General features: G+C 72.6%; 102 protein-coding genes, 2 tRNA genes and 2 pseudogenes (2 of these 106 running past the window's edge). 39 read left to right on the forward strand and 67 right to left on the reverse strand.

Annotation, left to right across the window (positions count from 1 at the left end; genetic code table 11):
* The 7 genes from O7605_RS04930 to O7605_RS04960 all read right to left on the reverse strand — a co-directional run.
* Positions 1 to 795: the 5' portion of an FHA domain-containing protein gene (locus O7605_RS04930; protein WP_269738113.1), read on the reverse strand. Its footprint begins 354 nt before the window's first position; 795 of the gene's 1149 nt are visible here — the first part of the coding sequence; the start codon lies at positions 793 to 795; its stop codon lies beyond the left edge, outside the window.
* Positions 795 to 1085 carry a 4a-hydroxytetrahydrobiopterin dehydratase gene (locus O7605_RS04935; protein ID WP_164447688.1) on the reverse strand — a complete coding sequence of 97 codons (291 nt, stop codon included), beginning with the start codon at positions 1083 to 1085 and terminating at the stop codon, positions 795 to 797. The genes O7605_RS04930 and O7605_RS04935 overlap by 1 nt, the downstream gene beginning before the upstream one ends.
* Positions 1086 to 1296: 211 nt before the next feature.
* Positions 1297 to 2178, reverse strand: a complete 882-nt coding sequence (locus tag O7605_RS04940; RefSeq protein ID WP_269738114.1) for a transposase family protein — start codon at positions 2176 to 2178, stop codon at positions 1297 to 1299.
* A 285-nt stretch (positions 2179 to 2463) separates the two neighbouring features.
* Entirely contained in the window at positions 2464 to 6198 is a 3735-nt protein-coding gene (locus tag O7605_RS04945; protein WP_269738115.1) for an SCO7613 C-terminal domain-containing membrane protein, read from the reverse strand.
* Positions 6199 to 6246: 48 nt separating this feature from the next.
* Positions 6247 to 6567, reverse strand: a complete 321-nt coding sequence (gene cutA, locus O7605_RS04950; protein WP_269738116.1) for a divalent-cation tolerance protein CutA — start codon at positions 6565 to 6567, stop codon at positions 6247 to 6249.
* Between the two features lie 9 nt (positions 6568 to 6576).
* Entirely contained in the window at positions 6577 to 7593 is a 1017-nt protein-coding gene (locus O7605_RS04955; protein WP_269738117.1) for a 1-acyl-sn-glycerol-3-phosphate acyltransferase, read from the reverse strand.
* On the reverse strand, positions 7593 to 8423 hold the full coding sequence (locus O7605_RS04960; protein WP_210827034.1) for a patatin-like phospholipase family protein: 831 nt from the start codon (positions 8421 to 8423) through the stop codon (positions 7593 to 7595). The genes O7605_RS04955 and O7605_RS04960 overlap by 1 nt, the downstream gene beginning before the upstream one ends.
* A gap of 187 nt (positions 8424 to 8610) precedes the next feature.
* On the opposite strand from O7605_RS04960, the gene O7605_RS04965 reads away from it, so the two are divergent.
* Positions 8611 to 10308 carry a serine/threonine-protein kinase gene (locus tag O7605_RS04965; RefSeq protein ID WP_269738118.1) on the forward strand — a complete coding sequence of 566 codons (1698 nt, stop codon included), beginning with the start codon at positions 8611 to 8613 and terminating at the stop codon, positions 10306 to 10308.
* Positions 10309 to 10321: 13 nt separating this feature from the next.
* Here the strand turns inward: O7605_RS04965 and O7605_RS04970 are convergent, their stop codons facing one another.
* The 7 genes from O7605_RS04970 to O7605_RS05000 form a co-directional block, all read right to left on the reverse strand.
* Positions 10322 to 11383 (reverse strand): glycosyltransferase, encoded by a 1062-nt coding sequence (locus O7605_RS04970; RefSeq protein WP_269738712.1) that lies wholly within the window; start codon positions 11381 to 11383, stop codon positions 10322 to 10324.
* A gap of 150 nt (positions 11384 to 11533) precedes the next feature.
* A complete protein-coding gene (locus O7605_RS04975) occupies positions 11534 to 12205 on the reverse strand; it encodes a BON domain-containing protein (RefSeq protein WP_269738119.1) in 672 nt (223 codons plus the stop codon).
* A gap of 180 nt (positions 12206 to 12385) precedes the next feature.
* Positions 12386 to 13939 carry a S1C family serine protease gene (locus O7605_RS04980; protein WP_269738120.1) on the reverse strand — a complete coding sequence of 518 codons (1554 nt, stop codon included), beginning with the start codon at positions 13937 to 13939 and terminating at the stop codon, positions 12386 to 12388.
* Positions 13940 to 14001: 62 nt separating this feature from the next.
* Positions 14002 to 15555, reverse strand: coding sequence for a sensor histidine kinase (locus tag O7605_RS04985; protein ID WP_269738121.1), 1554 nt, complete (start codon positions 15553 to 15555; stop codon positions 14002 to 14004).
* Complete coding sequence (locus tag O7605_RS04990; protein ID WP_099853003.1) at positions 15552 to 16253, reverse strand: response regulator transcription factor; 702 nt, start codon at positions 16251 to 16253, stop codon at positions 15552 to 15554. The genes O7605_RS04985 and O7605_RS04990 overlap by 4 nt, the downstream gene beginning before the upstream one ends.
* A gap of 112 nt (positions 16254 to 16365) precedes the next feature.
* Positions 16366 to 17349 carry a lysophospholipid acyltransferase family protein gene (locus O7605_RS04995; protein ID WP_269738122.1) on the reverse strand — a complete coding sequence of 328 codons (984 nt, stop codon included), beginning with the start codon at positions 17347 to 17349 and terminating at the stop codon, positions 16366 to 16368.
* Positions 17346 to 18110, reverse strand: coding sequence for a GNAT family N-acetyltransferase (locus tag O7605_RS05000; protein ID WP_269738123.1), 765 nt, complete (start codon positions 18108 to 18110; stop codon positions 17346 to 17348). The genes O7605_RS04995 and O7605_RS05000 overlap by 4 nt, the downstream gene beginning before the upstream one ends.
* A 164-nt stretch (positions 18111 to 18274) precedes the next feature.
* Between O7605_RS05000 and O7605_RS05005 the strand changes: the two genes are divergently transcribed.
* From O7605_RS05005 to O7605_RS05030, 6 genes are all read left to right on the forward strand, one after another.
* Entirely contained in the window at positions 18275 to 18922 is a 648-nt protein-coding gene (locus O7605_RS05005) for a hypothetical protein (protein ID WP_269738124.1), read from the forward strand.
* A 148-nt stretch (positions 18923 to 19070) separates the two neighbouring features.
* Positions 19071 to 20006 carry an ABC transporter ATP-binding protein gene (locus O7605_RS05010; protein ID WP_269738125.1) on the forward strand — a complete coding sequence of 312 codons (936 nt, stop codon included), beginning with the start codon at positions 19071 to 19073 and terminating at the stop codon, positions 20004 to 20006.
* On the forward strand, positions 20003 to 20818 hold the full coding sequence (locus O7605_RS05015) for an ABC transporter permease (RefSeq protein WP_269738126.1): 816 nt from the start codon (positions 20003 to 20005) through the stop codon (positions 20816 to 20818). The genes O7605_RS05010 and O7605_RS05015 overlap by 4 nt, the downstream gene beginning before the upstream one ends.
* Before the next feature lie 275 nt (positions 20819 to 21093).
* Entirely contained in the window at positions 21094 to 24891 is a 3798-nt protein-coding gene (locus O7605_RS05020; protein ID WP_269738127.1) for a multifunctional oxoglutarate decarboxylase/oxoglutarate dehydrogenase thiamine pyrophosphate-binding subunit/dihydrolipoyllysine-residue succinyltransferase subunit, read from the forward strand.
* 87 nt (positions 24892 to 24978) lie between these two features.
* A complete protein-coding gene (locus O7605_RS05025) occupies positions 24979 to 25158 on the forward strand; it encodes a DUF6104 family protein (RefSeq protein WP_269738128.1) in 180 nt (59 codons plus the stop codon).
* Between the two features lie 4 nt (positions 25159 to 25162).
* On the forward strand, positions 25163 to 26227 hold the full coding sequence (locus O7605_RS05030) for a glycoside hydrolase family 6 protein (protein ID WP_269738129.1): 1065 nt from the start codon (positions 25163 to 25165) through the stop codon (positions 26225 to 26227).
* Between the two features lie 63 nt (positions 26228 to 26290).
* On the opposite strand, the gene O7605_RS05035 is transcribed toward O7605_RS05030, so the two are convergent.
* Complete coding sequence (locus O7605_RS05035) at positions 26291 to 28486, reverse strand: bifunctional polysaccharide deacetylase/glycosyltransferase family 2 protein (RefSeq protein ID WP_269738130.1); 2196 nt, start codon at positions 28484 to 28486, stop codon at positions 26291 to 26293.
* Positions 28479 to 29354, reverse strand: coding sequence for a hypothetical protein (locus O7605_RS05040; RefSeq protein ID WP_269738131.1), 876 nt, complete (start codon positions 29352 to 29354; stop codon positions 28479 to 28481). The genes O7605_RS05035 and O7605_RS05040 overlap by 8 nt, the downstream gene beginning before the upstream one ends.
* Before the next feature lie 392 nt (positions 29355 to 29746).
* On the opposite strand from O7605_RS05040, the gene pta reads away from it, so the two are divergent.
* Together pta and O7605_RS05050 are read left to right on the forward strand one after the other, a co-directional pair.
* On the forward strand, positions 29747 to 31831 hold the full coding sequence (gene pta, locus O7605_RS05045; RefSeq protein WP_269738132.1) for a phosphate acetyltransferase: 2085 nt from the start codon (positions 29747 to 29749) through the stop codon (positions 31829 to 31831).
* The gene (locus tag O7605_RS05050; RefSeq protein WP_269738133.1) at positions 31828 to 32946 is read left to right on the forward strand and encodes an acetate/propionate family kinase; all 1119 of its coding nucleotides are present in this window, start codon (positions 31828 to 31830) and stop codon (positions 32944 to 32946) included. Before pta ends, O7605_RS05050 begins: the two co-directional genes overlap by 4 nt.
* Before the next feature lie 12 nt (positions 32947 to 32958).
* On the opposite strand, the gene O7605_RS05055 is transcribed toward O7605_RS05050, so the two are convergent.
* The gene (locus O7605_RS05055) at positions 32959 to 33126 is read right to left on the reverse strand and encodes a hypothetical protein (protein ID WP_269738134.1); all 168 of its coding nucleotides are present in this window, start codon (positions 33124 to 33126) and stop codon (positions 32959 to 32961) included.
* A 68-nt stretch (positions 33127 to 33194) separates the two neighbouring features.
* Between O7605_RS05055 and O7605_RS05060 the strand changes: the two genes are divergently transcribed.
* Positions 33195 to 34175 (forward strand): alpha/beta hydrolase family protein, encoded by a 981-nt coding sequence (locus tag O7605_RS05060; protein ID WP_269738135.1) that lies wholly within the window; start codon positions 33195 to 33197, stop codon positions 34173 to 34175.
* Positions 34176 to 34189: 14 nt separating this feature from the next.
* Here O7605_RS05060 and O7605_RS05065 read toward each other — a convergent pair whose 3' ends face one another.
* The 3 genes from O7605_RS05065 to O7605_RS05075 form a co-directional block, all read right to left on the reverse strand.
* On the reverse strand, positions 34190 to 35152 hold the full coding sequence (locus O7605_RS05065; protein WP_269738136.1) for a zinc-binding dehydrogenase: 963 nt from the start codon (positions 35150 to 35152) through the stop codon (positions 34190 to 34192).
* 64 nt (positions 35153 to 35216) lie between these two features.
* On the reverse strand, positions 35217 to 36395 hold the full coding sequence (locus O7605_RS05070) for an NAD(P)-dependent malic enzyme (protein ID WP_269738137.1): 1179 nt from the start codon (positions 36393 to 36395) through the stop codon (positions 35217 to 35219).
* A 135-nt stretch (positions 36396 to 36530) separates the two neighbouring features.
* Positions 36531 to 36923: a S24/S26 family peptidase gene (locus tag O7605_RS05075; protein WP_269738138.1), complete on the reverse strand. Its 393-nt coding sequence runs from the start codon at positions 36921 to 36923 to the stop codon at positions 36531 to 36533.
* A gap of 25 nt (positions 36924 to 36948) precedes the next feature.
* Between O7605_RS05075 and sodN the strand changes: the two genes are divergently transcribed.
* Positions 36949 to 37353: a superoxide dismutase, Ni gene (sodN, locus tag O7605_RS05080; protein WP_093405250.1), complete on the forward strand. Its 405-nt coding sequence runs from the start codon at positions 36949 to 36951 to the stop codon at positions 37351 to 37353.
* Between the two features lie 212 nt (positions 37354 to 37565).
* Entirely contained in the window at positions 37566 to 37973 is a 408-nt protein-coding gene (locus O7605_RS05085; RefSeq protein ID WP_164447716.1) for an anti-sigma regulatory factor, read from the forward strand.
* 19 nt (positions 37974 to 37992) lie between these two features.
* Here O7605_RS05085 and O7605_RS05090 read toward each other — a convergent pair whose 3' ends face one another.
* Entirely contained in the window at positions 37993 to 38382 is a 390-nt protein-coding gene (locus O7605_RS05090) for a hypothetical protein (RefSeq protein ID WP_269738139.1), read from the reverse strand.
* 42 nt (positions 38383 to 38424) lie between these two features.
* Between O7605_RS05090 and O7605_RS05095 the strand changes: the two genes are divergently transcribed.
* Both O7605_RS05095 and O7605_RS05100 read left to right on the forward strand, forming a co-directional pair.
* Positions 38425 to 39369 carry a diacylglycerol/lipid kinase family protein gene (locus O7605_RS05095; protein ID WP_269738140.1) on the forward strand — a complete coding sequence of 315 codons (945 nt, stop codon included), beginning with the start codon at positions 38425 to 38427 and terminating at the stop codon, positions 39367 to 39369.
* 445 nt (positions 39370 to 39814) lie between these two features.
* Positions 39815 to 40072 carry a WhiB family transcriptional regulator gene (locus O7605_RS05100; RefSeq protein ID WP_007072794.1) on the forward strand — a complete coding sequence of 86 codons (258 nt, stop codon included), beginning with the start codon at positions 39815 to 39817 and terminating at the stop codon, positions 40070 to 40072.
* Positions 40073 to 40234: 162 nt separating this feature from the next.
* Here the strand turns inward: O7605_RS05100 and O7605_RS05105 are convergent, their stop codons facing one another.
* The 4 genes from O7605_RS05105 to O7605_RS05120 all read right to left on the reverse strand — a co-directional run bounded on the left by O7605_RS05105 (position 40235) and on the right by O7605_RS05120 (position 43645).
* Positions 40235 to 40945 (reverse strand): sirohydrochlorin chelatase, encoded by a 711-nt coding sequence (locus tag O7605_RS05105; RefSeq protein WP_269738713.1) that lies wholly within the window; start codon positions 40943 to 40945, stop codon positions 40235 to 40237.
* Between the two features lie 89 nt (positions 40946 to 41034).
* Positions 41035 to 41799 carry a phosphoadenylyl-sulfate reductase gene (locus O7605_RS05110; RefSeq protein ID WP_269738141.1) on the reverse strand — a complete coding sequence of 255 codons (765 nt, stop codon included), beginning with the start codon at positions 41797 to 41799 and terminating at the stop codon, positions 41035 to 41037.
* Entirely contained in the window at positions 41796 to 41957 is a 162-nt protein-coding gene (locus O7605_RS05115) for a hypothetical protein (RefSeq protein ID WP_269738142.1), read from the reverse strand. Before O7605_RS05115 ends, O7605_RS05110 begins: the two co-directional genes overlap by 4 nt.
* The gene (locus tag O7605_RS05120; RefSeq protein ID WP_269738143.1) at positions 41954 to 43645 is read right to left on the reverse strand and encodes a nitrite/sulfite reductase; all 1692 of its coding nucleotides are present in this window, start codon (positions 43643 to 43645) and stop codon (positions 41954 to 41956) included. The genes O7605_RS05115 and O7605_RS05120 overlap by 4 nt, the downstream gene beginning before the upstream one ends.
* 402 nt (positions 43646 to 44047) lie before the next feature.
* On the opposite strand from O7605_RS05120, the gene O7605_RS05125 reads away from it, so the two are divergent.
* Positions 44048 to 45529 carry a glycosyltransferase family 39 protein gene (locus tag O7605_RS05125; protein ID WP_269738714.1) on the forward strand — a complete coding sequence of 494 codons (1482 nt, stop codon included), beginning with the start codon at positions 44048 to 44050 and terminating at the stop codon, positions 45527 to 45529.
* 68 nt (positions 45530 to 45597) lie between these two features.
* Here the strand turns inward: O7605_RS05125 and O7605_RS05130 are convergent, their stop codons facing one another.
* Entirely contained in the window at positions 45598 to 47145 is a 1548-nt protein-coding gene (locus O7605_RS05130) for a PAS domain-containing sensor histidine kinase (RefSeq protein WP_269738144.1), read from the reverse strand.
* A gap of 25 nt (positions 47146 to 47170) precedes the next feature.
* Positions 47171 to 48202: an SIS domain-containing protein gene (locus tag O7605_RS05135; RefSeq protein ID WP_269738715.1), complete on the reverse strand. Its 1032-nt coding sequence runs from the start codon at positions 48200 to 48202 to the stop codon at positions 47171 to 47173.
* Positions 48203 to 48396: 194 nt separating this feature from the next.
* On the opposite strand from O7605_RS05135, the gene O7605_RS05140 reads away from it, so the two are divergent.
* Positions 48397 to 50082 (forward strand): tetratricopeptide repeat protein, encoded by a 1686-nt coding sequence (locus tag O7605_RS05140; RefSeq protein ID WP_269738145.1) that lies wholly within the window; start codon positions 48397 to 48399, stop codon positions 50080 to 50082.
* Between the two features lie 87 nt (positions 50083 to 50169).
* Here O7605_RS05140 and O7605_RS05145 read toward each other — a convergent pair whose 3' ends face one another.
* A complete protein-coding gene (locus tag O7605_RS05145; protein ID WP_269738146.1) occupies positions 50170 to 51756 on the reverse strand; it encodes an MDR family MFS transporter in 1587 nt (528 codons plus the stop codon).
* 114 nt (positions 51757 to 51870) lie between these two features.
* Here O7605_RS05145 and O7605_RS05150 point away from each other — a divergent pair, with 114 nt between their 5' ends.
* Complete coding sequence (locus O7605_RS05150) at positions 51871 to 52455, forward strand: TetR/AcrR family transcriptional regulator (protein ID WP_269738147.1); 585 nt, start codon at positions 51871 to 51873, stop codon at positions 52453 to 52455.
* 81 nt (positions 52456 to 52536) lie between these two features.
* On the opposite strand, the gene O7605_RS05155 is transcribed toward O7605_RS05150, so the two are convergent.
* Positions 52537 to 53040: a GNAT family N-acetyltransferase gene (locus O7605_RS05155; RefSeq protein ID WP_269738148.1), complete on the reverse strand. Its 504-nt coding sequence runs from the start codon at positions 53038 to 53040 to the stop codon at positions 52537 to 52539.
* Positions 53037 to 53252: a biotin/lipoyl-binding carrier protein gene (locus O7605_RS05160; protein ID WP_093405215.1), complete on the reverse strand. Its 216-nt coding sequence runs from the start codon at positions 53250 to 53252 to the stop codon at positions 53037 to 53039. The genes O7605_RS05155 and O7605_RS05160 overlap by 4 nt, the downstream gene beginning before the upstream one ends.
* Before the next feature lie 200 nt (positions 53253 to 53452).
* Between O7605_RS05160 and O7605_RS32075 the strand changes: the two genes are divergently transcribed.
* Positions 53453 to 53527: a 50S ribosomal protein bL37 gene (locus O7605_RS32075; RefSeq protein WP_370461611.1), complete on the forward strand. Its 75-nt coding sequence runs from the start codon at positions 53453 to 53455 to the stop codon at positions 53525 to 53527.
* Positions 53528 to 53608: 81 nt separating this feature from the next.
* Here the strand turns inward: O7605_RS32075 and rsrA are convergent, their stop codons facing one another.
* From rsrA to O7605_RS05185, 5 genes are all read right to left on the reverse strand, one after another.
* A complete protein-coding gene (rsrA, locus tag O7605_RS05165) occupies positions 53609 to 53896 on the reverse strand; it encodes a mycothiol system anti-sigma-R factor (protein ID WP_269738149.1) in 288 nt (95 codons plus the stop codon).
* Between the two features lies 1 nt (position 53897).
* Positions 53898 to 54713 carry a sigma-70 family RNA polymerase sigma factor gene (locus O7605_RS05170; RefSeq protein ID WP_269738150.1) on the reverse strand — a complete coding sequence of 272 codons (816 nt, stop codon included), beginning with the start codon at positions 54711 to 54713 and terminating at the stop codon, positions 53898 to 53900.
* Between the two features lie 249 nt (positions 54714 to 54962).
* Entirely contained in the window at positions 54963 to 55574 is a 612-nt protein-coding gene (locus O7605_RS05175) for an alpha/beta hydrolase family protein (RefSeq protein WP_269738151.1), read from the reverse strand.
* 41 nt (positions 55575 to 55615) lie between these two features.
* Positions 55616 to 56008 carry a WhiB family transcriptional regulator gene (locus O7605_RS05180; protein WP_093405204.1) on the reverse strand — a complete coding sequence of 131 codons (393 nt, stop codon included), beginning with the start codon at positions 56006 to 56008 and terminating at the stop codon, positions 55616 to 55618.
* A gap of 197 nt (positions 56009 to 56205) precedes the next feature.
* Positions 56206 to 56916, reverse strand: coding sequence for an SOS response-associated peptidase (locus O7605_RS05185; protein WP_269738152.1), 711 nt, complete (start codon positions 56914 to 56916; stop codon positions 56206 to 56208).
* Between the two features lie 101 nt (positions 56917 to 57017).
* Here O7605_RS05185 and aroA point away from each other — a divergent pair, with 101 nt between their 5' ends.
* The 4 genes from aroA (at position 57018) to O7605_RS05205 (ending at position 61329) form a co-directional block, all read left to right on the forward strand.
* Positions 57018 to 58322: a 3-phosphoshikimate 1-carboxyvinyltransferase gene (gene aroA / locus O7605_RS05190; RefSeq protein WP_269738153.1), complete on the forward strand. Its 1305-nt coding sequence runs from the start codon at positions 57018 to 57020 to the stop codon at positions 58320 to 58322.
* Positions 58323 to 58457: 135 nt separating this feature from the next.
* Positions 58458 to 59414 (forward strand): ribosome small subunit-dependent GTPase A, encoded by a 957-nt coding sequence (gene rsgA / locus O7605_RS05195; RefSeq protein WP_269738716.1) that lies wholly within the window; start codon positions 58458 to 58460, stop codon positions 59412 to 59414.
* Positions 59415 to 59504: 90 nt separating this feature from the next.
* The gene (gene hisN, locus O7605_RS05200; protein WP_269738154.1) at positions 59505 to 60317 is read left to right on the forward strand and encodes a histidinol-phosphatase; all 813 of its coding nucleotides are present in this window, start codon (positions 59505 to 59507) and stop codon (positions 60315 to 60317) included.
* A 49-nt stretch (positions 60318 to 60366) separates the two neighbouring features.
* The gene (locus tag O7605_RS05205) at positions 60367 to 61329 is read left to right on the forward strand and encodes a hypothetical protein (protein ID WP_269738717.1); all 963 of its coding nucleotides are present in this window, start codon (positions 60367 to 60369) and stop codon (positions 61327 to 61329) included.
* Here O7605_RS05205 and O7605_RS05210 read toward each other — a convergent pair.
* The gene (locus tag O7605_RS05210) at positions 61284 to 62486 is read right to left on the reverse strand and encodes a glycosyltransferase (RefSeq protein WP_269738155.1); all 1203 of its coding nucleotides are present in this window, start codon (positions 62484 to 62486) and stop codon (positions 61284 to 61286) included. The two genes, O7605_RS05205 and O7605_RS05210, sit on opposite strands and share 46 nt — an antisense overlap.
* Before the next feature lie 135 nt (positions 62487 to 62621).
* On the opposite strand from O7605_RS05210, the gene O7605_RS05215 reads away from it, so the two are divergent.
* Together O7605_RS05215 and O7605_RS05220 are read left to right on the forward strand one after the other, a co-directional pair.
* Positions 62622 to 63614, forward strand: a complete 993-nt coding sequence (locus tag O7605_RS05215; protein WP_269738156.1) for an SDR family oxidoreductase — start codon at positions 62622 to 62624, stop codon at positions 63612 to 63614.
* 63 nt (positions 63615 to 63677) lie between these two features.
* Entirely contained in the window at positions 63678 to 64250 is a 573-nt protein-coding gene (locus O7605_RS05220; protein WP_164447735.1) for a DUF5709 domain-containing protein, read from the forward strand.
* A 17-nt stretch (positions 64251 to 64267) separates the two neighbouring features.
* Here O7605_RS05220 and O7605_RS05225 read toward each other — a convergent pair whose 3' ends face one another.
* The gene (locus O7605_RS05225) at positions 64268 to 64912 is read right to left on the reverse strand and encodes a response regulator (protein ID WP_269738718.1); all 645 of its coding nucleotides are present in this window, start codon (positions 64910 to 64912) and stop codon (positions 64268 to 64270) included.
* 14 nt (positions 64913 to 64926) lie between these two features.
* Entirely contained in the window at positions 64927 to 66099 is a 1173-nt protein-coding gene (gene macS / locus O7605_RS05230; protein WP_443083872.1) for a MacS family sensor histidine kinase, read from the reverse strand.
* 68 nt (positions 66100 to 66167) lie between these two features.
* Between macS and O7605_RS05235 the strand changes: the two genes are divergently transcribed.
* Positions 66168 to 66641 (forward strand): ATP-binding protein, encoded by a 474-nt coding sequence (locus O7605_RS05235; RefSeq protein ID WP_269738157.1) that lies wholly within the window; start codon positions 66168 to 66170, stop codon positions 66639 to 66641.
* 12 nt (positions 66642 to 66653) lie between these two features.
* Here O7605_RS05235 and O7605_RS05240 read toward each other — a convergent pair whose 3' ends face one another.
* The 6 genes from O7605_RS05240 to O7605_RS05265 all read right to left on the reverse strand — a co-directional run bounded on the left by O7605_RS05240 (position 66654) and on the right by O7605_RS05265 (position 72596).
* Positions 66654 to 67484, reverse strand: a complete 831-nt coding sequence (locus O7605_RS05240) for a phosphoribosylaminoimidazolesuccinocarboxamide synthase (RefSeq protein WP_269738158.1) — start codon at positions 67482 to 67484, stop codon at positions 66654 to 66656.
* A 101-nt stretch (positions 67485 to 67585) separates the two neighbouring features.
* Positions 67586 to 67825 carry a hypothetical protein gene (locus tag O7605_RS05245; RefSeq protein WP_139233146.1) on the reverse strand — a complete coding sequence of 80 codons (240 nt, stop codon included), beginning with the start codon at positions 67823 to 67825 and terminating at the stop codon, positions 67586 to 67588.
* A 114-nt stretch (positions 67826 to 67939) separates the two neighbouring features.
* Positions 67940 to 68013, reverse strand: a tRNA-Met gene (locus O7605_RS05250).
* 191 nt (positions 68014 to 68204) lie between these two features.
* Positions 68205 to 68278: transfer RNA gene (locus O7605_RS05255), tRNA-Met, on the reverse strand.
* Between the two features lie 182 nt (positions 68279 to 68460).
* A complete protein-coding gene (locus O7605_RS05260; protein ID WP_269738720.1) occupies positions 68461 to 71481 on the reverse strand; it encodes a UPF0182 family membrane protein in 3021 nt (1006 codons plus the stop codon).
* A gap of 101 nt (positions 71482 to 71582) precedes the next feature.
* Positions 71583 to 72596: a YlbL family protein gene (locus O7605_RS05265; protein ID WP_269738159.1), complete on the reverse strand. Its 1014-nt coding sequence runs from the start codon at positions 72594 to 72596 to the stop codon at positions 71583 to 71585.
* 115 nt (positions 72597 to 72711) lie between these two features.
* Here O7605_RS05265 and O7605_RS05270 point away from each other — a divergent pair, with 115 nt between their 5' ends.
* Positions 72712 to 74010, forward strand: coding sequence for a zinc-dependent metalloprotease (locus O7605_RS05270; RefSeq protein ID WP_269738160.1), 1299 nt, complete (start codon positions 72712 to 72714; stop codon positions 74008 to 74010).
* 29 nt (positions 74011 to 74039) lie between these two features.
* Here O7605_RS05270 and O7605_RS32080 read toward each other — a convergent pair.
* From O7605_RS32080 to O7605_RS05280, 3 genes and pseudogenes are all read right to left on the reverse strand, one after another.
* Positions 74040 to 74396: pseudogene (locus tag O7605_RS32080) on the reverse strand (hypothetical protein); the annotation flags it as partial.
* Positions 74397 to 74506: 110 nt separating this feature from the next.
* A pseudogene (locus O7605_RS32085) lies at positions 74507 to 74726 on the reverse strand (hypothetical protein); the annotation flags it as partial.
* A gap of 32 nt (positions 74727 to 74758) precedes the next feature.
* Positions 74759 to 75280 (reverse strand): M48 metallopeptidase family protein, encoded by a 522-nt coding sequence (locus O7605_RS05280; protein WP_269738162.1) that lies wholly within the window; start codon positions 75278 to 75280, stop codon positions 74759 to 74761.
* 533 nt (positions 75281 to 75813) lie between these two features.
* Here O7605_RS05280 and O7605_RS05285 point away from each other — a divergent pair.
* The 3 genes from O7605_RS05285 (at position 75814) to O7605_RS05295 (ending at position 78620) form a co-directional block, all read left to right on the forward strand.
* Entirely contained in the window at positions 75814 to 75981 is a 168-nt protein-coding gene (locus O7605_RS05285; RefSeq protein WP_012014940.1) for a DUF5679 domain-containing protein, read from the forward strand.
* Positions 75982 to 76174: 193 nt separating this feature from the next.
* Positions 76175 to 77221 carry a hypothetical protein gene (locus O7605_RS05290; RefSeq protein ID WP_269738163.1) on the forward strand — a complete coding sequence of 349 codons (1047 nt, stop codon included), beginning with the start codon at positions 76175 to 76177 and terminating at the stop codon, positions 77219 to 77221.
* 70 nt (positions 77222 to 77291) lie between these two features.
* A complete protein-coding gene (locus O7605_RS05295) occupies positions 77292 to 78620 on the forward strand; it encodes an ABC1 kinase family protein (RefSeq protein WP_269738164.1) in 1329 nt (442 codons plus the stop codon).
* Between the two features lie 302 nt (positions 78621 to 78922).
* Here O7605_RS05295 and O7605_RS05300 read toward each other — a convergent pair whose 3' ends face one another.
* The 3 genes from O7605_RS05300 to O7605_RS05310 form a co-directional block, all read right to left on the reverse strand.
* The gene (locus O7605_RS05300; protein WP_099849908.1) at positions 78923 to 79288 is read right to left on the reverse strand and encodes a WhiB family transcriptional regulator; all 366 of its coding nucleotides are present in this window, start codon (positions 79286 to 79288) and stop codon (positions 78923 to 78925) included.
* Between the two features lie 131 nt (positions 79289 to 79419).
* The gene (locus O7605_RS05305) at positions 79420 to 79704 is read right to left on the reverse strand and encodes a hypothetical protein (RefSeq protein WP_269738165.1); all 285 of its coding nucleotides are present in this window, start codon (positions 79702 to 79704) and stop codon (positions 79420 to 79422) included.
* Between the two features lie 139 nt (positions 79705 to 79843).
* The gene (locus tag O7605_RS05310) at positions 79844 to 81997 is read right to left on the reverse strand and encodes an ATP-dependent DNA helicase UvrD2 (protein ID WP_269738166.1); all 2154 of its coding nucleotides are present in this window, start codon (positions 81995 to 81997) and stop codon (positions 79844 to 79846) included.
* A 92-nt stretch (positions 81998 to 82089) separates the two neighbouring features.
* Between O7605_RS05310 and O7605_RS05315 the strand changes: the two genes are divergently transcribed.
* The gene (locus tag O7605_RS05315; RefSeq protein ID WP_269738167.1) at positions 82090 to 82332 is read left to right on the forward strand and encodes a mycoredoxin; all 243 of its coding nucleotides are present in this window, start codon (positions 82090 to 82092) and stop codon (positions 82330 to 82332) included.
* 35 nt (positions 82333 to 82367) lie between these two features.
* Here O7605_RS05315 and O7605_RS05320 read toward each other — a convergent pair whose 3' ends face one another.
* Positions 82368 to 83789 carry an MFS transporter gene (locus O7605_RS05320; protein ID WP_269738168.1) on the reverse strand — a complete coding sequence of 474 codons (1422 nt, stop codon included), beginning with the start codon at positions 83787 to 83789 and terminating at the stop codon, positions 82368 to 82370.
* 233 nt (positions 83790 to 84022) lie between these two features.
* On the opposite strand from O7605_RS05320, the gene O7605_RS05325 reads away from it, so the two are divergent.
* From O7605_RS05325 to O7605_RS05335, 3 genes are all read left to right on the forward strand, one after another.
* The gene (locus O7605_RS05325; RefSeq protein ID WP_269738169.1) at positions 84023 to 85003 is read left to right on the forward strand and encodes a helix-turn-helix domain-containing protein; all 981 of its coding nucleotides are present in this window, start codon (positions 84023 to 84025) and stop codon (positions 85001 to 85003) included.
* 67 nt (positions 85004 to 85070) lie between these two features.
* On the forward strand, positions 85071 to 85307 hold the full coding sequence (locus tag O7605_RS05330) for a DUF397 domain-containing protein (RefSeq protein WP_269738170.1): 237 nt from the start codon (positions 85071 to 85073) through the stop codon (positions 85305 to 85307).
* 213 nt (positions 85308 to 85520) lie between these two features.
* Positions 85521 to 85793 (forward strand): hypothetical protein, encoded by a 273-nt coding sequence (locus O7605_RS05335; RefSeq protein ID WP_269738171.1) that lies wholly within the window; start codon positions 85521 to 85523, stop codon positions 85791 to 85793.
* A gap of 183 nt (positions 85794 to 85976) precedes the next feature.
* Here the strand turns inward: O7605_RS05335 and nudC are convergent, their stop codons facing one another.
* From nudC to O7605_RS05380, 9 genes are all read right to left on the reverse strand, one after another.
* Positions 85977 to 86870 carry an NAD(+) diphosphatase gene (nudC, locus tag O7605_RS05340; protein ID WP_269738721.1) on the reverse strand — a complete coding sequence of 298 codons (894 nt, stop codon included), beginning with the start codon at positions 86868 to 86870 and terminating at the stop codon, positions 85977 to 85979.
* Between the two features lie 103 nt (positions 86871 to 86973).
* The gene (locus O7605_RS05345; RefSeq protein WP_269738172.1) at positions 86974 to 88302 is read right to left on the reverse strand and encodes a M16 family metallopeptidase; all 1329 of its coding nucleotides are present in this window, start codon (positions 88300 to 88302) and stop codon (positions 86974 to 86976) included.
* 114 nt (positions 88303 to 88416) lie between these two features.
* Complete coding sequence (locus tag O7605_RS05350) at positions 88417 to 89730, reverse strand: M16 family metallopeptidase (RefSeq protein WP_269738173.1); 1314 nt, start codon at positions 89728 to 89730, stop codon at positions 88417 to 88419.
* A gap of 97 nt (positions 89731 to 89827) precedes the next feature.
* Positions 89828 to 90010 (reverse strand): hypothetical protein, encoded by a 183-nt coding sequence (locus O7605_RS05355; RefSeq protein WP_269738174.1) that lies wholly within the window; start codon positions 90008 to 90010, stop codon positions 89828 to 89830.
* A gap of 264 nt (positions 90011 to 90274) precedes the next feature.
* The gene (locus O7605_RS05360) at positions 90275 to 90478 is read right to left on the reverse strand and encodes a cold-shock protein (RefSeq protein ID WP_013735772.1); all 204 of its coding nucleotides are present in this window, start codon (positions 90476 to 90478) and stop codon (positions 90275 to 90277) included.
* A 231-nt stretch (positions 90479 to 90709) separates the two neighbouring features.
* Positions 90710 to 94090, reverse strand: a complete 3381-nt coding sequence (locus O7605_RS05365) for an ATP-dependent helicase (RefSeq protein ID WP_269738175.1) — start codon at positions 94088 to 94090, stop codon at positions 90710 to 90712.
* A complete protein-coding gene (locus tag O7605_RS05370; RefSeq protein ID WP_269738176.1) occupies positions 94087 to 97605 on the reverse strand; it encodes an ATP-dependent helicase in 3519 nt (1172 codons plus the stop codon). The genes O7605_RS05365 and O7605_RS05370 overlap by 4 nt, the downstream gene beginning before the upstream one ends.
* Positions 97606 to 97790: 185 nt before the next feature.
* Positions 97791 to 98336: a TIGR00730 family Rossman fold protein gene (locus O7605_RS05375; RefSeq protein ID WP_269738177.1), complete on the reverse strand. Its 546-nt coding sequence runs from the start codon at positions 98334 to 98336 to the stop codon at positions 97791 to 97793.
* 3 nt (positions 98337 to 98339) lie between these two features.
* Positions 98340 to 99245, reverse strand: coding sequence for a TIGR00730 family Rossman fold protein (locus tag O7605_RS05380; protein WP_269738178.1), 906 nt, complete (start codon positions 99243 to 99245; stop codon positions 98340 to 98342).
* Positions 99246 to 99384: 139 nt separating this feature from the next.
* On the opposite strand from O7605_RS05380, the gene O7605_RS05385 reads away from it, so the two are divergent.
* Positions 99385 to 99537, forward strand: coding sequence for a hypothetical protein (locus tag O7605_RS05385; protein WP_216592876.1), 153 nt, complete (start codon positions 99385 to 99387; stop codon positions 99535 to 99537).
* A gap of 34 nt (positions 99538 to 99571) precedes the next feature.
* Here O7605_RS05385 and dapE read toward each other — a convergent pair whose 3' ends face one another.
* Complete coding sequence (gene dapE / locus O7605_RS05390; RefSeq protein WP_269738179.1) at positions 99572 to 100645, reverse strand: succinyl-diaminopimelate desuccinylase; 1074 nt, start codon at positions 100643 to 100645, stop codon at positions 99572 to 99574.
* Positions 100646 to 100773: 128 nt separating this feature from the next.
* Here dapE and dapD point away from each other — a divergent pair, with 128 nt between their 5' ends.
* Positions 100774 to 101733, forward strand: coding sequence for a 2,3,4,5-tetrahydropyridine-2,6-dicarboxylate N-succinyltransferase (gene dapD / locus O7605_RS05395; protein WP_269738180.1), 960 nt, complete (start codon positions 100774 to 100776; stop codon positions 101731 to 101733).
* A 46-nt stretch (positions 101734 to 101779) separates the two neighbouring features.
* Here the strand turns inward: dapD and O7605_RS05400 are convergent, their stop codons facing one another.
* Positions 101780 to 105109 (reverse strand): S8 family serine peptidase, encoded by a 3330-nt coding sequence (locus tag O7605_RS05400; protein WP_269738181.1) that lies wholly within the window; start codon positions 105107 to 105109, stop codon positions 101780 to 101782.
* Between the two features lie 161 nt (positions 105110 to 105270).
* Here O7605_RS05400 and O7605_RS05405 point away from each other — a divergent pair, with 161 nt between their 5' ends.
* The gene (locus tag O7605_RS05405; protein WP_269738722.1) at positions 105271 to 105807 is read left to right on the forward strand and encodes a sugar O-acetyltransferase; all 537 of its coding nucleotides are present in this window, start codon (positions 105271 to 105273) and stop codon (positions 105805 to 105807) included.
* A gap of 103 nt (positions 105808 to 105910) precedes the next feature.
* Positions 105911 to 108538 carry a hypothetical protein gene (locus O7605_RS05410; protein ID WP_269738182.1) on the forward strand — a complete coding sequence of 876 codons (2628 nt, stop codon included), beginning with the start codon at positions 105911 to 105913 and terminating at the stop codon, positions 108536 to 108538.
* Here the strand turns inward: O7605_RS05410 and O7605_RS05415 are convergent.
* From O7605_RS05415 to O7605_RS05425, 3 genes are read right to left on the reverse strand one after another with little or no spacing between them, the layout of a single operon-like run.
* Entirely contained in the window at positions 108515 to 109162 is a 648-nt protein-coding gene (locus O7605_RS05415) for a nucleoside/nucleotide kinase family protein (protein ID WP_269738183.1), read from the reverse strand. The two genes, O7605_RS05410 and O7605_RS05415, sit on opposite strands and share 24 nt — an antisense overlap.
* Positions 109162 to 109809, reverse strand: coding sequence for an SIMPL domain-containing protein (locus O7605_RS05420; protein ID WP_164447760.1), 648 nt, complete (start codon positions 109807 to 109809; stop codon positions 109162 to 109164). The genes O7605_RS05415 and O7605_RS05420 overlap by 1 nt, the downstream gene beginning before the upstream one ends.
* Positions 109810 to 109860: 51 nt before the next feature.
* On the reverse strand, positions 109861 to 110871 hold the full coding sequence (locus O7605_RS05425; protein ID WP_269738184.1) for a prephenate dehydrogenase: 1011 nt from the start codon (positions 110869 to 110871) through the stop codon (positions 109861 to 109863).
* Between the two features lie 424 nt (positions 110872 to 111295).
* Here O7605_RS05425 and O7605_RS05430 point away from each other — a divergent pair, with 424 nt between their 5' ends.
* Positions 111296 to 113140: a M48 family metallopeptidase gene (locus O7605_RS05430; RefSeq protein ID WP_269738185.1), complete on the forward strand. Its 1845-nt coding sequence runs from the start codon at positions 111296 to 111298 to the stop codon at positions 113138 to 113140.
* A gap of 73 nt (positions 113141 to 113213) precedes the next feature.
* Here O7605_RS05430 and dapC read toward each other — a convergent pair whose 3' ends face one another.
* Together dapC and fdxA are read right to left on the reverse strand one after the other, a co-directional pair.
* Positions 113214 to 114317, reverse strand: coding sequence for a succinyldiaminopimelate transaminase (dapC, locus tag O7605_RS05435; RefSeq protein WP_269738723.1), 1104 nt, complete (start codon positions 114315 to 114317; stop codon positions 113214 to 113216).
* Complete coding sequence (gene fdxA, locus O7605_RS05440) at positions 114314 to 114640, reverse strand: ferredoxin (RefSeq protein ID WP_030490464.1); 327 nt, start codon at positions 114638 to 114640, stop codon at positions 114314 to 114316. The genes dapC and fdxA overlap by 4 nt, the downstream gene beginning before the upstream one ends.
* 79 nt (positions 114641 to 114719) lie before the next feature.
* Between fdxA and O7605_RS05445 the strand changes: the two genes are divergently transcribed.
* Positions 114720 to 115019, forward strand: partial view of a GNAT family N-acetyltransferase gene (locus O7605_RS05445; RefSeq protein WP_269738186.1) — the 5' portion only. It continues 756 nt past the right edge of the window; 300 of the gene's 1056 nt are visible here — the first part of the coding sequence; its start codon is at positions 114720 to 114722; the stop codon falls past the right edge of the window.

Genomic DNA, 115019 nt, shown 5'->3' on the forward strand with positions numbered 1-115019 from the left:
CATCACCGGCTGGTCCTCGGTGAGCACGAAACGACGACGGATCAGGCCACCGACGCGTACCGCGAGAACCTCACTGCGCGGCCGGGGCCCGGCATCCCGCAGCCGCGAACCGTGCCGGGGGCAGGTGGGCACGCCGTTGCGCAGCGACGGCGGCGGCTGCCCGGTCGGCGCGCGGTCGATCCGGGCCAGGTCGGCGAAGGCTCCGCCGCCACCGGCACCGCCGAACAGCGTGCAGCCGGACTCGGGGCACCGCCACTCACGGGAGAGCAGCTTGACACCGGCCGGTGAGGGCGGGCCGGCGACCGGGGTGTGACCGCCGCCGACGTGGGCGATGAAGACCGGGCCGCCGGCACCCGGCACCGGGGCGAGGACCCGGCCGGGCTGCTCCACCAGCCAGGGAAACCGCCCGCGTAGGCCGTCGAAGCGGACCCGGCTGAGCACCGGCAGGCCGAGCAGGTCGGCCACCTCCAGCATCCGGTCACCGGGGTTGTCGAGCACCTCCACCAGGCCGTCGTCGGCCCACCGACGCACCACCATCCGCTCGTTGGAGGTGAGGTCGGCGTCGGAGAGCATCCCGCGGTGCACGACCGCGTAGACCGGAACGCTGTCCTCCTCCAGGCTGCGCGCCAGCGCATCGATGACCATGCCGAGGCGCAGCGAACTCGCCGGCCGCCCACCGTCGAGATCCTGGTAGCGGATGATCTCCGCCAGGTCGAGCACCGCGCGGGCCAGTTGCGGGTCGGTGCAGACCCGACCCTCGATGGCGTCCAGCACCTTGCTGATCTCGAACCTCATCAGGCACTCTCCACGATCTCGTCGATCCGCCGGGCCAGTCGGATGTCACGCATGGTGACCCCGCCGACCGAGTGGGTCACGCAGCGGAAGGTCACCGTGCGCCACCGGATGTCGATGTCGGGGTGGTGGTCCAGTTCCTCTGCCGTGGCGGCGACCCGGTCGACCACTGCGATGGCGTCCAGGAAGCTGACCAGCTCCACGGTTCGGGTGATCCCGGCGGGGTCTCCCGACCAGCCCGCCAGCCCACCCAGCTCGTCTCGCACCGCCTCGGCGGTGAGCACCTCTGCCATGGCCAGACCCTACCGGTGCCGACCGGCACCACCGCCACCCGCGACCCACCCACCCGATCACTCATCGGAGGCGGCAACATCAGGGAAGTAGTTCCATCCTGTTTGGGCTGGTAGGGGGGTCTTGACTGTGGGGTTGGTGGTGGTGGGTGGGCTGGTTACGGGGTGGGTGATCTTTTGGTTGATCGTTTGGCATGCCTCGTTTGGTGGGTTGTTAGCGGGTGGTGTGGCTTTGGGTCAGGACGGTGAGGGCGCGGAGCAGGGTGGTGGCGTGGCGGTGGTTGCCGCGTAGTTGGTGGAGGATGCGCCAGTTCTTCAGGTCGGCGAAGCCGTGTTCGTTGGTGGCGCGTTCGCCTGCGATGAGGTTGTTGACGGCGTGTTGGTAGCGGGTCAGTGGGTGGGCGCGGGCGGGTCGGCGGCCGGTGATGATGGTGGGGTGGTCGTCGGGTCGGCCGGGGGGTTGGCGGCGTGGTCGTAGGCCGGGGTAGGGGCCGGGTTGGTCGTCGAGGTTGGTGAAGCCGAGGTCGCAGATGGCGGCCAGGTCGTGGTGGCGTAGGTGGGCGGGGATGCGGTGTCGGCGGGCTGCGGTGATCTCGGCGGTGCGGCCGGGGTAGGCGGCGGAGATCCACAGCAGGTTTCCGGTCAGGTCGGTGATGGCGAGCACTGTCAGGCCGAAGGTTTTGTGTTTGCCGTTGTAGTGGGCGTGGCGGCGGCGTCGGTCGCGGGGGCGTTGGACGGGGATCAGGGTGCCGTCGAGCAGGACCACCTGTGTGTGGTGGCGGGCGCGGCGCAGGATCCGGGACAGTCGGGGCATCTGGGCGGCGAGGGTGGTGATCACCTGGTTGACCCAGCGGCGGACGGTGTTGGCGGAGATGCCATTGGCGGCGGCCAGGTCGACCGGGCGTTGGTCGTGACGCAGCACTGCGAGGACGATCGCTGCTGCGCTGTGGTCGGGTAGCTTGCGCCATCGTGAGCGCACCTGGGCTCGGTGACGGCGGATGGCGGTGGTGACCGTGGTCAGTGTCTTCGTGGACAGCGGCAGACGGGACTGGTAGACAAGCGGCGAGCCCTCGGCCGGCGGGTTTTTGTGTGTCACGACCGAACACCCTGGCCGAGGGCTCACCTGTATGTCATGCAGGCCACGCTGGTGCCGGGCAAACGATCAACCCGGAGATCATCTCTTCGTGGACCTGCTCAATCACCCACCACCGCCCAACGGTCAAGACCTACTGACCAGCGGATTCAGGATGGAACTACCTCAGGGATGTTGTCGCCTCCGCCGCCGTCTGACACAGCAGAATCCCCGATGATGTCGCCCTCGGCGTGGTCCGTGGCGATGTTGGGCAGACGCTGGCCCCGAGGGTGGTCGTGGGGCCGGCCGTCAGCTCATCCGGCTGACGGCGGATCGCAGTCGGAGCAGGTCCCGACGGCGACGTTCGTAGGTGGTGGCCAGGCCGATCAGCGCCAGCCCGGCGGCGGCCAGAAAGGCCCACCGGGGCAGCAGGTCCCAGCTGCGCACCAGCTCGTACAGGGCCAACAGGCTCAGCGTGCCCGCGCCGAGCAGCACCGGCGCCTGCCAGCGGCGGACCGCACCGAGCAACGTCGCGGCGAGCGCGGCGGCGCCGAGCAGCAGTCGCCGCCAGGGGTCCGGGTCGGCGCCGAACAGCACGGCGGTCAGGCTGGGCAGCAGCAGGGCGGCCAGGCCCGGGCCGAGCGCGAGCCAACTGTTCAGTCCCGGCCGGGTACGCAGCCCCACCGCACCGGCGCCCAGCGCCACCGCCGCCAGCGGCACCGTGTACGCCTCCAGCACGCTGACCCCGCCGGCCGCCAGCAGCAGCCAGACGGCCAGCAGTTCGCTGCCCCCGCCGATACCGGCGAAGACCCAGCGTCGCTCGATCGACTCGTCCCGACGCAACAGCCGGACCCCCGTCGCCACGCCCCACAGCACGCAGATCGTCGCGGCGTGCCGGAGTGCGCCAACGGTGAGCAGCAGCGCGAGCAGCGCCACCGCCTGCGCGGCGACGTCCAGCACCCGGCCCAGCAGCACCCCCGCTGCGGGGGCGGCGGAGGTCCCGAACGCCGTTCGGGTGGTTCCCGCCGTCGGCGCAACGGTCGGTGGAGGCCCTGCCGGTCGCGGCGGGCTCCACCGGCTCGACGGCAGCGTCGCGGCGAGCGCGAGGGTGAGCGCGGCGACACCGAGCACCGCGAACGCCGCCACCCGCGGCGGCTGCCCGCCGGCCAGCGGTGCGGTGACCGCGAACCCGGTCGCCGCCGCCACCGCCACCAGCCAGCCGAGTACGCGTACCGGCACCCCACGCGCGGCCACGCCGACGACCGTGGCCGCCACCACCAGCAGTCCCAGCGCGCCCAGGGTGCCCGCCCGGGTGGCGTGCAGGTTGAGCAGTCCGGCGACCGCCAGCACCAGACCGACCGGCAGGGCCACCGCACCGAACCGTCCGCCCGGGCGGGACAGCGCGACGGTCAGCAGCAGAGCCACCCCGCCGAGCAGCGCCACCGCCGGCACCACCGGCCACGGCGTGGCGGCGGCGACCAGCAGCACCGGACCGGCCGCGGCCACGAAGGGCAGCACCGCACCGGCCACCCGCCAACCATCGGTACCAGCGCCCCTGTCACCGGCGACGCGTGCGTCGTCGCCACTGCCACCGGCGACGCGTGCGTCGTCGCCACTGTCACGGCCACCCGGACCAGCGCCGACACCCGCAGCGCCACCCACGGCACCCGGCTGCGCGCCGGGCCCCGCGGCCCGCGCGGCGTCGACTGGCCGCGTCTCGGGGCGGGGGCGCGAGGCCGGCCAGACGGCCAGCGCCGCCGCCAACGCCAGCAGTGCCATGGTCAGGCCGACCGGCAGGGCGTCCGATGCCGCCCGGGTCGCTGGCGCACCGGACCACGGTGCGGACGGCGGCCCGTACGGCGTCAGCAGGGCGGACAGCACCATCGGTAGGGCCGCCACCGTCGCCACCGTGGCCAGCACCAGCCCGGCCACCGGCAACAGCCCCGCCGGGCCAGCCCGGAATCCGGCGAGCGCGACAAGCGACGTCGCCACCGCCGCGTACACCGTCACCTGCTCCGCACCCGGCACGGCCAGGGGCGACAGGCCGGTCAGCACGGCCACCACGGCAAGCCCGGTCGAGGCGTACCCGGCCAGTTCGGGCCAGGACCGACGCAGCGCGAGCAGCGCCACCGCCGGCAGCGCGACGGCGGCCAGCGCGCCCCGAGCCTGCCACCACGGCGGGGCACCGACGCCGATCAGCGCGATCGCCGCCGCCGCCGGTACCACGAGCACCGCGGCAGCCAGCCCGCAACCAGCCACCGTCCGCCGCACCGGGTCACCGCCCCGGCCGGCGACCGCCACGCCGAGGCCGACGGCCAGGACCACCGCGCAGGCGCTACCGGCACCGATCGGGTCGGCCAGCCCGACCAGCAGCCCGTGCCCGAGCAGTGCCGCACCGGCCGAGGCCGAGGTGAGCGCCGCGACGGTGGGCAGCGTCGGGCGGACCACCGCCGCGAACAGCAACACCACCCCGACCCCGAGGTCGATCGCGACCACCGCCGGCCACGGCGCGGCCCAGGCCACCGGCACGGCGAACGTGGTCGCGGCGAGACCGCTCGTCAGCACCGCCGACTGCACCGCCCGGGGCAGCAGCACCGCCACCGCCACCGAGGTCAGCGCCACCGCCACCGGCAGCTGCCAGCCCCAGGCGAACAACGGGCCCGCCGTGGCGCCCCGCCACGGCGGCAACGACCGACCCACGGCGGCACCCGCCAGCAGCAGGCCCGCCAACGTCGCCAGCAGCCCGCCACCGCCGGCCACCAGCAAGGCACCCACGCGTGGACCGGGCCGCCAGTCGGGCGGGAGCAGCCGTACCGCACCGGCCAGTCCGGCCGCGACCAGCGCTGCCACCAGCAGCCACACCGAGGCGCATAGCTCCACCACCGGGCGGACCACCGCAGCGGCCAGCACCGGCACCAGCGCGCCGGCCGCCAGCGCCTGTACCGACCCGCCACCGGCCAGCAACGCCGCGCCGAAGGCGGTGAGTGCCACCAGCAGCATCGGCCCGCCGGCCAGCAGCGGTACCCCGGCCGCCCGACCGACCAGCAGGGGCACCAATGCGCAGCCCGCGGCGAGTAGCAACCAGCCGGCGAACCAGGCCCAGGCCAGGAGCGTCCCGGCCAGCCGCACCGCCGGTGTCGTCGCGGCCCCCTCGTCCGCGACGACACCGGCCCGCCGCCGCAGCGCGACGACCACCGCCAGGTCGACCAGTGCCACCCCGACGAAGACCACCGCCCACCCGGCCGGTTCCGGACGGAACTCGGCAGCCAGCAGCGGCAACAGCGGCTGAACGACCAGCAGCGCGGCGAACCACGGCACGGCCAGGCGGCTGATCCGGGCGTAACCGACCGTCACCGCCGCGCTGATCGCCACCACCAGGGCGGCGTACCGGCTGCCCGGCCAGGCGGTCACCCCGAACAGGTCGACCGACCAGGCGGCGTATCCGTCGAGCAGTACCAGCAGCAGCCCGACGGCGGCGAAGGTCTCGGCGGTGCCGCGCAGTCCCCGCCGACGTGCGATCAGCGGCACCGCCAGCAGCAGGGCGGTGAACGCCAGCAGGATGGCTGCCCGACCAGCCACCCCGACCGACGCCCAGGCGACCGCGGTGAAGACCGTCGCCGCCGTGCCGAGCAGCAGTCCACCCAGGACGAAGAGCAGGCCCTGCACCGTCCGCGTCGACGTCTCCGCGCCACCCGGGCGCACCGGGACGGACGCGGACCGGCCACCGGTCGACACCGGAGCGGTCGCCGGATGCCCGCCGACGGCCGGTACGGCGCGGTGGCCCGGCGGCGTGCTGGACACCGGGAACTCGGCCCGGACCGCGGCGGCCAGTTCGGCCCGCCGCCGCCGCACGGTGTCCAGCCGCCCGACCAACCCCTCGTACGCCTGACGGGCCCGCTGCACCTCACCGCCCAGCGCGACGATCTCCCGGTCGAGCCGGATCACCTCGGCGGCGGCCTGGTGCGGCGGTGGGCCGCAGCCGGTGCAGCCGGAGGTCAGATTCGCCGGGCTTCCGCAGGCCGGGCAGGGGTAGGCGTTGTCCACGCCGTCATCCTCGACGGCCGGGCGCCGCCGGCACCAGAGTGCGCGTACTCAGGAGCGGGTGTGCTCGAAGACCCAGGCGGCGTACCCGGGATGGCCACACTCGACCCGGGTGACCAGGATCTCCGGCACCTCGTACGGATGGCTGGCCCGCAACTGCTCGACCAACGCGTCGACCCGGTCGGGCGCGGTCTTGAACTGCACCGACCATTCGGTGCTGGTCTCCACGCCCGACCGCCACCAGTATGTGCTGTCCACCTGGCCACCCACCTGCGCGCAGGCCGCCAACCGCCCGGCCACCGCGGCGGCGGCCAGCAGATCGGCGACCGACCGCGCGTCGACCACCGTCGTCACCACGCTGATCTGCTCCACCCGCGCACCTTACGTCGCGTCGTCGCGGTTGGTCGCGATCCACTCGTCTATCCGACTCCACCATTCGTAGAGCCAGTCGATGCGCTCCTGTCGGCCGGTCGGCACCTCCTCCGGCGGCACCGACCAGAACCGCATCACCAGCCGCTTGTCCATCGGCAGTTCCCGCCACACGTCGGTGACGGTGAGCATCCGGTCCAGGCCGGTGTGCGCCACGAAGATCACCCCGGCGTCCGGTGCGGCGTCCAGCGCCGCCAGCAGCCCACCCGGCTGTGGGGCGAGCACGTGCCGCATCGCCTCCGCCTTCAGCGCCATCCGCTCGTGTCCCCGGTCGCGCAGCCGGGCGATGGCCCGCAGCCGGCGTTTCGGGGTGAAGTTGCTGCCCTCGGGAAAGATCACGAAGGCGTCGTCCTCGTCCAACCCGGTGGCCAGATGCCCGACCTGCTCGGTCAGCGAGCCCCGCCCGTCGTGCCCCGGCGCGATGAACCGGCTCGGCAACCGGTTGAGCAGCACGTCGATCGCCGGATCCCACTGAAGGGTGTCCTTGAGCACGATCCGTGGCTCCCGCCGGAACCAGTTCACCAGCGCGTGGATCAGGATGAACGAGTCACCCGGACCGGCGTGCCGGCACAGCACCAGTTCCGGCCGGCCCGGCAGGGCGGTGTCCGGGTCGGTACCGACCACGTCGATGCGCAGTCGCAGCATCCACCGGGCCTGCCAGAAGAACACCCGCAGGAACCAGCCGGCCAGCACGTAGTGGGCCCGTTGGAAGGCGGGTGCGCGGACCCGCCAGCCGAACCCGGAGCCGACCCAGAGCCCGAAGAGGCTCAGCAGCGCCGCGGCGTCCCAGACCAGGTAGAAGCAGCCGAGCCAGAGCAACCGCAGGGGACGCAGGTGCCCGGGAACGAACGGGGACACGGCGAGGGCGAGCAGGGCCCACAGCGGCACCGTGGTGACCAGCAGGATCGCCAGCAGCACCACGCCCGGTGCCAGCAGCAGTCGACGCAGCCAACGCGGCGGTAACGGCATCAGCGTTCCAGGTTGGCCAGGTAGTGCCGGGAGGCCGAGTAGGCCCGGCTGATCCGTCGGCCCACCGCCGCCATGTCCCGGTACGCCCACGGAGTGTCGTCGCGTGGCTCGAGCCCGCCGGTCGGCAGCACGTGCACCTCCACCCCGTCGGGCAGGGCGGCCATCTCGCGGGCGAACCGGTGCCGGCGGGCGATCTCGAACGCGACCTGGGCGATCTCCCAGGGGCGCCGGGGCGGTGCCAGCGCCCGCTCGATCCGGCCCACCTGGAGTACGAAGATCCGGCTGGCGCCGGCCGCGACCGCCTCGCCGATCGGGATGGAGTTGACGATCCCGCCGTCCACGTAGTGCTGATCACCGATGCGGGCCGGCGGCAGCAGGCCCGGCACCGAGGCGGAGGCGAGGACCGCCGGCACCACCGGCCCGCTGACGAACCAGTGCTCGGCGGCCCGCTCGATGTTCGCCGCGCAGCAACGGAACGGAATCTTCAGATCGGCGAAGGTGGTCTGGGCACCGAGTTCGTTCTCCAACAGCTTGCGCAGTGGCCGGGGCGAGTGCAGGTGGGTACGGGCGGCGAAGCGTCGCAGCTGCCGGGCGACCGAGTCGCCGTACACCTCGCTGGCCTCCGGGGAGGCCCAGAGCCGTACCAACCGGTCGGTCACCGCCTCGGACGGGTCGGCCGCCACCAGGGCGCCGTTGACCGCGCCGATGGAGGTGCCGAGCACCAGGTCGGGCCGGATTCCGGCCCGGAACAGGGCGCGCAACATGCCCACCTCGACCGCGCCCAGGACGCCCCCGCCGCCGAGCACGAAAGCCACCGGTCCCCGCGCCATGCCGTTCATCCTGGCACGGCCGGGCACCGACGGTCCCCTCCCGTACGCCCTCGCACCCCTGGCACCCCCCACCGCTACGCGACGCCACCGGCCGGTCGCACCCACCGATATGCATCGAGGCCCGTTGACAGGTGAGCAACATTCGCGCAACCTGATACCGCTCCCACCTATGAGGCAGGTGCGATCCGTGAAGCCAGCGCTGCAGCCCGGCCGGTTGCTGGCCACCAGATACCGGCTGATCGACCAGATCGGCTCCGGCGGCATGTCGGTGATCTGGCGGGCCCACGACGAGGTACTCGACCGGGTGGTCGCACTGAAGGTGCTCGCCCCGTCACTGGCCGCCGACGCCAGGTTCCGCGACATGGTCCGCGAGGAGGCCCGCGCCGCCGCACAGTTGGTCCACCCGAACGTCACCTCGGTGCACGACTACGGCGAGACGGTGTCGCCGGACGGCGCCATCACCTCGTTCGTGGTGATGGAACTGCTCGCCGGTGAGGAGCTGGAGTTCCGGCTCACCGAGGGTCCGCTGCCGTGGCCACAGGCGGTGGAGATCGGCGCCCAGGTCGCCGACGCGCTGGCCGCCGCGCACCGGCTCGGCATCGTGCACCGGGACATCACCACGGCCAACGTGATGATGACCCAGGTCGGCGCGAAGGTGCTCGACTTCGGCATCGCCACCCGGATCGGCGCCCCGGACGACGACGAGGACGGTGCCACCTTCGGCACCCCCGCCTACGTGGCGCCGGAGCGGCTCGACGGCGCGCCGGCCCAACCGGCGACCGACGTCTACTCGCTCGGGGTGCTGCTGCACGAGACCCTGACCGGCCGGGTGCCGTACCCGGCGGACACCTGGGACGAACTCACCGTGGCGCTCGCCGAGCGCCCGCCGCCGTCGCTGGCCGGGGTGCCGGGGTTGCCGGCCACGGTGGCCGAGATCTGTCTGCGCTGCCTGTCGCGGGATCCTGCCGACCGTCCCACCGCGCGACAGGTGGCCACCGTGCTGCGTGACCAGATGCTGCCCGCCGATCCGCAGGCCAACACGATGCTCGCGCCCACCGTCACGCTGCCCACGACGGGCCGCCCCGACGTGGCCGCCCCGGCTCCCGCCTGGGTCCTACCGACCGTCGGTCCCGCCGCTCTGCAGCCTGCTCTCGCCGGGGCCCTCTCCGGCGCGCCGGCAGGCACCTCGGTCGCTCCGGGTGGCACGGTCGACGCCGCCGGGCAGCCGGACGGGCGCGACGCGCAGACCGCCACCGGGCTGGTCGACGGCGGGTCCGTACCGGTCTCCGGGGTGGATCCGGGGCGGGGGCGGCGGCTGCCGCGCCCGGCACCGGTGACCGGCGACGACCCGCGGCGGGGGCGGCGACCGTGGCGCCCGCTGCTCGTCACGGCGGCCGTGGTCACACTGATCGCTACGGCGCTGACGGTGCCGGCGCTGCTGCCGGACGACGACGCCGGACCGCCCGCCGTGCTGCCCACGACCGGACCGACGGCGACGGCCGAGCCGGCCCCACCGGACGACACCGTCAGCGTGCCGCCGAGCCCCGCACCGTCGAGCACCTCGGCCACGCCAGCGGCGACGACCGGCGCGCCGAACCCGCCCCCGGGTGGTGGCGACAGCCTCGTCGAGGCCGCGAACCGCTTGGACGAGGTGATCGGTGCCGGTCTCGCCGACGGTGGCATCCGTGACGATGTCGGCCTCGACCTGCGCAACGAACTGCGCAACCTGACCCGGGAGGTGACCGGCGGCGAGGGTGAGTTGGGGCCCGGCGTCGCCCGGCTCCGGGAAAAGGTCTCCATCCGACTGCGCGAGAAGGGTCTGAGCCCGGCGTACGCGCAGCAGTTGGACGCGGCGATCACCGCGCTCGGTGCCGCGCAGGTCTGAGCGGCACGACCGGTCAGGCCGGGGTGACCCGGGCCGGCTCGCGGACCGCGGCCCGGGGGGTCGCGGCCGCGAGGAAGCGGCGGTACACCTCCTCGTAGCCGGCGGCCATCCGCTCGGTGGAGAAGGTCCGGGCCACGTGCGCCACGCAGTCCTCCGGGGCGAGATCGACGGACCGCCGCAGGGCCGCCGGCAGCTCGTCCGGCCGCTGGCAGATCAGCCCGCTCACCCCGGGGCGGACCAGTTCCGGCACCGCGCCCCGATTCAGCGCCACCACCGGCGTCCCGGTCGCCATCGCCTCCAGCATCACGATGCCGAACGGCTCCTCCCACTGGATCGGCATGACCAGGCAGCGCGCCTCGACCAGCAGCCGCAGCACGGCCTTCCGGTCGGCGTCGAGCACCACCGTGACGTCCGGCCCGAGCATCGGCCGGATCACCTCGTCGTAGTAGCGCCGCTCGGCGGGCTCGTTGCACTTGCCGGCCAGCACCAGCGGCAGACCGGCCGCCCGGCAGGCCCGGATGGCCAGTTCCGGCCCCTTGTCCGGGCTGAACCGGGCGAGCCACAACACGGGTCCGTGGCTGGGGGCCTCCTTGCGCGGGAAGCCGTCCAGGCTCATCGCGTTGTGCACGGTGCCGACCCAGGGCAGCTGCGGGTTCAACCCCCGTTGGGTGTGTGAGATCGCGACCAGGCCGACCCCCCGGTCGGTGTCGCTGAGCACCGTGCCGTACTCGCCCACCGGGTTGCCGTGCACCGTTGCCACGGTGGGTACCTGCCGTCGCCCGGCCACCAGCGGACCGATCGTGCTGTGGTCGTGCACGATGTCGAAATCAGCCGCACTGAGCAGATGGTTGACCCGGGCCAGGTGGGCCAGTTCGGGCAGCGCCTCACCGAGGCGGTCGAACTGCAACTCGTCGAGGGTGGCGAGGAAGTCGGCGGCGGTGCCGTGCGCCGCGCCGGCACCCATCAGCGTCACCGCGTGCCCCCGGGCGATCAGGGCGTCGACCAGACCGGCCACCACGTGTTCCAGTCCGCCGTAGCCCGGCGGCGGCACCGACAGCCAGGGCGGCACGACCATGGCGATCCGCAACCGCCGCTCGCGCGCAAGGTTGTCGGCCACGTGCCCTCCCCGTTGCTGTGCGGGGGCGTCGACCCCGATCGGCTCCCCTGCTGGGATCGAGCGTCTTCCCAGTCCCGGCATGGACAAACCGGGCGCCGGATCGTCGGTTCAGCCGCCGACCAGCAGGTGGTCGCGTACCATGCACACGCCCTCGGCCGACCACGCGATCCGTTCCGCCTGATCCCGCTCCCACCAGGACCGCACCACCCCGCTCAGGGTCACCGTGTCGCCGCGTACCTGGACGATCACCCGTTCCGTGCCGATTCCCCGCATCAGGGCCCGTTGCACGTCAGTGCGGATCCGGTCGACGTCGGCCGGCGCTGGGGGCCGCACCTCGACCAGGTTGGTGACGCCGCGTACGCCCCGCAGCCGGCGCAACTCCCGCTCGGCGGTACGCCGCTGCCAACCGAACTCCACCGCACCGCGTAGCATCAGCCACCCGTCGGCGACGGTGAGGTCCAGCCGCTCGGCCGGCACGAAACTGTGCCACTCCAGCGCCCGGCTGGCCGCGATCGCCAGGTCGCCGTCGGTGATGTCGACCGGACCGGTGGGCCGCACCTCGATGTCGTCGGCGACCGCCCGCACCCCGCGTACCCGTTGGGCCCCACGCACCGCCGCCCACCTGCGGGCGGCGCTGTCCACGCCGCCGGCCAGCGACACCACCCCGTCGCGCACGCTCACCCCGATGTCGGTCGAGCGCACCTGCGCGTCCCAGGCGAGTTCGGCGAGCACGTCGCGCTGGATCTGGTCGTCGCTGCGGGTGGCCGTCGCCGTGGTCATGACACCCTCCGGTCCGCTTCGGCAGTCTCCGTCGCCGATGTTGCCGGCCGGCGGGGTGAGCGTGGTTCACCCGGTGTGGGTGAACCGGGCCCGGAACGGAGGAAGGGCGGCGGGCGCCGTGGCCAACCCCCTTGGCCACGCCACCCGCCGCCCCGGAGGGAGGAAGCAGGTCCTGTCTCGTTAGGACGCTTCGGCGAGCGTCACGGTTGCCGTCGCCTCGGCTCCATTTCGCTGGTACGTCACCTCGACCTGGTCACCGACCTTGCCGGCCTGGACGGCGGCCACCAGGTCGTTGGAGTCGTTGATCACCTTGTCGCCGAACCGGGTGATCACGTCACCCTGTTGCAGCCCGGCCCGCTCGGCCGCACTGCCCGGGTTCACCGCACCGATCAGCGCGCCGCCGTCGGGCGCCGCGTTCACGCTGACCCCCAGCGACGGGTGGCTGATCTTCTCGCCGCGCTGGAGCTTCTCCGCGACGTCCTTGGCCTTGTTGCTCGGGATGGCGAAGCCCACGCCGATGTTGCCGGTGTTGCCCTGTCCCGCGGTGGCGATCGCGGTGTTGATGCCGATCACCTCGCCCCGGGTGTTCACCAGTGCGCCACCCGAGTTGCCGGGGTTGATCGGCGCGTCGGTCTGCAGCAGCCCGGAGATCGAGCTCACCGCCTGGCCGGGTAGCTGCTGCCCCCCGCCGGCCTGGATGGTGCGGTCCCGGGCGCTGAGGATCCCCGCGGTGACCGAGCCCTGCAGGCCGAGCGGACTGCCCAGGGCGAGCACCTGGTCGCCGACCTGCATCGCGTCGCTGTCGCCGAGGGTGGCCGGCTGGAGATCGGTCAGCCCGTTCGCCTTCAGCACCGCGAGGTCGGTCTTCGGGTCGGTGCCGACAACCTCGGCCTGGGTGCTGGTGCCGTCGGCGAAGAAGACCCGGACCGTGTCGCCGCCCCCGGCGATCACGTGGTTGTTGGTCAACACGTAGCCGTCGGCACTGAGCACCACGCCGGAGCCCTCACCACTGCCGGTGCTGATGGACACCACGCTGTCCTGCACCGACGCGGCGATGCGCGGCAGGTCGGCACCGTCGATCACGGGTGCGGCGCTGTAGGTGCGGGTGATTCCGCCGCCGTCGCTCAGCGCCAGGGTGAGCGCCCCACCGGCGACGCCGCTGCCCAGCATCAGGGCGAACACCGCCACGCCGGCCCCCGCCAGCTTGGCGATCCTGCCGAGGCGGGGACCGCTGGACGGCGTGGGGGCCCACGGGTTCGGCTGCCCCGGGTAGCCGCCCGGAGTTCCGCTCTGCCCCGGGTAGCCGCTCGGCGTTCCGGCGGCCTGCCCCGGATACCCGGGCTGCCCGGCACCGGGCCCGGTCGGCTGGGCACCGCTCCAGGCGGGCTGGCCGGGATACCACGGGTTTGTGGGGTAGCGGGCGCCGGGCTGGTGCGGGTGCGGGTACGGGTGGCCGCCGGTCGGCGCCCAACCGGGCTGACCGGAGACCGGCTGTGCCGCCGGGGTCGAGCCGCCTGCGGCCGGGGCCGGCTGACTCGGCGCGCCGTCCCGGCCGAACGGCGACGGATCGACGGCCCGGACCGGTACGGTCGGCGCCTCGACCGTCGGGTCGGCGTCGGGACGGCCAGTGGACGGAGAGTCGGACCGCGCGTACTCGGCGCGGGACAGCTCGGGTTGCGACGGCTCGGCGTCGGTGGGGGCCGGCCGCCGCGGGTCGGACTCGTACTCGGTCATGCCCCTACCTTCTCCCATCGCTCTGCGTCCCGCCTTGGGCGGAACTGAGGATTGGCTGAAAATCACTGGTCGTCGATGTCGGTGGCCGGTGCGAGCGGCAGCCGTACCCGGAAGGTGGCACCACCACCCGGCGTCTCGGTCACCTCTACCGTCCCCTGGTGCACGGTCACCAGCGCGGCGACGATGGCCAGGCCGAGACCGGTGCCGGTGTTGCCGTCGGTTCGCCGGGTACGCGAGGCGTCCACCCGGTAGAAGCGCTCGAAGACCCGCTCCGCCTGCTCGGCGGTGAGCCCCGGCCCGGTGTCGGCCACCTCGACCACCGCCAGGTTGCCGGGCTCGGCACGCAGCCGCAACGTCACCGCCGCACCGGGCGGGGTGTGCCGCAGCGCGTTCGTCATCAGGTTGCCGATCACCTGCCGCAACCGGGCGTCGTCGCCGCGTACCACCAGCGGCCCGGAGCCGGGCTCGATCTCCAGCTCGATCCGCCGGTCCGGTGCCGTCGCGCGGGCCGCCGCCACCGCGTCCGCGGCCAGCACCGGCAGCTCCACCGGGGCGAGCGAGAGCGGTCGTTCGCGATCCAGCCGGGCCAGCAGCAGCAGGTCCTCCACCAGCAGCCCCATCCGGGCCGCCTCGTCCTCGATGCGGCGCAGCAGCTCGGAGGTCTGCTCCGGCGCCCGGGCCGCACCCTGACGGTACAGCTCGGCGAAGCCGCGGATGGTGGTCAGCGGGGTACGCAGCTCGTGCGAGGCGTCCGCGACGAACTGCCGCATCCGTTCCTCGGAGCGGCGGGCCCGGGCCTCGGAAGTGCGGGCCCCCTCGGCGGCCTCCCGGGCCGCGGACTCCGACGCCGCCCGGGCGGTGAAGGCCATCTCGATCTGACTGAGCATCGCGTTCAGGGCCCGGGACAACCGGCCCAGTTCCGAGGTCGGGCAGGGTTGGCCGTCCTCCGGGTCCGGGACCCGGCGACTGAGATCACCACCGGCGATGGCGGCGGCGGTGCGTTCGATCTCCACGAGCGGCTTGAGGCTGGTCCGGACGATCGCCGCGCCGATCGAGGCGAGCAGCACCAGCACCGCCCCACCGACCAGCAGGTCGATCCAGATGAGCCGCTTCACCGCCTGTTCCACGTCGGTGAGGTGCTGCCCGATCGCGGCCCACTGCCCGTTGGGTAGCTCGGTGTAGAGCATCCGCCAGCGCACGTCGGTGCCTCGCGCCCGGGTATCGAACGGTTTCCCGGCCAGTTGCTGGAAGCCGGCGGCGTCCTCGGGCCAGTGCGGCAGGTCGGCAGCGTCGAACCGACGTTCGTCGAACCCGTAGTCTTTGACCAACCCGGTGCTGCGGCTGGTCACCACCACCACGTAGTCGGTGGGGATGACCGAGTCGGGCGGGATGTAGACCTCCGCCCAGGGCTTGCCGGCCAGATCGCTCTCGATGGTTTCGACCGCGCTTGTCAGCTCCTCGTCCACCTGGTCGACCAGGTAGCTACGAAGAAAGATCGTGGTCAGTGAGGCGATCACCAGCAACGCGGCGGCGACCAGGGCCAGCACGGCCGCGACGAGCTTGACCCGCAGCGGTACCGCGCGGAGCCGGGTCTTGCCCTGCTGTACCGCGTTCACGCCGCCGGCTTGCGCAGGACGTACCCGACGCCGCGCAGGGTGTGGATCAGCCGGGGATCGGTCGTGTCGACCTTGCGGCGCAGGTACGAGATGTACGACTCGACGATGTTGTCGTCGCCCCGGAAGTCGTAGTTCCACACGTGGTCGAGGATCTGCGCCTTGGACAGCACCCGGTTGGCGTTGAGCATCAGGTAGCGCAGCAGCTTGAACTCGGTCGGCGACAGCTGCACCCGCTGACCGGCCCGGTACACCTCGTGGGTCTCCTCGTCCAGCTCCAGGTCGGCGAAGGTGAGCCGGGCGGGTGCCTGCTCGCCGGTGCTGGTGCGGCGCAGCACCGCCCGGATCCGGGCGGTCAGCTCCTCCAGGCTGAACGGCTTGGTCACGTAGTCGTCGCCGCCCAGGGTGAGCCCACGGATCTTGTCGTCGGTGGCGTCGCGGGCGGTGAGGAAGACCACCGGCGTACGGGTGCCGCCCTCGCGCATCATCCGGATCACCTCGAACCCGTCGAGGTCAGGCAGCATCACGTCGAGCACCACCAGGTCGGGGCGATGATCCCGGGCCGCGCTCAGCGCGGCGCTGCCGCTGGTGGCGGTGGCCACGTCGAATCCCGCGAAGCGCAGGCTCGCGGAGAGCAGTTCGAGGATGTTGGGATCGTCCTCGACGACGAGCAGTCGCGCCTCGGTCTGGGTAGCGGCCATGCCGCCCATCATCCGCGCAGACACTGCGCCTCCGCTGGGCGGATCCTGGAAAAAGCCTGTGAGCGGCAGGACCCGCGCCGCTCACACCACCCGGGTGACCCCGCGCCGACTGTCAGGCGGCCAACGGCAGCTCCCGCTCCGGCTCCCCCGCCACCGCCCCGGGTGACGTCGCGGCCGCGGACCGGGGCGTCACCGGTAGCACCGCCGCTGCCGGTCGCGCCGGCACGCGCACCGGCTGGGCGGGCCCGGCGACCACGGACGCCGGCTGCGCAGCTGGCATCGACGGTACGAGGTGCACGGCCGATTCGGCGACCCGGGCGAGCGCCCGCCGGTCGGTGGAGCGGGCGGGGTGCAGCGGCGCGGCGATGTCGACCCGGACCGTCAGCTTCCGCACCGCGAGCATCCGCCGCACCGAGCGCAGCAGGGTCTCGTCGCCGACGAAGGCCGGGGCCGTGGTGGTCTCACCGGTCACCCCGCAGCGGTAGCCGATCCGCAGCGGCACGACGGGCGCCCCGGCGTCGATCGCCGCCTGGAACATCGCCGGCCGGAAACCGTTCGCCGGCCGGCAGGACGCGGCGCCGCCGCACCAGGTGGTGCCCTCCGGAAAGACCGCGACCGAGCGGCCCGACCGCAGCGCCGAGGCGACCCGGCCCACCGTGGCGGGCAGCCCACGAGGCCGGGAGCGATCCACGAACACGGTGCCGGCCGCGCGGGCGAGCAGGCCGATCAGTGGCCACCGGCGTACCTCCTGCTTGGCCACCAGCCGGGCCGGCGCGACCGCGAGCAGCGCCAGGACGTCCCACCAGGAAACGTGGTTGGCGACCAGCAGGGCCCGCCGTCGGGGCAGCCGACCGCGCACTTCGAGGCGTACCCCGCAGGCGCGGGCCGTGGTCCGGGCCCAACCGCGCAGCGCGGCCTGACGCTCCTGCGTCGGCAGCGCCGGAAGCAGGGCCGCCAGCCCGATGCCGAGTCCGAGCATGCCGAGCAGGCCGGCGGCACGGCCCAGTTGCCGCAGCACCGGGATGGTGGGTGCTTCGCCCGGGCCGGGGAGACAGGCCGGGCCACAGCCGGAGCTGGGCCGCCACAGCGGGCTCACGGTTGCCCGCCGAGGAAGTGCCGCAGATAACGCGGGTTGATCCGGTCCATCGAGAGCAGGACGTAGAAGTCGGCCACCCCGAAGTCCGGGTCGTACGCCGGTTCGCCGCAGACCTGGGCGCCGAGCCGCAGGTAGCCGCGCAGCAGCGGCGGGACCAACCGGGCCGATCCGGCGATCGTCTCGGTCGGCACACCCGGTTCGGCGAACCAGGGGCGCAATGGCCGGACCCGCAGCTGCGGGGGTGCCAGGTGCTTCGCCCGGGTCTGGGCCCAGACCTCGGCGGCGGCGAGGCCACCGTCGGCCACCGGCACGGAAGCACACCCGCCGAGCCAGCGCAGCCCGCGCAGGTGCAGGTAGCGGGCGATGCCCGCCCACATCAGGTTGATCACCGCCCCGCTGCGGTGCGCGGGGTGCACGCAGGACCTGCCGGCCTCGACCAGTTGGGTCCGCAACGGATCGAGCGCGCTCAGGTCGAACTCGCCCGCCGCGTATCGGCGGCTGGTCCGTCCCGGCGGAAGCAGCCGGTACGTGCCGACCACCTCCCCACTACTCTCCTGGCGCACCACCAGGTGGTCGCAGTACGTGTCGAAGACATCGCGGTCGAGGCCCGCCGCGTCGAGGGACACGGTGGCGCCCAACTCGCCGGCGAACACCTGATGACGCAGGCGTTGCGCGGCCTCGACCTGGCTGGGGCTGTCGGCGATCGAGAGGATGTAGCCGCTGGTCGTCAGTGCGACGTCCACGGCTGGCAGAACGGCCATGCCTTCTGTGTAGCGCCCGGTCGGTTGCCGGCCATGGTGACCAGCGATGTCGATCCGGTGAACGCCGGTCGGCGGCCGGTGGCCGACCCCGCCGCGCCGGGCGGCGGCGACGGCGTGCGAGGCTGCCGGTGTCGGCGACGAGGCCACGCGGGCGGAGGGGCTTGATGATCATCGAGGGACGCTTCAACGGACCACCGGGCTCGGGCAACGGCGGTTGGAGCGCCGGGGTCTTCGCCACCGCGTACGGCGGGCACGGTCCGGTCGAGGTGACCCTGCGCCGGCCGCCGCCGCTGGATACGCCGCTGAGCCTGGTCGACGCACAGGTGCTCGACCCGGCCGGCGAGGTGATCGCGCAGCTGCGCCCGGCGGGCGATCTCGGCGAGGCCGTCCCTCCGGTGGACCTGGCGTCCGCCCGGGCCGCGTCGGCGGCGTACCCGGGGCTGGTGGAGCATCCGTTCCCCGGCTGCTACGTCTGTGGTCCGCAGCGCGCCGACGGCCTGCGGATCTTTCCGGGTCGGCTGCCGGACGGCCGGACGGCCGCGCCGGTACGGGCACCCCGGCAGGTCGTCCCCGCCACGGTCTGGGCCGCCCTGGACTGCCCCGGCGGCTGGGCGGTGATCGGTGCCGGCCGGCCGTACGTGCTGGGCCGGATCGCGGCCCGGATCGAGGCGCTGCCCCGCCCCGACGACGAGTGCGTGGTGACCGGTGCGGTGATCGGCACCGAGGGCCGCAAGGCGCTCGTGCACACCAGCCTGTACGCCCCGGACGGCCACCCGCTCGGTCACGCCCGGGCGACCTGGATCGCCGTGTAGACCCGGCGGTCGATCGGCTCGTACCTGGGGATGAGACGTCTCCTGCCTGAGACGGACCACGATTTCCCGAACGAGCCCGATTGAATTACTTGACCATTAACGTCACGCTGTGCAACGGCGCATCCCGGCGCCACACGGGAGGAGAACGATGACCGACGGGCGACCAAGCCCCACCAACGACGCCCAGATCGTGGTTTCCGGTCTGACCAAGCGGTACCGCAACGTGCTCGCGGTCAACAACCTGTCGTTCACGGTCGAACCGGGTCGGGTCACCGGCTTCCTCGGCCCGAACGGTGCGGGTAAGACCACCACCCTGCGGATGCTGCTGAACCTGGTCACCCCGACCGCCGGCACGGCCACCATCGGCGGTCGGCGCTACCCCGACCTGGCCGACCCGCTGCGGCACGTCGGCGCGGTGCTGGAGGCGTCCAGCGCGCACAAGGGGCGCACCGGAGTCAACCACCTGCGAGTGATCTCCGCGGCCGCCGGGCTGCCGCGGGAGCGGGCCGACCAGGCGTTGGAGCTGGTCGGGTTGACCCCTGCGGCCAAGCGCAAGTTCAAGGGTTACTCGCTGGGCATGAAGCAGCGGCTCGGCATCGCCGCGGCGATGCTCGGTGACCCCCGGGTGCTGATCCTCGACGAGCCGGCCAACGGCCTGGACCCGGAGGGCATCCGGTGGATGCGCGGGTTCCTCAAGGGCCTGGCCGCCGAGGGCCGCACCGTGCTCGTCTCCAGCCATCTGCTCTCCGAGATGCAGTTGCTGGCCGACGACGTGGTGATCATCGCTGCCGGACAGTTGGTCCGGCAGGGTCCGGTGGAGCAGGTGATCGGGTCGATGGCGCAGGGCGTCCGGGTGCGGGTGCGCACTCCACAGGCCGAGGCGCTGACCGCCGCGCTGCAGGGCGGGCCGGCCACGGTGGAGAACGACGGGCAGGGTGCCCTGCTGATCGGCGGGGTCGACGCGCCGACGGTGGGTCGGACGGCCCTGACCGCCGGGGTGGAACTGCATGAGCTGACCACCGAACGACCCGACCTGGAACGCGTGTTCCTGGAACTGACGGCCGGAAAGGCGGGCATCCGATGAGCAACCTTGTCCGCTCCGAACTACTCAAGATCCGTACGACCAGCACGTGGTGGTGGTTGGCCATCGGGGCGTTCCTGTCGATCGCCATGGCCTTCGCCTTCAACGCGTGGCTGGCCACCGAGACGCTCAGCGGCGGCGGCGAGGAGTTCGGTTACACCGGCGACGCCGCCTCCGCGCCCGGCCAGGCGGCGAACCTCTACACCTCGGGGCAGTACCTGGGTTTGTTGTTCGTGATGCTCATCGGCATCCTCATGGTCACCAACGAGTTCTTCCACCAGACCGCGACCACGACGTTCCTGGCCACCCCGCGACGCACCTCGGTGATCGTCAGCAAGCTCGTCGCGGCCAGCCTGCTCGGCTTCGCGTTCTGGCTGGTGACCACGATCATCGACCTCGCCGCCGGTGCGACGTTCCTGTCCCTCAACGACTACGGCACCCAGCTCGGCGAGTGGGAGGTCCAGCGGGCCCTGCTGCTCAACCTGATGGCGTACGCGATCTGGACGGTGCTCGGCGTGGGCATCGGCACGCTGATCACCAACCAGTTGGGCGCGGTGATCACCGCCTCGGTGCTCTACCTGATCGGCACCCAGGTGGTCGGGCTGCTCTTCCTGCTGCTGGCCAACGTGCTGGACAACATGGCCGTGATCAAGTGGCAGGTGATCTGGCCGGCCGCCGCCTCCCAGGTCATGATCACGCCGGGTGAGAACGAGATGCTGCCCGCGTGGTGGGTCGGCGCGCTCGTACTGGTGGGCTACGCCGTGGTCAGCGGCGTGGTCGGGATCCTCCTCACCCGACGCCGCGACATCTCCTGAAAACGGGGCGGCCGACTCGGGTCGCCCCCGCCCCCGACGGGCCCGGTGCACCGGTGGACAGCCGGCGCGCCGGGCCCGTCGGCCATAGCAGCGATCAAGGGAATACGCAGCGCTTACCGAACTTCTGGCATCTTCTGTGAATCCGACCACGGGACGGAGGCGGAAATGCCCCGGAGTCGGCTACGGCGTAGCCTGGGAACCGTCCTGTGCGCCCGTCCCGGCGCATCGGGCACCGCGTGACATACAAACCCGCGTGAAAGAGGCGATTACCGGCCGTGTCGACCCAGCAGACTTCGCAGGAGAACCCACTGGCGGGTTTCGGCCCGAACGAGTGGATCGTCGAGGAGATGTACCAGCGCTACCTCGCCGATCCCCGCAGCGTCGACCCGGCCTGGCACGACTTCTTCGCCGACTACCGGCCCGGTCAGAGCACAGCGGGCACCGGTGACGGGCGGCCGGCCACCACCGAGGCCAAGGAGGCCACCCCGGCCAGGACCGAGACGGCCGCCAAGAGCGAACCAGCGGCCAAGGCCAAGTCCGAGCCGACAGGCAAGGGCGAACCGGCAGGCAAGGGCGACCGCCAGACCGCGGCGGAGACCTCGAAGCCGGCGTCCGCCGCGGCCAAGCCGGCCACCGCGAAGCCGGCCACCGCCAAGCCGGCCGCCGCCAAGGCCGAACCGACGAAGAGCCAGCCGGCCCGGACCGCACCCACCGCCAACGGGCCACAGACCACGCCGCTGCGCGGAGTGGCCGCCAAGATCGTCCAGAACATGGACGCGTCGTTGGCCGTACCGACCGCGACCAGCGTCCGAGCCGTGCCGGCCAAGCTCCTGGTCGACAACCGCATCGTGATCAACAACCATCTCGCCCGGGGACGCGGCGGCAAGGTCAGCTTCACCCACCTGATCGGCTACGCCCTGGTGCGGGCGCTCGTCGCCCATCCCGAGATGAACAACTCCTTCGCCGAGGTCGACGGCAAGCCGGTGATGGTCCGCCCCGAGCACGTCAACCTGGGCATCGCCATCGACCTGACCAAGCCGGACGGCAGCCGTAACCTGGTGGTTCCCTCCATCAAGGCCTGCGAGCAGATGGACTTCCGGCAGTTCTGGCAGGCGTACGAGGACGTCGTCCGGCGTGCCCGTCGCAACGAGCTGACCATGGAGGACTACTCCGGCACCACCATCTCGCTGACCAACCCGGGCGGCATCGGCACCGTGCACTCCATGCCGCGACTCATGCAGGGCCAGAGCGCGATCATCGGCGTCGGTGCCATGGAGTACCCGGCGCCGTACCAGGGCATGAGCGAGGCCACCCTGGCCGAACTCGCGGTCAGCAAGGTCATCACGCTGACCAGCACGTACGACCACCGGATCATCCAGGGCGCGCAGTCCGGCGAGTTCCTCAAGGTCATGCACGAGCTGATGCTCGGCGAGCACGGCTTCTACGACCAGATCTTCACCTCGCTGCGGATCCCCTACGAGCCGGTGCGCTGGATGCGCGACGTCGCGGTCGACAGCGAAGGTCAGATCAACAAGACCGCCCGGGTCCACGAGCTGATCCACTCCTACCGGGTGCGCGGTCACCTGATGGCCGACACCGACCCGCTGGAGTTCAAGATCCGTAAGCACCCGGATCTGGACGTCCTCCAGCACGGGCTGACCCTGTGGGACCTGGACCGCACCTTCCCGGTGAACGGCTTCGCCGGCCGTCAGCGGATGAAGCTGCGGGAGATCCTGGGGGTGCTGCGCGACTCGTACTGCCGCCGGGTCGGCATCGAGTACATGCACATCCAGGACCCGGCCGAGCGCCGCTGGATCCAGGAGCGGGTCGAGCGCAAGTACGAGAAGCCGCCGGCCGGCGAGCAGAAGCACGTACTCAACCGGCTCAACGCGGCCGAGGCCTTCGAGACCTTCCTGCAGACCAAGTACGTCGGCCAGAAGCGCTTCTCGCTGGAGGGTGGCGAGTCGCTCATCCCGCTGCTCGGTGAGGTGCTGGAGAACGCCGCCGAGGGCGGGCTGGACGAGGTCGTCATCGGCATGGCCCACCGGGGTCGACTCAACGTGCTGGCCAACATCGTCGGTAAGCCGTACGAGAAGATCTTCTCCGAGTTCGAGGGACACCTGGACCCACGCTCCACCCAGGGCTCGGGCGACGTGAAGTACCACCTGGGCCAGAACGGCAAGTTCACCACTCCCGACGGCGACCACGCCGTCAAGGTGTCGGTGGTGGCGAACCCGTCCCACCTGGAGGCCGTCAACCCGGTGCTGGAGGGGATCGTCCGGGCCAAGCAGGACCGCATCGACCTCAAGCTGGAGGGCTACACCGTGCTGCCGCTGGCGGTGCACGGTGACGCGGCCTTCGCCGGCCAGGGCGTGGTGGCCGAGACGCTGAACCTCTCCCAGCTGCGCGGTTACCGCACCGGCGGGACGGTCCACGTGGTGGTCAACAACCAGGTCGGCTTCACCACCGCCCCGGAGTACAGCCGCTCCAGCCTCTACAGCACCGACGTGGCCCGGATGATCCAGGCCCCGATCTTCCACGTCAACGGCGACGACCCGGAGGCCGTGGTCCGGGTGGCCCGGCTCGCCTTCGAGTACCGCCAGGCGTTCAACAAGGACGTCGTCATCGACCTGGTCTGCTACCGGCGGCGCGGGCACAACGAGGGCGACGACCCCTCGATGTCCAACCCCCAGATGTACCGGATCATCGACTCGAAGCGCTCGGTCCGCAAGCTCTACACCGAGGAGCTGATCGGGCGGGGCGACATCACCGTGGAGGACGCCGAGGAGCTGCTGCGCGACTACCAGGCGCAGCTGGAACGGGTCTTCAAGGCCACCCGCGACGCGGCCAGCACGCCACGGCAGCTGAGCCGTCCACCCCGGCAGGACGAGCCCGAGCCGCAGGTGGAGACGGCTACCGAGGCGTCGGTCATCAAGGCCGTCGGTGAGGCGCACGTCAACCTGCCCGACGGTTTCACGCCGCACAAGCGGATCCGGCAGCTGCTCGACCGGCGGGCCCGGATGGCCGTCGAAGGCAACATCGACTGGGGTTTCGGCGAGATCATCGCCTTCGGTGCGCTGCTGCACGACGGGGTGACCGTCCGGCTCGCCGGGCAGGACTCGCGCCGCGGCACCTTCGTGCAGCGGCACGCCTCGATCGTCGACGCGGAAACCGGCGACGACTACCTGCCGTTGCAGTCGCTCACCGCCGACGGCGAGCGGTCCCGGTTCTTCGTGCACGACTCGCTGTTGAGCGAGTACGCCGCGATGGGCTTCGAATACGGCTACTCGGTGGAGAACCTGGAGGCGCTGGTCTGCTGGGAGGCGCAGTTCGGCGACTTCGTCAACGGCGCCCAGTCCGTGATCGACGAGTTCATCTCCTCGGGCGAGGTGAAGTGGGGCCAGCGTTCCGCGGTGACCCTGCTGTTGCCGCACGGCCACGAGGGTCAGGGACCGGACCACACCTCCGGTCGCCCGGAGCGCTTCCTCCAGCTCTGCGCCGAGGACAACATGCGGGTGGCGAACCCGACGACGCCGGCGAACTACTTCCACCTGCTGCGCCGGCAGGCGTTGTCGCCCAAGCGCAAGCCGCTCGTGGTGTTCACGCCCAAGTCGCTGTTGCGGCACAAGCTCTGCGTCTCCTCGGTGGAGGACTTCACCACCGGCGGCTTCTCCCCGGTGCTGGCCGACCCGGCGGCCGGCAACCCCGAGCGGGTCAAGCGGGTGCTGCTCTGCTCGGGCAAGGTCTACTACGACCTGTTCCAGGCCCGGCAGGAGCGTGGCATCAGCAACACGGCGATCATCCGGCTGGAGCAGCTCTACCCGATGCCGGTGGAGGAGATCCGGGCCGCGCTCGCGCAGTTCCCGAACGCGGAGGACTTCGCCTGGGTGCAGGAGGAGCCGGCCAACCAGGGTGCCTGGTCGTTCGTCGCGCTCAATCTGCTGGAGCACCTCGACGACGTCCGGCTTCGCCGCATCTCCCGTCCGGCCGCCGCAGCGCCGGCGGTCGGGTCGGCGAAGATGCACGAGGTCGAGCAGACCGCGCTGATCGAGGCGGCACTTCCCCGCCCCTGACGAGAACTCACCCGGTCCCGTCCCGCCGCAGGGTGGGACGGGACCGGACGACTTCACCGGGGCTCCGGTGAGGAAGCGAGAAAATCGATGTACTTCACCGACCGGGGCATCGAGGAACTGGTCGAGCGGCGCGGCGACGAGCAGGTCAGCCTGGAGTGGCTGGGCACGCGGCTGCGTGACTTCGTCGACCTGAACCCGGAGTTCGAGACCCCGATCGAACGGTTCGCCACCTGGCTGGCCCGGCTCGACGACGAAGACGAAGACTGATCACTTGTCCACCACCCGCGCGGTCGCCCGGCCTCGACGCGGGCCGTCGCCGAGCGTGCCCGCGATCGTGTCCGGTCGCCGGGCGGCCGTGGCGGCCGGCGTCGCCCTGGCATTGCTGCTGGCCGGGTGTTCCGACGAACCCGTTCCACCTCGGTCACCCGACCCGGTCGGCTCCGCGCCGCCGCCCGTGCCCTCGGTGTTCTATCTCGACCCGGCCAATCCGGCCGAGGCGGAGGCACAGCGGCGCGCGGCCCGGGGTGACTCGACCGCGGCGGAGGCGCTGCGGTCGATCGGCAGCCGGCCCAGCGCCAAGTGGCTGACCGGCGACGCGGCGCGCGACGAGGTCGACGCCTTCCTGGGGCAGGCCGCGATCGCGGGCCAGACACCCGTGCTGGTGGTGCACAACGTGCCGCAGCGCGACTGCGGCCGGCAGGGCGAGGGTGGCGCCCGTACCGGCGCGGAGTACCAGGCGTGGATCCGCGATGTCGCGGCCGGTGTCGCCGGCCGCCCGGTGATCGTCGTCCTCGAACCGGGTGCGCTGCCCGACGCGGTGGCCGGCTGTGTCCGCGACGCCGCCGGCCGGCTCGCCCTGCTGCGCGACGCGGTCACCGTGCTCGCCAGCACCGGCAGGGCCCGGATCTACCTCGATGCCGGGCATCCGGGGTGGATCCGCGACGTCGAGGCGTTGGCGGCAGCCCTGCGCCAGGCCGGCGTCGATCAGGCCGACGGGTTCGCGCTCAACGTGGCGAACTTCGTCCGCACCACGGACAACGTCACCTACGGCCACCGGATCTCCGACGCACTCGGCGGGGACACCACGTTCGTCGTCGACACCAGCCGCAACGGCAACGGCCCCTACCCGGCCGAGCGCGTCGGCGGTGCGCCGAGTTGGTGCAACCCGCCGGGCCGGGCGATCGGCGAGGAACCCACCGCCGACCCCGGCCTACCGCGGGTCGACGCCCTGCTCTGGATCAAGTTCCCCGGCGAGTCCGACGGCGACTGCCGTCCCGGCGAACCCCCCGCCGGCCAGTTCTGGCCCACCTACGCCATCTCGCTCATCGCCCCCTGAACAACCCGTTGATCATGAGGTTAGCGCCAACAAAACGGACAAAATTTGCCGCTAACCTCATGATCAACGAGGGCTGGCGGGGGTGGGGGTGGGGGTGGGGGTGGGGGGCAGGCCGGTGCGGCGGAGTTTCTGCCAGCCTAGGCGGCCGCCGGTGAGGGCGGTGGTCACGGACTGGATCATCACCAGGTACATCAGCTGGCGGTAGACGAACTGCTGCAATGGGAGCACCCACAGCACGCTGAGCTTCTCCCGGTCCAGGCGGAACGCGACCACGGCGGTGAGCGTCTGCACCGCGAGCATGACCAGCCAGGCCACCGCCGTCGCACTCCGGTCGAGGAAGAACAGGCCGTAGAGCGCGAGTAGATCGATCACCGGCGCCAGCAGCGGCAACAGCACCCCGAACAGGCTCAGGAACAGCAGGCAGCGACGGGTGAAGCGGCCGGAGGCGCCCCGGTCGACAAGCGAGCGGCGGTGTTTCCACATCGCCTGCATGGTGCCGTAGCTCCACCGGTACCGCTGCTTCCACAACTGCCCCAGCGTCGCCGGGGCCTCCGTCCAGGCCCGGGCCGTCTCCTCGTAGACCACCTTCCAGCCGGCGCGGCCGAGCGCCATGGTGATGTCGGTGTCCTCGGCCAACGTGTCGTCGGTCAGGCCACCGGCGTAGCGCAGCGCCTGCCGGCGGAAGGCGCCGATGGCGCCGGGCACGGTGGACATGCAGCGCAACGTCTCGTACAGCCGACGGTCGAGGTTGAAGCCGATGACGTACTCGATGTGCTGCCACTTGGCGATCAGGCTGTCGCGGTTGCCCACCTTGACGTTGCCGGCGACCGCGCCGACCTGCGGATCCGCGAAGGGTTGGACGAGCCGTCGCACCGAGTCGCGCTCGAACACGGTGTCCCCGTCGACCATCACGATCAGTTCGTGCCGGGCCAGCGCCACTCCGGTGTTCAGCGCGCTCGGCTTGCCGCCGTTGGGCTTGCGGACGACCCGGACGTTGGTCAGCCGGAGCGCCTCGACGATCTCCGCCGTGCCGTCGGTGGAGCCGTCGTCGACGACGATCACCTCGATGCCGCCCGGATGGTCGCCACCGGCCAGCGAGCGGACGGCCGCGGCGATCCCCTCCTTCTCGTTGTACGCGGGCACGATCACCGAGACCGGCTCGGTCACCGGCGGACCCCAGGCCCAGTCGGGGGCGCGGCGCCGCCGGGCGTGCCGGCCGGCGAGCACGAGCAGCAGGACGGTACGGCCCACCGTCAGCACGCCCACCGCCAGGAAGATGAACCCGAGCCAACCCAGCGTCCGGTCCGCGCCCTGCACCCCCCAGATCAACATCCGGCCGCGCCAGCGCTCCCCCGCACCGGCCGGCTGGCCGGTGTCGACCCGGTGGTCGACGCCGGCCTCGGCCAGCGCGAGGTTCAGGCCACCGGTGACGGTGACGAAGCGGTAGCCGCGCTCCTTCATCAGCGGGATGAACCGGTCGAGCGCGGCGACGGTCTGCGCCCGTTCGCCGCCCGCGTCGTGCCAGAGCGTGACCGCTCCCGAGTATCCGGGCGGCGTGGCGTTGGCGAGGATCTGCTCCACGCCGGGCAACGCCCAGTCCCGGCTGTCGGTGTCGTTGAGCACGTTGAGATAACCCAGCTCGCCGGCCTGGGCGAACACCGGCCAGTCCAGATCGTCGATGGCCTGGGCGTAGGAGGAGTACGGGAAGCGGATCAGCGAGGTACGGACTCCGGCCGCGCTGGCAATTGCCAACTGGGTCTGGGCGTACTCCATCCGTCGCCGCCAGTCGGGCAGCACGGTCAGGTCCGGGTGCGTGAAGGTGTGCACGCCGATCTCGTGGCCGTCGGCGGCCAGTTCCCCGACCAGTTCCGGATGACGGGCCACCTGCGAACCGACCACGAAGAAGGTCGCCGGCACCTGATGGGCGGCCAGCACCCGCAGCACCTCGCGGGTCCAGACCGGGTCGGGACCGTCGTCGAAGGTGAGCGCGACGGTGCGTGGCGGCAGTCGGTACGACCGGGTCCGCCCACCGGCGCTACTGATGATCGGGCCACCGGCGACCACCGCCGCCGGCACCTCGCGCTGCCCCTGGTGGCTCTGCTGACGATCCGGCGCGAAGGACGCGTTGGCGTACGCGCCGACGAGCAGCACGGCGGCCAGCACCGCACAGAGGACGCCGAAGAGGGTCCAACTCGGCGGCGGCACGACGCGGCGACCGCGTACCGGCCGGCGGGACCGCCGCGCCGGCGATTCAGTCATCGGCGGGGGCGGCCTCGTCGGCGCCGTCCGATGGAGCGACGCTCGGCGACGCCGGTGCCGTGGTGGACGGCTCGACGCTGGGGGTGACCACGGGTGCGGTCGACCGGGAGGGTCGCGGTGACGCGGGTGACGTCGGTGGCGACGAGGCGGCGCGACTGGGTGGCACCGGGAGACTGGTCGCCGTCCGGGCTGCCCGGGACGGGGTGGCCTGCGGGCGCGGCACACCACCGCCCGTGGTCCGGGGAGCCGCCGTGCTCGGCGGTGCCTCCACGACGGGAATCGACGGGGCCGGCGGTGGTTGCCAGGGCTGGCGGGTCGGCTCCACGAAGGGCAGCACCGTGTCGGCGTTCACCGGGCCGCCCGCGAAGCTCGCCACGACCAGGCCGGTGTAGAGCAGGCCCACCAGACCCAGGGCGTACCCGATCCAGCGCAGCCGGGATCGACGTCGGCCGCTCGGATCCACGAAGACCGGCGGCGGCTGGGCCACGGCGGTCATCACGGTGGTGGGGCTGTCCCCCGGCACCACCACCGTGGGGGCGTCCACCACCGGCGGCAGCATGACCGTTACCGCGTCCGGCACCGCCGGCTGCACCACCGTGGGCGCGTCGACCACCGGCTGCACCACCGTCGGCGCGTCCGGCACGGCCGGCTGCCCGGGGGTCGGAGCACCGAACACGACCGGCGGCACCACCGCAGGCGCGTCCGGTACGGCCGGTCGCACCTCTGTCTGGGCCTCTGCCACGGCGGGCGGCACCATCGTCGGTGCCGGTGCGGCCGCTGGCGTCGCGGCCGGTTCGGTGGCCGTGGTCCGCTCGGGTCCCCGCCCGCCGTCGGCCGCATCGGCGCTGGTCAGCGGGTCCGCAGTCATGCCGGGAGTCTAGGAGTGAACAATTCTCGACTTAGTCGGGGAGCCCGGCGATGGGACGGAGATCGCAGGTCACCCGACGAACGGCGCGGCCGCGTGAGCGTCGATGCGCGGAGGGTGAGCACCGCCTCGACCGGTAGGCGACCCGGCGCCTCGACCCGGCTCCCCGTGGCTCGCCGAAACCGGCCGCGAGCAGGTCGAACGTACCGGCTGCGCTCGTGCCGGCGGCGGTAGGGACCGGATGGTCCGGCTGCCGCCCCTGGTCGGTCGGGCCGAAATAAAGATCTTCCTGGCCGAGCCGGAGGTCAGCCGGACGCTCGTCGGACGGGTGGTCACCGGACGGCCCGGGTGGGCGGGCCCGAGGACCCACGCGAGAACCACCCTGATCTTGTAGCGTGAGTGCCGTGGCCCGGAGCGTTTACCTGACCAGTGTCGGCTCGGGCGGGGGGAAGTCGACGATCGCCCTCGGCCTCGCCGAGTTGCTGTCCCGGCAGGTCGGCGGGATCGGCGTGTTCCGGCCGCTGGTCGCGCAGGATCGCCCCGACCCGATCCTGACCCTGCTCAGCGAGCGTTACCGGGTGGGCCTACCGGTGGCGGACCTGAATGGCACCACGTACGCCGAGGCCACCGCCCTGGTCGCCGACGGTCGTCGGGAAGAACTGATCTCCCGGATCGTCGAGCGGTACCGGGAGGTGGAGCGGCGGTTCGCGGCGATGGTCGTGGTGGGCAGTGACTTCGCCACCGCCGGTGACACCGCCGGCCCACGTGAGCTGGCCTTCAACGCCCGGCTGGCCACCGAGTTCGGCAGTGTCGTGGTACCGGTGGTCGACGGTTACGGGCAGCAGCCGTCGGCGATCGCGGCAGCCGCCCGAGGCGCCTACCACGATCTCGCGGACCTCGGCGCGACCGTGCTCGCGGTGCTGGCCAACCGGGTTCCCGGGGCGATGGCGTTGCCCCGGTTGCCGGTTCCCGCGTACGCCATCCCGGAGGTGCCGAGCGTGTCCGCACCGACGGTGGCGGAGGTGGCGGGCGCGTTGGGTGCCACGCTGCTGGCCGGGGACGAGACCGCGCTCGCCCGCGACGTGCTCGACTACGTCGTCGGCGCGGCGCACGTGCCGACCCTGCTGGAACACCTGACCGAGGGCGCACTGCTGATCATGCCCGGTGACCGGGACGATCTGCTGGTGGCGGCGAGCGCCGCGCACGTGGCCGGGCAGGTGTCGCTGGCCGGGTTGGTGCTCACTCTCGGGGTGCCGCCCGCCCCCCGGGCGATGCGTCTGGTGGAGGCACTGAACGCCCGACTCGCGGTGCTCTCGGTAACCAGCGACAGCTATCACACGGTGGCCGCGTCGAGCCGGATCGAGGGCCGGCCCAGCACCGGGAACCCCCGGAAGGTGGAGGCCGCGCTGGGCGCCTTCGAGGCGCACGTGGACACCGTCGAGCTGGCCGGCCGGCTCCGGGTCAGCCGGTCCGCTCGGGTCACTCCGTTGATGTTCGAGTACGACCTGATCGACCGCGCCCGGGCCGGACGGCGACATCTGGTGCTGCCGGAGGGCACCGAGGAACGGATCCTGCGCGCCACCGAGATCCTGTTGCGCCGGGGAGTCGCCGACCTGACCCTGCTCGGCCGGTCGGACGAGGTGGCCCGGCGGGCCCGGGAGCTGGGGTTGGACATCGGCGAGGCGCGGGTGGTGGACCCGGCGAGCAGCCCATGGCGCGACGAGTTCGCCGAGGCGTACGCGAAGCTGCGCGCGCACCGGGGTGTCACCGCCGAGCTGGCGCACGACATCGTCGCCCAGCCGAACTACTTCGGCACCATGATGGTGTGGGCGGGCCACGCCGACGGCATGGTTTCCGGCGCCACGCACACCACGGCGGCGACCATCCGGCCGGCCTTCGAGATCGTCAAGACCATGCCGGAGGTCTCCGTCGCCTCGAGCGTCTTCTTCATGCTGCTCGCCGATCGGGTGCTGGTCTACGGCGACTGCGCGGTCAATCGTGATCCGGACGCCGCCCAGCTCGCCGACATCGCCATCTCCTCGGCGGACACGGCCGCCCGGTTCGGCATCGAGCCCCGGGTGGCGATGCTGTCGTACTCCACCGGTGCTTCGGGCGCGGGCGAGGACGTGGAGAAGGTGGCGGCGGCCACCGAGTTGGTCCGGCAACGCCGACCCGAACTGGCCGTCGAGGGTCCGATCCAGTACGACGCGGCCATCGACCCGGCCGTGGCGGCCACCAAGCTGCCGGGCAGCGCGGTCGCCGGCCGTGCGACGGTCTTCATCTTTCCCGACCTGAACACCGGCAACAACACGTACAAGGCGGTACAGCGCTCGGCCGGGGCGGTGGCCGTCGGGCCGGTCATGCAGGGCCTGCGCCGGCCGGTGAACGATCTCTCCCGGGGGGCCACCGTGCCGGACATCGTCAACACCGTGGCGATCACCGCCATCCAGGCCGCCGCGCTCGCCGAGGTGCAGCCGTGAGCAAGGTGCTGGTGCTCAACAGCGGATCATCGTCGATCAAGTACCGGCTGTACGACGGCGAGCGCGTACTGGACCGGGGCACCGTGGAACGGATCGGCGAGCCCGGCGGCGGTCCGAGCGACCACACCGGCGCGATCCGGCAGATCCTGGACGGCCTGGACCTGACCGGCCTCACCGTGGTGGGGCACCGGGTGGTGCACGGCGGCCGGCGGTTCACCGCACCGACGCTCGTCGACGACGCGGTACTGGCCGCCATCACCGACCTGGTGCCACTGGCCCCCCTGCACAACCCGGCGAACCTCGCCGGCATCGAGGTGGCCCGCCAGGCCCTGCCGGAGGTACCGCAGGTCGCCGTCTTCGACACCGCGTTCCACCACACGCTGCCCGACTCCGCCGCCACCTACGCCATCGACCGCGCGGTGGCGCAGCGGTACTCGATCCGACGGTACGGCTTCCACGGAACCTCACACGCGTACGTGTCCCGACGCACGGCGGAGCTGCTGGACCGGCCGTACGAGGAGCTCAATACGATCACGTTGCACCTGGGCAACGGCGCCAGCGCGTGCGCGGTGGCCGGCGGGCGAAGCGTCGCCACCTCGATGGGCATGTCGCCGTTGGAGGGCCTGGTGATGGGTACCCGCAGTGGCGACCTCGATCCCACGATCGTGTTCCACCTGCGCCGCGAGGGCGGCCTGGGCGTCGACGAGATCGACGATCTGCTCAACCACCGCAGCGGCCTGCTCGGGCTCAGTGGGGTCAACGACATGCGCGAACTGCTCGCCCGCCGGGCGGCCGGCGACGAGGCCGCGACGCTCGCCTTCGACGTCTACTGCCGCCGGATCACCGGCTACGTGGGGGCGTACTACGCGTTGCTTGGTCGGGTGGACGCGGTCACCTTCACGGCCGGGGTCGGCGAGCACGCGGCACCGGTACGCACGGCGGCGCTGGCCGGACTCGGCCGGCTCGGCATCACGGTCGACCCGGACCGCAACGACGGCCGCGGCGACCGGTTCATCTCACCGGACGGCGCGGAGGTCGCCGTGTGCGTCATCGGCACCGACGAGGAGCGGGAGATCGCCCGCGCCGCCCGGGCCGTGGTCACGGCCCGCGGCTGACGCCCCGACCGGTCAGCCGAAGGCGAGCCAGGTGGCGAGGGCGAGCAGTACCGCGGCGACCACGGCCGCTCCGATGATCAGACCGGTACGCGACGCCGTCTCCGCCGGAGCGGCCTCCGGGTTGGCGAAGGCGCGGAACGCCTCGGTGTTGCCGCTCGGGTCGGTGTAGTTCTCAGCCATGCCGGGAACCTTAGCGAAACTGGTCCAGCCCTCCGTGCCCTGGACCAGGGCCGGGCACAATCGGAGTCATGTCACGTCGTGCTGCCGCTGCTCTGGTCGCCACTGCCCTCGTCGCCAGCGCTCTGGTCGGGTGTTCCGCCGACCGTGAGCCCACCGAAGGGGCGGGAACGCCCACACCGGAGGCCACCGCGACTGCCGCGCCGTCAGCACCGGCGATCCCCGCCGGCAGCGCCCCGGACGGCACCTTCGCGCTCGGCGTACGACAGCTCAAGCTGAACCGCGACGGCGACCGGCCGCTGCCGGTGACGGTCTGGTATCCAGCGACCGGCCGGGCCGGGGGAAAGCCGACAAGTGGTGCCGACGCCGCCGACGGCAAGTTTCCGGTGATCATGTTCAGCCACGGCCTCGGCGGCCGTCCCGACGACTACCAGGCGCTGCTGACCCGATGGGCGTCCGCCGGTTTCGTGGTGGCCGCGCCGACCTTCCCGAAGACCTCCCGCGGCGGGGACGAGCCGAACGTGCTCGACGTGCTCAACCAGCCGGCCGACGTGTCGTACGCGCTGACCCGGGTGCTCGCCCTCGACGCCCGCGACGGTGACCCGCTACGCGGGCGGTTGGCCACCGACCGGGTGGCCGCCGCCGGCCACTCGGCGGGCGGGGTCACCACCATCGGGCTGTTCACCGCCGGCCGCGACGAGCGGCTGGCCGCCGGAATCGTCTTCGCCGGTACCGGCCTGGGGGTGGGCACCGCGTTCGCCGGTGCCGCCGCTCCCCAGCTGTTCGTGCACGGCGAGGCCGACGAGGTGGTGCGGTACGCCGCCGGCAAGGCGGTGTACGACAAGGTGCCGTGGCCCAAGGCGATGCTGAGCCTGCCCGACGGCGACCACGGCCGCGCCCTGCTGCGCGGCGAGGGTGCCGCGCTGCGGGTCGTCGCCGAGACCACCACCGAGTTCCTGCGGTGGACGCTCTACGGCGACGCCGAAGCCCGCAAGCGCATCCCCACCGCCGCCTCCCGCGACGACATCGCCACCCTCGACGACAACCTGTAGGCGGCGCGCGGAACTCACGCGGTGTGGTCGACGACCACCTTGCCGAAGACGTCACCGGAGTGCAGCCGGGCGAACGCGTCGCCGACGCGGCTGAACGGCACCACGCTGTCGACCACGGGACGCACTCCCCGCTCAGCACAGAACGCCAGCAGGGCGGCCAGTTCGTCGGGCGTGCCCATCGAGGTGCCCAGGATCTCCAGTTGCATGGCGAAGACCCGGCGCAGGTTGACGGTGGGCTCGTGGCCGGCGGTCGCACCGGAGACCACGATCCGGGCACCCAGGGCGGCCGACTTCAACGAGTGGTCGAAGGTGGCCGCACCGACCGTCTCGATCACCACGTCCACTCGTTCGGGCAGCCGCGCGCCCGGTTCCACGGCGGTCGCGCCCAACTCGGTGATGCGGTCGCGCTTGGCGGCGTCGCGGCTGGTCGCGTACACCCGCTTGCCCATCGCGGCGGCCAGCACGACGGCCGCGGTGGCCACGCCACCGCCGGCGCCCTGGACCAGGACCGCGTCGGCGTCGTCGACCCGACCCTTGGTGGTGAGCATCCGCCAGGCCGTCAGCCAGGCCGTCGGCAGGCACGCGGCGTCGGTCGCCGGCAGCCCCGCCGGCAACGGCAGCAGGTTCGACCGGGGTACGGCCACCCGCTCCGCGAGCGTGCCGGGGAAGTGCTCGGAGAGGATGGACATCCCGCGCGGGTCGCCCGGTGTCGGCACGACGGGGTACACGACCACCTCGTTGCCGTCCGGGTCCACCCCGGTCGCGTCGCAGCCGAGGATCATCGGCAACTGCTCGGCGCGGAGCCCGACGCCGCGCAGTGACCAGAGGTCGTGGTGGTTGAGCGAGCTGGCCGTGACGCGCAGCGGCACCCAGCCGTCGTCGGGCAGGCTCGGCTCGGGCTGTTCACCGACGGTGAGCGCGGCGAGCGGGTCGGCGTCGTCGAAACGGGAGGCGAAGGCGGCACGCATGATCCGCACCGTAACAAGCTGAGCGCCCGTTAAGAAGGGCCCTGCGCGTGGGTGACAGGGCCCTTCGCACAACTCAGGCGCGGGCCACGCCGTCCCGGCGGGCCGCCTCGGCCACCGCGTCGGCGACCGCCGGTGCCACCCGGGGGTCCAGCGGCGAGGGCACGATGGCCTCGGGCGTGAGCGATTCGGCCACCACGGAGGCGATCGCGTCGGCCGCGGCGACCTTCATGCCGTCGGTGATCCGGCTGGCTCGGGCCTCCAGCGCACCCCGGAACACGCCCGGGAAGGCCAGCACGTTGTTGATTTGATTCGGGTAGTCACTGCGGCCGGTGGCGACCACCGCGACGTGTCGGGCAGCCACCTCCGGATCCACCTCCGGAGTGGGGTTGGCCAGCGCGAACACGATGCCACCCGGGGCCATGCCGGCGACCGCCCGTTCCGGGATCAGCCCGCCGGAGACCCCGATCAGCACGTCGGCGTCGCGCAGCGCCTCGGTGACGTCGCCGTGCCGGCCGTCGGCGTTCGTCAGTTCGGCGAGTTCGGCCTTCGTCCCCGTGAGGCCGGTGCGTTGCCGGGAGATGATGCCCCGGGAGTCGCAGACCACCACCCGCTCCGGGTCCACGCCACCGGCCACCAGCATCCTGGTCACCGCCACGCCGGCCGCTCCCGCGCCACTGACGGCCACCCGCAGGTCGCCGAGCTTGCGGTTGAGCAGCGTCGCGGCGTTGCGCAACGCGGCCAGCACGACGATCGCGGTGCCGTGCTGGTCGTCGTGGAAGACGGGGATGTCCAGCGCCTCGTCGAGTCGCCGCTCCACCTCGAAGCAGCGGGGAGCGCTGATGTCCTCCAGGTTGATGCCGCCGAACGACGGCGCGAGCGCGGTGACCACCGCGACGATCTCGTCGACGTCCTGGGTCGCCAGGCAGACCGGTACCGCGTCGACCCCACCGAACTGCTTGAACAGCACGGCCTTGCCCTCCATCACGGGCAGCGCGGCGCTCGGGCCGATGTTGCCGAGACCGAGTACGGCCGAGCCGTCGGTGACGACCGCGACGGCGCGCGAGGCCCAGGTGTAGTCGTGGGCGAGGGTCGGGTCGGCGGCGATCGCCTCGCAGACCCGGGCCACACCCGGGGTGTACGCGAGGGACAGGTCGTCCCGGCTGGTCAGCGGCACGGTCGAGACGACGGCCATCTTGCCGCCGCGGTGCAGTTGGAAGACGGGATCAGCAGGGTCCACGGTGGACGAAGACATGGTGACTCCAGAAGAATCGAGCAACTGGGCCGGCCGGTCGGGCGCACGGTGAGGCGAGCGAGCGGCGGCGGTGCGGGGGGTCACCCGGGCACTTCCGAGCATAGTCACGCCCGAGGGTCCAGTATGTGAGCAGGTTCATAACGGTCTTGGCGGCACCCGGCCGGGTCGGGGCCAGTACCGGGCCACCACCCGGCCGCACACGTCTGCCACTCCGTACGCGCGGGAGTCGTCGGTGACCAGGCCGTTGTCACCGGCCAGCCACCAGCCGCCGTCGACGGGGCGGACCGCCCGCTTGACCACCAGCAGGTCCGGTCGGCTGCGGAACACCGCGATCACCACGTCACCGGGCCGGGTCGCCCGGCCGCCCCGGCGCACCAGTACCGCGTCGCCGTGGCGCAGCGTGGGTGCCATGGACGGTCCGGTCACCAGCACGGCCGACAGCGGCCACCGCAGCCGGGGGGCGGGCACGGGTTTCACCTCCAGCGGCCTCGGGGACCACCGTCCAGGAGTAATGTCGTCTTGGATCATCGCAAACTTCCCATGGAGGATCCCGATGCGACTTCCACGCATCCTTGCGCCCCGCGTGAGCGCCAGCGCCCACTGTGACCTGCCCTGCGGTGTCTACGACCCCGCGCAGGCCCGCATCGAGGCCGAGTCGGTGAAAATGATCTGCGAGAAGTACCAGGCCAACACCGACCCGGAGTTCCGCACCAGGGCCATCCTGATCAAGGAGCAGCGGGCCGAACTGGTCAAGCACCACCTCTGGGTGCTGTGGACCGACTACTTCAAGCCCCCGCACTTCGAGAAGTACCCGCACCTGCACCAGCTCTTCAACGAGGCCACCAAGCTCGCCGGGGCGGCCGGCGCCAAGGGTGCCACCGACCCGACCAAGGCGGACGAGCTGCTCCAGAAGATCGACGAGATCTCCAAGATCTTCTGGGAGACCAAGCAGGCGTGACCTCGCCCGCGGACGGCACCTGAGGTTGATTCATCGCGTCGGCGGTCGACGTGTCCCTCGCGGACGCGTCGACCGCCGACGCGTTGGTCCTCGGCCTCGCTCCCGTACGGCTCTCCGCTGTGGTTCACCCGTGCCGCTCGAACGCCGCGCTGAGGCGTCGTCAACCGTTTGGCGGCCCGAGCGGGTAGAGTCCCCGACCGGGGGGATGAGTGGTGACTCAACTGACCGGCCAGCCGACGACCGATGACGACATCGTGCACCTCACCGTGCCCGCGGACGGCGGCTATCTGAGCGTTCTCCGTACCGCCACCGCCGGCCTCGCGGCCCGTCTCCAGTTCGCCCTGGACGAGATCGAGGACCTGCGCATCGCGGTCGACGAGGCGTGCGCGATGTTGCTCGCCATCGCCGCCGCGGATGCCGAACTGGACTGCCGCTTCTCGGTCACCGAGGACGCGCTGACCGTCGAGGTGACCGTGCCGACGGTGCCCGGTGCCCGGCTGCCGGCGGAGTCGTCGTTCGCGTGGAAGGTGCTCACCGCGCTGACCACCTCGGCGGGGGCGCGAGCGGCCGACGGCCGGGCGACCATCTCGCTGCTCACCCGGCGCGCCTCCGGTTGGTGACCGGGGGGTCCCGGTCAGGTCACTCGAAGCCCAGAGCGCGGGTGGTCGGCGGGCTCACCAGCAACCAGGTGACGCCGACGCCGAGCGCGATCAGCGGCACGCCGAGCCAGCCGAGCCCGCCCTGGATCATGAACCAGCCGATCGGCAACAGCATGAGCTGAAGCACGATGGCCGGCGCGCGGGCACCGGCCCGCCGGCGCAGCAGTGCGCCGCCCAGCGCCCAGAGGGCAGCCGCGGCACCGATGGCGAAGGCCGTCACCAACAGCGCCGACGTCAGGTCGGTGGTGGTGGCGGTCAGATCCGCGAAGATCAGCCAGGCGGCGACCAGCCCGACGGCGACCGCCTGGCCGCGCAGTAGCCGGACCGCCCAACGCAGCGTGACGGGGGCCGGGTCGGAGTCGATGGTCACGCGGTCACGATACCGGTGGCGGTGCGGGGTATTGTGCCGCCCATGCGGGCCGTCCTGCTGGTCAATCCGAAGGCCACCACCACCAGTGAGCGTGCGCGTGACGTCCTCGTCCGAGCGCTGCGCAGCGAGGTCGACCTCTCCGTGCGGTACACCCGCCAGCGCGGCCACGCCACCACGCTGGCCCGGGAGGCCGCCGAGGAGGGCGTCGACGCGGTGGTCACCCTCGGTGGCGACGGCACGGTGAACGAGGTGGTCAACGGCCTGATGACCGCGACCACCGCCGGTGGTGCCGAACCGACCGCCGACCGGCTGCCGGCCCTGGCCACCGTGCCGGGCGGTTCGACGAACGTCTTCGCGCGGGCGCTCGGCCTGCCCCGGGAATGGCCGGAAGGCGCCAGCATGATCATGGAGGGACTGCGGCTGGGCCGGCGCCGCACGATCGGCCTCGGCCGGGCCGACGACCGCTACTTCACGTTCTGTGCCGGCTTCGGGCTCGACGCGTCGGTGATCCACCGGGTCGAGGAGGCGCGCCGCCGGGGCCGGGTCTCCTCCCCCTCGCTCTATTTCCGCGCCTTCAGCGCGCAGTTCCTACTGGGCAGCGAGCGCCGGCATCCGGCGATCCAGTTGGAGCGCCCGGGCGAGGCGACCGAGGGTGAGCTGGCCACGATCATCGTGCAGAACACCGCCCCGTGGACGTACGTCGGGGACCGAGAGGTCAACCCGAATCCGGCCGCGTCGTTCGACCTGGGGCTCGACGTGCTGGCCCTGCGCCAGCTAGGCGTCGCCAGCACGACACGCACCGTGACGCAATTCTTCTCGCCGACGCCCGATCCGCGCGGTCGCCAGGTGCTGCGGCTGCACGACGTGGCCGAGTTCACGCTGGTCGCGAGCCGTCCGCAGGCGTTCCAGCTCGACGGCGACTATCTTGGCGAGCGGGAAAAAGTCAGATTCACAAGCGTTCCCGCCGCACTCAGAGTAATCTGTTAGGTCTCCGGTACCACCGGGGTGAGGTGGTCGGCGGCAACCCCCGGCGCGACGACTGCGACACCCGGGACGGATGCCGGAAATGTCAGCAATGTTCGGCGGACTGTACTATATTGATCCTCGACTGTGGTACGACGGGTAGCCGGAGAGATCTGGAACCCGGACAAATGGGTTGTGGGCTTGCTCACCGTCCGGAGTTTTTCCGAGCGTCACCCTTGACATCGCGTGAGTTCGTGAAAGTATTCACAAGCAAACTTGAGTTACCGGGACATTGCCTGGACATGCTCGGCACGTTGAGCTTTTCCAGCAGGCCCCCGGGGCCAACAGCCTGCTCACGCACTGCCGAAATGGCGGACGCGAACCGTCACCGTCGGCAATGCGGATGCATATAGGAAAAGCACCAACAAGCAACATCTGCCACCCATCCAGAATGAGGAGTGTTGCCGCCATGGACTGGCGTCACCATGCTGTCTGCCGCGACGAGGACCCGGAGCTGTTCTTCCCGATCGGGACGTCCGGTCCGGCTCTCCTGCAGGTCGAGCAGGCCAAGGCCGTCTGCCGGCGCTGCTCCGTGACCGACCAGTGCCTGCAGTGGGCGCTGGAATCCGGTCAGGACGCTGGCGTCTGGGGCGGGATGAGCGAGGAGGAGCGGCGCGCCGTCAAGCGTCGCGGCGGCCTCCGGGTGCTGCGCGCTCACTCCGCCTGACCACCACACACGTACGAAGCGAGACGCCCCGGCCGGCCAAGCCCGCCGGGGCGTTCTGCTGCCCGCTCATGATCCCCACAACTTCTCTGACAGTGCTGGGTCGACGGGAAATGAGGCCGCAACAACCCTGAAGTTGCACGGCCCCCGAGCAGCAGAGAGTCGTCAGGTGGGAGTGGTTCGGCGGAGGATCAGGTCCACCAGGTCCGGCGCGTCGGTCAACGGGGACGCCACGGCGATCGCGCCAGCCGCCCGGGCAGACGCCGTCACCGCATCGTGGAACAGCCCGGGGGCCAGGAAATAGGCGGCGACGGCCACCCGTCGCGCGCCAGCCGCCCGGAGCCGGGTCACCGCCGCGCCGGCATCCGGCGGTGCCGCCGAGGCGTACGACACCCGGGCCGGAAGGTTCAGGGCCGCGCCCAACGCGGCGGCCACCCGGCCGACAGATCCGCGCGCCGCGGCGTCCCTGGTTCCCGCGGCAGCCAGCACCACAGCGTCACACGCCCCCGGCTCCGCCTCGTCCAGCCGTCGCCGCAGCCCGGCCAGCAGCGCCGGGTCCACCTCGCCCCCCACCGGCCCGAGCACGTCGGTGACCCGCACCTGGATCGGTGGCCCGGCTCGCTGGGCCGCTGCCACGGCCGCCGGGATGTCGACCCGACGGTGGTACGCGGCGGTCAGCAGCAGCGGCACCAGAACCGCCCGGGAATGCCCGGCCGTGGCCAGCCCCTGTAGCGCCTCGGTCGGGCCGGGCTCGGTGTGGTCGAGCCAACTCGCCAACACCGGCGCACCCGGGCGGGCGGCGGCGACCGCCCGAGCCAGTGCCCTGGTCGCGCCGGCCGCGCGCGGATCGCGGCTGCCATGGGCGACCAGCAGCAGCGGCTCGCCAACCGGCCCGGAAGCACCAACCGAACCCGGCGCGCCGGCCGGCCGGGGGTCGCTCGGCCCGATCGGGCCGGCGCCTCCGCTCAGACGTGCAGCCCGCACTCGGTCTTCTCGAACATCGCCCAGCGACCGGCCCGGGGGTCCTCACCGGCTCCGGTCCGCCGGGTGCACGGCCAGCAGCCGATCGAGCCGTAGCCACGCCGGAACAGCTCGTTGACCGGCACGTTCCACCTCGCGATGTACGCGTCGACGTCCGCCTGCGTCCAGGCCGCGATCGGATTGACCTTCACCTTGCCCCGCCGCGCGTCGAAGGTGACCACCGGCGTGTTGGCGCGGGTCGGCGACTCGTCGCGACGCAGGCCGGCGGCCCACGCGTCATAGTCGGTGAGCGCCCGCTCCAGCGGCTCCACCTTGCGCAGCTGGCAGCATTCGTCCGGGGACCTGTTGAACAGCCGCGGTCCGTACTGGCCATCCTGTTGACCGACGGTCAGTCGTGGCCGGATGGAACGGACGTTCACCGGGAGGGTGCGGGCCACCTCGTCGCGGACCGCGAGGGTCTCCGGGAAGTGCAGCCCGGTGTCGAGGAAGACCACGTCCACCCCGGGTGCGACCCGGGAGACCAGGTGGGCGAGGACGGCGTCGGCCATCGAGCTGGTCACGCAGAACCGGTCCCCGAAGGTTTCCGCCGCCCACCGCGCGATTTCCGGCGCGGGCGCGCCCTCCAGCTCCCGGCCGGCCCGCTCGGCGAGCGCCCGCAGCTCGTCCGGGTCGCGTCGGGACGGATCGGCGGTGGCCACGGCGGTGGTGCCGACCAGGCCCAGGCCGGCGGCGGAGACCAGGGCGCTCACCGGGTCACCGCCCGGGAGAGCAGGCCACTGAACCGGACCGTGAAGACCCGCGCACAGGCGTGGCACTCCCATGCGCCATGCCCGGTCTCGCTCGGCCGCAGATCCTCCTCGCCGCAGTACGGGCAGTACAGCGGCACGGAACGAGTCTCACCACTCATCGCAGTTCCTCCTCGTCGACCCGAATCACCCAGTTGGCGAACGTCTCACCCTCGGTCCGGCCGGCCAGGTAGCGCTCGGCCAGCCGCTCGACGTACCCGGGCAGCTCCTCGGCGGTCGTCTTCAGGCCGCGCAGCTTGCGCCCGAAGCCGGCGGTGCGACCCTCGGCCATGCCGAGCCCACCGCCGAGATGCACCTGGAAGCCCTCCACCTGGCGGCCGTCCGGCCCGGTCACCAACTGCCCCTTGAGGCCGATGTCGGCGACCTGGGTGCGGGCGCAGGCGTTGGGGCAACCGTTGATGTGGATGGAGATGTCCGCGTCGAAGTCGCGCAGTCGCTGCTCCAACCGGGCCACCAGTTCCTCGCCACGCGCCTTGGTCTCGACGATGGCGAGCTTGCAGTACTCGATGCCGGTGCAGGCCATGGTGCCGCGCCGCCAAGCCGACGGCTGGGCCTCCAGGCCGATCTCCCGCAGGCCGGCGACCAGCGACTCCGTCCGCTCCGGCGGCACGTCGAGCACCAGCAGCTTCTGGTACGGGGTCAGGCGCACCCGCTCGCTGCCGTGCGCCTCGACCACGTCCGCGAGCCGGGCGAGCTGGGTGCCGGAGACCCGCCCGACTACCGGAGCGGCGCCGACGTAGTTACGGCCGTCGCGCTGCCGGTGCACGCCGATGTGGTCGATCGGCCGCTCCGGCAGTTTCGGTGCGGGGCCGTCGAGCAGCGTCCGGCCGAGGTACTCCTTCTCCAGCACCTCCCGGAACTTCGCCACCCCCCAGTCGGCCACCAGGAACTTCAGCCGGGCGCGGTGGCGCAGCCGGCGGTAGCCGTAGTCACGGAAGATGCCCACCACGCCGGCCCAGACGTCGGGTACCTCGGACAGCGGAACCCAGACGCCGAGGCGCTGGGCCAACATCGGGTTGGTGGACAGCCCGCCACCGACCCACAGGTCGAAGCCCGGGCCGTGCTCCGGGTGGTCGACACCGAGGAAGGCGATGTCGTTCGCCTCGTACGGGGTGTCCACCAGCCAGGAGATCGAGGACTTGAACTTGCGCGGCAGGTTGGAGAACTGCTTGTCGCCGACGTACCGCTTGACGATCTCGTCGATGGCGGAGGTGGGGTCGATCCGCTCGGCCTCGGCCACCCCGGCCACCGGGCTGCCCAGCACGATCCGGGGACAGTCGCCGCACGCCTCGGTGGTCTGCAACCCGACCGACTCCAGCCGCCGCCAGATCTCCGGCATGTCCTCGACCCGGATCCAGTGGTACTGGATGTTCTGCCGGTCGGTGATGTCCGCGGTGTCCCGGGCGAACTCCCGCGAGATCTCGGCGATGGTGCGCAGCTGGGTCAGGTCGAGCTGGCCGCCGTCGACGCGTACCCGCAGCATGAAGAACTCGTCTTCCAGCTCGTGCGGCTCCAGCACAGCGGTACGACCGCCGTCGATGCCCGCCTTCCGCTGGGTGTACAGGCCCCACCACCGGAACCGCCCGCGCAGGTCCTGCGGGTCGATCGAGGCGAAGCCACGGTGGGCGTAGATGTTCTCGATGCGCGCCCGGACGTTCAGCGGATCGTCGTCCTTCTTGATCCGCTCGTTGGGGTTGAGCGGCTCTCGATGCCCGAGCGCCCACTGGCCCTCACCGCGGGGGCGCCGGGGCGCCCGCGGCGGGCGGGCCGGAATCTCGCTGACTGCCATCGCGGCGTCCTCCGTTGTCTGCTGCGCCTCGGTGGGGCTGAGCGCGCGACGACCGGTTCCCGGAGGGACCGTGGACAGCGATGTCTCTGCACGGCCGGCGCGCTGCGTGCCCGAGGCAGGGATGGTCGGGCGTCGTCAGTGAGCCGGACAGATGGCGCTGCGCACGCGGCCGTAATCAACGTGGCGTCGAGCCACGAAGCGGCGCACGACAGCGGCAGTCATAACCGTCATGCTGCCACACCTCCGCCGGGGCGGCCAATGGTCGCGTGCGCGATCCCACATCACGGGCGGTCGCTGCCGGCTCCCCCGAGCGTCACCGTGTGGCAGGCTCGCAATGTGGGCGATTTGTCCGACAAGTCGATCCCGGTTGCCGGAATCGGCGTCCGGCTCAGCGGCGGGCGGCTGCGCGCGGTGCCGGTGTGGCTGGTACCGGCGACGGTCACCCTGCTGGCGACGCTTGCCGGCCTGGACTCCGCCCAGCCCTGGCGCGACGAGCTGGCGACCTGGAGTGCGGCGACCCGAGGTCTGGCCGGCCTGTTCCGACTGGCCGGCACCATCGACGCCGCCACCGGCCCCTACTACCTGCTCATGCACGCCTGGCTGGCGCTGGCCGGCGACTCGGTGGCCGCCCTGCGCCTGCCCTCCGCCCTGGCCATGGCCGCGACCGCCGGGCTGATCGCGGTACTCGGACACCGGCTGTGGGACACCCGCGTCGGAACCCTCGCCGGCCTGCTGTTCGCGGTGCTGCCCGGCACCTCCCGGTACGGCCAGGAGGCGCGGCCGTACGCCCTGGCCGGCGCGCTCGCGGTGCTGAGCACGCTGCTGCTGGTCGACGCGCTGCGCCGGCCAAGCCGGTGGCGCTGGGTCGGCTACGCGGCGGCCACCATCGCCCTCGGGCTCACCCACCTGGTGGCCCTCACCCTGCTCGCCGCCCACGCGGTCGCCGTGCTGACCGGAAGTGTCCGGACCGGTCCCACCGCCGGTGGCGGCGTCGAGGGCCGGGCCGGCGGGTCCGGCGGTGGCGGGAAGCGCGGGGCGCCGGACCGGCTGCTCGGGTACTGGTTGGCCACCGTGGTGGTGGCGGTGGCGGTGGCGCCGCTGGCTCTGGTGGCCCAGGGCCAGCGGGCCCGGCAGCTCGACTGGGTGGACGCCGCCCGGCCCGGCGACCTGGCGGCGCTGGCCGGCGGGGTGACGCAGAGCGGTGTGGTCGGCGGCGTGCTGCTCGGACTCGCCGCGCTCGGCGCGGCCCGGGCGGGCCGCCGGGGGCTGCTGCCGGTGAGCTGCGTCCTGGTGCCGGTGCTGCTGCTCTTTCTCGCCGGGCTGGTCGTCCCCATCTGGGTGCCCCGCTACCTGGTCTTCGTGGTGCCCTTCGGCTGCCTGCTGGCCGGCGCGGCACTCGCCTCCGCCCGGCTGCCCGCCGCGCTCGCGGTGGTGGCGCTGACCGGCCTGCTCGGCCTGCCCGACCAGGCCGCGCTACGCCGCACCCACGAGTGGCCACGCAGCGCGACCGTGGACTACCGGGCGGTGGCCGAGATCGTCGGCAGCGATCGGCAGCCCGGTGACGCGGTGGTCTACTCGCCGCGCGACAGCTGGCTCTTTCTCGACCTCGGCCTGCGCTATCACCTCGGCGGCCGGACCCCGCAGGACGCGCTGCTGGTCGAGGGACAGGACCGCCGGGGTGACCTGTGGGCCACCGAGTGCGGCCGGCCGGCGGAGTGCCTGGACAATGTCGACCGGGTCTGGCTGGTGCTGGCCGGACGACGAGCCGAGCCACTGGCCGCCGTGCCCGGCGCCAAGGGCGACGCGCTCCGCGACCGCTTCGCGGTGGCCCGGGTGTGGCCACGGCCCGGCATCACGCTCGCGCTGCTCACCCGACGCGGCTGAGCATCGACTCCCCCGCTCCCGACAGGTGACTCATCGGCACCGGAACCGTCGGGGCGGCGGGCAGGAGGTCACCCGCCGCTGCGGCCCTCGGGGGCGCTGCGGGCCAACGGAAGGGCCAGGAAGGCCTCCGTGCCGCCGTCGGCGCCGGGACGCAACTCGATGGTGCCGCGCAGCTCTCCGGTGACGAGCGCCCGGACGATCTGCAACCCGAGCTTGGCGCCGCCCTCGGCGTCGAATCCCGCCGGCAGGCCCCGACCGTTGTCCGTCACGGTGACGTTGAGCATCCGGCGGAGCCGGTGTGCCGAGACCACCACCTCGGGCTTCGGCGGGCCGGCGGGCGCCGGCGCGTCGTCGTCGGCCGGCGGGAAGCCGTGTTCGACGGCGTTGAGCAGCAGCTCGTTGAGGACCATCACCAGCGAGGTGGCGATCTCCGCCGGCAGCACGCCGAAGGTGCCGGTACGGCGCATCGCGACGCTCACCTCGGTCGCCGCCACCTCGGTCGCCGCGTTCGCCACCCGGTCGACGATGCCGTCGAACTCCACCGCCTCGTCGCTGGACATGGCGAGCGTCTCGTGCACCAGCGCGATCGACGCCACCCGGCGTACCGACTCCTCCAGTGCCACCCGCGCCTCCGGCATGGCCACCCGGCGGGCCTGGAGGCGCAGCAGCGCCGCCACCGTCTGCAGGTTGTTCTTCACCCGGTGGTGGATCTCCCGGATGGTGGCGTCCTTGGTGATCAACGCGCGGTCGCGTCGGCGGACCTCGGTGATGTCGCGGACCAGCACCAGCGCACCGATCGGCACGCCGGCGGGCATCAGCGGCAGGGCCCGGGTGAGCATGGTCGCCCCCCGCGCGTCGATCTCCCGACGGGGCGGCGCCTCGCCGCGCAGCGCGGCGAGGATGCCGTTGGCGGCGTCGGTGCCGTCCAGGGGATCGCCGGCCAGCCGCCGGTGCAGTGCCGCGAGATCCTCGCCGACCAGGAGTGAGGCGTGACCCAGGCGCCGGTACGCCGACTGCGCATTGGGGCTGGCGTAGGTGACCTTGCCGCCGGCGTCCAGCCGCACCAGCCCGTCACCGACCCGGGGTGCCGAGGTGGTCTCGCCCGGATGCCGGGGCGGTGGGAAGGTGCCGTCGGCGATCATCTGCGCCAGGTCGTCGGCGGTGGTCAGGTAGTTGAGCTCCAACTGGCTGGGGGTACGCGCGGTGGAGAGGTTGGTGTCCCGGCCCACCACGGCGATCACCTCGCCGGACTCACCGTCGGCCGTACGCAGCCGGACCGGGATCGCCTCGTGCCGGGCGGGCACGTCGCCGTACCAGACCGGGTCGCCCTCCCGCCAGATGCGCCCCTGCCCGTAGGCGACCTCCAGGTGCGCCACCTCCGGGCCGCCGACGATCCGTCCCACCTGATCGTCCTGGTACGCGGTGGGCGCGGTGGTCGGGCGCACCTGGGCCACGCAGAGAAAGCTGCCCTCACCGTCCACCGGAACCCAGAGCAGCAGGTCGGCGAAGGAGAGGTCGGACAGCAACTGCCAGTCACCGGCGATGCGGTGCAGGTGGTCGATGTCGACCCGGCGCAGGCGGGTGTGCTCCTCGGCGAGATCGCGCAGCGTTGACACGCCGACCAGCGTGCCACGCCGGCGGTCACATCGTCGCGGTGACCTTCTTCAACCCGCGCGGCGCGTCCGGATCCTCCCCCCGGGTCAGGGCGAGCGCCAGCGCCAGCCGCTGCAACGGCAGGATGTCCAGTAGCGGGGCGTACCGCTCGTCGACCTCGGGCACCGCGAGGCGGGTCGCTCCGTCGATCGCGGCGGAGCCGACCACCACCACGTCGGCGCGGCGTTCACCGAGCCGGGGCAGCACCTCGCCCATCGACCGTCCGCCCGGCCCCGAGCCGACCACCGCCAGCACCGGCACGTCCGGGTCGGTCATGGCCAGCGGGCCGTGCAGCAGGTCGGCGCCGGAGAACGCCAGCGCCGGCAGGTAGGACGTCTCCATCAGCTTCAGCGCCGCCTCCCGGGCGGTCGGGTACGCGTACCCCCGGCCGGTGGTGACGATCTGGGCGGCGAAGCGGTAGCGCGGCGCGAGCTGTGCCGCGACGGGGTCGGTGAGGGTACGGGCGGCCAACTCGGGCAGGTCGGCCAGCGCCCGGCGCTCCTCGGCGGGCAGCGCGCCGTCACCGGCCCGGATCCCCTCCACCAGCATCAGCAGGGCGAGCAGCTCGGCCGTGTAGGTCTTGGTGGCGGCCACCGCCCGCTCGTGCCCGGCCGCGATGTCGACGGCGAGTTCGGCGGTCGTCGCCAACGGGGAGTCCGGTGCGTTGGTGACGGCCAGGGTGAGGGCACCGGAGTCGCGGGCTACCCGGAGCACCTCCGTCAGGTCGGGGGATCCGCCGCTCTGACTGACCCCGACCACCAGGGCGTCGGAGAGGTCCGGCCGGGCGCCGAAGAGGGTGACCGCGCTCGGCGAGGCCAGGCCGGCGGGCAGGCCGAGGCGGATCTCACTGAGGTAGGCGCCGTACAGCGCGGCGTGGTCCGAGGTGCCGCGTGCGGTGAACACCACGTGTCGGGGTCGGCGCTCGGCGATGGCCGCGGCCACCCGGGCGATGGGGGTGGCGTGCTGGGTGGAGAGCAGTCGCTCGTAGCCGGCCGGCTGCTCGTCGATGTCGGCGGTCATGCCGCTGCCTGGGCGCGTCACGGAAACTCCTCCCCTGCGCGATATCCGCGCGTTTGCTGCTCAGTCTTGCATCTTTGATCCGGTCTGAGCAATCAAATGAGCAGTAGTGCGCAGTGGATCACCAAAACTGGGGTTCGTCACCTACGCTGACCCGACCTCACCGAGCAGCCGGGACCAACGAGTGAGAGGACCACGTGGCCGAGGGAACGGACGACCGGGCGCTGCCGGCGACGGAGGAACTGATCCTGGCCCGGCGGGCCCTGGACTCCGGCGAGCTGACGCATGCCGCCGAGCACGTCGCGGCGGCGCTGGCCCGGGCACCGACGCTGCCCGAGGTGCACGAGACCCTCGCCCGGCTGGCCGCCGCCAGCGGCGACGGCGGGATCGACCTGTTCCCGTTGCAGCACCACACGTTCGTCGGCGCCGTGGTCGCCCGGGCACACCTGCTCGCCGCCGCCGGCCGACCGGCCGAGGGCCTCGATCTGCTGGTCGCGGCCACCGCCCACGCACCGGGGGCGGACTGGGCGGGCGTGCCCTGGGTGACCTCGCCCGAGCTGGCCGAGCGTCTCGGACCCGAGCAGGCCGCCCGGGTGCTGATGCAGGTCTGCGCCGCCGTGCCCGACCCGGTCGCGCCACCGAACCGGGCCGCCCTGTCGCCGTATCTGACGTTCGCCCGCAACGCGATCACCGTCCACCCGGAGCACGCACTGCTGCTGGGCACCGCGTCCGCGCTGGCCCGGCGGGTGGAGGAGGTTCCGCTCGCGGTCCGCTGGGCCAGCCGGGGCGTACGGGCGGTGCCGTCGAAGATGGGCGAGGTGTGGCTCGGGTACGCGCTACGCAGCGCCGGCCGGACCCGGGAGGCGCTCGCCGCGTTGCGTCGCGCCGTCGAGCACGACCCGGACGACCTCGCGGTGTACGCCGACATCGCCGGCACCCTGGCCGACCACGGCCGGCTCGAGGAGGCGCTCAGGTGGATCGAGCGCGCCCTGGCCCGCAACCCGTCCTTCGACTGCGCGGTGCACACGGCGCACCGCCTGCGGTTCCAGCGGGATGGTGCGGTGCGACACCTGGTGGCGCTGGCGGACTTCGTCCGCGACCACCCGGACGACTCGCACGAACACGGCGACCTGGCTGAATGCTGCCGCGGACGTCCCTGGCTGGGTCAGGTGACGCCGGCACCACCGGCGACCGGGACCGCCGCGACGCTCGGGCGAGCCGGCACCCTGCCCGTCGACGGGTCGGAGCCGACGATGGCGTCGCGTCCCACGTCGCCGCCGTCCGCGGAGGCCGCCCGCCGCCTGCGCCAACTCGCCCACCCCGCCTGGCCGCACCCACCGGCGGCCTACGACGCGGCGGTCGGCCTGGCCACGCTCGACCTGGCCGACCTGCTCGGCCTGCTGGCCCATCCGCCCGAGACGCCGCAGACCGCGCTCGGGCGGGTGCTCGCCGGTCAGGACCCGGCGCTGTGGGTGCGCTGCGTGCAGGTCTGGACCTGCCTCGGGCTGCTGCACCACCGCACCGATGAGCCGTGGCCCGAATCCACCCGGCGACGGGTACTCGTGGAGCTGGCGCACGAGGTGCCGGAGGTCGCCGAGGCGGCCCTGTTCGCCCTGGTGACCGCCGCCTGGGTCGATCCGTCGGTCCGCACCGACGTGGCCGCGCTGGTCACCGAGCGGCTGGCGGCGGTGGCCACGGCGGTCCGGCACCATCCGGTGCCCAACGCGGCCTCGCTGGCACATCTGGCGCTGGCCACCCCAGACCTCGATCCGGAGACCATCGCCACCGCGCGGACGCTGGCCGGAGTGACCGCCCGCAAGCGCCGTGGCACCACCCGGGCACTGCGGGCCCTGCTGCGCCGACTGCTCCGTCGATCGGTGTGACGAGTCGCGGGCGGGTGACACCCCCGGCGGGGACGTCCGCCGCCGGGACGCGCCTCCCGGACGCGCCCCGACGGTCCCTGGTCGCCGTCAGACAGCCGGCGCCCGGGCCAACTCGGTCTCGGCCTGCTCCTGCCGACTCGCGTCCGGCTCCGGCTCGTTGCTGGTGCGCAGCGGAATCTCCCGGATGAACCAGGCCAGCACCGGAACCACCGCGGCGAAGAGCACCGCCCAGAGGAACACGTGCGAGATCGCGTCGGCGAGACCGCCGAGCACCACCTCGCGGGCCTGCGCCGGCAGTTCCCGCAACTGCTCGATGTTCATCGCCGCGCCGGCCTCGCCGCCACCGCTGAACGCGCCACCGGCGGCCGAGCCGGCCAGCCGGTTGGCGAAGATGGCGCCGAACAGGGAGATGCCGAACGACCCGCCGATGGAGCGGAAGAAGGTGGCCGCGCCACTGGCCGCCCCCAGATCCTTCTGGGCGACGCTGTTCTGCGCGATCAGCATCGAGGTCTGCATGAGGAAGCCCATGCCGGCACCGAGCACGAGCATGTAGAGCGACGACTGGACCTTGCTGGTGTCCACCGCCAGCAGGCTCAGCAGGGCGAGCCCGGCGGTCATCACCACGCCGCCGACGATCGGGAAGACCCGGTACCGCCCGGTCCGGGTGATCGCCCGGCCGACGACCAGCGAGACCACCAGCATGCCGAACATCAGCGGCAGCAGCAGCAGGCCGGAGTTGGTGGCCGAGGCGCCCTGCACGGTCTGCTGGTACAGGGGCAGGAAGTTCATCGCGCCGAACATCGCGAAGCCGAGCAGGAAGCCGATCACCGAGATGAGGGCGAAGTTCCGGTTGGCGAAGAGCCGCAGCGGCAGGATCGGCTCGGGGACCCGCCGCTCGACGAACCCGAACACCACGAGCGCCGCGACGGCCAGTACGGCGAGGCCGAGGATCTGCGGGCTGGCCCAGGCGTACTCGTTGCCGCCCCAGGTGGTGATCAGCACGATGCCGGTGATGCCGATCGACAGCAGGGCCGCACCGACCCAGTCGATGCGGTGCTCGGTGCGGTACTTGGGCAGGTGCATGGTGGCGATCAGCAGCACCAGCGCCACACCGCCGAGGGGCAGGTTGACGTAGAAGGCCCAGCGCCAGGAGAGGTGATCGGTGATGAAGCCGCCGACCAGCGGGCCGGCGACCATCGCGATCGCCATGATCCCGGCGATCATCCCCTGGTAGCGGCCGCGCTCGCGGGGTGGCACCAGGTCGCCGATGATCGCCATGACGCCGACCATCAGGCCACCGGCGCCCAGACCCTGGACGGCCCGGAAGGCGATCAGCTGGACCATGCCGTCGTCGGCGCCGCCGAGGAAGCCCGATCCGGCCATGCCGCACAGCGCGGAACCGACCAGGAAGATCACCACGGCGGTGAGGAAGACCGCCTTACGGCCGTAGAGGTCGCCGAGCTTGCCCCAGATCGGAGTGGAGACGGTGGTGCCCAGCACGTACGCGGTCACCACCCAGGTGAAGTGGTTGAGCCCGCCGAACTCGCCCACGATGCGCGGCAACGCGGTGCTGACGATCATGTTGTCGAGCATCGCCAGCATCATGGCGATCATCAGACCGAAGAGCACGACCCGGACATTGGGTCGCACGGCGGTCTGGTTCTGCTGGGCCATCGGTAAGCTCTCCCCCCGAGATGCGGCGCACTTACTTGCCGCCCGGCTAGTTACCTTACTAGCCGGACGGTAAGTTGGACAGGTAACGACGGTCAACCGGATTGGCAGGTAGGGGTGAGTCAGAGCACAGGCGGCACCCGCGAGCGGATCAAGGCCGTGGCGCTGGAGCTCTTCACCGAGCAGGGCTACGAGGCGACGTCCCTGCGCGAGGTGGCCGAGCGGCTCGGGGTGACCAAGGCCGCGCTCTACTACCACTTCAAGAGCAAGGACGAGATCGTCTCCAGCGTGGTGGAGGACCGGCTGGAGCGGATGGACGCGCTGATCGCCTGGGCCGAGAGCCAGCCGGCCACGCTGGCCACCCGCAGAGCCGTCATCGAGCGGTACGCCGACGCCATGTTCAGCGGCGAACAGCCCTCGGTGATGCGGTTCTTCGAGCAGAACCAGACGGCGCTGAAGAGCCTGTCCGCCGGCCGGGAACTGCGCGGACGGATGTTCCGGTTAGCCACCGCCGTCTGCCAGGGCGACGACTCTCCCGGCGCCCAGCTCCGTGCCGTGCTGGCCCTGTTCGCCGTGCACAGCAGCTGGTTCGCGGTACGCACACCGGACATCACCGATGCCGAGCGCAAGCAGGTGGCCCTGGAGGTCGCCAACGAACTCCTAACCGCCATCACCTCCCCACCCCCACCCACCCCCCATTAACCCCAGGTTGATCATGAGGTTAGCGGCAAAGTTGGTCTATGAGGCTGCCGCCAACCTCATGATCAACACGGGTCTAGGGGCTCAGGGGAGGGGGAGGCGGAGGGCCAGTAGGTGCACGCCGGGGAGGGGGGTCCAGTCCCGGTCGGGCTGGCGGACGAAACCACGCCGGCGGTAGAGCCGGTGGGCCGGCTCGGCGTGGCCGTCGCGTACGCAGATGGTCACCGCGGTGCAGCCCAGCTCGAGCGCGCGCACGACACACGCCTCGACGAGCGCCGCGCCGGCTCCCCGTCCCTGCGCGGTCGGGTCCACCGCCAGCATCCGGAACTCCGCCTCGCCCGGGGCGCACAACTCGGCGTACCGGGTGCCGGGCAGCACGAAGGTGACCGAGCCGAGCAGGTGACCGCTCGCCGGGTCGACGGCCACCAGCACGTCACCGTGCTCCGCCCGGGCGGAGACGTCGGCCAGCACGTCGGCGTAGCCGGTCTCGCCCTTGAGCTGGCCGTCGGCCTCGTAGGCCGCGACGGTGAGCCGGGCGACCCCGGCGTAGTCGGCCGGCTCGGCCGGACGGATCAGCAGGCCACTCAACCGATCACCGCGATCAGGTCACCGTCCTGCACCACATCGCCCTCGTTGACCGCGAGCTGCTGCACCACGCCGTCGGACTCGGCGATCACGGGGATCTCCATCTTCATCGACTCCAGGATCACCAGGGTGTCCCCCTCGGACACGGTGTCCCCGGCCGACGCGACGACCTTCCAGACGTTCGCCACCATCTCGGCGCGGATCTCCTCGGCCATCTCTGCGGCCCCTTCCTCGCGGCTCCTGCGACGTATCCAATCATGAGCGGACCGCCGGTGGGCGCGGAGCGGCCCCGGCAACGATCCGCCCGTACCGCCGGCACTAGCATCAACGGGTCAGACCCGACGTCGGCGAGGGCGACCGGCTCCGGAGACGGGGGTCGTCCGCAGCCCGATCCGGCCATCACGAGGAGGTCACCATGGCGAAGAAGGCCCGCAAGAAGAAGGCCCGCAAGAAGAGCGCCGCGAACCACGGCAAGCGCCCCAACTCCTGAGCCGGCGGGCGGCTGCCCGCCGCTATCGGACGACGGACGCAACGGTGCCCGGGTCGGAATCGACCCGGGCACCGGCGTGTGTCAGTCGGCCAGTTCGCGCGACTCGGTGGTCTCGAAGACGACGAGTTCGCTGATCCGTACCCGCAGCCGTTCACGCAGCTCGTCCGGCGCGGACTCGTTGCCGCAGCAGCGGGCCACCAGCGCCTTGACCTCTTGCTCGATGCCGTACTCGCGCAGGCAGTGGCCGCACTCGTCGAGATGGTGCCGGATCAACGTCCGCCGCTCCTGCGCGCACTCCAGGTCGAGGTAGAGGTAGACCTCCGCGAGCACCTCACGACAGTCCGTCTCGTGCGGATCTCCACAGCTCACGTCACACCTCCCGGCCGGTGGCGGCGGTCGAACTCCGGGCCGGCTGGGCCGCGGAGAAACCCCGCTCCGCGGCGTACCCCTCAAGCAGCTTGCGCAGATTACGACGTCCACGGTGCAACCGCGACATCACCGTGCCGATCGGCGTGCCCATGATGTCGGCGACCTCCTTGTAGGAGAACCCCTCGACATCGGTCAGGTAGACCGCCAGCCGGAACTCCTCCGGCAACTGCTGGAGGGCCTCCTTGACGTCGCTGTCCGGCAGCCGGTCGAGCGCCTCGGTCTCGGCGGACCGCAGCCCGCTGGAGGTGTGCGACTCCGCCTCGGCCAGCTGCCAGTCGGTGATCTCGTCGGTGGGCGCCTGCACCGGCTGGCGCTGCCGCTTGCGGTACGAGTTGATGTAGGTGTTGGTCAGGATCCGGTAGAGCCAGGCCTTCAGGTTCGTGCCCTGCTCGAACTGGTGGAAGGCGGCGTACGCCTTCAGGTAGGTCTCCTGGACCAGGTCCTCGGCATCCGCCGGGTTACGCGTCATCCGCAGGCCGGCCGCGTACAGCTGATCGACGAATGGCATCGCGTCCCGTTCGAACCGGGCCCTGCGCTCGTCCGTCTTCTCCGTGGTCAACCGCACATCCCCTCGGGTTGGATGCTTCCCCGCCGAGGATACGCGCACCGGCCTTCCGGAAGATTCGGTTCCGACGGGTGTGCCCGTCGCCACCTCGACCGGTGGTACCGCCGCCGGCCAGTTCGGGCCGGCAAGCAGCTGCCTGAGCTGCCGTGCCTCCCGCTCGTCCTGTCCCCGGTTCCGGATCTCGGTCGGCACCGGTCACCCCCTCGCACATTGGTTGTCCGAGGTGTTCAACGCGTGCCGCGGGCCGACACATTCCGGCTCGGGCCCAGGCGTTCCTGGTCCCCGCCCCGGCGGTGCGACCGAAGCTGGGACCAGGAAGGGCCTGGGAGCCCGGTGTCGCCGCCCGGACCGGGCACTGGGACACCATCGGGTGCAACGAAGCGGCGCGGCCGGCGGACACGGCACCGGTGACGTGGTGGCCCGGCGGCGGCCCGGGTGGCGTCAGACATCGGCCCAACCGTGCTCACGCAGCCAGTCCACGGTCGCAGCGGCCGTACCGACGGGGTCACCCCGCAGGTCGTGCCGCTCTCCCGACCGGACCACCACCCGCACCTGCGGGCCCGGCTCCGGCACACCGAAAGGATCCCGGTCCCCGTTCACCACCAGGGTCGGCACACCGGTCACCAGCTCACCGGCCCGGCTCCGTTCCGGTCGACCGGGCGGGTGCAACGGAAAGGCGAGTGCCACCACCCCGGCGGCGCCCACCGCGCGCGCCGTCCGACAGGCCACCCGGGCACCGCTGGAGCGGCCACCCACCACCAGCGGTACGCCGGGCTGCCGCTGCCGCAGCGCCGTCAGCACGACGGACCACGCCTCGTCGAGGTGCCCGGCCGGTGCCGGTGCGCGCCGGCCGGCGACCCGGTACGGCTGGGTCACCCGCGCCACCACCAGCCCGGCGGTCACCGCCGCGTCGCGTAGGGCGATCAGATCCGGGGCGTCGACGCCGCCGCCGGCCCCGTGCCCCAGCACCAGCAGGGCTCGGGGCGGACCGGACGGGTCGTCGGTGTCGACCCGAGCGGGTCCGCGCGGAGTGTCGAGGACGTCATACGGCACCGCCCCATTGAACCCGTTTCGACCGGGACCACGCCCGTCGGTCAGCTCAGCGGCACCAGGGTGAGCAGCCGGTCGCGCACCGGCGGGCCGGGCTCACCGGCGGCGTCGGGATCGGGTTGCACCTCGCTGCGCCAGGCGACGAGCATCGCCCGCCGCTCCCGTGGGGTGGTGCCACCCCAGACGCCGTGACAGTCACCGACCTCGAGCGCCCACGCCAGACAGGAGCCCTGCACGTCGCAACTGCGGCACAGGGCCACCGCCGCGTCGGCCGGCTCGTTCGGCGCCGGAAAGAACGTCTCCGGGTCGACACTCTGACAGGTGCCCCTGGTACGCCAGGCTTCGTCCTGTCGCCGCTCACGCAACGCCCGCAACAGTCGCGGATCACGTCGCGCGGCGGCCACCTCGTGCGGACGGGGCATACGCGCCCGTGTCATCCACCCACCTCCCCCGTGGGACCAGCAACATCGATGGAGATCGTTCACCCGACGCGAACGACACCCATCACCGGCGCTGTGTTCTATCGCATTTGCGTACGCGGGGACAAGACTTCGCCGGGAAGTTGGCAGAACGTTCGAGTCACCTTTCACCCGCAACCGCAGCAAATCACTCGCGACAATGCGCCGGGGCTCGATCAGAAGAGCGTCGGCTCCGCGGGCTCGCCCGGACGGGCCAGTGGCACCCGAGCGGTCAGCCCGGGACCGTCGTTGCGTACATCGCCCACGGCCCGCCCCACCGGCCGCACCTCCAACCCGGCCAGCCAGTCCAGCGGCGGCGGTGCGAGCAGCTCGGCCCGGTCCGCGCCGTCGTCCAACCAGGTCGCCCAACGCTCCGGCGGCAGCAGCAACGGCATCCGGTCGTGCACCTCGGCCAGTTCGCCGACGGCCGCGGTGGTCAGCACGCTGAAGGTCAGCAGCGTCGCGTCCGGGCCGTCCCAGACCGACCAGATGCCGGCGAAGGCGAGCACCGAGCCGTCGCGTGGGGTCATGTAGTAGGGCTGCTTCGCACCGTCCGCCAGCCGCACCCACTCGTACCAGCCGTCGGCGGGTACGAGACACCGGCGGCGGGCGAAGGACGGCGCGTACGCCCGGCTGGTGGCGACGGTCTCGGCCCGCGCGTTGATCATGCGGGCCGCGCCGGCGGGCGACCGGGACCACGGTGGCACCAGACCCCAGCGGCCCCGCGAGAGCGCCCGGTGCCCCGCGGCACCGATGCGGACCAGCGGCACCGGATCGGTCGGCGCGACGTTGTGATCGGCGGCCAGCTCACCCGCGGTCTCGTCGACCGCCTCGAACAGGCCGCTCAGGTCACCGGCGCCGCGGGTCGTGGCGTACCTACCGCACATGCCGCTCACGCTAGCGCGCGCTGCGCCGGGCGGCTGTCCCGCTCACCGGGAGTGGCGGTGACCCTAGCGCCACCGGGACCCCGGCACGGCAGAATGTAACCGTGGGGAATGTGACCGCGACCCGGCCGCTACAGCCGTGGACCGCACCGACGGCCAGTGACCCGGTGTCGGCGTCGCTGCGCCTGCCCGGCTCCAAGTCGATGACCAACCGCGCCCTGGTGCTCAGCGCGCTGGCCGCCGGGCCCTCGACCCTGTCCCGACCGCTGCGGGCCCGGGACACCGAGTTGATGGCCGCCGCGCTGCGGGCGATGGGAGCCCACGTCTCGATCGCCGACGACGAGCGCTGGCTGGTCCGGCCGCACCGGCTGTTCGGCCCGGCCCACGTCGACGTGGGGCTCGCCGGCACGATCATGCGCTTCGTGCCACCGGTGGCGGGGCTGGCCGACGGGCAGGTCACCCTCGACGGTGACCCGCAAGCCCGGACCCGCCCGCTCGGTCCGCTGATCGAGGCGCTGCGCTCGCTCGGCGTACGCGTCGACGCTCCCCCCTCGGGCAGCCTGCCGCTGGTGGTGCTGGGCGCCGGCCGGGTGACCGGCGGCGAGGTCGTGATCGACGCCTCCGCGTCCAGCCAACTGGTCTCCGGGCTGCTGCTCGCCGCCCCCCGCTTCGACCGTGGGCTGGTGGTCCGGCACGTCGGCCCGCCGGTGCCCTCCGCACCGCACCTGCGGATGACCGTGCAGATGCTGCGCGCCGCCGGCGCCGCGGTCGACGACAGCACCCCCGACGTCTGGACGGTCGAGCCCGGACCGTTGACCGGGCGTAGCTGGGAGATCGAGCCGGACCTCTCCGGTGCGGTGCCGTTCTTCGCCGCCGCCATGATCACCGGCGGCGAGGTGACCCTGCGCGGCTGGCCGGCGCGGGGCAGCGCCCAGCCGGTCGAGCGGCTGCGCTCGCTGTTGCAGCAGATGGGGGCGACGGTCACCCTGACCACCGAGGGGCTCGCGGTGCGCGGCACCGGCCCGGTGAAGGGATTGCGCGCCGACCTGTCCGACGTCAGCGAGCTGACCCCGGCGCTCACCGCGCTGGCCATGCTCGCCGACTCGCCGTCGGTCTTCACCGGCGTCAGCCACATCCGTGGCCACGAGACGGACCGGCTGGCCGCCCTGGCGCGGGAGTTCACCGGGCTCGGGGCGGACATCACCGAGTCGGCGGACGGGCTGGAGATCCGGCCCCGACCGCTGCACGGCGGCGTGTTCCGCACCTATCATGATCACCGGATGGCGCACGCGGCGGCGGTGACCGGGCTGGTCGTGCCGGGCGTCGAGCTGGACGACGTGTCGTGTACCTCCAAGACCATGCCCGAGTTCCCGGCACTATGGTCGGCACTGGTGACCGGTAAGAGCTGAGCGGAAGAAGGGTCGGCCCTGGCGACCAGGCGGCGCGAGTACGACGAGGACGACGTCCGGGTCCGGCCCGGCAGGTCCTCCCGCCCGCGTACCCGGACCCGACCCCGGCACGCCGACGCCAAGGACGGTTTCGTCATCGCGGTGGACCGCGGGCGCTACACCTGCGTACTGCCCGGCGCCGGGCCGGACGACCCCACCGTCACCGCCATGCGCGCCCGCGAACTGGGCCGCAAGTCGGTGGTGGTCGGTGACCGGGTCGGGCTGGTCGGCGACACCTCCGGTTCGTCCGGCGCGCTGGCCCGCATCGTCCGGATCGAACCACGGCGGTCCGTGCTGCGGCGCACCGCCGAGGACGACGCCAGCACCGCCGAGGGCCGGTTGGAACGCGTGGTGGTCGCCAACGCCGACCAGCTCGTGATCGTCAGCGCGCTCGCCGATCCGCCGCCGCGCACCGGGTTCATCGACCGCTGCCTGGTCGCCGCGTACGACGCGGACATCGAACCGCTGCTCTGCCTGACCAAGGCCGATCTGGCCGGGCCGGAGACGGTGCTCGACTACTACACCGAGCTGGAACTGCCGTATCTGCTCATCCGCCCGGACTCCCCGTTGGACGCGCTGCGCAGCCTGTTGACCGGCCGGGTCTCGGTGCTCGTCGGTCACTCCGGAGTGGGCAAGTCGACGCTCGTCAACCGCCTGGTGCCGGAGGCCGAACGGGCGGTCGGCACGGTGAGCGCGATCGGTCGGGGGCGGCACACGTCGACGAGCGCGGTGGCGTTGCGGCTGCCCGCGCCACCCGAAGCGCGCCAGGATCCAGGCTGGATCGTGGACACTCCGGGGGTACGCAGTTTCGGGCTGGCCCACGTCTCGGCGGAGAGTCTGCTGCACGGCTTCCCGGACCTGGTCGAGGCCACCGCCGACTGCCCGGCGAACTGCCCGCACACCGCCGACGAGGCCGACTGCGCACTCGACGCCTGGGTGGCGACCGGGCGGGCCGACCCGCGCCGGCTGGCCTCGTACCGCCGGTTGCTCGCCTCCCGTGCCGGGGAGACCGATCCACGGACCGAGCCCGACCCACGCGGGCACCCGGAGTGACCGGGCGGCCCACCACCGAGTGACCGACCCGACCGCGGCACCGCCGGCCCCCGGCGTCGTCCCGGTACCGGCGTCGCTACCGTGTCCGGCATGACCGGGTACGCCGCTGACCTGACCCTCGCCCACCGGCTCGCCGACGCCGCCGACGCCCTGTCGACGGCCCGGTTCCGGGCCCTGGACCTGCGGGTCGAGTCGAAGCCCGACCTGACTCCGGTCTCCGACGCGGACACCGCCGTGGAGCGCGAGATCCGCGCCCTGCTCGCCGAGCACCGGCCCGAGGACGGGCTGCTCGGCGAGGAGTACGGCGCGACGCCGACCGCCGGAGCGCGCCAGTGGGTGGTCGACCCCATCGACGGCACCAAGAACTTCGTCCGGGGCGTGCCGATCTGGGCCACACTCATCGCCCTGCTGGAGGACGGCCGCCCGGTCGCCGGGCTGGTCTCCGCGCCGGCCCTGGGGCGCCGCTGGTGGGCAGCACGGGGCACCGGGGCGTACGCGGGACCGGACGCCTCCCGCGGCGTACCCATCCGGGTTTCCGGGGTGACCCGGCTGGCCGACGCCAGCCTCTGCTACTCGTCGCTGGACGGCTGGGAGAAGGCCGGCCGGCTCGACGCGGTGCTCCAGCTGATGCGGGACACCTGGCGCAGCCGGGCCTACGGCGACTTCTACGGCTACATGCTGTTGGCCGAGGGCGCGCTGGACGTGATGATCGAGCCCGAACTGTCGCTCTGGGACGTGGCGGCACTGGTACCCATCGTGACCGAGGCGGGCGGCACGATCACCGACCTGACCGGCCAGCCGGCCCCGGCCGGGGGCGACAACAGCACCCTGGCCAGCAACGGCGCGCTGCATCCGGACATCCTCCAGCGCCTCGGCAGCCCGCCGCGCATTGACGCCCGGTAACCTCTATCCTCGCCAGGTGGCTACCTCCGGTTGGTGTTTCCTGGCGGCGATGATCGTCGCGTACGGCGTCGCCAACCTGTTGCAGTCGGTCGCCGCCGCCCGCACCACGGTGCACCACACCTTCGATCCCGGGCTGCTGCTGCGCCTGGCCGGGCACCGCACCTACCTGGTCGGGCTGGCCTGTCAGGTGGCCGGTTTCGTCCTGGCCTTCCTGTCCCGGCGGGACCTGCCGCTGTTCCTGGTGCAGGCGAGCGTGGCCGCCGGGCTCGGCGTCACCGCCCTGCTCGGCGTGGTCCTGCTGAAGTGGCGGCTGCCGGTGGCCGAGGTCGCGCTGCTGGTGCTGCTCTTCGCCGGCATCACCGCGCTGGTGCTCGCCGCCCGCCCGGCACCCTCGAAGGCGCTCGGCACCGGGGGCATCGTCGCCCTGCTGCTGGCCCTGGCGGTGATCGCGGTGCTGGGCTTCTTCGCGGTCCGGTTGCACGGCGCGCCGGGGTCGGTGGCGCTCGGGTCGCTGGCCGGGCTGGCCTTCTCCGCCGCCGCGGTGGCGGCCCGCCCACTGGCCTCCGCGCCGGGTTGGGACGCCTTTCTCGGCGACCCGCTGCTCTACCTGCTCGTCGGCCACTCGGTGGTCGGCCAGTTGCTGCTCGGGCTGGCGATGCAGCGCGGCTCCACCACGGCGGCGGTGGCCGCCATGGACGCGGCCGGCGCGGTACCCGCCGCGATCGTCGGGCTGCTGCTGCTCAACGACAAGATCTGGCCGGGCCGGGAATGGCTGGCCGGGATCGGTTTCCTGGTCACCCTGGCCGCTGTCGTCGGGCTCACCCGGTACGCGGAGCCGCAGCACCACCACGCCGTGGCCCGGGAGACCACCCGGGCGGTGGTGGGCCCCCGGCCGCCGCTCGTGCCGCAGCCCGCCGCGGCGGGCTGCGAGGTCGCCACGGCCGGTGGCTCGGGTGATCCGCTGACTCAGGCCGCCTCGACCGGCTTGCGCCGGCCCACCACCCGCTCGTAGAGGCGTTCCAGGGCACTGGCCGTGCGTTCCCAGGTGTAGCTGCACCGCACCCGGTCGACCGCGGCGTGCCCGTACGCGAAGCGGCTGGCGTTGTCGGCGAGCAGCCGACGCAGCGTCATCCCGAGGGTGCGTACGTCGCCCGGTGGCACCAGCTTGCCGGTCACCTCGTCGACCACGGCGTCGGCGATGCCGCCCATGGCATAGCCCACCACCGGGACGCCGCAGGCCATCGCCTCCAGCGACACCCGCCCCGCCGACGAGTAGTGCGGGGTGCAGGCCACCACGTCGGCCGAGCGGTACCAGGTGGCCATCTGCTCGTGCGGCACCGCGCCCACCAGGTGCACCTGCTCGCCGACCCCGGCCCGGTCGGCCAGCTCCCGCAGCCGGCGGGCCTCGGCGTGGTTGGCCAGTCGGTCCGTCGGCGGCCCGCCGGCGATGACCAACTCCGCGTCGCCGACCAGGCGCATCGCCCGGATCAGGTCCTCCTGGCCGTGACCTCGCCCGAGCCCGCCCACCGAGAGGATCCGGGGGCGCTGCTCACGCGGGGCGGCCTCACCGTCGGGATGGAAGCGTTCCGTGTCCACCCCGGTCGGGACCATCGCGACCGAGGCACGTTGCAGGCCCATCCGGGTCAACTCGTCGACCTCGTCGTTGCACTGGGCGACCGCGATGTCCACCGCCCGGGTCAGCGCCCGTTCCAGCGGGATACGGGTGCCCGGTCCGTCGTACTGGGCACCGAGGTGGCGCAGCTGTTCCATCCCGATCGAGTGGAACGTCTGCACCATCGGAATGTCGGTCTCCCGCACGGCGTGCGCGGCGGCCAGGCCCCCGATCCAGTAGTGACCGTGCACCACCTCGGGCGTCCAGTCGCCGGACCACCGGTCGGCCAGCCACTCGCCGTACGCGGACACGTAGGGCACCAGTTCGGCCGTGGGGATCGGCGCGACCGGGCCCACCGGCGCGCGTTCCAGCCGGTAGCCGTCCAGGATGTCGGTCTCGCTGGCCTCGGGGTCGTCCCGACGGATGTACACCCGCACGTCGTGACCTCGCCCGGCCAGTTCGGCCGCGACCCGTGCGATGTGCTGGTAGGTGCCGACGACGGTTCCGTCGCCGAACGGCGGCGCAGCGGCGTGGGCGCAGACAAGGCCGACGCGCATGGGTCACCTCCATGCGTATGGGGCGGTGCTCTCCGGTCAGAGCGTCCCATTAACCGGCCTCCGAAGAGCCGAAACCTCGCAGATCGGGAACACACTCGGCGGCATGACCCGCACCCGACGGGGTACCGATGAGGAATGCCCCTCGCCCGAAACCTCGCCGACGCCACCATCGTCATCACCGGAGCGTCCAGCGGCATCGGCACCGCGACCGCGTACGCCCTGGCGCGTCACGGCAGCACCGTGGTGCTGGCCGCGCGCTCCGAGCCGGCTCTGCGCGAGGTGGCCCGGCACTGTCGTGAGCTGGGCGGTCGCACCCTGGTGGTGCCCACCGACGTGACGGACGCGGACGCGATGCGCCGGCTCGCCGCGACCGCGGTGGCGGAGTTCGGCCGGCTCGACGCCTGGATCAACAACGCCGCCGTCGGCACCATCGGGTTGTTCGACGAGATCCCGGTGGCGGAGTTCCGCCGGGTGCTGGAGGTCAACCTGCTCGGTACGGCGAACGGCATCCGGGCGGCGCTGCCGCACCTCAGCGCGGCCGGTGGCGGCGTCGTGGTCAACAACGCCTCGGTGCTGGCCGAGGTGGCGATGCCGTACCAGTCCCCGTACAACGCCGCCAAACACGCCGTGCGGGGACTGTCCGACACGGTTCGCCAGGAACTACGGGCCACCGGCCGGGGATCGGTCTCGATCTGCACCGTGCTGCCGGCCACCATCGACACCCCGTTCTTCCGGCACGCCGCCAACCACAGCGGCCGGCAGGTGCTGCCGCCACCACCGGTCTATCCGCCGGAGGTGGTCGCGGAGACGATCGTGCGGTTGCTCAGGCGACCCCGCCGGGAGGCGTACGCCGGTGGTGCCGCCCGCCTGATCGGCATGCAGTGGCGGCTGGCGCCGGCACTGGCCGAACGGGTCCTCGGCTGGTACGGCCGGTACACCCAGTTCGGGCCGTCGCCGACGGCCGACACCACCGGCAACGTCTTCCGTGCCGACGCCGCGGCGAGCACCGACGGCGGCTGGCACGGCCGGCGGCGCCAACTGGTCCGGATCTCCGCCGCGTTCGGGCTGGCCGCCGCCGGTACCGCCGTCGGCACCGCCGCCGCGCTGGCCCGGCGGCTGGCCCGCTGAGGACGGGGTGACCTCGCCCGGCCGGGTCGGTTACGGCGGGAGGGCAGCGGGTAGTGGTCAGTCATGCGCGACGACGAGTACCCGACCCCCGTGTCCGATCCCGAGGCCGACGGCCTGCCCGACACCGCCGACGACGACTCGACGGCCGGGGACGACGTGCTGACCGGCCGGGAGGCGGATGGCCCGGCACCGGCTCAGCTGCCCGGTGACCGGACGCCGGTGGCGGTCGACGAGTTCGGCACCACCGCCGAGGAGCAGCTCGACGGGGAGTCGCTGGACTACAAGCTCAGCCGGGAACGGTTCGAGCTGCCGGTCGACGACCCGCTGGCCGGTCCGGTCGATCCGGACATCGCGGCCGAGGCGGACAGCCGGGAGCAGGCGGCGCAGGCGCAGCTCGACGCCGACGTGATCGATCCGGGCCCCACCTCCGACCCGAACTCCCCGGTCTCCCTCTACGACCACGACCGGCTGGGCACCAGTGCGGACGCCACCGTGGGCCGGCTGGTCGAACCGGACGAGGGGGCGCACACCGATCAGGAGACCGATTCGATCGCGTACGACGCGGGGGCCGCCGGTGGCGGAGCCAGCGCCGAGGAACTGGCCGTGCACGAGACCCGGCCGCCGCACTCGGTCTGACCAGCCGGCGCCGGCGTTCAGTCGTCCAGGCCGCGTTCGATCGCGTACCGGGTCAGCTCGACCCGGTTGTGCAGCTGAAGCTTGCCGAGCGTGTTCTGCACGTGGTTCTGCACCGTACGGTGCGACAGCCCGAGGCGCTCGGCGATCTGCCGGTACGACATCCCCTTGGCCACCAGGCGCAGCACCTCGGTCTCCCGGTCGGTGAGCCGGGGTGCCGCCTCCCGGGCCCCGGCCGCCGCGTGGTCGCCGCCGGCGGCCAGTCGGCGGTACTCGCCGAGGACCAGCCCGGCCAGGCCGGGCGTGAAGACGGGCTCGCCCGCCGCGGTGCGCCGCACCGCCGCCAGAAACTCCGCCAGCCCGGCGGATTTCAGCAGGTAGCCGGTGGCACCGGCCGTCACCGCGTCGAGCACGCCCTGCTGCTCACCGCTGGCCGAGAGCATGAGCACCCGCACTCCGGGGTGCGCCGCTCGCAGTCCGTGGATCACCTCGACGCCGGAGATGTCCGGCAGTTGCAGGTCGAGCACCACCACGTCGGGACGGGCCGCGGCGACCACCCGGATCGCCTGGCGGCCCTCGCCACAACTGGCCACCACCTCGTGACCGGCCTCGGTCAGGTCGCGGGCCACCCCTTCCCGCCACATCGGGTGATCGTCCACGACCATCACGCGTACGCCGTTCACGGTTGCCTCCTCGGCACGGTGAGTTCCACCTCGGTGCCGGCGCCCGGCGTCGAGCTGATCCGGGCGGTACCACCCAGGTCGGTCAGCCGACCCCGGATGGCCTGGGCGACGCCCAGCCGCCCCTGGGCCGCCGCCTCGGCCAGGCGTTCGGGCGGGAAACCCGGCCCCTCGTCCCGGATCGACACGGTGACCCCCGACCCCTCGTCCTCGACCAGCATCCAGGCCCGACCGCCGCCGTGCCGGGCCACGTTGTCCAGCGCCGCGGCGACGGCCGCCGCCAACTCGCGGGCCACCACCGCAGGCAGCGGCACCGGGCCCGCCGGTGCGGACAGCGAGACGGTGGCCGAGGCGAGCCGGCCGAGCAGGGTGCGCAGATCCACCGACGCGTCGGCGGCACCGACCGGGGCCGCTGCCGCACCGGAGATCAGCGACCGCAGCGCCACCTCCTGCTCGCCGGCCAGCCGGGCCAGCTCGCCCGCCTCCCCGTCAAGGTGGGCACCACGCCGCTGGACCAGGGCGAGCACCTGGAGCACCGAGTCGTGGATGTCTCGGGCCAACCGTTCCCGCTCCCGGGTGGCGGCCTCCAGCTCGACCGCCCGGTGCAGCCGTTCCCCGGCGGTCACCGTGAGCCGGGCGACGTGCCCGACCACCACGCCGGCCAGCAGCATCAGGATCGCGCCGTTGAACGCGCTCGGGGTGACCATGCCCCGGGTGCTCAGGTCGGTCGCGCCGAGCACCAGTGCCGCGACCGTGCCGCGTCGCCGCCCACCGGCGACCGCCCAGGCCAGCACCGGCCCGCTCAGCCAGGCCACCGGAAGGGTCGGCAGCCCGGCGTCGAGCGCCGGTCGGCCCATCACCCACGGGGTGGCCAGCAGGATCGCCACCACCACGCCCAGATCGGTCAGGAGCAGTGGCCAGCCGCGCCGGGCCGGGACCGCGTACCCGATGGCGGTGACGCCGGTCCAGACCGCCATGACCAGCACCAACGCTCCGGCGGCGAGGGGATGGGCGTAGCGGTCCCCGTCGCGGATCAACACCACGCAGACGTACGCCAGGGACGCCACCCGGAAGACCGCGACGGCCCGCCAGAGCGGCACCGCGAAACCACCGGCAGCAGGCACGTGCGCCACGATGCCACAGGCCGCCGCGCCCTCCGGCGGCCGATGCACCTTCAACAACCCTGACGTACGGTGGTAAAAGCCGCGTAAAACTCTGCGATCTCTGTCGGGACGGGGCCATGACGAACGCAGGATCTCCCCCACCGCGTACGGTGGTGCCCATCGAACACGCCCTTCTGATCGCCGACGCCTTCGACCAGGCCCAGGTGACCGAGCTGCGACACTCGGTCGCCGCCTGCGCGGGCGCCGCCGGGCTGCGCGACGAGCGACTGGACGACTACGTGCTCGCCGTGAACGAGCTGATCACCAACGCGGTCCGGCACGGCGGCGGTCGGGGCTGGCTGCGGCTGTGGAAAGAGCCCGGCCTGGTGTTGTGCGAGGTCGCCGACCACGGTCCCGGCATCAGCACGCAGGAGCTCGGCAACCGCAACCGACCCGCGCCCGACACGGCCGGCGGCTGGGGTCTCTGGCTGGCCCGCGAGCTGACCGACTCGATGGACGTGGAGACCGGATCGGCCGGCACCACGGTACGCATCATCAGCGCGACCGCCCCCGCCGAGCAGCACATCGGCCGCCACCGCAGCGGCGAGTAGCCGCGGCGGGCCCTACCAGCGGTTGCCGGTCAGCTTCTCGTAGACATCCACGTAACGGGCCCGGGTGGCGTCGACCACGTCGGCGGGCACCTCGGGTGCCGGATGCCGCTTGTCCCACCCGCTGCGCGCCGCCCAGTCCCGCACGTACTGCTTGTCGTAGGAGAACTGGGCACGTCCGGGCTGGTAGGACTCGGCCGGCCAGAACCGGGACGAGTCCGGGGTGAGCAGCTCGTCGCCGAGGACCAGGGTGCCGTCCGGCGCCCAGCCAAGCTCGATCTTGGTGTCGGCGACCAGGATGCCCCGGTCGGCGGCCAGTTCGGCGCCGCGGCAGTACACGTCGATGGTCACCTGCCGCAACCGGTCGGCGGTCTGGGCGCCGACCTTGTCGGCCACCTCGGCGAAGGTCATCGGCTCGTCGTGCTCACCCACCGGCGCCTTGGTGGACGGCGTGAAGATCGGCTCGGGCAGGATGGACGCCTCCACCAGCCCGCGCGGCAGGTCGACACCGGAGACCTTCCCGGTGTTCTCGTACTCCTTCAGGCCGCCGCCGGTGAGGAAGCCGCGGGCGACGCACTCGACCGGGACCATCTCCAGCCGGCGGCACCGGATCGCCCGGCCGGCGAACTCCGGCGGCACGTCGGTCGCCGAGATCACGTGGTTGGGCACCAGGTCGGCCAACTGCTCGAACCACCACAGCGACAGCGCGGTGAGCAGCTTGCCCTTGTCCGGGATCGGGGTCGGCAGGACCACGTCGTAGACGGAGATGCGGTCGGAGGCGACCAGGATCAGGTCATCGCCCTCGGCGTAGACGTCCCTCACCTTGCCCGAGTGCAGAAGTTCCACGCGGACAAGTAGACCACGCGCGGAGCGTACCGCCGCTGGCGGTACGCAGCGGGACCGCCAGCGCGCGAGCGGTCCCGCCGGAACCGGCTGCCCGGGGCCGGTCAGCGCCGACGGCGGGTCATCCGGATCACCAGGAGGACGATCACGGCCACCACCGCCAGGCAGCAGAGCAGGCTCAGGAAGCCGAAGACGCCGAAGCCGCGCCCGCGCCGTCGAGCCGCCTCCACCACCAGTTCGCCGGTGCCGGTCGACGCCCACGCCGCGACCGGAACGAAGACCGTCAGCACGACCGTGCCCAGGAGCGTGCCGAGCCGCCCCCACCACCTACCAAAGGAAGACATGCGCTCATCCTTGCCGAGAGGTGCAACCCCGGCCGCCCGAACGACCGCGCGTGTGGGGACGGCGCCGGACGACGACAGCGGCCCCGGACGAATCCGGGGCCGCTGTCGTAGCAGTAGCGGGGACAGGATTTGAACCTGCGACCTCTGGGTTATGAGCCCAGCGAGCTACCGAGCTGCTCCACCCCGCGTCGGTAGGACCAGCCTACCCCATCGGTGATCGCCCTCATCGGCAGCCCCACCCGTCTCGCCCCGGACGGTTGCCGGTACCGAGCGGACGGCCCGGTAGAACGCGCGGGCAGCCCGGACCACGGCCCAGCGGGCCGAGGATCGGCGAACAAAGGAAAAGGCCCCGGAGAAACTCCGGGGCCTTTTCGCGCAGTAGCGGGGACAGGATTTGAACCTGCGACCTCTGGGTTATGAGCCCAGCGAGCTACCGAGCTGCTCCACCCCGCGTCGGTAGATCCACCGTAGCGCACCACCCCCGCTGCCCGCAAAACGACCCACGGAACGCCTCGTGCCACCGCACGGCCGCGCCGATCTCCGGTCGGCGTTCGGGCGGGTCGCCCCAGGGACACGGTGCGGCCCGCGACCCCAAGCTAGGAACGCCGGGTCGCGGGCCGCATCGCGTCTGTCGGTCAGCCGGTGGGCGAGGGGCTGGCGGACGGGGCCGGCGGGCTCGGCGTGCCGTTGCCGCCCGACGCCTGCTGTGCCTGCTGGAACGCGGTGAGCGCCTCGTCCAGCGCCGCCAGCGCACGACCGTACCGCTCGAAGTCGCCGGAAGCCTGCGCGGCCCGCACCTCGGTGATCGCGGCCCGTACCCGCTCGGCGGCCGCACCGAGTTCGCCGGTGAGCGGCGGAGCGTCGCCCGGCGACGGGGTGGCCGACGGCGACGGCGGCGGCTCCTCGCCCTCGGGCGGCGGCTCCTCACCTCCGGCCGGCGGCGGGTTACCGGCCGCGGCCTGCTTGCCCTGCTCGACGAGCTGCTTGATGCCGTCGGCGACGTTGTCGGCCAGCACGACGTAGGAACCACCGTCGCCGTACGACATCAGCACCTTCTGCAGCAGCGGGTACGCGTCCTGCTGGTTGCTCTTGACGTAGACCGGCTCGACGTAGAGCATCCCGTTGCCGAAGGGCAGCGACAGCAGGTTGCCGTACTGCACCTGGGCCTGGTTGGAGGAGAGCAGGTTCAGTTGCTGCCGGATGGTGGCGTTGGTGTTCGTCATCCGCTGGTGCACCTGCACCGGTCCGGAGATCGCCGTCTGGTCCGGCAGCTCCAGCACCTGCAACGTGGGCCTGCCGTCCTGGTACGACCCGGAGATCAGCGCGGCCAGGTTCTGCCGTCCGTTGGGGGTGACCGCGCTGGTCAGCTGGAACCGCGGCGCGTCCTGACCGGGGAACTGCGTGTAGAGGTAGTACGGCGGCTGCTTCTGCCCGCTGTCCGGCGCGTCCGGCACGTTCGGCACCTGCCAGAAGTCCTGGCCGGAGTAGAAGTCGCCGGGGTTGGTGACGTGGAACCGGGTGAGCAGGTTCCGCTGCACCTTGAACAGGTCGGCCGGGTACCGGAAGTGGGCGGCCAGCGTCGGTGGGATCTCGGCGCGGGGTGTGATGAGATCCCCGCCGAACGCCTTGTTCCACGCCTTGAGCACCGGGTCGTTCTCGTCGAACTCGTAGAGGACGACGGTGCCGTCGTACGCGTCGACGGTCGCCTTGACCGAGTTGCGGATGTAGTTGACGTTCTCCCGGGCCAGCTGGATGGTGCCCCGCCCGGTCAGCTCGTCGGTGGTCTCCTGCTGGAGGTTGACCCGCTCCGCGTACGGGTAGGTCGCGGCGGTGGTGTAACCGTCGACGATCCACTGCACCCGGCCGTCGACCAGGGCGGGGTACGGGTCACCGTCCAGGGTGAGGAACGGCGCGACCTTCTCCACCCGGTCCCGGGGGTTACGCACGTAGAGCAGCTTGGAGTTGTCGTTGACCGCCTCGGAGAGCAGGAAGTTCGCCTCCTGCTCCTTGATCGAGTAGAGCAGGCGCCGGGTGAACGAGCCGATCTCGACGCCGCCGGACCCGGTGTAGGTGTAGTACGACTCGGGCCCCGCACCGTCGTCGCCGCCCTCGCCGGCCGGGCGGTCGAACTCGGCCGGGTTGGCGTCCTCGCTCGGCTTGCCGACGATGGCGTAGTCACCGGCCGCCATCCGCTCGCCGTAGTAGATCCGGGGCTGGCTCGCCGGGATCAGGTCGGTCGGCGCCGCGCAGGACTCCTGCGACCGCTCGCCGAGCGAACCGGAGACGAAGAACGGCTGCCCACCACAGACCACCCGGTTCGCGGGCGCGGCCACCACCCCGTAGCCGTGGGTGTAGACGGTGTGCCGGTTGATCCAGTTGCTCTGCTGATCGGTCAGCTCGCCGTAGTTGATCTCACGTACGCCGACCACGTAGTCCTGGGTCGCGCCGTTGAGCGTGTACCTGTCGATGTCGAGCTTGGGGCCGAAGTCGTAGAAGCCACGGACCTGCTGGAGCTGGGTGTAGGTCTCGCTCACCAGCTGCGGGTCCAGCAGTCGGACGTTCGGCACCACCGACGTGTCGGTGGCCAGGCTCTCCGGTGGGTTCAGGTTGCTCGCCGAGTACGCCGAACTCTGAGTGATGTCCAGCCCGAACGACGCGCGCGTGGCGTCGATGCTGCGCTGGATGTACGGCGCCTCCTTGTCCCGGGCGCTGGGCTTGACCTCGAAGGTCTGCACCGCCCACGGGTAGATGCCGCCGATCGCCACCGCGGAGACGCCGAGCAGGGCCAACGAGATGCCCGGCCAGACCAGGTTCCGCATCCAGGCGTTGGAGAAGATGATGATCGCGATCGCCACCACCACGGAGATGTAGGCGAGGATCTCCTTGGCCGGCAGCAGGGCGTTGATGTCGGCGTAGCCGGCGCCGTAGACGTTCACGCCGTCGTTGTACTCCAACAGCATCGCCCGCCGGTCCAGCACGTACGCGACGGCCTTGAGCAGGACGAAGACCGCGACCAGCGTGCTCAGGTGAGCCCGGGCGGCGTTGCTCATCCGGTCGCCGACGCCCTGCAGGCGTACCCCGCCGAACAGGTAGTGCACGGCCAGCGCGCCGAGCAGCGCCAGGACCACCGCGGTGAAGCCGAGCCCCAGCAGGAACCGCCAGAACGGCAACTGGAAGACGTAGAAACCGACGTCGACGCCGAACTCAGGATCGTCCACGCCGAAGTCGCCGCCGTGCAGGAAGAGCAGCCACTGGTTCCAGCGGCTCTGCGCCGACAGGCCGGCGAAGAGGCCGACGACGGCGGCGACCGCCGTGATCCACAGGCCCAGACGGGGACCGAGCAGCATCCGGTACCGCTCCAGGGTGGCCTGCTCCGGCGAGTGGGGCCGCATCCGTGGACGCAACCGTTGCGCGAGCCAGAGGTTGCCGCCGACGATCGCCGCCATCGCCAGACCCGCGCCCAGGAAGAGCAGCAGCCGGGTGACCAGCACACCCCGGAAGACCTCGGTGTAGTCGACCTCGGAGAACCAGAGCCAGTCCGTCCAGGCCTGCACTCCCCAGCCGAGCAGGGTGAACAGCACGAACACCCCGATCAGGACCCCGATCGTGACGCGTCCGCGTCGGCTCATCCTCGGCAGGGGGCTGCTGCTACGCATGACCACTGTTGGCTCCGCACGCTCGTTATGATCGGCTCCGACCAGGCACCCAGAGTACGGGGTGTTCCTGAAAGCGTGAGCGCAAGGTCATGCCGCGCGGATCAGCAGTACGTCGGCTCGCCCCCGGAACGCAGCGTCTCCAGCGCGTCCAACGCCTCGTCGAGCGAGCCCACCTTGACCAACGGCAGGTCCGGCTGCCGGTTACGCACCGCCTCGGCGCAGTTGGCCGCCGGCACCAGGAACGTGGTCGCGCCGGCCTGCTTCGCGCCGACCAGTTTCTGCGGGATCCCGCCGATCGGGCCGACCTGCCCGGCGTCGTCGATGGTGCCGGTGCCGGCGATGATCCGACCGCCGGTCAGGTCGTCCGGGGTCAGCTTGTCGATGATGCCCAGGGCGAACATCAACCCCGCGCTCGGGCCACCGATGTCCTTCAGATCGAAGGAGAGGGTGAACGGGTGCGGCTGCTGCTGCTCGATCTCGACGCCGATCCGGGGCCGACCGTCCTGCTCCTGACTGGTGATGGTGTCGGTCCGCGCGGCGCCGTCCCGGGTGTACCCGATCCGCAGCGCCGTGCCCGCCGGCTTGGCCCGGATCAGGTCGGTCAGCCGGGAGGCGAACGGCACCGGTTCACCGTCGACCGAGGTGACCACGTCACCGGGGCGCAGCACCCCGGCCGACGGCCCGTCGGCGGCGACCGTCTTGACCACGACCTGCACCTCGTACCCGAGTTCCCGCAGCGCGGCGGTCTCCGCGCTGGTCTGCGAGACCTGGAAGTCCTCGGCGTTGCGCTGTTCCACCTCTTCCTGGGTCTCCCCCGGCGGGTAGACCAGTTCCCGCGGCACCACGGCCTGTTCGTCGGAGAGCCAGCCCTGGATGGCCGAGCGGAGCTTGACGCCGGGCTGCACCCCCACCGTCGTCAGCCGCAGCTGGCCGGCGGAGGTCGAGGTCTCCCGGCCGGTGACCTGGATGACCTCCTTGCCGTCGGCCTGGCCCAGTGTGTCGACGGTCGGGCCGGGACCGAGCACCACGTACGGCACGGGCGCGCCGAGCACCCCGATGCTGAGCAGTGCGGTGAGCAGGGCACCGAGCAGGACGGTCAGGCCGCGACGTCTCATGCGGCAGAGCGTACCGATCCCGCTCGCGGCGTCCGGCCGGCACGAGGCACGACTTCGCCCTCAGCGCAACCGCGGTGGCGGCGACCCGGGGCCGGGCGCGCGTACCGTAGACGTCGTGCCTGATATTCCGTTCGGTTTCGCGCTACCGGGTGGGCAGCCGCCCGACCCCAACGACCCTGCGCAGATGCAGCAGTTCATGTCGCAGTTGCAGCACCTGCTCTCCGCGTCGGGCAGCGGGCCGGTCAACTGGGACCTGGCCCGTCAGGTGGCGGCCAGTCAGCTCGCCGCGGCGGGCGACCCGGCGGTCTCCCCCTACGAGCGCCACGCGGTGGAGGAGGCGCTGCGCATCGCCGACCTCTGGCTGGAGCCGGCCTCCGCGCTGCCCTCGGGCATCCGGAACACGGTGTCCTGGAACCGCAACGAGTGGATCTTCAAAACGCTCGACGTCTGGCGCAAGCTGTGCGACCCGGTGGCCAGCCGGATGGTCGGCGCGATGGGTGACCTGGTTCCGCCGGAGGCCCGGGCCCAGCTCGGCCCGATGCAGTCGATGGTCGCCACGCTCGGCGGCGCGCTCTTCGGCGGTCAGCTCGGTCAGGCCCTCGGGTCGCTCGCCGCGGAGGTGCTCTCCGCCGGCGACATCGGCCTGCCGCTCGGCCCGGCCGGCACGGCCGCGCTCATCCCCGCCAACATCAAGGCGTACGGCGAGGGACTGGAGCTGCCCGAGGACGAGGTCCGCCTCTACGTGGCCCTGCGGGAGGCGGCGCACCAGCGGCTCTTCGAGCACGTCCCGTGGCTGCGGGGGCACGTCCTCAACGCCGTCGAGACGTACGCCGCCGGCATCCGGGTGAATCGCGAGGCGATCGAGGAGGCGATGGGTCGGGTCGACCCGACCGATCCGGAGTCGATGCAGGCGATCGCCTTGGAGGGCATCTTCACACCGGAGGACAGCCCGACCCAGAAGGCGTCGCTGGCCCGGCTGGAGACGGCCCTCGCCCTGGTGGAGGGCTGGGTCTGCCACGTGGTCGACGGGGCGGCCGCCGGGCGGCTGCCGAACGTCGTGGCGCTGGGCGAGGCGTTCCGCCGCCGCCGGGCGGCCGGCGGGCCGGCCGAGCAGACCTTCGCGGCCCTGGTCGGGTTGGAGCTGCGGCCCCGTCGGCTGCGCGAGGCCGCGGCGCTCTGGGCGGCGCTCACCGAGCACCGGGGAATCGCCGGCCGGGACGCGCTGTGGGGACACCCCGACCTGCTTCCCTCCGACGACGACTTCGCCGACCCGGTGGCCTTCGCCATGGCCGACACCGATCTGATGACCGAGTTGGAGAACTTCGACTTCTCCGCGCCGGGTGGTCCGGAGGAGAAGGCCCCGGGCGAGACGGAGCGCCCCGACGACGCCGATGGCGGCGAGGGCCGCAGCTGATCGGCGGTCGCGGGAACGGTGCGCCGGTGTCAGCCGCTGTGGCCGGCACCGGACAGCAGCGACCGGGTGTGCTCCCACCCGCTCAGTGCCGGATCGAGCCGGGCCAGGTCGGCCGGGCCGCGCAGCCGGTGCCAGGAAGGGGTCACCGCGAGGTCGCCCGGGCGGGGGGCCGCCGCCCGCACCGCCGCCGGCACCGTGGCGTCCAGGTCCAGCGGCGGCAACCAGGACGGCACCGGTAGCCGGGCCGCCACCCCGAGCAGCCCGGGGAGGCCGCCCTCGGCCGGGGCGACGGCGACCGGCCGGCTGGTCAGCGGTCGAAGCAGCTTGCCGACGGTGAGTCCGGGCAGGTCGGGTGCGTCCCCGGCGACGACCGCCACCTGCTCGTAGCGGTCGTCCGTCGCCGGGGTGGGTTCGCCCGCCGGCCCGGCGCCGGGCGACGGGTCCGTGCCGTCTGGGCCGTGGGCGCCGGTCAGGGCGGCGAATACCGCGTTCGGGCTCGGCTCGGGCACCTCGTACACCCTCGTGCCGGGCCAGATCACCGCGTCGGCCAGCCAGCGGTCGGCTGGCGTGACCGCCACCGCGGTGTCCACCTCGTTGAGCATGGCGAGCAGATCCACCACGTCCTCGGCGAGCGCGCTGCGCCACCGCACCGGGTCGACACCGGGTGGTGCCCAGGCGATCGGCGCGAGCAGCGCCACCACCACACGTCGGGCCATTCACCGACCCTACCGCTGCGGCACCTCGGTACTCAGGGGGTGCCGGCGACGGCCGCCACGCCCTCCAGGTAGCCACGCGCCCGTTCGGTCTTCGGGTACCTGCCGACCAGCGCCCAGAACTGTGCGTTGTGACTGGACACGATGAGGTGCACCAGCTCGTGCAGCAGCACGTAGTCGATCACCCAGTCCGGCATCTCCTGGAGGCGGTGGGACAACCGGATCGAGCGGTCCGCCGGGGTGCAGGAGCCCCACCGCCCGTTCTGGTTGCTCACCCACCGGACGCTGGCCGGCAGCGCCTGGTCGCCGTACTCGGTGAGATAGAGCTTGATCAACCGGCCGGCGCGGGCCAGCAGTTCCGCGTCGGAGCGGACCAGGCGCCCCTCGCGGGCCGCCAGCCGGGCGAGCATCCGGTCGACCCATTCGCTTTCCTCGGCCCGGGAGAACTGATCGGGAATGAGGACCACGACCCGCTCCCCGTCGCGGTAGGCGGACACCGTGCGTCGCCGGCGCTGGCTGCGCCGTACCTCGACGACCGGCTTCCGCGGCCCAGCCATCAGTGGACCGCGCAGCCTCGGTTTGCTGTCACGTTGGCAAGCTAATGCGTTGTGACCAGGGGTCCGCAAGAGTCAACCCCCCGACACGCGTCCGGAAAATGGGGATTGGTCGCCAGGAGTCCAGAAAAATTTCTTGCCAAACCCGGGGTGGCCGTCACGGTCACCCTTCGTGGTGGCCGGGGAGGTGTCACACCCGGACCGACCAACACGGTAAGTGATCATCGTCGGGAAGCCCAAATCAGGGTCGCGCACCCGGCTCGGCGGCACCACCAGCGCAATTGCGGGGTACCGGTCGGCGTGTCCCCGGCAAACTGACCGATCTAACCCAATTCGACGTGCACACTCTCGACGTCGCCTTGCTCACAGTGGCAATGCGCAGCTGACATGGAACCGCCCACACCTGGGTAGGGTCCGCCAACCAGCGGTCACGTAGGTGGCCGCCGGACAGGACCGGCGCCGGACGCCCTGAGCGACCGCCACCGGAGACCCACCGGGTCGTTATCGACCGGTGGACGACACGAGGAGGGCACACCGTGGCCGACCAGGCCCAGACCTACAACGGTTACTGCGTCAAGTGCAAGGAGAAGCGGGACTTCGAGGGCCGTGTCGAGGTCTCGAAGACCGGCATGAACATGGCCAAGGGCAAGTGTCCGGTATGTGGCACAACAGTGAACCGCATCCTGGGCAAGGCGAAGGTCTGACGAACACGTACCGGGACGGGGGGTGGCCGGTGGCCACCCCCCGTCCGCATGCACGGTGACTGTCGGCCCACCGACAGCACCACTCGCTGGCTGTGGATAACTCGCCGAATCCTGTGGACAACCCAGGATCTGGGTCCAGCCACCTGTGGACAACGATCGACGGAACGCGCGGAAGCGGTCACTATTCGTGTCCATGACGCGAACCGCCGAACGTCCGCCGTCGCCCCGTCCCTGTCTACTACCGGGACTCGCCCGTCTCTGGCGCGACCGGCACACCCTCCAGCTCGGCCTCGGCCGAGAGCGGGCGGTCCTGATCGAGGTGGCCGACCCCCGGGCGGTCCGGCTACTCGACCTGCTCGACGGCACCCGCAGCGAGCGGCAGGTGCTGGCCGGGACGGACGTCCGACCGGACCACGCCCGTGCCCTGCTCGACGCCCTGCGCACCGCCGGTCTGGTGGTGCCGGCGCACACCCTCCTGCCCCGGGATCTCACCGGACCTCGACGGACCCGGCTCGCCGCCGAGGCCAGCGCGCTGGCGATGGCGACCGCCCGACTTCCGGGCACCCCCGCTCAGCTGCTCCGACGCCGCTTGGCGGCCCGAGTGACGATCACCGGCGGCGGTCCGCTCGGTCCCGCCATCGCGGTCGCGCTGGCCCAGGCGGGCGTCGGTCACGTCCACCCCGACCTGCCCGGAGCGGTCCGCCCGCTCGACCTCGTCGGCACCGGGATCGTCGCCACCGAGATCGGGCGTCCGCTCGACGCCGCGACCCGGGCAGCGATCCAGCGGGCCGCCCCGGGCACCGGCACCGGCCCCCTGCGGCGACCCCGTCCTGACCTGGTGGTGCAACTCGGCTCCGACCGGCCGGCCGCGCTGCTGGCCGCGGGCCATGCCCAACGGCGACAACCGCACCTGCTGGTGGACGTCCACGAGGGGGTTCCGACGGTCGGCCCGCTGGTCCGTCCGCCGGTCGGTCCCTGCCTGCGTTGTCGCGACCTGCACCGGGCCGACCGGGATCCCGGCTGGCCGGCGCTCGCGGCCCAACTCGCCAGCAGCCCGCCCGCCGCGGCCTGCGCCGTGAGTCTCGTGCTGGCCGCGACCGGGTACGCCGTCGGCGAGGCACTGAGCCAGCTCGACGGCGGTACCCCGGAAACCCTCGGCGGGTCGGTCGAGGTGGTGGCCCCGGGCACCCTCCGGCGACGCTACTGGCCGCCGCACCCGCGCTGCCGGTGTGGCGGGTGAGCGGGTGCACAGGTGGCGCGGGTACGGCTGACGGCAGCAGCGGGCCGGCCTGGTCGGTAACAATGAGCAAGTGACCGACATCCCGCGCCGGGCCGTGTCCCGCACCGCCAAGCTCGCCGCTCTGCCGCTCGGCTTCGCCGGCCGGACCGTCCTCGGCATGGGAAAGCGCGTCACCGGGCTCGCCTCCGACGTGATCTCCGCCGAGATCCAGCAACGCACGGCCGAGCAGTTGTTCAGCGTCCTCGGCCAGCTCAAGGGTGGGGCGATGAAGTTCGGTCAGGCGCTGTCGGTGTTCGAGGCCGCCCTTCCGGAGGAGATCGCCGCGCCCTACCGGCAGGCGCTCACCAAACTTCAGGAGGCCGCGCCGCCGCTGCCTGCCGCCAGCGTGCACAAGGTGTTGGCCGAGCAGCTGGGACCGGCGTGGCGGGACCGGTTCGTGAGCTTCGACGACTCCCCGGCCGCCGCGGCGAGCATCGGGCAGGTGCACCGGGCGGTGTGGCGGCTGCCGGACGGCACCGGCCGGAACGTCGCCGTGAAGATCCAGTATCCCGGCGCGGGCGACGCCCTCCTCGCCGACCTCAAGCAGCTCTCCCGGCTGGGGGGCATGTTCCGGGCCATCCAGCCCGGGCTGGACATCAAGCCCCTCCTGGTCGAGCTGCGGGAGCGGATCACCGAGGAGCTGGACTACGAGTTGGAGGCGGAGTCACAGCAAGCCTTCGCCGCCGGGTACGCCGACGATCCGGAGATCTACGTGCCGGAGGTCTTCCACGCCTCGCCTCGGGTCCTGGTCACCGAGTGGATAACGGGCACCCCGTTGGCCGACATCATCCGGTCCGGCACCGAGGAGCAGCGCGACGAAGCAGGTCGGTTGATGGCCACCCTGCACCTCTCCGCGCCGGCGCGGACCGGGCTGCTGCACGCCGACCCACATCCGGGAAACTTCCGCCTGCTGCCCGACGGCCGACTCGGCGTGATCGACTTCGGGGCGGTGGCGCGGATGCCGGACGGTACGCCGGAACCGATCGGGCGCATCGCCGGGCTGGCCCTGCGCGGTGACGCCGACGAGGTGGAGGCCGGATTGCGGGCCGAGGGCTTCGTCAGTGGCGCGGAGCCGATCGACGCCCACGCGCTGCTGGAGTTCCTACGGCCGATGCTGGAGCCGATCGCCGCCGACGAGTTCCGGTTCACCCGGGCCTGGCTGCGGGCCGAAGCCACCCGGCTGGCCAGCCCGCGCTCCCCGGCGTACCAGTTCAGCCGGCAGCTCAACCTGCCGCCGTCCTACCTGCTCATCCACCGGGTGACGCTCGGGTCGATCGGGGTGCTGTGTCAACTGGAGGCCAAGGCGCCCTACCGGGGCATCCTGGAGCGCTGGTTGCCGGGATTCGCCCCGGTCGGCTGACCCGGACACGACGACGGCGGGCGGGGACCACATCGGTCCCCGCCCGCCGTTTGCGGTGTTCGTCCTACAGAACGCCCAGCTCGCGGGCCGACCGGGCACGGCCGGTCATGGCGATGGTACGGGCGGATCGGGTTGCCTCAGTGCTCGTGGTGGTGCGACCGGCCTGAGGCCGGAGCATTCGAGCCCTCGACAACGCTTCGTGGAGTAGGTACATCTCGGCTCCGTTCGGAAGGTGCAGCATGGTGGTCAGCTTTCGCTCGGCCGGTGCGACACCGGCGGGGTTGGTCCGGATCGGGAACATGTCAGGCAGCCAGCCGGACAGCGCTGCGCGACGCGGCGAGACCATTGGCCGCCAGTCGCGCCTCGGCCTCGACCCGCAGCTCGGCGTCACGGGCGAGGTCCTCCTTGCGCGGGCGGCCACGGGGCCGCTTGCGCGGAACGACCGCGCCACGCTCGAAGATCTCGCCGCCCCAGACGCCCCACGGCTCGGCCCGCTCGACCGCGCCGGCCAGGCACTCGACGCGCAGCGGGCAGTCCCCGCAGAGCGACTTGGCCAGTTCCAGCTCGGTGGGCGAGTCGGAGAACCACAGGTCGGGGTCGAACTTCCGGCAGGGCAGGTTCGCCTCCACCTCGACGCTCACGTCGAGTGGGGCCAACGCCAGACTCATCGCCCGGTCACCTCTCTCTCACTGCGATCTCGTGGATCGCTGTTCCGACGTACTTCGGCGGTGCAAAAAACTGAGGCCGCGGATCCCGGTGTGCGGGTTCCGCGGCCTCGAGGTGAGCCGGTGGTCTGTGGTCAGACCGGTCTACCTCGAGGTGGAACACCGCGGACGTCCATCCGCTTGTTGACGCCATCGACGCCCTTGCCCGTGAAGCCACTGCTCCCCTGGAGCCCGTGCGTGACCGGTGCGAGGATCAGCTCGGCCTGAATCTCGGCCCGGTGCACCTGCGGAGCCCACGGTCGCGCGGCGACGGTGGTGGCCCGGACGCCCGCCAGCACAGCGGCGGTCGTCGGGGCAGCCGACAGCGGAGCGACGGCAACGGGCAGCGCCGTCGGACGCTGGTAGATGTAGCTCTCCATCGGTGCCACCTCCTTGACGTTCACTCGTGGTCGACCCGGACACAGACCCCGTGAGCAGCCCGAACAGGGCCCCCTTCCGAGGTGTGCCCTGAGGCTATGCCGGCCGGTGGGGCGAGGGCAAACGAATTAACGGCCAGATTCAGAAAGTTTTCTGTGGGCAGATCTCGTCGACAGTTGCGCCACCCACCAACGCCAGCACCGCCTCCCCGTACAGGCCCAGCTTGCGCGGACCTATCCCGGCTATCGCGACCAGCTCCTCCGCCCGTCCCGGCCGCCGCTCGGCCAGGGCCACGAGCGTCGCGTCGGTGAAGACCACGTACGCGGGCACCTTCTGCGTGCCGGCCACCCGGGACCGCCACTCGCGCAGCCGTTCGTGCAGTTCGTCGTCGATGTCGGAGGGGCAGGTGGCGCATCGGCCCAACTTGCGGTCCGGCCCGGCGAGCAGGGTGGTGCCGCAGATCCGGCAGGACACGATCCGGGTCGCGGCCCGCCGCTGCGGGGTGCGCGCCGTCCGTCCCCCGGCGGCCCGCTCGGTCGGCGAGGTGGGCGACAGTTGTGGCAGGAAACGGCACGGCCGCCGGGGCCGGCCGCCCGGCGAGCGCGCCGAGGCGTACGACAGCCAGAGCCAGTGCCGGGCCCGGGTGATACCGACGTACAGCAGTCGGCGTTCCTCCTCGACCTGCTCGGTGGTGCGGGCGTACGTGGTGGGCAGCGTGCCCTCGGCCAGGCCGACCAGGAAGACGGCGTCCCACTCCAGCCCCTTGGCGGCGTGCAGGGAGGCCAGCGTCACCCCGTCCACCGTCGGCACGTGCTGCTGGGCCGCGCGCCGGGCCAGCTCCTCGGTGAAGTCGGTGAGGGTGACCGGACGCTCCACCGTGGCGGCCACGCCGAGCGGCAGGATCTCCGGCGTGGCCGCGTAGTCCTCGGCCAGTTGCACCAGCGCGGCCAGCGCCTCCCACCGCTCGCGCGCGGCGCCGCCCGGCGGCGGCGCGTCCGGTGCCCATCCGACGCCGGCAAGTGCCTCGACCACCGCCGCCCGCAGCGGGGTCTCACCCGGCAGGGACCGGGTCGCCGCACGCAGCGCGACCATCGCCTGGCGCACCTCGGCGCGTTCGAAGAACCGCTCCGCCCCCTGGACCTGGTACGGCACGCCGGCCTCGGCCAGCGCCTTCTCGTACGCCTCGGACTGCGCGTTGGTGCGGAACAGCACGGCGACCTCGCGGGCCGGGGTGCCGGCGTCGATCAACGCCCGACAGCGGGCGGCGACCGCGGCAGCCTCCGCCGGTTCGTCGGTGAAGATCCGCCGCTCCGGCTCCGGACCGGCCGGGCGCTGCCCGACCAGTTCCAGGCGTAGCCGCGCCTCGGTGCCCCGGGCCTGCGAGATGACCGCGTTGGCGAGCCCGACCACCTGCGGCGTCGACCGGTAGTCGCGGACCAGCCGGATCACGGTGGCCGTGCGGTGCCGACGCGGGAAGTCGACCAGGTACGCCGAGGTCGCCCCGGTGAACGAGTAGATGGTCTGGGAGGCGTCGCCGACCACGGTCAGGTCGTCGCGTCCGCCGAGCCAGGCGTCCAGCAGCCGCTGCTGCAGCGGGTTGACGTCCTGGTACTCGTCGACGACCAGGTGTCGGTACTGGTTGCGGACCTGCTCGGCGACGTCCGGATGCTCCTCGATCCCCCAGACCGCGGCGCGCAGCACGTCCTCGAAGTCGATCACTCCGCCGGTCCGCTTGAGCCGCTCGTACGCGGCGAACACCTCCGCCACCTTCGCCGGTTCGTACGAGGTCTCCCGCAACGCCTTGGCCGCGGCCACCACGTAGTCGCCCGGCTCGACGAGGGAGGACTTGGCCCACTCGATCTCACCGGCGAGGTCACGGGCGGCCGTGCGGTCGGCCCGCAGCCCGGCTCGCGCCGCGGCGAGGGTGACCAGCCGCACCTTGCTGTCCAGCAACTCGGGCATGGCCCGACCGTCGAGCAGTCGGGGCGCGAAGTAGCGCACCTGGCGCAGCGCCGCCGCGTGGAAGGTGCGTGCCTGCACGCCGGCCACGCCGGCCACGGCGAGCCGCTGACGCAGCTCCGCGGCGGCCCGGGCGGTGAAGGTGACCGCGAGCACGTGTCGAGCCGAGATCTCACCGGTCAGCGCCCGGTACGCGATCCGGGACGTGACGGCCCGGGTCTTGCCGGTGCCCGCGCCGGCGAGCACGCAGACCGGGCCGGCCGGGGCGGTCACCGCCGCGCGCTGCTCCGGATCTAGCCCGGCGAGCACGCGAACGGACGCGGAGTTAACCACCACAGCGGGGAATTGTCGCAGCTTCCCCGAACGTTGCAGCGGATAGCCTGTGCTTGATCGGCAAGCCACCGGGCGCGACGTTGGAGGATCTGACCATGCTGACGATGTATTCCACTCCCTGGTGCGGCTACTGCCACCGGCTGAAGTCGCAGCTCGACCGGGAGGGGATCGCCTACCAGGTGGTCGACATCGAGCAGGATCCGGCGGCTGCGACGTTCGTGATGAAGGTCAACGGCGGCAACCAGACGGTGCCCACGCTACGTTTCGCCGACGGCAGCGCGTTGACCAACCCGTCGATCAACCAGGTCAAGCAGCACCTGGCGAGCATCGCCGCCTGACCACGCCCGCGCCAAGCGCGCTCGTGCCGCGTCGATCATGATGGTGTTGCCCTGACCCGGGCAACACCATCATGGTCAACTGCGCCGGAGCGGGTCGGAGTCCGGGTGCGGGCATCGACCTCGCCCTGCCGCTGCTCGGGTGCTCGGCGTTGAGCGGGCACCCGCGGTCCGGCCGGCGGTCCCGGTGGTGGGCTCAGGTGGCGACCACGCCAGAGGTAGTTGCCGGCGAGCAGGGTCGCCAGGCCGACCGACGCGAACACCAGCCGGTAGTCGAGCAGGGCGACGACCAGCGCACCCAGGCCGATCGAGAACGCCTGCGGGCACCTGACCGCCGCCTCTGCGGCGGCGGCCACCCGCCCGAGCAGTTCCGGTGGGGTCCGCCGCTGGATCAGGGTGTGCAGCCCGACCAGGGCCAGCGGCAGCGACAGACCCGCCATCAGCACCGCGGCGAGACCGAGCCACAAGTTCGGGTACGCCAGCAGCAGCGCGGCGGGGCCGAACAGCGCCACACCGACGGCCAGCGCACCCAGCTCACCGACCCGCCGCAGGACGGTGGCGGAGAGCAGCCCACCTATCAGGCCACCGATGCCCTGCACGGTGAAGAGCACGCCGACGAACGCCGGTTCCCGACCGAGCCCCCGGTCCACGTACGCGAAGATCAGCGACTCGGTGAAGCCCATCACCAGCGAGCCGAGCCCGTATCCGAGCAGCGCACGCCGCAACGCCGGCTCGTCCACCAGGTGGCGGAGCCCGGCGAGAAGTTCCGCCGCCCAGCGTGGTCGGTGCCCGACGCCGTCCGCCGGCAGGCCGGCCGGCGTGTCCGAACCGGCCGACGTGCCCGGCACGGGTGACCGCCCGGGCCCGGGGTGCGGCGCGGGTGACGTGCCCGGCCGGGTGGTCGTCCCGGGCGCGCCGACCACCACGGCGGCGACGAGAAACCCGGCCATGCCGACCACGGCCAACGGCCAGCCACCGAGTGCCACGTAGAGGCCGGCGCCGGCGAGCGGGCCGATCAACCGCAGCCCCTGCCGGGCTGTCTGCAACGCCCCGTTCGCCTCGCCGAGCAGGTCCGGTGGCACCAGTTCCCGTACCAGGCGGCTGAGCACCGCCCCGACGGTCAGGTTCGACAACCCGTACGCCGCGGCCACCGCGTAGATGAGCCACAGATCCGCCGCGCCGCGGACCGCGAGCAGGGGGGTGAGCAGCAGCGCCGTCGCGAGGTTCGTGACCACAAAGCAGGGGCGCCGCGGATACCTGTCGACGAACCACCCGACCAGCGGTGCCAGCATGCGTGGCGCGAGGATGACGAAGATCGTGGCACCGGCGAGGCCGTCCGATCCGGTCAGGTCCTTCACCCAGACGGCGAGCGCGAGCAGCAGGATCGACTCCGCGGTCATGCTGGCCAACAGTCCACCGAAGAGCAGACGGAAGTCCGGGCGACTCAGGACGGTGCGCATTGATCCTCCGGTGGCGCGACTCGGGTGCGGCGGGCGGGTTCGGCGGGGCGGGTTCGGCGGAGCCGGCGACGCTCTGTCGCGCCGACCGGAGTCGCTGTCGGGTCTGCGTATTTCCGATGACACGCCCGCCGCCGGTGCCGCCGGCGCCAGTCGCGACGTCCATACTGACCGTGGGGGGCGAATTTCATACGGTTACCGTCGCCTCCGCGGCGGTCGACGGAAAAGAGGACACTGTGCCTCCTGCCGTACCCAGCCCGATCCTGCGCCGCCGCCGGCTCGGCGGCGAACTGCGCCGCTTGCGGGAGGCCGCCGGGCTCACCGGCGACCAGGTCATCGAACGTATCGGCTGGGCTTCCGCGTCCAAACTGTCCCGACTGGAGAACGGTCGCAGCCGACCCGATCCGGGTGACGTCCGGGATCTGCTCGACCTCTACCACGTCGACGACACCCTCCGGCTGGAACTGCTCGGCATCACCCACGAGGCCGGCGACATGCGTGGTTGGCTGAAGCGGTATCCGGCGATGACCCAGCAACAGCGCGGCTTCGCCGAGCTGGAGGCGGGTTGCGCCGAGATCTCCGAGTACAACCCGGTGTTGGTGCCGGGGCTGTTGCAGACCACCGGGTACGCGCGGATGCGAATCTCCTCGGCCTGGCAGGTCGACCAGGCCGCCGGTGCGCCGGAGGCCGAGGACGAGATCGAGACCGAGATCAGGGCCCGGTTGGCGCGTCAGTCGGCGCTCACCCGGGAGACCGACCCGCCGCGCTACACGGCGGTGCTGGAGGAGTCCGCACTCGGCCGCCGGGCCGGACCGCCCGAGGTGCTCCGGGAGCAGCTGACGCAGCTCTGCGAGCTGGCCATGCTGCCGAACGTCACGCTGCACGTGCTGCCCCGGGACACCCCGATCGGCCAGTGGTACCTCCCGCCGACCGCGTTCTCGGTCTATCGGTTCGCCGATCCCCTCGATCCGGAGACGCTCGCCATCGAAGGTGGCTTCACCGACGTCATGTCGACCGAGGTAATCACCCTAAATCGCTATAAAGTGGTGTTCGAGTGGCTATGCACGGCGGCACTTTCCGCAACGGACACCCTCTCCTGGCTGATGGATACGTCGGGACGGCTGTCCAGCGCGGCGGTCCCGCCCACTGTGGCGGGTGGTCCGGCAACGGCGCCGACCCAACGCCGCAGATCCTCCGGGCGCCTGACGGAACGGTGACCAGCACCGGCCCGCCGTCGGGACGTGCGGTGCCACTCGGTCCATCGGTTCACCTCAGGAGCGCACGATGAACGAGTTCCGCAACACGCCGTCCGTCCTCGCCCAACTCGCGGACGCACCCTGGCGCACGAGTACCCGCAGCCAGACCTCCAACTGCGTGGAGGTCGCGCCGCTGTCCATCGGTCCCGCCGCAGTGGCGCTACGCGACAGCAAGGACCGTGGTGGTCCGGTGCTGCTGTTCGGCCGGGTGGGATGGCAGGGCTTCATCTCCGGTGCGAGTAACGGGCAGTTCGACAAGCCCTAGCACGCGGACATCCCGCGGGGCCGCCGGCTGAACAGCCGGCGGCCCCCGTCGTCGTCTGCCCCCACCGACGCTGAGCAGGGATCGGATGATCGGTCGGGGATGCCGACCGATGGGCGCGTTTCACTTGCTGGGACGAGCGCCGGGCGTACGATGGCGGCATAGTGACGTGGAACTTCCACGCTTCCACCCGTCGCGACACATCCGGAGACCCACATGCGGTTCCTGATCGTTCGCACCGACATCCGCACCGCCGCCGACGCCGACATCACCGCCGCCTGGGCGGACGGCCAGCGCCTGCGGGACGAGACCGCCAGGCCCGAGCCACGCCGCCAGGTCGTCCACGCCGACGACCGCGACGCCGCACTGCTGCTGGCCCGCGCGATCGCCACCGTGGGCGCCGTCCGCTCCGGGAAGCAACGGGTCAAGGTGCTGCCGCTGGACGACCCACGCCACCACCGGGCCGTCGCGGACTGGCCCGGCACCTGATCCACCGCACGTCCGTCGTGGTCGACCGGCTCCCCCGCCGAGTTCCTCACCCAGCCGACCACGACGGCCCGTGTCCCCGGTCCGTGACCGCCGCGGCAACGACGGTCACGGGCCGGGGCCGCACCCGTCGCCCGCGCCGCCGAACGCTGCGGCGCCACCCTCAGCGGCGCCGCGCCGGGCTGATCAGCGTTCGTCGAGCCAGCGGTGCACCAGGAACAGGGCGATCGACGAGGGCGGTGGCAGCAGCAGGCGGGTGTCGCCCACCTCGACCGGCCGGCCGGCGAGCGCCGTCTCGATCTCCTGCCGGGAGAACCAGCGCGCCTCGGCGATCTCGGCCGGATCGAGCCGCAGCGGGTGCGCCGGGTCGGCGGTGGCCAGGAAGCCGAGCATCAGCGAGCCGGGGAACGGCCACGCCTGGCTGCCCTCGTACGCGATGTCGCGGACCTCGACGCCGACCTCCTCGCGGACCTCGCGCAGTACCGCGGCCTCGGCCGACTCCCCCGGTTCCACATAGCCCGCCAGGCAGGAGAACCGCCGTCCGTCCGTCGAACTTGGCCAGGTGGCGTTGTTGCCGAGCAGGCACCGGCCCTCGCCGCCACCGACCCCGTCGTGCACGAGCACGATCATCGCCGGGTCGGTACGCGGCCAAACCCGCTCGCCGGTGCGGTCCACCCGGCTCCAGCCCGCCTCGTCGGTCCGGGTCGGCTCACCGGTCACCGGGTGGTAGAGATGCCGCAGATGCCAGTTGGTCAACGCCAGCGCGGTGGTGAACAGTCCGGCGTCCCGGTCGCTGAGCAGGTGCCCGATGGTCCGCAGCTGGGCCGGCCGGCTCTCCGGCACCGACGGCAGGGTGCCGTGGACACAGAAGACCGCCGTCCCGTCCGGCTCGACGCCGAGGAACATCGCCCCGGCGGCGAGGGCCGGCGGCAGGCCGTCGGCACCCACCAGCACCAACTCCGGTACGGCGGTGTCGGTGCGGACCAGCGCCTGCCCGCCCGCCGCCACGTCCAGCACCAACACCCGCGCACCGGCCCAGGCCCGGGCCAGCCACTGCGGATCGGTACGCCGGTGCGCCATCCGGTCCAGCGTGGACCGGGCCAGCGGCGGGCTGTCGTCCCCGCGTTCACTCACCACGGCGCGTGACCCCGGCACCCGACGACCACCGCGTGACGCACGTCCGTCACGGAACAGCGACGGTCTCGACCTGGGCCAGCGTGGCCAGTGCGGCGGCGACCCGTTCGGCGTCGCCGAGCACGACCGTGACCGCTCGGGACGGCGCGAGATAGCGAGCGGCCGCCTCGGTGACGTCGTCGACGCCCACCTTCGCCAGCCGGGCCGCGTGTTCGGCCAGGAAGTCCAGCCGCAGCCCGTTGCCGGCGTAGGCGCTGACCAGCGACGCCAGCCCGGCCTGGGTGGAGATGCCGAGCTGGAGCGTACCGAGGGCGTACTGCCGGGCCTGTTCCAGCTCGTCCGGAGCGGGCGGCACGGTGGCGAGCCGACCCAGCTCGTAACTCGTCTCCAGCAACGCCGGCGCCGTCACCTCGGTGGCCACCTCGGCGGCGGCCACCAGTACCGAACCGGCCACCGCATGCTCGATCAACGAATGCGGACCGTAGGTGTAGCCCTTGTCCTCCCGGATGTTCTCCACCCAGCGCGAGGAGAAGTAACCGCCGAAGATCAGATTGGCCAGTTGCAGGGCGGCGTGGTCGGGATGGGTACGCGGCACCGCCGGCAACGCCACCCGCATCGACGACTGCACCGATCCGGGCCGGTCGACAAGCAGCAGCGGGCCCGGTTCCAGCGGCGGGGCGGGCGGCACGTCGGCCGGGTGCCCGGCACCGTTCCAGCCACCGAGGGCCTTCTCGGCCGCGTCCAACGCCCGCTCCGGGCGCAGGTCGCCGACCAGCACGAGCACCGCGCCCGCCGGATGCACCCGTTGGGCGTGCAGCGACCGCAACGCCGCCGGGCGGACGGCTGCGACCTGCTCCGGCTCCGGTGTCTGCACGGCGTACGGGTGGCCGTCGAAGATCCGCCGCAGCAGTGCCGTACGGGCCAGGTGCGCCGGCTGGCTCCGGGCGACCTGGATGCCGTCGACGAGCCGGTTCCGCTCGACGCCCACCCACCCGGCCGGGTAGTTGGCCCCGGTGAGCACCTCGGCGAGGATCTCCAGCATCCGGTCCAGCCCGGTGGCCAGGCCGGTGCCGGAGATCATCAGCCGATCCGGGTCGAGCCCGGCGGAGAGGCCGCCGCCGATCTTCTGCAGCTCCGCGGCGATCTGCACGCTGCTCATCGTCTCGGTGCCGGAAAGCAGCGTCTGCGTGAGCAGGTGTCCCCGGGCCAGGTGGGCCCGCCCGAAGGGCATCCAGAGCCGCAGCTCCACCAACGGGACCGCCGGCCGGCGCACCACGATGACGGTGAGTCCGTTGCCGAGGGTGCGCTCGGCCTGCCGGGGCAGCTTGAGCCGGCGGGTCGGACCCAACGGCGGCAACTGCCGCAACCTCGCGCTCACCGGCCATCCTCCGTTCGCGACTGCGGGGCTCGCAAAACCGGCTCACTCCTCGCGCTCACCGGCCACCCTCTGTTCGCGACTGCGGGGCTCGCAAACCCGGCTCACTCCTCGCGCTCACCGGGCACCACCTTCGGGGAGGACCTCGACGGACGCGCGGCGCTCCGGGCGCAGGGTGGCCGCGGCGGCCCGGACCTGCTCCTCGGTGACCTCGCCGATCAGGCTGGGCAGCTCACCGAGCAACCCCGGCTCGCCGCGCTGCTGTTCCAGCACCGCCATCCGCAGTGCCCGGCCGAGCACCGCATCGGTGTCGCGGAGCAGGTGGGTGGCCATCCGCGCCTGGGTACGCGCCAGTTCGCCGTCGCCGAGCCCGTCGTGGGCGAGCCGGTCCAGTTCCTCGTCCACGGTCCGCAACACCTTGTCGACGTCGCCACCGGGCGGCAGATGCGCCTGGAGCAGCAGCGCGGTCGGGTCGCGTACGTCGAACGGATCACCCATGAAGCCCAGGTAACCGCCGACGCTGGTCACCGTGCGGTCCCGACGCACCAACCGCTCCACCAGCCGCGACGCGTCACCGTCGGTGAGCACCTCGGCCAGCACCACGTACGGCAGGTAGGCGGCGAAGTCGCCGATCGGGTCGGGCACCCGCCACGCCGACGCCACCGCCGGCAGCGGGGCCAACTTGTCGGGGTACGCGGTGCGCCGCTCGACGGTCAGGTCCGGCTCGGCGAAGTCCGGCCGGTCGGGTGCCGGGCGGGCCGGTACGTCACCGAAGTGTCGCTCGATGAGCGTGACCGCCTCGGCGGTGTCGATGTCCCCGCTCACCGCGAGCACCGCGTTGCCGCTGGCGTAGTAGTGCCGGAAGAAGTCGGCGGCGTCGGCGACGGTGGCCGACTCCAGATCGTCGAAGGAGCCGTAGCCGTCGTGTGCGTTGGGGAAGGTGTCGAAGAGCACCGGCGGCAGGGTCAGCCAGGGAAACCCGCCGTACGGCCGGTTGAGCACGTTGACCCGGATCTCCTCCTTGACCACGTCGACCTGGTTGCGCAGGTTCTCCTCGGTCAGCCGGGGACCGCGCATCCGGTCGGCCTCCAGGAACAGCGCCCGTTCCAGGGCGTTGCTCGGCAGGGTCTCGAAGTAGTCGGTGTAGTCCAGGTGGGTGGAACCGTTGAAGGTGCCGCCGGCGCCCTGCACGTACCGGAAGTGGGCCAGCTTCTCCAGGTTCTCCGAGCCCTGGAACATCAGGTGCTCGAAGAGGTGCGCGAAGCCGGTGCGTCCCTCCGGCTCGGAACGGATGCCGACGTCGTAGACGACCGCCACACCGATGACCGGAGCGCTGCGATCGGGGGTCAGGACGACCCGTAGGCCGTTGTCGAGGGTGAACCGTTCGACCGGATACCTCGTCGCTGGGATTCTCGCTCTGCGGGTCGGCACGGATCCGACCCTAACGTCTCGGCACGCCCGCCGGTGCCGGCGGGCGAGGAAGCGCACGCGCGGTAGGTCGGTCGGCGGCCCCTGGCGCGCCCGCCCGTCAGCCGGACGCGCTGCCGGTGCGGTCGGTTGGTGCCGGGACGTGCAGTTCCACCAGGCCGGACGGAGCTGACCCGCCCGGGGTGGCCGGCCAGGGCGCGAACGTCACCGCCGTGGCCAGCAACAGCCCGACCGCCGCCACCGCGATCACCAGGAGCAGCTCACGAGCCGCCGAGCCCACCATGGTCGTCCTCCCCCGCGCCGATCACGGGCCCCCCGGCCCTGCCCCGCAGCCAGGGTCGCGGAGCCGGGCGAGGAAGACAGTCGCCCACCCGACGATCGACAGGCTGATTACCGACTCAGGGTTGCGGCGCTGGTCGGCACGGCTCGGAGCGGACCTGAAGCGCCGGGCGCGCCGGGACCGACCCGCGCGGAGAACACGGACGGCCGGGCCGCCACCGGTGCGCAGAGCACGGCGACGACCCGGCCGACACCGGGTGACCGGAGGTCAGAGCGGACGGATGTTCTCCGCCTGCGGGCCCTTCTGGCCCTGCACGACCTCGAACTCCACCCGCTGGTTCTCGTCGAGGCTGCGGTAGCCGGAGGACTGGATCGCCGAGAAGTGGGCGAAGACGTCCGCGCCGCCGCCGTCCGGGGTGATGAAGCCGAAGCCCTTGTCAGCGTTGAACCACTTGACGGTGCCAATAGCCATGCTTGTTTCGTCTCCTTGACGGAACGTCAACTCCGCACCTGTTGCGGAGTTGAAAGAGGAATGTCCCGGACGAACCTGCCCGGAACGCCTGTCGCTGCTGGTCGCCCCGCCCGGAGAAGTCCGGACATAACAAAGAGCGCCTGGGGCCACATTCCGCCAGGCGCAAACAGAGCTGGTAACCGAAACTGCAACGGGGGAACCCTACCACGGATCCGGCGACACGCCAGTGTTTCACGTCGACTCGGGAACCGATCTGATCAACGCGGTCAGTCCCTCGACGTCGAGCAGGTCCGCCGGCCGTACGGTCACCCCGTCCCGCACGTAGTGGAACGCCGCGCCGACCCGGTCGACCGGCACACCGGCAAGTTCCGCCCAGGCCAGCCGGTAGACCGCCAACTGCACCGCCGCCACCTCGGCGGCGGTGCCCTCCGGCCGAGCGCCGGTCTTCCAGTCGACCACGTCGAACCGGTCGCCGGGCCGGCGGAACACGGCGTCCATCCGGCCGCGTACCACCACCCCGCCGATCACCGTGGCGAAGGGCACCTCCACCTCGACCGGGGTGCGGTCCGCCCACTCGCTGGCCAGGAAGCGCCGCTGCAGCTCGGCCAGTTCCTCGTCCGGCGCCGCGTCGGCGTCCGCCGCCCCCGGCAGCTCGTCGGTGTCGAGCAACCGGTCCGCGCCGAACCGCTGCTCCAGCCAGGCGTGGAACGCGGTGCCCCGGCGGGCGTACGGGTTGGGCTCGGTCGGCATCGGGCGGCGCAGTGCCCGGGCCAGCCCGGCCGGATCCCGGCGCAACGCGACGAGTTGCGTCACCGACAGCTGTTCGGGCAGCGACACCTCGACGGGGCCGGCCAGCCGGCTCAACTCCGCCCGCTCGGCCAGCAGCAGATCGGCCTCCCGCCGCCACCGGAGTACCTCCGGATCCGCCCCGGCCGGGTCGTCCGGCCGGTCCCCGTCGTCGCCGTCACCGTCGCCGTCACCGTCGCCGTCGGTCAGGAAGCGGCGCACCAGCGCGGCGGCCTCGGCCAACACCGGACGGCGGGGACCGAGCGGGTCGGCGGGCCACTCGGCCCGCAGTACCACCTCGGTGGTCGGGTTGACCGCGTCCGGCGCGGGCTCCGGGGTCCACTCGTCGACCAGGTGACCGGGACCGCCGGCCAGGCAGGCGTCGTGCACCTCGCGCAGCAGCGGCGACGGGCCGCGCGGCCGCTTGGTGCCCTCACCCCACCAGTGACCGGAGCAGAGCAGCAGCCGCCGGGGCCGGGTCACCGCCACGTACGCCAGCCGTCGTTCCTCCCGCTCGTCGTGGGCGCGCCAGGCGTCGGTGAAGTCCTCCACCGCCCGGGCCACCCCGCGCTGGTCGGCCACCTCGGCCAGGGCCAGCTCGGGCAGCCCGTCGGCGTCGCCGCGCAGTGGGAACGGCAGCACGCCCAGGCCGCCGAGCCAGTGGTCCGAGTTGCGGACCGGTCCCGGCCACACGCCACGACTCAGCCCGGCCACCGCCACCACGTCCCATTCCAGCCCCTTGGCGGCGTGGGCGGTGAGGATCTGCACCGCCCCCTCGACCACCTCCACCTCGCCCGGCGCGAGACCGCGCTCCTCGTCCTCGGCGGCGGCGAGATAGGCCAGGAACCCGGCGAGCGTGGCGGCCGGTGACTCGCCGCTGAACCGGGCGGCCACGTCACCCAACGCGTCCAGGTGGCCCCGGGCCAGTCCGGCGTCACCCGCACCGTCGCGGCCGGCCCGCACCGCCACCTCCACGTCCAGCCCGGTGGTCCGCTCCACGTCCGCGATGAGTTCCGGCAGGGACTGGTCCAACCGGTAGCGGAGCAGGCCCAGTTCCCGCGCGTACGCGCGCAGTCGCGCGTAGCCCTCGGCCGAGTACGCCTGCGCCGGCCCCAGGTCGGCAAGCGCCTCCACCAGGGTCGCCTCGTCGAGGCGGTCGGGAGTGATCTCCGGAGCGCCGTCGTCGGCGAGCCGGCGGCGGGCCGCCGCGATGGCCCGGGCCCGGCGGTGCAGGGCCACCAGATCCCTTGGCCCGATCCGCCACCGGGCACCGGTCAGCAACCGCAGCAACGCGGCACCGTCGGTCGGGTCGGCCAGCACCCGCAGGGTGCAGACCACGTCGCGTACCTCGGGGGTGTCCAGCAGGCCACCGAGCCCGACCACCTCGACCGGCAGGCCGCGTTCACGCAGCGCCGCCGCGATCGCCGGGATCTGGCTGCGCAGCCGGACCAGCACCGCCGTGGTCGGCCGTCGAGTCACCGGGATCTGCTCGGGCAGTACGCCCGGGCTGCCGGCCGCGCCCCGCCAGGCGCCCAGCAGACTGTCGGCGATCCACTCCGCCTCGTCGGCGTACGTCGGCAGCAGGGCGCAGTGCACCGTGCCGGCGGCGGCTCCGCGCGGGCTGCGATGCGGGATCGGGTCGTCGACGCCGAACGCGGCGTGCAGCTCGGGCACCTGGGCCCCGGCCGCGCGCAGCGGCGTGGCCAGCGCGTTGGCCACCGCCAGGATCTCCGGTCGGTTGCGCCAGCTGGTGGTCAGCCCGAGCACCGAGGCCGGTGCACCGTCGGCGCGGGCGAACTCGGTCGGGAAACGGTCGAGGGTGCCGGCGCTGGCTCCCCGCCAGCCGTAGATCGACTGACAGGGATCACCCACCGCGGTCACCGGGTGTCCGCCGCCGAACAACGCCTTGAGCAGCACCACCTGGGCGTGGCTGGTGTCCTGGTACTCGTCGAGCAGCACCACCCGGTAACGACCGCGCTCGATCTCGCCGACGCCGGGATGGTCCCGGGCCACCCGGGCGGCCCGGGCGAGCTGGTCGGCGAAGTCCATCGCCTCGAAGTCGTCCTTGCGGCGGACGTACCCGCGCACCAGCGGCAGCAGCTTCAACCGGGTCTGCTGGAGGGCCAGAGCCTTGCGTACCCCGGCGTAGACCCGCCCCGGACGCGACTGCACGTCGGCGAAGAACCGGCCGGTCCAGGCGGCCAGCTCGTCCGGGTCGACCAGGTGCTCGTCCAGCTCGCCGGCGAGCGCCAGCACCGCGTCGGTGACCGTGCTCGGCATCCGGTCCACCTCGGACATGTCCCCGTCGTAGTTGCGCACGATCAGGTCGACCAACTGCCAGCGGGACGCCTCGGTCAGCAGCCGGGTGGAGGGCTCGTAGCCGGCGCGCAGACCGTGCTCGGTGACGATCCGCCCGGCGTACGAGTGGTAGGTGGCCACGGTCGGTTCGCCGGTGAGCGGGTCGTCGAGCGGGTTGCGCTCCCGGCGGCCCAACCGGCGGACCAGTTGGTCGAGTCGGACGCGTACCCGGTGCGCCAGCTCACCGGCGGCCTTGCGGGTGAAGGTGAGGCCGAGCACCTGCTCCGGCCGGACGTACGAGTTGGCCACCAACCACACCACCCGAGCGGCCATCGTCTCGGTCTTGCCCGAGCCGGCACCGGCGACCACCAGCAGCGGCTCGACCGGCGCGGCGATGATCGCCGCCTGTTCCCGGGTGGGGGCCGGCAGCCGGAGCAGCTTCGCCAGCTCCACCGGCGTGTACCGGGGGCCCGCGTCGGCGGCCCGGGGCGCCGGCGGGACCGGCTCGAACAGGGTGGGCTGGGTCACGGCTCCACCACCTGCCGACCCTGACCGGACACCGGGCAGCTGCTGCGGACCGGGCAGACCCGACACTTCGAGTTGGCGACCGCCGCGAAGGTCGCGGCCGCCATGGTGTCGGCGGTGCGACGCACCAGCGCGGTCGCCCAACCGGCCTCGGGCCCGTCGGTGGCGGGTGGCTGGGCCTGCTCGCGGGCGTCCCTCGCGCCGGTGCCGAGCTGCACGAGTGCCGCGCCGCCGGGCTCGTCGCCGAACTCGGCGAACGCGCCGGCCTCCACCGCCGCCTGGTACGCACCCAGTTGCGGGTGTTCGGCCACCTCTCCCTCGGTGACCGCGGTGGACTTGCCGGTCTTGAGGTCGACCACCACCAGCCGGCCGGCCGCGTCGACCTCCAACCGGTCGACCCGGCCGGTCAGCTCGACCGGCCGGTGCGGGTCGTCGAGGCGTACCGCGAACTCCTGTTCGATGGCGAGCAACCGCCGCGGGTTGGCGGCCAGCCAGCGCAGCAACTTGTCGACCATCGCCTCGGCACGGGCCTGCTCCGGACCGACCATCCACCGCGCGGCCAGTTCGATCGCGTCGAAGCGCGCGGCCACGTACTCCAGCAGCGTCTCCCGGTCGGCCTGGGCGTCCTCGGCGAGCATCGCCGCCGCGTGCACCAGGTTGCCGACACCCTGCGCGGTGCTGGCCGGTGCGCTGCCGCCGTGCCGTTCCAGCAGCCACCGCAGGCTGCACCGCAGCGCGCTCTCCATGCCCGACGGGGTCACCCGCACCGGCTCGCCGTCGTCGACGAGCGGCCGGTCGTCGGAGAGCGGGCGCAGCCCCCACCAGTCGTCGGGATGCGCACCGGACACTCCGGCGGCGGCCAGCCGGGCCAGTTCGGCCGCCGCCGCGCGCCGCCGGGCGACCGGCGCCGCCGGGTCGACGACCGCGGTACGCAGCTCCGCCACCAACGCGGGCAGCGTGAGCGCCCGGGGCGGCCGACTCAACGGCAGCCGGCCCGACGCGGGATGCTCGCTCGCGGTGGTGTCCGCCGGGTCAGCGTCGCCCGGGTTCTGGTCCAGCGGGGCATTGCTGGCCCTCGACGGTTCCGGCGAGGTCGACGGCCCGCCCGCGGACGATGGCGTGTCCGGTGGCCGGGGCGGCGGCGCACCGGCGGACCCCTCGACGGCGTCACCCGGGTCGTCGATACGGCCCAGCTCGTAGAGGAAGCGGCTGGGTTGCTCCTCGTGGTCGTCGCCGCCGACGGAGGCGGAGGCGACCGCGCTGACCAGCAGCCGCTGCCGGGCGCGGGTCACCGCGACGTGGAACAGCCGCCGCTCCTCGTCGAGCAACGCCGAGGTCTGTCCCACCACGGTGGCCATCGCGACCGCGCCGTCCCCCCGGCCGGCCAGCACGTCGACCAGGCGCTCCGAGCCGAGCAGGCTGCCACGCAGCCGTAGATCCGGCCAGACGCCTTCCTGGACCCCGGCCACCGCGACCAGGTCCCATTCGAGTCCCTTGGCCGCGTGCGCGGTGAGCAGCCGCACGGCGTCGCCCCGGTCGGCGGTCGGCGCGAGCGTGTCGGCCGGCAGCTCCTGACCGAGCACGTGGTCGAGAAACACCTCGGTACGCGCGCCCGGCAACCGGTCGGTGAACCGGGCGGCGGCGTCGAAGAGAACCAGCACGGCGTCCAGGTCACGGTCGGCCGCCTCGGCCCGGCGACGCCGGGCGAGATCCCCCTCGCCGGCCACCGCCGGGCCCCGGCTCAGCGCGGCCGACCACAGCTCGGCCAGGCCGCTGGCCCGCCACACGGCCCAGAGGACCTCCTCCGCGGTGGCGGCCGGCCGGTCGGCCGCCTCCCGGGCCACGGCCAGCAGCCCGGCCACCGTCTGTGCCGGTTCCGCCCAACGCCGCTCGACTCCGGAAAGCTCGGTCGGGTCACGGAGCGCCTCGATGATCAGCTCCCCGGAGGGCCGGCGGTCACCCCGGGCCAGGGCGAGGGCGCGCAGGCCCTGCCGCAGCCGTCGCTCCGCCAGCGGGTCGGCGCCACCGAGCGATGAGTGCAGCAGCGCCACGGCGGCCTCCTCGTCGAGCCGCTCCGGCTCCAACGCGCAGCGCAGCAGGAGCAGCAGCGGCGCGACCGCCGGTTGCAGGTGCAGCGGCAGGTCCTCGCCATGCACCACGGTCGGCACGCCGGCCGCGTGCAGCGCCCGACGCAGCCCCGGCAGTTGCCGGGCGGTGGAGCGGACCAGCACCGCCATCCGCGACCACGGCACGCCGTCGAGCAGGTGCGCCGCGCGTAGCGCGTGCGCCAGCCACGCCGCCTCGCTCGTGGTCGAGGAGAACGTGCGCACCTCCACACTCCCCGCCGGAGTGTCCGGCAGCGGTCGCAGCCGCCGGTGCGCGGCCGGCCCGCGCAGCCGTCGGGCCAGCCGCGCGGTGGCGGCCAGCAGCCGCTCGCCCGCGCGGTAACTGGTGCTCAGCAGCACCTGGGCGGCCGGCGCGCCGGACGCGGTGCGGAACCGGTGCGGAAAGGACGTCACGCCGCCCGGATCGGCGCCCCGGAAGGCGTACGTCGAGGAGTCGGGGTCGGCGAAGGCGACCAGGGGCAGGCCGCCACCGGCCACCGTGTCCAGCAGCTCCAGCTGCGCGGGGTCGGTGTCGGCCAGCTCGTCGACGTAGACGTACGCCAGCCGCCGTCGCTCGGCGGTCAGCAGCTCCGGATCGTCGCGCAGCATCCCGGTGGCGGCCCGGACCAGCTCCGCCGGGTCGTAGGCGACCGAGCCACGGTTGGCCACGTCGCGCAGGGCCAACACGGCGACGTACTGCCGGAGGAACCGGGCGGCGGCCGGCCAGTCGGCGCGGCCGAGCCGCTCGCCGAGCCGGGCCAGCTCGACCGGGCCCACACCCCGCTCGGCGGCACGCATCAGCAGGTCGCGTAGCTGGGCGGCGAAGGCCCGGGTGCCCAGCGCCGGCCGCAGGTCCGCCGGCCAACCGACCGGGTCGTCGTCGGGCTCTCCGTCGGGTTCCGCACCGACGACGTCCAGCAACTCGCGGATGATCAGATCCTGCTCCGGGCCGGTGAGCAGCCGAGGTGACGGTTCGCCGCGTTCGGCGGCGGCCCGCCGCAGCAACCCGAAGGCGTACGCGGGAAAGGTGCGCACCAGCGGCTCGCGCAGCACCCGCTGACCGGTCGCGGCGATCCGCGCCTCGATCCGGTGTCGCAGGTCGGCGGCGCCCCGTCGGCTGAAGGTGAGCACCAGGATCCGCTCCGGGTCGACTCCCTCGGCGACGCGGGCAGCGACCGCCTCGACGAGGGTCCAGGTCTTCCCGGTGCCCGGGCCGCCCAGGACGAGCATCGGACCGGCGGTGTGCGCGACCGCCTCCGCCTGTCGCAGATCGATCCGCCCCGGCCCGTCATGCCCCGAAGGTGTCTGCTCCGGTGCGGCCTTCGGATGGGCGGCGCCCGAGGGCGACCCGGCGGACGGGCCGTTCCCCTCGGTCGGCCCGGCGGGCCGACGCACCAACCGGTACGCCTGCATCCCGCCATCCCATCACGGCCCTGCGACACCGCCCGACCCGCCACACCCGGGTCCGGTCAGCACCCGCGCCCGACACGCGGCAAGTCGGGGCTTCCGCTCAACGGGAAGGCCCGGTTCGCCGCATCCGGAGCCGATCATCCGCCCACGGACCGCGTCGACGGGGTGCCAGGGCCGGGCCGGGCGGTTCAGGTGAGGTGGGACTCGATGAGGTCGAGGGCACCGGGGACGGTGTCGACCGACCGGAGCAGATCGAAGCCGGCGGGCTTGAGAAACGTCTGGTCGGTCAGGTCGCGCAGCCAGGCCAGCAGCGGGTCGTAGAAGCCGTCGGTGTCGACGAGCACCATCGGCTTGTGGTGCAGGGCGAGCGTGGCGGTGGTCCACACCTCGAAGAGTTCGTCGAGCGTGCCGAGCCCGCCGGGCAGGGTGAGGAACGCGTCCGACTTCTCGATCATCAGGATCTTCCGGCTGGCCATCGACTCGGTGACCAGCAGTTCATCGGAGGCGAGGTCGGCGACCTCCAGGTCGACGAGCGCCTGCGGGATCACCCCGACCGTGCGGCCTCCCGCAGCGCGTGCGCCGTTGACCAACGCGCCCATCATCCCGACGCAGCCGCCCCCGCTGACCAGCGTGTGCCCGCGCCGAGCGATCTCCGCGCCGGTCTCGGTCGCCAGGTCGAGCCAACGCTTGTCGAGTGTGCGGGAGGACGCGCAGAACACGCAGATCGCGGCCACCGGTCAGCGCCCCGCCGGGTCGTCGGTGGCGGCCGGTCCGTCGGCGGCGGCCCGTTCATCGCCGGCGACGGGCCCGACGGTGGTCGACCCGGCGGCGGCCTGCTGGTCGGCGGCGACCCGGGCGACCGCTTCCTCGCGTACGGCCTCCTGCTCGGCGTTGAGGGCGGCCTCGGCCTCCACGATGTGCCGCACCGCCGCGGCGACGTCGTCGGTGACGCAGATCAGCTCCAGGTCGACCGGGCCGATCTTGCCTTCGGCCGCCATCGTGTCCCGCAGCCAGTCGAGCAGGCCCTGCCAGTAGTCCACGCCCATCAGCACCACCGGGAACCGGGTGACCTTCCCGGTCTGTACCAGGGTGAGCGCCTCGAAGAGTTCGTCCATGGTGCCGAACCCGCCGGGCAGCACCACGAACGCCTGGGCATACTTGACGAACATGGTCTTGCGGGCGAAGAAGTAGCGGAAGTCGATGGCCAGGTCGACCCACTCGTTGATGCCCTGCTCGAAGGGAAGTTCGATGCCCAGGCCGACGGAGTGGCCGCCGGCCTCGCTGGCCCCCCGGTTGGCCGCCTCCATCACACCCGGACCACCACCGGTGATCACCGCGTAGCCGGCGCGGGCCAGCGCCGCGCCCAGCGCCTCGGCGAGCTGGCACTCGGGGCTGTCCGGCTTGCTGCGCGCCGAACCGAAGACGCTGACCGCGGGCGGGAGGTCGGCGAGGGTGTCGAAGCCCTCCACGAACTCGGAGAGGATGCGCAGCGCCCGCCAGGCGTCCTTCGTCTTCCAGTCGGCCCGCGCCCGGGAATCCAGCAACCGCTGGTCCGCGGTACTGCTGGTGATCGACTGGCGACGGAGTGTGACGGCGCCGCGATGCCGCTCCTGTCCTCGTTCCCGCCCGTTGCTCTGGGTCATGGAAGCAACCGTAGTGGAGCCGGACCGAAGAACCCGGCAAACACTTCGTGATCTTGTGCAACCAAATCGCTTTCCCGTACGTCTTACTATTCACATACCGGGTATGCCCCGGCACGCGGACTTCGGGGGAGGAGACAGCGTGATCAGCAACGACGAACGGGTTCGGATCCGCCGCCAGATGCAGCGGCGCATCCGCGACGTGGTGGCCGAGCGCCGCCGCGCCCGGCTGCTCGACAAGCCACCCGAGCCGCCGGCCGATCCCGGTGCCGAGTCCCACCTGACCACCGTCTGACCCCGCACCGAACCGCCGGCCACGCCGTCGGCGGTCAGGCCGGGGCGAGCCAGCGGTGCAGCGTCGCCGCACCGTCGCGGATCTTGCTGATCTCGACGTGCTCGTCCGGGTGGTGGGCCAGGTTCGGATCACCCGGGCCGAAGTTCAACGCCGGGATCCCCATCGCCGCGAACCGGGCCACGTCGGTCCAGCCCAGCTTGCCGATGGGTGCGGCACCCACCGCCGCCAGGAACTCCCGCGCCGGCGGGGCCGCCAGGCCGGGCAGCGCGCCGGCCGCGCAGTCGGTCACCGTCAGCTCGTAGTCCGCGAAGACCTCGCGCAGGTGCGCCTCGGCCTCGGCCGGCGTACGGTCCGGCGCGAAGCGGTAGTTCACCTCGATCTCGCACCGGTCCGGCACCACGTTGCCGGCGACCCCGCCCTGGATGCGGGTCGCGTTCATGCCCTCCCGGTACTCGCACCCGTCGATGGTCACCCGCCGCGCCTGGTACGTCGACAGCCGACGGAGCACCTCCCCCGCGCCGTGCACGGCGTTGACCCCGTGCCAGGAACGGGCCGAGTGGGCCCGGACCCCGGTGGTCACCACCACGGCTCGCATGGTGCCCTGGCAGCCGGCCTCGACGATGCCGTACGTCGGCTCCAACAGCAGCGCGAAGTCGGCCTCCAGCCAGTCCGGGTGCGCCTGCGCGACCAGGTGCAGGCCGTTGTACCTCGACTCGATCTCCTCGGCCTCGTAGAAGAAGTACGTCACGTCGTAGCGGGGCTCGGGCAGGGTGGTCGCGAGATGCAGCGCGTAGGCGACGCCGGACTTCATGTCCGAGGTGCCGCAGCCGTACATCAGGTCGCCGCGCAGCGTCGACGGGAAGTTGTTGTTCAGTGGCACGGTGTCCAGGTGGCCGGCGAGCACCACCCGCGAGGCCCGCCCCAGGTCGGTACGGGCCATCACCGTATTGCCGTGCCGGTGGGTGGTCAGGTGCGGAACCACCCGCAGCACCTCCTCGACGCAGTCGGCGATGGCCTTCTCGTTGAGGGACACGGACTCGATGTCGACCAGCGCGCGGGTCAACGCCACCGGATCGGCGAGGACCTCGGGGGTAAGCGGGTTCTCCATGGTCCGCACGGTACCGTCACAATCGGCGACCGTGAGACGCGAGCCCTTCGGCGAAGCGCGAGGAGTGGGCCGGCGAGCCCCGTGGTCGCGAGCAGCAGCCGGCCCGCAGGGGAACGAGAGGTGAGTAAGTGACGTCCACACAATCCGCGTGGGGCATCGGCCTGGCCACCGTCACCGCCGAGGACCAGGCGCTCGACACCTGGTACCCGACCGGCAAACTGGGCCTCGGCGAGCTGCCGCTGGTCGCCGGTGAGGACAAGGCAGACGTGCTGGACCTGCCACCCGGCGCGATCGGCGACCGGGCCCTGCCGGGTCTGCGTACCGTCCAGGTGGTCACCGTCATCGGCTCGCTCGACGATCCGATCAAGGACGCGCCGGACGCGTACCTGCGGCTGCACCTGCTCTCCCACCGCCTGGTGCGCCCCAACGAGATCAACCTCGACGGCATCTTCGGCAAGCTGGCCAACGTGGCCTGGACCTCCGCCGGGCCGTGCCCGCCGGAGCGGGTGGACGAGCTGCGGGTCATCGAGCGGGCCGCCGGCCGCCACCTCGGGGTGTACGGGGTGGACAAGTTCCCCCGGATGACCGACTACGTGGTGCCCGCCGGGGTGCGGATCGCCGACGCCGACCGGGTACGCCTCGGCGCACACCTCGCGTCCGGTACCACCGTCATGCACGAGGGCTTCGTCAACTTCAACGCCGGCACGCTCGGCGCCTCGATGGTCGAGGGGCGCATCGTGCAGGGCGTGGTGGTGGGCGACGGTTCGGACATCGGCGGCGGCGCCTCCATCATGGGCACCCTTTCCGGCGGCGGTACCGACAAGGTACGCATCGGGGAGCGCAGCCTGGTCGGTGCCAACGCCGGTGTCGGCATCTCGCTCGGCGACGACTGCGTCGTCGAGGCGGGTTGCTACATCACCGCCGCCTCGAAGATCAGCCTTCCGGACGGCCGGGTCGTCAAGGCCCGCGAGTTGTCCGGCGTCGACGGGTTGCTGTTCTGGCGCAACTCGGTCTCCGGCGCGCTCGAGGCCCGTCCCCGTACCGGTCGGGGCATCGAGCTGAACGCCGCCCTGCACGCCAACGACTGAGCCCCCGGCGGGGCGGGCCCGATCGGGCCCGCCCCGCCGGTGCGGGTCACCGCAGGCGGTACGCCTGGATGATCCGCTGGGTGACGGTGTTGCCGTCGGTGTCGCGGGCGGTGGCCCGCAGCGACACGTGGCCGGCACCACGCGGGTGCTGCACGGTGGCCTGCCAGCCGCTACCGACCTTGCGCAGTTTGGCGCGCTGCCAGCGCTTGCCGCCGTCGTAGGAGACCTCGACGGTCAACGACGCCGTCTTCGCCGCCGGCGCACCGGGCTGGCGCTGCACCGCCACCGGGATCACGAAGGCCCGGCCGGCCGGGGCCGCGTTCCGCTCGTCCAGTCGCGGCGCGAACCGGATCGCGGAGGCGGGCAGCCGGACCGGGTCGTCGCCCCGCACGTGCCGGGACCGGAAGGTCCAGGCGGTGGCGACCTCGGTGCTCAGGTCGGAGACGCTGCGCTTCGCCGACATCTCCAGCCGGTACCTGGCGGGCCCGGCGGGCACCTCGAACTGGCCCCAGCCGGGTTCCTCGGACTCACCCACCAGTTTGCCGTTGCGGTACAGGGCGGTACGTCCGGCGTCCGTGAGCGAACTGCCCGGGTGTCCGGCCGCGTCGCCGTACAGCGGCACGGACAGAGTGATCAAATCACCCTGCCGGGTCAGGCCGTCCTCCGGCCAGCGCGGCACCGGGAACGACGGTCCGTGGGGTGCACCGTTCCAGACCTCCCGGTAGGTCCGCCCGGCCCGGTACGCCGTCGGTTCCGAGAAGAGCACGGCCACCGGTTCGAGCCAGGGCACGTCATCGCTGCGAGTGCCGAACCACAGCTCGGTGCTCCAGCGCACCGCCCCGGTGTTGTAGTACTCGACCCGCTGGCCCGGCACCGCCGTCGGCAGCCCGACCGCCCAGCCGCCCAGGTCGGGCTCGAACAGGGCGAAGGACATCCGTTCGGCGAGCGTGCCCGGATAACCGTCCCGGAACGTCTGCTTGACGGTGGCCAGGTCACTGCCGCGGTAGTTCCGGGTCAACCCGGCAGGCATCCGGCCCGGAACCACCTCGGCGAGGGCGTACAGATACCGGCTGCTGGCCGCCTCCAGATCGGCGAACTGGCTGCTGAACACGGCGAAGAAGTGGTCTGCCGCAGCCCGCCTGCCGACCGGTCCGGTGAACAGCCCGTCGAAGTCGTCGGCGAGCGCGCCGAACCCGGCCGACCCGTAGTCGAGCAGGAAGTTCGCGTCGACGGCGACAAGTGCCGGCGTCGCCGACCGGTCCGGCACGGTCATCCGCACCGGCTTCGCCGTGCGCGCGTCCACCACGACCTCGGCGTCCGAGTCCACCACCAGTTCCGGCTGGGCCATCAGCACCAGTTCCTCGCTGGTCTCGTCGAACAGGAAGCTGGCCAGCCCGTACCGTCCCTTGGGCACCCGCACCTCGGCGGTGCCGTCCGGGTCGGCCACGAAGATGTCGGTGAAGTCGTCCAACCCGAGCAGGAAGGTCGCGTAGTCGTCCGGCACGGCACCCTCACGGCTCAGGTGTCGCACGGTCAACGGGTAGCTCTCCACCTCCTTGTTGACGGCCAACGGGGTGACCGCCACCTGGTCGCCGGAGCGGGCGACCACCCGGCCGGTGTAGTGGCCGTCCGGGCTGTCGACGCTGGTGTCGACCGTGACGGTGGCGGACGCGGTGCCACCGGCCGGTACCTGGACCTGCCGGGCACCGAGCGTGAACACCCCGGCCGGCGCCGGTTCCCCGTCCGGGCCGGTGGCCTCGATGCCGAGGTCCAGGGTGAGCGGTGCCGCTCCCGTGTTGCGCCAGGTCACCTGGCGGTGGATCGGCTCGTCGTCGTCGTGCGGCCACAGCGTGCGGCCGAACGAGACGCTGGCCGGCTCGCTGACCACCGACTGGGTGATGGCTTGCGCCACGTCGACCCGGCCGGCACCCTGCTGGTACGCGGTCAGTTCCGGATTGGGCCGGGCCGAGGCCATCAGGGTGGCCTTGAGCAGTTCCGCCGTCGCGTCGGTGTGCTGCTGGGCCAGCAACGCCGCCGCACCCGCGACGTGTGGTGCGGACATCGAGGTGCCGGAGAGCGCGACGTACTGGTCGCCGACCGGTTCACCGAGCTGCGTGCCCTGCCCCCGGGCGGCCACGATGTCGACTCCCGGCGCGGTGATGTCCGGCTTGAGGGCGTCGTCACCGACCCGGGGGCCCCGGCTGGAGAAGTCGGCGAGCTGGTCGTCGCGGTCGACCGCGCCGACGGCGAGCGCGGCGTCGGCGCTGGCCGGCGAGCCGACCGTGCCGGTCCCTCCGGCGTTGCCGGCGGAGATCACGAAGAGGGCGCCCGTCTGCTCGGTGAGCGTGTTCACCGCCTCTTCCAGCGGATCCACCTCCGGGGTGTCCGTCCCGCCCAGGCTGAGGTTGACCACGTCGGCCCCGGCCTCGGTGGCGGCCCACTGCATGCCGGCCAGGATCGCCGACTCGGTGCACCCGTACTCCTCGCAGACCTTGCCGGAGAGCAGGGTCGCATCGGGTGCCACACCCCGGTTTCGGCCCGCCGAGGCGGCACCGCTGCCCGCGATGATCGAGGCGACGTGGGTGCCGTGCCCGACGATGTCGCCCGGGTTCGTCTCCTCGGTGAAGTTCCGCGACTCGGCGACCCGGCCGGTGAGGTCGGGATGCGCGGCGTCGACCCCGGTGTCCAGCACCGCTACGCGTACCCCCTGACCGGTGAAGCCGGCCTGGTGGGCGGCGGGCGCACCGATCTGCGGCACGCTGTGTTCCAGCGTCAGCTGCCGTCGGCCGTCGAGCCAGATCCGCTCGACACCCCCCGCCGCGTCGAACCGGGCGCTACCGGCACCGGCGACCGTGGCCCAGAGCTGGCCCACCCGCTGCTTGTCCGCGGTGGCCGCGACGCCACCGATGGCCGTCAGGTCACGGGTGACGGTCACCCCGTCGGGTGCGCCGGCCCGTCGGGCGGTCGCCCCGTAGGTCATGAGCAGGGGCAGCGAGTCGCGGTGCGCGTCGTCGTAGCCGGCGGCGATCAACCCGGCCACGTCGAAGAGCCGGCGGTCGACCCGTCCGTCGCGGATCAGCGGCAGCGCGTCCTGCGGCAGCACCCAGAGGTGGTCCCGCTGCCGTTGGGTGAGGAAACGGATGCCGTCGCGGCCCTCGGCCGGGCGTACGCTCGCCCCGGTCGCGGTGACCGTGACCTGGTCACCGGTGACCAGGGTGACGGTGGCTGAGGTGCGGCCGTTGTCCGGCCGGCCGGTCGGGACGGGGGTCGGTGGGGCCGCTGTCGGCGCCGCCGGTGCGGCCGTGGCCGCCGCCGGTACGCCGAGCACCAGACCCAGCACGAGTCCGGTGGCGGACAGTTTGCTCCTTCGTCGCAACTGAATCCTCCTCTGGAGCGTCTACATCGATGTAGGACACATCGACTCCCATCAGGGTTGCATACCGAGTATGCAAAAGGGAGTCAGGAATTCGACGAAGTTGAGTCCTCGTCGCGGCGGCGCCGGGCATGATCGAACGGGTGACGTCCATGAAGGAACGGATGCTCGCCGGCGAGCCGTACCTCGCCGACGACCCGGAGCTGATCGCCGACCACCTCCGCGCCCTGCGCCTGATGGAACGGATCAACGGCGGGGGCGTCGACGACCACGAGACACGTCGAGCGGCCCTGCACGAGCTGCTCGGCGAGATCGGCGAGGAGACCGGAATCCGCCCACCGTTCTACTGCGACTACGGCTACCACATCCGGATCGGGCCGCGCAGCTTCGTCAACTACCACGCGGTCTTCCTCGACGTCGCACCGATCACCATCGGCGCCGACGTGCAGATCGGCCCGAACGTGCAACTGCTCACCCCCACCCACCCGGTGGAGCCGGCGCCGCGCCGGGCGAAGTGGGAGGCGGCCCGACCCATCACCATCGGTGACAACGCCTGGCTCGGCGGTGGCGCGATAGTCCTTGCCGGAGTCACCGTCGGTGAGAACACCGTGGTCGGCGCGGGCGCCGTGGTCACCCGGGACCTGCCTGCCAACGTCGTCGCGGTCGGTAATCCGGCTCGACCGGTACGCCAGCTCGACTGACCCGCAATCAGCCTTCTAGCTGCGTAAACATCCCCAGGACGAGTGGCGCCCGCCGCACCACATCGGGCACTGTAGGTGACAGGTGCGTCACCGGGAGGCTCGCATGGGAGGTCGGATCCTCGAACTACGCGTACACGGAGTGTCCAACACCCCGCCCGCCGAGACCCTGGGCCTGACGGGCGAACCCGGGGGCGAGCCGCCCCAACCACGACTCGTCGCCGGCGGCCCGGTCACCGGCTTCTACCGCCTGCCGACCGCCGCGCCGCTCGACCCGATCGTCGTCGAGGCGTACAGCTGGGGGCAGCTGACCTCCGGCGCGCGGACCGCCCGCGACGTGGAGCGCGCCCTGTGGACGCTGCTGCTGCCCTTCACCCTGGCCAACGTGGCGCTGCACGCCCGGCCGGGGATACCGGCGGACCCCACCACCGAACGGTTGGCCAGCCGATCCGGCGTGACGGCCTGGCTGATCAGGCTCTTCTGCCTGAGCCTGACCGCCACCCCGGTGCTCGCGACGACCGGTGTCGGCGTCGATCTCATCGGCTGGCAGTGCGTGGACGAGGTCTGCCTGAGCCGGATTCCCGGCCCGTGGGAGTTCCTCGCCGGTGCCTGGTGGCAGCAGGGCGGCCGGGCCCTGGCCGTCGGTCTGACCGTGCCACTCGCCATGATCGGAGTCCTCGGCCTGGTCACCTGGCGGACCTACCAGTACGAGGCGGTGATGCCGGCCGACCCCACCACGAATCCGCCGGGACGTCGGACCCCGCCGCCGGTCGACGTCGAGGTGCCGATCGGCCAGCCGGTGCAGGAGCCGCCACCCACTCCCGAGCCACCACCCGGACCACCGACCAATCCGCTTCAGGACCCGACGTTCTGGTGGGGCGAGGGGCAACTACGCCGGGCGGCCGTACTGCATCTGTGCACCGGCACGGTGGTGGCAGCGGCGGTCCCGCTCGGCACGGTCTCGGTGCTCGACCCGCCACACGGCGCGCGGGCGGCGCTCACCTGGTCCGCCGTGGTCGCGTTCACCGCCGTCCTGGCGATCACTCTGGTCGCCATCGGCCGGCCCTTCCTGACCCGACGCGAGGGCGCCACCCCGCTCGGCGGGTGGAGCATCGCGGTCATCGTCCTCACCGGACTCGGCCTGGCCGGCACCCTCGCGGTGCTGCTGCTGCCGGACGGTGCGGCGAGCAGCCCGCTGGCCGGACTGCGCCCGCCGGTCGGCTGCGACCAGGACCCCACTCAGCCCGGCTGCCTGGCCGACCGGTCGCTACCGGGCTTCGACCGGGTCATCGCCTGGCTGGGTACGGGTCAACTGCTGCTACTCATCGCGATCGGCGCGACCGCCCGATCCGGCCGGCGTGGCGGTGCCACGCCGGCCGCCGCCGCACTGCTGATCGCCCTCGGCGCCGCCTGGTGCCACGGATGGCTGCCGGCCGCACCACCGGCCCCGGTGGCGCTCTGGCAGTTCGGCCTGCCGCTGCTCGCCCTCGCCGCGGTCGGCCTGTTACTGCCCCGAACCCGCCCCACAAGCCGCAAACAGCCGCTCGAACCGCACTCCGACCTGGCCTGGCGCGGTCGAGCACCCGCCGTCATCGCCGGCTTCGGCTGGCTGCTCTGCCTGGCGTACAGCGCCGGCGTGCTCTACTGGGTCACCAACCGGCTCAACGGCGCAGACGCGCCCGTCGGTCGACCCCTGGTGGTTCCGCCGGCCCCGGTGACCTGGGCCGGCCTGGCCTTCGCCGCCGCGCTGCTGATGCTCGCCCTGGTCGCCGTCCGCGCGGTGGTGCTGTTCCACCGGCTGCGACGCCAGGAGTACGCCCAGCTACGCGCCCGGGGCGGCCGACTGTCCGCGCACGACCTGCGTCGCGCTCGGGACGTCAGTGCCCACCAGGCGCTGCACCGACTGGTCGGCGAGCACGCGCTGCGGCTGATCGGCTGGTACGCGGGGGCGATGACCGTCCTCGCCGTGGTGGGCTGCGCGGCCGTTCTCGCGTGTCCGCTCCCGGACCACGAGGCGGGCGGAGCGGCCCCGGTGATCGAGGTGGTGGCGGACGTCGGCGACGCGCTGCTCGGCTGGCTACCGGTGGCGGTGGCCGCCGTCGGCCTGCTCGTCTATCGCAAGAACACCATCCGCCGCTCCGTCGGCGTGATCTGGGACGTGGGAACCTTCTGGCCACGCGCCGCACACCCCCTGGCACCACCGAGCTACGCCGAACGGGCGGTGCCCGAACTGCTCACCCGCACGGCCGGTCTGATCGCGCTGGCCGAGCCCGACCCGCGCCGGGTGGACGGCATCATCCTCTCGGGGCACAGCCAGGGCACGGTGATCTGCACCGCGGTCATCCTCCAGCTGCCGAGCCGGTGGCGGCACCGGATCTGGTTCTTCTCCTACGGCTGCCAGCTGACCCGCCTCTACGGCCGGATCTTCCCCGCCTACTTCGGCCCGGACCGGCTACCGGTGCTGGCCGAGGCGCTGACCCGCCCCGGCGGCGGCACCCGGTGGACGAACTTCTGGCGGGACACCGATCCGCTCGGCTGGCCGGTCACCGCCGGGGAACGGGACATCGCGGTGACCGACCCGGAGGCCCTGCATCCGAGCGACGGCGAGGTCGCCGACCCGCCGATCCGCAGCCACAGTGGCTATCCGGAGGCCGCCGAGTTCCAACGGGAGAGATCCCGGGTGGCGTGGCTGCTGCGGCGGGCGGTCCCGTCACCCCGGCGGGGGCTCGGCTAGGCGTACCACCAGGTCGGCGCGGTCGGCGGTGCCGGCCACCAGCGCCGCGTTGGCCTCGTCGCTGCCCAGCGCCCAGGCCCGCGCGTCCTGCTCCGACCGGCCGTAGGCCATGTGCCGGGCGACCAGCCGCCGACGCCGCAGGTCGGCGTCGAGGTCCAGGAACCACGCCTCGTGCAGCAGGGCGCGTACCTCGTCCCAGGGCCAGTTCGGAATCAACAGATAGTTGCCCTCGGTGACCACCAGCCGCACCTCCGGCGGCACCTCGATCGCACCGGCGATCGGCTCCTCCAGCTCCCGACGAAACTGCGGCGCCCAGACCGACGTCGGCTCCTTGCGCCGCAGCCGACGCAGCAGCGAGACGTAACCGTTGGCGTCGAAGGTGTCGATCGAACCCTTACGCAGTTCCCGGCCGAGCCGACGCAACTCGTCCTGAGCGAGGTGGAAGCCGTCCATCGGCACCAGCCGGGCGGCCGGACCGACCGCCTCGACCACCTGTGCGGCCAGCGTGGACTTGCCGGCACCGGGTGCGCCGGTGACGCCGAGCAGTTGCCGCGGCCCGGCATCGGCCAGCCTCCGGGCCCGCTCCAGCAGCGCCTCGACCGACAGCACCTCCGCGACGGTCATCAGGACAGGACCGGCCGGCTGATCGTGAACCGGGCCCGGACGGCCGCGTGCACGCCCTGCGGCTGCGGGTCGAGCTCCAGCTCCGGTGGGCCACCGGACTCCACCGCGCCGGCGTCGAACGCCATCCGGGCCATCATCGGCTGGGCGGTGCCGCCCTCGTCGGACAGCTCGACCAGGTCGGTGACCTGGGCACCGAGCGCCTCGGCGTACTCGCGGGCGCGTTGCAACGCGTCGCTGATCGCGGTGTGCCGGGCCTGCCGGTAAGCCGGACTGTCCGGGCGCAACGACCACCACGGACCGGCCACCTCGACCTGGTCCTGGTCGGCCAGGCGCAGCATCAACTCGCCGAGGCTGGTGAAGTCGCTCACCGTCACCGTGGTCACCACCGAACCGTGCCAGGCCACCACCCGCTCCCCGGAGCGACGGGTCTCGGGGCGCACCCGCAGCTCGCCGGTCTCGCGTCGGTCGATGGTCGGGCCGTACGAGTCGAGCAGCACCCGGATCGCCGCCGCCCGCTCGGCCAGCCGGGTCAACGTCGGCTCCCGCTCCCGATCCCGGGCCAGCGCGGTCACGGTGAACCGGGCGAGTTCCGGCGCGACCTCACGGTACGCCTCGCCGCGCACGGTCACGACTGGTCCGTCCACCATGCCCTCACCCTACTGGCGGGCCCGGCGCCGCGCCCACCGATGAGCCGGGCTTCAGACCCGCGGAAGTCGAGCGACATAGGCGACGGTGTCGGCCCCGGCCCGGCAACCGCTCAGGTGGCCACCGGCCGCCCCCACGTCGTACAGCCAGGCCACCTCGGCCGCCGCCGCGTCCACCGGAAACGACATGACCTGTTCGTCGTACGGGCGACCGGCCAACTCGGCGCGGGCGGCGGCGGCCTCGGCGTACCGGGCGGTGAGGGCGTCGGCGTCGTCGGCGCGCAGAGCGGCGGCCAACTCGTCGAGGAACCCGGTGACCTGTGTCAACGCGGCCAGCACCTGGTCGCGGTTGCCGCGCAGCATGTTGCCGGTGCGGTGCGCCGGGGTGCCGGCGACCCGGGTGCCGTCCCGGAAGCTCCCGGCGGCCAGCGCCAGGACCGCGTCCCGCGACGGTGACCGGTGCGCCGCACCGGCCAGCGCCCCGGCGAGCAGGTGTGGCACGTGCGAGGCGAGCGCCACCACGGCGTCGTGCCGGTCCGCGGCCATCGGCACCACCCGGGCGGCGAAGACGTCGGTGACCAGGGTGACGAGGCGGCGGAACGCGGCCAGCCCGTCCGGTGCGGGGCAGAGCACCCAGGCGGCGCCGGTGAACAGCTCCGGCAGCGCCGCCGTGAGACCAGCCCGACCGGTGCCCGCCATCGGGTGCCCGGGTACGAACCGGCTGGTCAACCCCTGTTCCGCGGCGAACGCCGCCAACTCGGCCTTGGTGCTGCCCACGTCGGTGACCAGGCAGTCCTCCGCGGTGGCGGCGGCAACCTCGACCAGGGTCGCGGGCAGCGTGGGCAGCGGTCCGCCGAGAAACACCACGTTCCGGCCGGCCACCGCGTCGACCAGCCGCTCCGCGGTCGGTACGCCGGCCAGCCGGGCCTGCCGGCGGGTCTGCTCGTCCGGATCCCAGCCGGTCACGTCGACGCCGACGGCGTGCAGTCGGAGGAGCACCGAGCCACCGATCAGGCCGGTGCCGACCACCGCCGCCCGCAGCCGTGCGTCAGCCCTGAGCACCATCCGCGTACCTCGGCGTTCCGTTTCGTCACGGAGCCGGCCGGCCCCGCGGCGTGCCTGCCGGATCGGCGCGGAACCGCCACTACGTCCGCAGACACGCCCTACGTCCGCGCCGAGGATATCGCCGGCCGGATCGGCGGTCGGACCGGTACGCCCGCCCGACGGTCAGGCACGCGCGGCGTACGCCTTGTCCCGGAAGCGGCTGAACGGGCCGGGCGGATCCGATCGTCCACCACCAACGTCGGCGTCTCTGGCTGCGCGCCCCTGCGCCGGAACGGCCACATGTGCCTTCCCTCCCCCGATCTCGACCGGCAAGATCGTAAAGCCGACCGAACCGGACCGGAAGGGGGTTGTCCGGCAAAGATCCACGTCGTACGGTCCCTGCGCCGCCCGCAGCCAGGCGGGCACGGAACGGGGAGGAACGGCCATGGCCGCGACGTACCGTGCACTCGCCTCGGTGGTCATGTTGATCGGGTTCTACGTGGTCGCGCTGCTTCAGTTGGCGGCCGTCGCCGCTCTCGGCGTGTGGCTGTACGGCCACACGAACGGACTGGTCACCGGGAAGCTGCTGCTGCCGCTCATTGTCGCGCTGGGTGCGGTGGCGGTCGGGCTCTGGCGGGCGATCCGGACGAAGAACGAACCCGCACCGGGCCTGGTGCTCGACGAGCGGGAGGCACCGCAGCTGTGGGCCACCGTCCGGGAGCTCGCCGACGCGGTCGGTACCCGCGCGCCGGACGAGATCCGGCTGGTGCCCGAGGTGAACGCGGCGGTCGGCGAGCAGAGTCGACTGCTCGGGCTGATCGGCGGGCGACGCACCCTCTACGTGGGTCTGCCGCTGCTGCAGGCGATGCGGGTCGACCAACTCCGCTCGGTGCTGGCACACGAGCTGGGTCACTACTCCGGCAAGCACACCCGGCTCGGCGGCGTCGCCTACCGGGGACGGCTGGCGATCGAGGGCACCATCGAGCGGATCAAGCCCCGCAACCCCATCGGCCTGGTCTTCAAGGGGTACGCGAAGCTGTACCTGATGGTCGACAACGCCGCGTCGCGGCGGCAGGAGTTGGAGGCCGACCGGGCCTCCGTCCAACTCGCCGGTCACGAGGCGGCCACGTCCGCCCTGCGCAGCCTGCCGGCGCTCGACGCGGCCTGGAACTTCTTCACCGACCGCTACGTGGACTCGGGCTGGCAGGCCGGCCTCGCCCCGGACGACCTGTTCGGCGGCTTCGGGCAACTGCTGAACGCCCGCCGGGAGCAGATCGACAAGCTCCAGCAGGACGTACCGGACCGCGAGCCGTCCCGGTGGGACACCCACCCGCCGATCGGCATCCGGATCGACGCGATGGCACAGCTGCCCGCCGGTGCCGCCTTCGCCGACGACCGTCCCGCACACGTGCTGGTCAGCGACGTCCTGGCCGCCGGCCGCCGGCTGCAGAGCCTGGTCCTGGACCTCGGCAACCGTCAGGTGCTGCCCTGGCCGGAATTCACCCACGCGGCGATCGCCGCCGGTATGCAACGTCAGGCGGACAACATCTACCGGGCGGCCGGCCGGTTCACCGGCAGTGCGGAGCCGGGCCTGACGACCGTGCTCGACCTCGTCCGGGCGGGCCGTCTCGGCGAGTTCGCCGAGCAGTTCTTCAGCGACGCCACCCGGCGGGAGGCAGCGGCCCGCTTCGCCGGACCGATGGAACTGCTGCTCGACAACGCGGCCGTCCGCGCCCAGCGGGCCCGCTGGCAGCTGTCCTGGGGTGGTCCGGCCCAGTTCGTGGGCATTGACGGTGAGCCGTTGGACCTCGCCGAGATCGCCAAGCTGGCGGTATCGGCGGAAACCCTCGACGAGGCCCTGGTCCGGCTGGCCGAGCTGGGCGTCGACCCCGCCACCGCGACGGTGGTGCAGGGCCGCGCCACCGCCGACAACGCCGGCGTCATCGGCGCCATCGGCAACATGAAGGTCGACGGTGTGCAGCACGACCTGCTGATCCTCGACCGTGGTCTGATCCTGGTCGGTGGCCCGGGCAAGGCCGGCGACGGCGAGAAGCGGCTCAAGAACCTGCTCGAGTCGACGCCGGTGGCCACGCTGGCCACTCGACACCAGTTCCTGCCGTACGAGGAGCTGGTGTCGGTGAACGTGACCAGGGAGATTCCGCTGAAGGCCGAGCTGACGCTGCACGGTGGTCGGACGGTGGCCCTGCAGGAGTTGTACGGCAGCGAGCTGCTGGAGCGGCACAGCCGGGACAACCTGCTGCGGGTGTTCGAGCGGATCAACGAGGACTGAGCCGACGCGGCGAGGCGAGCCGAGGTCGTGCCCGGCAGGTGTCGAGCACGACCTCGGCAGCCCTCGGCGATGGTCAGGCCAGGCGGGCGGCGACCGCCGCGATCCGCTCGTCGGACTCGGTGAGCGCTGCCCGGACGTACTGCCGCGCGCCGGGACCGTAGAAGACACCGGCGGCGACCAGGATCCCCCGCCGGGCCAGCCAGTCGACGGTGGCCCAGCAGTCCTCGCCCCGGGTCAGCCACAGGTAGAGCCCCGCCTCGGAGTGCTCCACGGTGAAGCCCGCGCCGACGAACGCCGCCCGCAGCATCTCGCGCCGCGCACGGTACCGCTCCCGCTGCTCGTCGGCGTGCCGCTCGTCGCGCAGGGCCGCCACCATGGCCGCCTGCACCGGCGCCGGCACGATCATCCCCGCATGCTTGCGGATCTTGAGCAACTCGGCCACCAGCGCCGGGTCACCGGCCACGAACCCGGCCCGGTAGCCGGCCAGGTTGGAACGCTTGGACAGCGAATGCACCGCCAGCACGGAGTCGTACGAGCCGCCGCACACCTCGGGTGCCAACACCGACACCGGCTCGGCGTCCCAGCCCAACGGCAGGTAGCACTCGTCGCTGGCCACCACCGCACCGCGCTCACGCGCCCAGTCCACCACCTTGCGCAGGTGCGTGGCGGGCAGCACCCGTCCGGTCGGATTGCCCGGTGAGTTGACCCAGACCAGGCGCACCCGGGACGTCGGACCGACGGCGGTCAGCGAGTCGGCGCGTACGGTGGTGGCCCCGGCCAGCCGGGCACCGTCCTCATAGGTCGGGTAGGCGATCGACGGGACCATCACGACGTCGCCCGGCCCCACCCCGAGCAGGGTGGGCAACCAGGCCACCAGCTCCTTCGAGCCGATCGTCGGCAGGACTCCGAACCCGTCCGCGCCCGCGCCACATGCCCGCGACACCCAAACCGTGATCGCGTCCCGCAGCGCCCGGGTGCCGGCGGTCAACGGGTAGCCGGGCGCGTCCGAGGCGTCCGCGAGGGCCTGCCGGATCACCTGCGGCACCGGATCGACCGGCGTACCCATGGAGAGGTTGATCAGGCCGTCCGGGTGCGCCGCGGCCAACGTGGCCGCGGCGTCCAGGGTGTCCCAGGTGAACTCGGGCAGCCGCGACGAGACGGGGCCGGGCCGGTTCAGTGGCCCTCGCCGCGGGGCGGCTGGGCGGCGACGAAGGTGGCGTCCTTCTCCACCTTGCCGACCTTGGAGGCCCCACCGGGCGAACCGAGATCCTCGAAGAACTCGTAGTTGGCGCCGGTGTAGTCCTTCCACTGCTCCGGGACGTCGTCCTCGTAGAAGATCGCCTCCACCGGGCAGACAGGCTCACAGGCACCACAGTCGACGCACTCGTCGGGGTGGATGTAGAGCATCCGGTTGCCCTCGTAAATGCAGTCGACCGGGCATTCCTCGATGCATGCCTTGTCGAGCACATCCACGCACGGCTCGGCGATGATGTAGGTCACCGGTCTTCTCCTCCGCAAGACACGCCGCGATCACCCGCGACGGTAAGAGCCTAGTATCTCGCCGGGGAGGAGGTCGATCGTGCTCCGAGAGCAAGACGTGGGACACCGGATCGTGGTGCGGCGTCGCGTCGGCGTACGCGGTGGTCGTCCGGTCTACTCCGACGCGCTCGGTGAGCTGGTCGAGCTGAGCGAGACACATCTCACGCTCACCACCCGACAGGGGCGACTGCGGGTGCCGATCGCCGAGGTGCACCGGGCCAAGCGGGTTCCGGCCGCCCGGCGGCCGACCGCCGCCGCCATGATCGAGCTGGAACTCGCCGCCGACGAGGCGTGGCCGGCGCCCGTCCGGGCCCGGTTGGGCGACTGGCTGCTGCGGGCC

Origin of the sequence: Verrucosispora sp. WMMA2121 (assembly GCF_027460185.1) — a bacterium.
Lineage (GTDB): Bacteria > Actinomycetota > Actinomycetes > Mycobacteriales > Micromonosporaceae > Micromonospora > Micromonospora palythoicola.

Excerpts from the sequence above, each read along its gene's own strand:
- O7605_RS04935 (WP_164447688.1), bottom strand. The coding sequence starts at position 1,085 with ATGGCAGAGGTGCTCACCGCCGAGGCGGTGCGAGACGAGCTGGGTGGG.
- O7605_RS04955 (WP_269738117.1), bottom strand. The coding sequence starts at position 7,593 with ATGCCGTTACCGCCGCGTTGGCTGCGTCGACTGCTGCTGGCACCGGGC.
- O7605_RS04960 (WP_210827034.1), bottom strand. The coding sequence starts at position 8,423 with ATGGCGCGGGGACCGGTGGCTTTCGTGCTCGGCGGCGGGGGCGTCCTG.
- O7605_RS04970 (WP_269738712.1), bottom strand. The coding sequence starts at position 11,383 with ATGGTCGTGCCGCCCTGGCTGTCGGTGCCGCCGCCGGGCTACGGCGGA.
- O7605_RS04975 (WP_269738119.1), bottom strand. The coding sequence starts at position 12,205 with ATGACCACGGCGACGGCCACCCGCAGCGACGACCAGATCCAGCGCGAC.
- O7605_RS04980 (WP_269738120.1), bottom strand. The coding sequence starts at position 13,939 with ATGACCGAGTACGAGTCCGACCCGCGGCGGCCGGCCCCCACCGACGCC.
- O7605_RS04990 (WP_099853003.1), bottom strand. The coding sequence starts at position 16,253 with ATGGCCGCTACCCAGACCGAGGCGCGACTGCTCGTCGTCGAGGACGAT.
- O7605_RS05000 (WP_269738123.1), bottom strand. The coding sequence starts at position 18,110 with ATGGCCGTTCTGCCAGCCGTGGACGTCGCACTGACGACCAGCGGCTAC.
- O7605_RS05005 (WP_269738124.1), top strand. The coding sequence starts at position 18,275 with ATGATCATCGAGGGACGCTTCAACGGACCACCGGGCTCGGGCAACGGC.
- O7605_RS05010 (WP_269738125.1), top strand. The coding sequence starts at position 19,071 with ATGACCGACGGGCGACCAAGCCCCACCAACGACGCCCAGATCGTGGTT.
- O7605_RS05015 (WP_269738126.1), top strand. The coding sequence starts at position 20,003 with ATGAGCAACCTTGTCCGCTCCGAACTACTCAAGATCCGTACGACCAGC.
- O7605_RS05025 (WP_269738128.1), top strand. The coding sequence starts at position 24,979 with ATGTACTTCACCGACCGGGGCATCGAGGAACTGGTCGAGCGGCGCGGC.
- O7605_RS05035 (WP_269738130.1), bottom strand. The coding sequence starts at position 28,486 with ATGACTGAATCGCCGGCGCGGCGGTCCCGCCGGCCGGTACGCGGTCGC.
- O7605_RS05040 (WP_269738131.1), bottom strand. The coding sequence starts at position 29,354 with ATGACTGCGGACCCGCTGACCAGCGCCGATGCGGCCGACGGCGGGCGG.
- O7605_RS05055 (WP_269738134.1), bottom strand. The coding sequence starts at position 33,126 with ATGGCTGAGAACTACACCGACCCGAGCGGCAACACCGAGGCGTTCCGC.
- O7605_RS05060 (WP_269738135.1), top strand. The coding sequence starts at position 33,195 with ATGTCACGTCGTGCTGCCGCTGCTCTGGTCGCCACTGCCCTCGTCGCC.
- O7605_RS05070 (WP_269738137.1), bottom strand. The coding sequence starts at position 36,395 with ATGTCTTCGTCCACCGTGGACCCTGCTGATCCCGTCTTCCAACTGCAC.
- O7605_RS05075 (WP_269738138.1), bottom strand. The coding sequence starts at position 36,923 with ATGATCCAAGACGACATTACTCCTGGACGGTGGTCCCCGAGGCCGCTG.
- sodN (WP_093405250.1), top strand. The coding sequence starts at position 36,949 with ATGCGACTTCCACGCATCCTTGCGCCCCGCGTGAGCGCCAGCGCCCAC.
- O7605_RS05095 (WP_269738140.1), top strand. The coding sequence starts at position 38,425 with ATGCGGGCCGTCCTGCTGGTCAATCCGAAGGCCACCACCACCAGTGAG.
- O7605_RS05100 (WP_007072794.1), top strand. The coding sequence starts at position 39,815 with ATGGACTGGCGTCACCATGCTGTCTGCCGCGACGAGGACCCGGAGCTG.
- O7605_RS05115 (WP_269738142.1), bottom strand. The coding sequence starts at position 41,957 with ATGAGTGGTGAGACTCGTTCCGTGCCGCTGTACTGCCCGTACTGCGGC.
- O7605_RS05120 (WP_269738143.1), bottom strand. The coding sequence starts at position 43,645 with ATGGCAGTCAGCGAGATTCCGGCCCGCCCGCCGCGGGCGCCCCGGCGC.
- O7605_RS05135 (WP_269738715.1), bottom strand. The coding sequence starts at position 48,202 with ATGACCGCCGACATCGACGAGCAGCCGGCCGGCTACGAGCGACTGCTC.
- O7605_RS05145 (WP_269738146.1), bottom strand. The coding sequence starts at position 51,756 with ATGGCCCAGCAGAACCAGACCGCCGTGCGACCCAATGTCCGGGTCGTG.
- O7605_RS05160 (WP_093405215.1), bottom strand. The coding sequence starts at position 53,252 with ATGGCCGAGGAGATCCGCGCCGAGATGGTGGCGAACGTCTGGAAGGTC.
- O7605_RS05180 (WP_093405204.1), bottom strand. The coding sequence starts at position 56,008 with ATGACACGGGCGCGTATGCCCCGTCCGCACGAGGTGGCCGCCGCGCGA.
- O7605_RS05185 (WP_269738152.1), bottom strand. The coding sequence starts at position 56,916 with ATGTGCGGTAGGTACGCCACGACCCGCGGCGCCGGTGACCTGAGCGGC.
- hisN (WP_269738154.1), top strand. The coding sequence starts at position 59,505 with ATGACCGGGTACGCCGCTGACCTGACCCTCGCCCACCGGCTCGCCGAC.
- O7605_RS05205 (WP_269738717.1), top strand. The coding sequence starts at position 60,367 with ATGATCGTCGCGTACGGCGTCGCCAACCTGTTGCAGTCGGTCGCCGCC.
- O7605_RS05210 (WP_269738155.1), bottom strand. The coding sequence starts at position 62,486 with ATGCGCGTCGGCCTTGTCTGCGCCCACGCCGCTGCGCCGCCGTTCGGC.
- O7605_RS05215 (WP_269738156.1), top strand. The coding sequence starts at position 62,622 with ATGCCCCTCGCCCGAAACCTCGCCGACGCCACCATCGTCATCACCGGA.
- O7605_RS05220 (WP_164447735.1), top strand. The coding sequence starts at position 63,678 with ATGCGCGACGACGAGTACCCGACCCCCGTGTCCGATCCCGAGGCCGAC.
- O7605_RS05225 (WP_269738718.1), bottom strand. The coding sequence starts at position 64,912 with ATGGTCGTGGACGATCACCCGATGTGGCGGGAAGGGGTGGCCCGCGAC.
- O7605_RS05235 (WP_269738157.1), top strand. The coding sequence starts at position 66,168 with ATGACGAACGCAGGATCTCCCCCACCGCGTACGGTGGTGCCCATCGAA.
- O7605_RS05245 (WP_139233146.1), bottom strand. The coding sequence starts at position 67,825 with ATGTCTTCCTTTGGTAGGTGGTGGGGGCGGCTCGGCACGCTCCTGGGC.
- O7605_RS05260 (WP_269738720.1), bottom strand. The coding sequence starts at position 71,481 with ATGCGTAGCAGCAGCCCCCTGCCGAGGATGAGCCGACGCGGACGCGTC.
- O7605_RS05265 (WP_269738159.1), bottom strand. The coding sequence starts at position 72,596 with ATGAGACGTCGCGGCCTGACCGTCCTGCTCGGTGCCCTGCTCACCGCA.
- O7605_RS05280 (WP_269738162.1), bottom strand. The coding sequence starts at position 75,280 with ATGGCTGGGCCGCGGAAGCCGGTCGTCGAGGTACGGCGCAGCCAGCGC.
- O7605_RS05290 (WP_269738163.1), top strand. The coding sequence starts at position 76,175 with ATGACGCGAACCGCCGAACGTCCGCCGTCGCCCCGTCCCTGTCTACTA.
- O7605_RS05300 (WP_099849908.1), bottom strand. The coding sequence starts at position 79,288 with ATGAGTCTGGCGTTGGCCCCACTCGACGTGAGCGTCGAGGTGGAGGCG.
- O7605_RS05305 (WP_269738165.1), bottom strand. The coding sequence starts at position 79,704 with ATGGAGAGCTACATCTACCAGCGTCCGACGGCGCTGCCCGTTGCCGTC.
- O7605_RS05315 (WP_269738167.1), top strand. The coding sequence starts at position 82,090 with ATGCTGACGATGTATTCCACTCCCTGGTGCGGCTACTGCCACCGGCTG.
- O7605_RS05320 (WP_269738168.1), bottom strand. The coding sequence starts at position 83,789 with ATGCGCACCGTCCTGAGTCGCCCGGACTTCCGTCTGCTCTTCGGTGGA.
- O7605_RS05330 (WP_269738170.1), top strand. The coding sequence starts at position 85,071 with ATGAACGAGTTCCGCAACACGCCGTCCGTCCTCGCCCAACTCGCGGAC.
- O7605_RS05335 (WP_269738171.1), top strand. The coding sequence starts at position 85,521 with ATGCGGTTCCTGATCGTTCGCACCGACATCCGCACCGCCGCCGACGCC.
- nudC (WP_269738721.1), bottom strand. The coding sequence starts at position 86,870 with ATGGCGCACCGGCGTACCGATCCGCAGTGGCTGGCCCGGGCCTGGGCC.
- O7605_RS05355 (WP_269738174.1), bottom strand. The coding sequence starts at position 90,010 with ATGGTGGGCTCGGCGGCTCGTGAGCTGCTCCTGGTGATCGCGGTGGCG.
- O7605_RS05360 (WP_013735772.1), bottom strand. The coding sequence starts at position 90,478 with ATGGCTATTGGCACCGTCAAGTGGTTCAACGCTGACAAGGGCTTCGGC.
- O7605_RS05370 (WP_269738176.1), bottom strand. The coding sequence starts at position 97,605 with ATGCAGGCGTACCGGTTGGTGCGTCGGCCCGCCGGGCCGACCGAGGGG.
- O7605_RS05380 (WP_269738178.1), bottom strand. The coding sequence starts at position 99,245 with ATGACCCAGAGCAACGGGCGGGAACGAGGACAGGAGCGGCATCGCGGC.
- dapE (WP_269738179.1), bottom strand. The coding sequence starts at position 100,645 with ATGGAGAACCCGCTTACCCCCGAGGTCCTCGCCGATCCGGTGGCGTTG.
- O7605_RS05405 (WP_269738722.1), top strand. The coding sequence starts at position 105,271 with ATGCTCGCCGGCGAGCCGTACCTCGCCGACGACCCGGAGCTGATCGCC.
- O7605_RS05410 (WP_269738182.1), top strand. The coding sequence starts at position 105,911 with ATGGGAGGTCGGATCCTCGAACTACGCGTACACGGAGTGTCCAACACC.
- O7605_RS05415 (WP_269738183.1), bottom strand. The coding sequence starts at position 109,162 with ATGACCGTCGCGGAGGTGCTGTCGGTCGAGGCGCTGCTGGAGCGGGCC.
- O7605_RS05420 (WP_164447760.1), bottom strand. The coding sequence starts at position 109,809 with ATGGTGGACGGACCAGTCGTGACCGTGCGCGGCGAGGCGTACCGTGAG.
- O7605_RS05425 (WP_269738184.1), bottom strand. The coding sequence starts at position 110,871 with ATGGTGCTCAGGGCTGACGCACGGCTGCGGGCGGCGGTGGTCGGCACC.
- O7605_RS05430 (WP_269738185.1), top strand. The coding sequence starts at position 111,296 with ATGGCCGCGACGTACCGTGCACTCGCCTCGGTGGTCATGTTGATCGGG.